Here is a 115,343-nt window from a genome sequence, read left to right on the forward strand (position 1 = left end):
CACTGGAACAATTACAAAACCTGCTGGACAATTATGGGTACACCATCATTGGCGCAGAAATGCAGGATTGCCTGCACCTAAAAACAGCCGTGACCCGTGTGGACGACAAGACCCTGCTCATCAACAAAAACTGGGTTGCACCGTCCTACTTCAAAGGCTATGAACTGATCGAAGTAGACCCCGCGGAACCCTTTGCTGCCAACTGCCTGCCGGTCGGCGACGGTATCATCTACCCAACAACCTTCCCGAAAACAAAGCAAAGACTGGAAGAAAAAGGCTTCAAGGTATCAACTGTCAACGTAGATGAATTGGCAAAAGCCGAAGGGGCGGTCACCTGTTGCAGTTTGATCATATAATGAATTGATTATCGCTTAAAATCTCCGTCTATATTCGGCGGAGATTTTTTTCATGTCCAAACACAAAGCAAGTCAGACAAACCAAATAAAGGCAAAACAAACATTGATCTGGTTTAATCGGTTAATAAAGGTACAGAAATGAAACCCAAAAATAAACACGGGTTTGCGTCAAGCAACCAAAAGGATGGGTGGCTTAAAAAATACAGGCAAAAAGAAAAAATAATCAAGCGCTCGGGCAGCGCGATGCCCTTCTAAATGCGATTGCCCAGTCAGCTCAAAAACTCCTCAGCGCACAAGATTGGCGGACGGAGATTAATGATCTGTTATGTCTGCTGGGAAAGGCCACCCAAGCCAGCCACGTATATATCTTTGAAAACCATCTGGACGAAAACAAAAAGTTGGTCACCAGCCAAAAATATGAATGGGTCGGCGAAGGTCAAAATATAGAGATTGCCAATCAGGAATTTCAGAATGTCCCACTGCAGGAAGACGGCGCATCCAATTGGTATGCAACAATTAGCGCAGGAAAACCCTTCTACAACACAACAAAGCTTTTCGCATCAGAGTGGAAAAATTCCAAAAGCCGCAGTGAGATAAAAACCCTGCTGGATGTACCGATCTTCGTAAATAATACATGGTGGGGTGTGATCGGATTTGATGATTGCAAACGTGAAATGGCCTGGTCACAGGCAGATATTGACGCCATGCAAGCTGCGGCTGGAATGCTGGGCGCGGCCATTAAACGCCAGCAATCTGACGCTGCCCTGCGAATTTCTGAAGAAAAATTCCACACCACGTTTCACCACACCTTTATCCCAATGGTGATCGGCCGTATCTCAGATAAAGTGATTCTGGATGTTAACGAAGCCTTCTCCAACGAGATGGGCTACACAAGAGAAGAAGTCATCAACCACAGCGCAGATGAATTGAGATTGTGGGTAAATGCCGAGGAACACATACAGCACAGCCGGTTGCGGCAAAAACAGGGCTACACCCGTGAGTTCAAAGCAAAATTCAGAAAGCAGTCCGGTGAGACCGGAGTGATGCTTGTCTCAACCGCTCCGTTAACTGTTAATGAAGAAGCCTGTGTGTTGTACACACTCTATAACATTACAAAGATCGAAGATCTATTAAGTGAATTACGCGATAAAAATAATGAACTGGAAAGATTTACCTACACGGTTTCCCACGACCTGAAAGCTCCCCTCATCACAATCGGCGGCTTTGTTGGCTATCTTGAAAAGGATATTCTGGCAGGCAACGCAGAAAAAGCCAGACAGGACGTTCAACGCGTCATGGACGCAGTGTACAAGATGCAGACGCTGCTTAACGAATTACTTGAATTATCCAGGCTCGGCAGAGTTGTAAATAAAAAAGAGAATGTCAACATCGGCGAGATCGCGGAGGAAGCCGTTCGGTTGCTGCAAGGCCGATTAATATCAAGTAATGTGAAAGTAAAGATAGAAAAGGACTTGCCATTTATTCAGGGAGACCACGCCCGCCTGCTGCAAGTCGTTCAAAACCTTATTGATAACTCAGCAAAATTCATGGGAGATCAACCAAACCCGCTGATCGAAATTGGAATAAAAACTCGTGATCCTCATCCTGTATTTTATATCCGCGATAATGGAATGGGCATAAACGAAGAATATCATGACCGTATATTTGGGTTGTTTGACAAACTAAACGCCAAAACTGACGGCACAGGGATCGGCCTGGCACTGGTAAAGCGGATCATCGAACTGCATAACGGAAAAATTTGGGTTGAATCTGACGGGAAGAACAAAGGCAGTACGTTTCTCTTCACCCTGTCAGATGCAGCCCGGCATTAAAAAACAAACTCCCTTTCGGGAGTTTGAGTGCGCTGGAGAGGACTTGAACCTCCACGCCTTACGGCACACGCACCTCAAGCGTGCCTGTCTGCCAATTCCAGCACCAGCGCTAGAGCAGGTCGTATTATAATCGGCTTGCTTTTCTTGTCAAGCACAAATTCATAGGAGAACTGTTATGGTCCGAATCGTTGTAGACGCAATGGGAAGTGATGATTTCCCAAAGCCGGATGTGGAAGGCGCAGTAATGGCGGCGCGCGAATATGGTGTGGAGATTATTCTGGTTGGTGACGAATCAATTATCAAACCGGTATTGAATGCACAAAATACAAGCGGGCTTTCGATCCGCATCGTCAACGCACCTGAAACCTTGACGATGGAAGACAAAGGCGAGAACCTTGTTCTGAAGGCGCGCAACAAGGACGCAAAGAATTCCATGGCCGTCGGCATTGACTTAGTCAAGAGCGGCGAAGCAGATGCATTTGTCAGCGCAGGCAACACAGGCGCGGGCATGGTTACTGCATTATTCCGCCTGGGCCGCATCCGTGGCGTGGATCGCCCTGCGCTCGCCCCGATCTTCCCCACAGCCACAGGCACATGCGTGGTGCTGGATATTGGCGCCAACCCTGATTGCAAACCGGAAAATCTTTTGCAATTCGGAATTTTAGGGAGTATCTACGCCGAGAAAGTACGCGGTGTAAAGAATCCAAAAGTAGGATTGGTATCAAACGGTGAAGAAGAAGGCAAAGGCAATGAGTTGGTAAAAGGTGCCACGCCATTATTCAAAGCATCCAACTTGAACTACTTTGGCAATGTGGAAGGCAAGGAAGTGATCGGCGGTAAAGTGGATGTCGCTGTAACAGATGGCTTCACAGGCAATGTCATGTTAAAAACATCCGAAGCCGTTGCCAAGTTGATCACCGATAAGATACGTGAGATCATTAAAAACGGAAATATCTTGACCAAGATCGGCGGACTGTTGGTGAAGCCCGCGCTTGGGGCGATCAAGAAACTACTCGACCCCGGTGAACAGGGCGCAGCCCCCATGCTCGGCGTCAATGGACTGGTATTTATCGGTCATGGCCGCTCGGATGCTTTTGCCATGAAAAATGCCGTCCGTGTGGCAAAACATGCTGTGGACGTAAAAGTGTTGGACGCAATGAAATCTGCAATCGAAGAGAGTCTCAAAAAATAAAATGAAAATCATCAAAAACGAAAAATTGATCGAACGGAATGGAAAGATCGGCCAATGGACAAGCCTTGCCGCATTAGTGGTTCTTGGTCTCGGCATGTACATCTCATTTTCAAAGCCTGAATGGTTTACATATTCCGTGATATGTCTGGTGGTCGGCTTTATCATGACCCAGATCGGCATGTACATGGGCAACCGCTGGGGACGTTCTCCCCGCCCCGATGAAAAATTTGACGCCGGGCTCAAAGGTCTGCACAGTGACTTCAATCTGTATCACTATTCTTCTCCTGTTTCGCATCTGTTAATTGGCCCCTCAGGCATATGGGTATTGCTGCCTATCATCAGCGCGGAAAAGTAGCCTTCGAGAAAAATCGCTGGAAACTAAGCGGCGGCGGGGTTATGCCAGCCTACATGCGTATCTTCGGGCAGGAAAGCATTGGCCGCCCGGAAATTGACGCGGAAAACGATGTCCGAACGTTGACAAAATTTTTTGCAAAAACAATGGATGAGAATAGCATCCCAGAAATCAAACCCATTTTGGTTTTCACCAGCGATGAAGTTGAATTGGAAGCAGGCGATTCCCCGATTGCCGCAATGAAATTAAAGCAGCTCAAGGAGTTTCTGCGCCAGGGAGCCAAAAGCCGCGTTCTCACCATGCAACAGATCGCGAAAATTTCAGAACTTTTTGAAACATCCTGATTAGCCGCCCCACAAAGAGAAGATCATAAAAATGGTCTTCTCTTTTTCTGTATATTTTCACTCATCAACACAAACCAATAAAGTTTGCGCGCAAATCAGCCGCATAAATCTTATGGTACACTTGTTCTAATATGACATCCATTGTTTCCATTGACATAGAAACCACAGGCCTCGATGAAAATCGTGAGGCCATTATTGAAGTTGCCGCCGTTAAATTTAATGGCCGCCGCAAAGAAGATGAATTCACCACACTAATCAATCCCGGAAAAGCCATTCCCGATTTCATTACCGGTTTAACCGGCATTGATAATTCAATGGTTCGCAATGCGCCGCGCCTGCGCGACATTGCACACGAGCTAACCGCCTTCGTTGGCGATTTTCCCATCCTTGGTCACAATGTCAAATTCGATATTGGCTTTCTGCGTAAAGCCGGGCTCTTTCAATATAACCAAACGATCGACACCTACGAACTCGCTTCGGTCTTAATGCCAGCCGCCAGCCGTTACAATCTCGGCTCGCTCGGCCAACAGTTAAAGATCCCCCTCCCCGCCACACACCGCGCTTTAGACGACGCCCGCGTCACGCAAGCCTGTTACGTACGCCTGCTCGACATGGCGCGCGAACTTCCGCTTGAGACCTTGCAACAAATTGTTGACCTCGGCAATTTTGTAGATTGGGATGCAGGCTGGGTCTTTGAACAGGCATTTCAACTGCGCACCAAAGATGGGATTCAACCCAAACAGACTCGCAGCGCATCTTCATCCAAACTGACACTTGGTGCGGCGAAAAAAGATTCGCTTCCCCTTGAGAGAAACGAAGACCCAACCGCGCTCGATCCTGAAGAAGCCGCCTCTGTACTTGAATATGGCGGCCCCTTCTCGCAATATTTCGAAGCGTATGAACAGCGTCCGCAGCAAGTGGATATGCTCAAAGCGGTAACGAATGCCCTTTCAAACGGGAACCATTTACTGGTCGAGGCGGGAACCGGTGTTGGTAAATCGTTCGCGTATCTGGTTCCGGCGGCCATGTTTGCAGTGCAGAATAATACTCGCGTCGTCATCTCCACCAACACGATCAACCTGCAAGATCAACTCATCAAAAAAGATATTCCCGATCTGCAAGCCGCGCTTAACCTTGATGTGCGTGCTTCAGTATTAAAAGGCCGCTCAAATTATCTTTGCCCGCGCAAAGTGGATTACATGCGCTCACACGGCCCAACGAATGCAAATGAAATGCGCGTACTGGCAAAAATTATTGTATGGAGCATAGATAATCACAGCGGCGACCGCAATGAACTAAATCTCACCGGCCCAAGTGAACGCGAAGTATGGGGCCGCCTTTCTGCTGAAGACGACAACTGCGACACCGAAACCTGCCTCGGGCGTATGGGCGGCTCATGCCCATTTTTTCGCGCAAAACAAGCCGCGCAAACTTCTCACTTGCTGATCGTAAATCACGCATTGCTGCTCTCAGATGTTTCCACCGGCAGTAAAGTTTTACCTGAATATGATTACCTGATCGTTGACGAAGCCCATCACATGGAATCAGCAGTTACCAGCGCACTATCATTTCGCATGACGCAAAACGATCTGGAACGGATGCTGAAAGAATTAGGCGGATCATCCGCAGGATTGATCGGCAGACTGTTGACCGAAACCAACGAGGCGCTTCGCCCCTCAGACTTTGGCCTGCTCCAGCAAAAAGCGAAGCGAGCCACCGACCAGGCTTTTCGCCTTGAGCAATTATCCAAACAATTTTTTGATGCCGTAAGTGATTTCATTGCCATTCAGCGCGAAGGCCAGCCTTCCAGCAACTACTCATGGCAAATGCGCATCACACCATCTGCACGCACATTGCAAGGCTGGGACGATGTGGAACTGATGTGGAGTCAGGTGGGCGAGACGATGGGTCTGCTCCTGAAAACACTCGATGAAATTTACAAAGCGCTCGGCGAAATTTATTCCAATGGACATGAAAACGTGCAGGATGTGATGGGCAACCTGAGCAATCTAATGCGCCGCATGACCGAATCAGAAGCTGCAGCCTCCGGCATGATGCACAAGCCTTCCAACGAACTGATCTATTGGGTTGAAGTAAACCCACGCGGTGAAAGACTTTCTCTTAACGCAGCCCCCTTGCGCGCCGGGCCGCTCGTCCAAAAACATTTATGGCACGAAAAAGCCTGTGTCATTATGGCGTCAGCTACACTGACCACACATGGCGAATTCCGCTATGTGCGTAACACGCTGGCCGCTGAAGAAGTGGACACCTTATCGCTTGGCTCGCCATTCGACTATGAATCAAGCACCTTGCTTTATGTGGCAAATGATATTCCAGAACCTAATGCAAACGGCTATCAACAGGTCCTTGAACGTACGATTATCTCCACGGCCAAAGCCACTGGCGGACGTATGCTTGTGCTTTTCACATCCTATGCGGCGCTCAAGAAAACTGCGCAAACCATTACAGGTCCGCTGGCGCGCGAGGATATTTATGTCTTCGAGCAGGGCGAAGGCGCATCACCAAACGCACTGCTTGAATCTTTCAAATCCACAGAACGCGCTGTGCTGCTTGGAACCCGCTCTTTCTGGGAAGGCGTGGATGTGCCCGGCGACTCACTTTCTGTCGTTGTCATCACCAAACTCCCCTTTGACGTTCCCTCTGACCCGATCATCTCGGCTCGCTCTGAACTGTATGAGGATTCCTTCAATGAGTATTATCTCCCCGAATCCATTTTGAAATTCCGCCAGGGATTTGGCCGCCTGATCCGCACTGCCTCAGACCGGGGTGTTGTTGCAATTTTAGATAAACGCGTGCTGACAAAACAATACGGGAAATTATTTCTTGAATCCCTGCCGCAATGCACAGCGCGTCAGGGTGCATCCACCGGATTGGCAAAGATGGCAAGTGACTGGCTGGGGACATAAACCTCAAGTTGCCTTTAAACAGGCATGTTGTATATATACTTCTGCTGTTTAAAGTTTAAGAAGTTAATCCATAAAGAGATACGAATTTCAAAAAGAAATTCGTACCTCTTTATAAAAAAAGTTAATTCAGATTTTAATAAATCCGTCTGGGAGATTTTCGTCAAACACAGAAATTAATCGGATTTCAATTTTCGAAGGATGGTGGATAGATCATCCAAAGAAAGAAACGCATCAACAATTTTGGGGTCAAAATGCGAACCGGACAATTCGTATATACTCTTCTTCACTTCCGCAGGTAAAATTCCTTTACGGTAGGGGCGGTCAGATACCAGCGCATCCCACACATCAACCACTGAAAAAATTCTGGCAGCGAAGGGAATTTCCTCGCCTTTCAGTCCGCGCGGATAGCCTGAGCCGTCCCATTTTTCATGATGACAATAAGGAATATCAAGCGCAGGATGCAGAAATTTGATCGGCTTCAACATTTCAAACGCATAAATCGGATGTTGCTGGACAAGTTCTCGCTCCTCTTCTGTCAGCCCGCTCGGCTTTAACAAAATACCATCAGGAATCGCCATCTTTCCAATATCATGTAATAAAGCGCCCCTTGTAATATGCACCATCGCCTCATCATCCACGCCCATGGATCTTGCCAACCGCTCCGTCAACACGGTGACCCTTTTGGTGTGTCCCTCAGTTTCCTTGTCACGCAGATCAAGTGCGCGCACCCAGCCTTCAAGTGTGGCGCTATAAGCGATCTCCAACTCGGCATTGCTGGCTTGAAGATCATCGAATAATCGCGCATTATCAATTGCAACTGCAGCCTGATTTGCAAAAGCAGAGATCAGGCTTAAATCATCATCCTGAAAAATTCCGGTATGTACGCGGTTGTCCACATAGATCACACCGATCAACTCATCTTTAAGTTTAAGGGGAACACATAAAATAGAAAGCAAGCGATAGGCCGCCACGCTCAATTGCTCAATAAAGCGTGGATCATCCTGTGCATTTGTAGTTAAAACAGCCTCGCCAGTCTTCACCACCCGCCCTACAATCGTTTTGCTGATCGCAAATGCATCTTCGTTCAAATCCACATGATCGATCCCGCGCGCGATGCGTACCTTCATTTCGCCGTCAAATTCCCGCAGCATCAAAAATCCGCGTTCCGCGCCCATCAAAGCAATCAATGTATCCATAACTTCTTCAAGCACCTGTTTCAATTTCAGCGAAGAGTTAATGGCACTCCCCACACCCACCAACACCCTAACCTGCCTTTGGTGGGTATCAAAATAGTTCGTCGTTCCCTGCTTAATGGAGTTAAGGGAGCTTGATATTTGCGTAAGATCACGCAAAACCAGAGAGGTCTGTCCGTCGTTTGTGCGGGCAAGGTGCGCCATCACACGCATCAACATCTTATTCATCTCCCCAAATTGTTTTTGTATGGACTGCGCGTCTAAAGATTGAGGCATTAAAATACTCCTGAAACAATCACCCTTTACCAGGGAAACCCTATGTTTTTAAAAAACTCGTTTTAAATTGTCGTCTATTTTAATCGGTTACGGGAAAACAGTTAATGCAAATACTCATCCATCTCTAAGTTTTCCCGAAGCCAAAAAAATTAACCTGGTCTATTCTGCTGCATAAAGGCATTTACCCAATTTTTAATTCACAGTATTGAAAAAATCGCATCGTTCAAATAAAAGGAGTGCCGTTTCTCACGAAACAGCACTCCTCATTTTTAATACTAAAGCTTTGGCAGGACAATGGACTGTTGTTTTTGATATTTGCCCTTCTTATCTGCATAGGAAATATCACACTCTTCATCCGCCTCAAAAAACAAGACCTGTGCCAACCCTTCATTTGCATAGATCTTGGCTGGCAAAGGTGTGGTGTTTGATATTTCAAGTGTCACAAATCCCTCCCACTCAGGCTCAAACGGCGTGACATTGACAATGATCCCACAGCGCGCATACGTGGATTTGCCCAAGCAGACCGTCAATACTTTGCGTGGAATGCGAAAGTATTCCACTGTGCGTGCCAGAGCAAAAGAATTCGGCGGGACAACACACACATCCCCTACAAAATCCACCATCGATTTAATATCAAAATTCTTCGGATCAACCGTAGCAGAAAAAACATTGGTGAAAATCTTGAACTCATTTGCTACACGCACATCGTATCCGTATGACGAAACACCGTACGAAATCACCCCTTCCCGTACCTGATTCTCAACAAAAGGTTCGATCATTTTATGCTCATGTGCCATCTTACGAATCCAGTGGTCGGGTTTTAATCCCATCTTATTCTCCTTATTTTTGTCGGAAGACCGACAAACCATGAAAGTAGGTATTCTTCAACATTACCATGATTTTATAACAAAACTGCAAATACGCAATCACAGCTTATTGATATAATCATTCTGCTTAATATAATGGTTAAGCACTAATTCACGAAGAGGAGACAATAAATGAAGAAGTTTTTTGGGTTTTTAGGTAACGAGGTCATACTTGGCACCATGATCGCGTTGTTGAGCGTATTTACCGCTCTCGCCAGCTACCAGGGCGCCATGGCAGATTCTGAACAAAACAAATATGAAATAATGGGCATGAAAGACCTGAACGATGGCAACGTCTTCTATCTTGAAGCAAATCAGAACTGGCTGCAAGACGACAACAACTACGACAACTGGTATACCAATCAGGATACCAACCCGAAGTTGCCGCATATTACGAAGGCAACTTCAGCGATGCTTGATCACCGCTCTTGAACAAGATACATATCCTGATCAGTATGAAGAAGAACTATACGCAGACGCCAACGCATACTTCGATCATCTGAAAATGCCTTCAATCTGGCGGGGCAGTATGACGAACGCGGCGATCAACTCCAACTCGTCATGCTTATCATGGCACTCGGACTGGCCTTATCCGCGTGGGCATCTTTACTCAGTGCCGATAGCAACATGCGCCTCGCGTTTTCCCTCTTCGGAATCATCGCATTTGCTGCAGCGCTTTTCATCTACATTTTCCAGGTTCCTGCTGTCATCGTGTAATACAAGATAACCAAATAAAACAGACTCGTCTTTCATCGACGAGTCTGTTTTATTTTTAAAAACTTCCAAACTCCAAACAGTGCAGGTATAATGCCTGCATGGCAAACAAAACGTACCGACAAAACCTCAATGAATGGCGCGCCGAACGCGACCTGGGCATTCGTAAAGAAAATGGATGGCTTGCACTGGTCGGCTTGTTCTGGTTAAAACTTGGAAAAAATTATTTTGGCTCAGACCCAAAATGTGAAATCCAATTGCCTGAACGACTGCCCGCCAACATTGGCTATTTGGAGTACAACGGAAAATCGGTTTCATTGCGCACAAATACCGGGCAAAAAGTCAACGTAAACGATAAGAGCGTTGATTTTGCCATTCTCCAACCCGATATTTCTGACAACCCCAGCTTCATTAGCATGGACGATGTGCGGCTGGTTATCATTCAACGCGGCAACCGGATTGGCGTCCGCATGTGGGATAACCAACGCGAAGAGAGACGGACCTTCCCCACCCGCACCTGGTTCGACATCGATGAAAATTTTCGTGTCCCGGCCACCTACACCGCCTATGACCGCCCTAAAATGGCTTATTTCCCCGACCTGACAGGTGAGAAATCCGAATTCCCAGTTGAAGGCTATCTCTCCTTTGAGTTCAACGGAAACCATTATCAATTTGATGTAAATAAGGAAGATGACGGCGAACTCTTCATCCGCTTTTGGGACCAGACCAGCAAGATCGAAACCTATCCTACAGGCCGCTATCTGATCGCAGACGAAGAAGATGGCAAGTATTTCATTGATTTCAACAAAGCCTATTCACCACCCTGCTCCTTCACCAATTTCGCCACCTGCGTTTTCGCCCCGGAACAAAATCACCTCGATTTTAGGGTGACGGCCGGAGAAACGTACACAAAGCATTAAACAAAAAGAGCCGCTCTTGATCAGACGGCTCTTTTTTGTTGCTTCTCTTGCAGCTAAAACATTTTGAATAAAATTTCAGGAACCCAAAACCTGCCAAATCCCATAAACCCAAGCACAACCGAAACAGACAGGATCAATACCCCAACCGCAATCAGAACCCGATCCCGATTTTGATAGGTCAACACATCCAACCATGTGCGCGGACCAACGCCAAAGGCGCGCAAATCCATCGCGTCAATAATATCTTCACTGCTGATAATCGCATGAATGGTCACCGGCACAAAAATGGGACCCAGCTTCCGCACCTGCTGAATGAGGCCGCCGCTGATCTTTTCGAGTTCATAGCCGCGTGCGCGCTGCGCATCCATCGTTAATTGAAAATCACGGCCAAAGGTTGGCACAAAGCGCATGGTCAAATCCATGGCGTAGGCGAATTTATCAGAAAGCCCCAATCCTTTAAATGTAATGCCGTATAACGCGGGATTTAATGAATACGGGATCACAATGGTCATCACCGCGATACTGGAAGCACGCACCGCCTGACTCACTGCATAAAACACACGCTCGGCTGTGACTTTCAAAACTGGAGTCCATCCCAGAATGGAAAATGACGCCCTGAACTCACGGATCAGATGCTCTTGTGTATACACTTCAGCCCCGCCCCGGCCTGTAAGGAATGTAACAAAGGCAAAAAATAAAACAAAGCCAACAATAAATAAAAATGCGCGGCGCATCTCATGCCACTTCACACCAGATGTGAACAAGACGAACATCGCGATCACAAAGAACGGAAGCAAAAAGCGCACATCCCAAAACGTGAGTGTGGCAAAAAGATTGCAGATATAGAAAATGACCCAAGCTCGCGGGTCAAACGATTGGATAAATGAATTTTCACGTTTTCGATAACGCCAGGCAACTAACATAAGAGGACACCAGTGGAATGCATGAAGAAAAAAATCAGAAGTCAGTAAGCAGTGACTAAAATTAGTCACTGCTTACTGTTTGATGAGAAACTAACGACCAGATTGTGCGCGTGTGGACGTATACGCAACAACAAGCATCGGAACGAGAATTGCCGCAAAGATCAAGTTCGGGCCAGCCGCAGGAAGGAACTGACCAACGATCGTAACCGGCAGAGTGAAGCCATTAATGACCATGTCAGAAAGTGAGGCGAAGAGCAGGCCGACGATATTACCCAGCATACCCCATGTTACAGCAGTGGCAATATCTTCATTGTCTCTAAAGAAGTAACGCACACCGAAGACCAGCGCAAAACCAATGAGAATTGCAAGGCCGGCGAAGATCGAGATCTGCGCATCACCATACACGCCTTCATTGTCATTGTAGTAGAGCATATTCGCCTGACCACGGTTCATGAAGAACAATAAAGCGGTAACGACAGCCAATCCGCCGCTGACATAAAGCACGGTGTCCATGCTCTTCTTCTTATCGGAGAATAACATCCACATGCCAGAGACGAAGCCGATCAAGCCGTTGCCAATGCTCCATTGCGGAGAAAGACCAAAGCCGGTCAGCGCATCACCGAACATGTTGCCAACTGCGCCGGTGAAGAAACCAACGACAGGGCCGAAAGCGAAGCCGAAGAACATCGGGATCGCGATCGCAGGGCGAAGTGAAACCTGGCTCAAAGAAGGCACAACGAAAACGGTACCGTTGAACAACCAGGAAAATACAGCGTACAACGCCGCACCGATCGCCATCCACACCACTTCACGTGTTCCAACTTCCCAGGCCTTGTTGGCTTTGGTCGCAAAATATACGCCAAAAGCAAGGGCAATGCCGATCACAACAAAGGCAAAGCGGGCAACAACACTGCCCTGATCCACTGAGAAATTCAATGCGGCGCCTTCAGCAGGCTCCTGTGCACCAAGCACAAACATGACTACTGCAAACAGGGCGAGTACTGCAACTAATGAAATTAATACATTGGTAAATTTCTTATCCATCTTACATTCTCCTTCTTTTATTTTTAATGTGGAGTGCAGGAGCTTACGCCTGCAAGTGCAACGGCAAGCCGTTCTACTCCATAAACTTAAATATGTGCCAACGCCTCGGCTCGCATGAAGCGGCCCGTCGTGCTGAGTCGCTTGAGGTTGAGAGCCAGTAATGAGGTGGGAATGATGCGATTGGCTTTTAGTCGATCAAAGTCGCGCAGCACATCCTGCGGTTTTCCATCTGCAATGAGTCTTCCATCTGAGATCATCAAAACACGATTGGCGTAAATTGCCGCGAGGTCAACATCGTGTGTGATGAACATGATGGCTTCAAAAGCGGGCATTTGCAAAATCGAATCCATGAATTTCATGTAATTCTGATAATCCTGCCCGGCAGTTGGCTCATCCATCACAAGGATTCGGGAACGCATCGCAAGAATGGCCGCAATGCTCACGCGCTTTTGCTGGCCAAATGAAAGCGCCAGCGGAGGGTCTTTCTCTTTTTCAGAAAGGTTCACGATCTTTAGCGCCTCTTTCACCTCCAGTTCAATTTGTTCCTTGCTGTGTTTCATGTTTGTCGGGCCAAATGCGAGTTCTTCACGAACGGTCGGCGCAAACAACATATGGCTCGGACTCTGAAACACATAACCCAACATGGTGGCGATCTCCGCGACACTCGCTTCAGTCGTATCGCGTTCGCCAACAAAAACCCTGCCAGATTTCGGTTTCAACAAACCGATGGCATGTTTTACAAAAGTAGTTTTTCCTGCGCCATTCGGGCCAAGCACCGCGATCACATCACCACGATTAATTTGAAGATTGATGCCATGCAGAATCTCAACTCCGGATTCATACCCGAAAGCGACATTTTCAAACCTGACAAGCGCATCCTGCCCAACCTGTGAGCTGGTCACTCCGGGAAGAATTTTGATCTCCGCTGGAGCAGGATCCAGTTTTGCACGCTCAACAATATCTTCAGCGGGCAGCTTCACTTCGCGATAGTTCACCACTTTTGACAACCCCGCCACATCGCCAAGGTATCGTATTTCGCCATCGCTCATGAACATCACCCGCTCAGGATGGATTCGCAACACATCTTCGACCCGATGCTCCACCATCAAAATGGACAGTCCCTGATCGGCCAGCAAGCGCACCGCATCCAACGTATCCTGCGCAGATGCCGGGTCAAGGCTGGCGAGCGGTTCATCCAACAACACGATCGAAGGACGCATGGCAAGCACACCTGCCAATGCAACTTTTTGTTTTTCACCGCCTGAGAGATTAAAGGTCTCACGGTTTCGCAAATGAGAAATTTTTAGAAAGTTTAAAGCTTCATCCACCCGGGGAAATATCTCTTCGCGCGGCATACCGAGATTCTCAAGCCCAAACGCAACTTCGTTAACGACCTTTGTGCCAAGGATCTGGCGTTCCGGGTCTTGAAGCACAGTGCCGATCTTTTGCGAGATCTGAGAGAGCTTCCAGTCTTTTACTTCTTCACCAAAGACTGTGATCGTTCCGCTCATCTCCCCTTTATACGAACGCGGAATTAACCCATTAATACAACGAACGAGCGTGGTTTTGCCACACCCGCTTGCGCCTGCAATCAATAGAACTTCGCCGGGATTTGCAGTAAATGAAATGTTATGGATCGCCGCCCCCTGACGGTCACGATAACGAAAGGATAAGTTGTCAACTACAAGAGGGAATTGAGTGGATGTCATAGCGCTGATATTATCTATTCGTAAATGAAGCCTGTCAAGTAGGATATTCAAGCAATCTGGAATCAAAAAGTCACCCCGCAAGCGGGGTGACTTTTTGAAATCCTGAAACTAGGTCAAAACTACATACAAGGCGTGAAGTTCGCCCGGAAGACCACCCAACAAGCTCAACACAACATTAAGCCAGAAAGTACCATCGATCTTGCCTTTTTTCATATAAATAGCCAACGGCGGAATAAAAATTGCTGCGATCACTTGCAAAACTTTGTTATCCATTTGACACTCTCCTATTAATGGGTGGGGTTAATTACAACGTCATTATACATGAAGTAATGATAAATAAAGGACTTTACTCCGGTACCACCCTTGGAAAACTTACAAAAAACTCAGTACCCTGTCCCACTTCTGAAAGCACTTTAACCTCTCCCTTAAGGGCATTCACCGCCAGATTATGCACAATGGCAAGTCCCAGCCCGGTGCCGCCAATGGCCCGGCCTGTTGTAAAAAATGGTTCAAACAAACGCGCTTGATCTTCCAACGGAATTCCCTGTCCATAATCTTTCACGATCAGACAATAGTGCCTATCACCTTCAAGACGTATCGTTACATCTACAATTCCACCCGAGCCTTTGGGGTATGCATATCTTTCCGCATTTGTCAGTAAATTGATTATCACCTGTGAAAGGAATCCCCGATAACCCACCCATTTTTTTTGTTCAGCAGTCAGCTTATTGTGAAATTTGACCCGTACCTGACTGCGCTTCAAACTAACGAGAACCAGACCAACAGTCTCTTCAATTGCCTCCACAATATCGAACTGCTCTCTTTCGTCTTTCAACTGACTCACAGAGACCTTCTTGAAATCCTGCACCAAACGATGGGAACGCTCCACATTGCGGCGCACCAACTCAAGCGATTCAGCTATATCTGCCGCGCGCTGTGTAGTCATTTCTTCGGGCACAGCAAGCTCACGCGCCATAATACTCACTGCGGTATTGATAATTCCAAGCGGGGTATTGATCTCATGCGCCACACCGGCAACCATTTGTGTAAGCGCGCGCTGTTTTTCTGCTTCCATCTGAGAAGCGAGAGTCCGCCTGAATAGTGTTTCCTTAAACTCACGGTCATTCGCCGCCCGCATCTGATCACTCAAAACCGAGAAAACCTGCAAAATTTCCTCAGGGTCAGATTTTCGAATAATATCCAACATCATCGAACGATCAATCGCAAGCAGTTCAGTGTCTTCAAGCGTGGTAAAAAAGAAAAATTTCTTAATGTTTCAGAGGCAGATGTGAGTTTTTTTTGTATCATAGGTTCCTTACTTTACAAAACTCACGGAGAACACGTTATTTCTAAAAGTCGTGTCTCCGTGGTTTCATGGCTCCAAGAGAGTGCAGATTCTCCCAATATTTATAGTAAGGATTTTATTACCATCTTTTCTTTACAGCCTTCTTTGCAATAGTGTTGACAGGTTTCACGATAGCCTTTTTTCCGGTCTTTTTTTGCGGTTTCTTCGCAATAGGCTTCACAAGAGCCGCCTTCTTTTCTGCATCCGTGATCTTCTTCCACAAGGTTGAAAAAGCCAGACCGCTCTTAAATGTCAGCTCAAGCAATAAACGCGGCATAATCATATTCGACTCGCCCACATAAACATAATCTGCTGTAGTTTTGGCCTTGACCGTCTTCACCAGTAAATTGCCCATTTCATCCATTGCGAGCTTATGTCCTTCAGGCGTTTGAATCACAGGTTTTAGCGCATCAAGGCGGTCATATAACGGTCTAATGTGCTGCGGATAATCGCTGACAATGGTCTTTTTATCAAAAATAAAACCGGTCACAACCTCGCCCTCCTGCGGACCCGGCTCACCAAACCACCCAATACCTTTCTCCAGAAACGCCTTGCGCGAACTGGAATTGGCAATAATATGATTGGTAGATGATTCAGTCATCAATGCATACCAACTCGTAAACCATTGGCGCACACCGCTTTTCACCAATGTATATAGTTTTTGCTCAGTCAATTCCACTTTTGTGAAATAACCTGAAATATCATAATCATCGATCACCGAGCGCTCAGGCGCAATGCCGGGCTGTCCCGTGCGAATATAGAGCTGCATTGAATGCCCACCCGCTTCTTCACGGATATATTTACACAACTCAAGCCCCGCCTGATCGCTCTCCATCACCACATCAACAAGAGCCACCGCCACGATCGGCTCATCAGAGCCCTGAAGCACTAGTGGACCTTTCAATAATTCAACAGCCTGCGCCTTGCTGCTCGCGGTATATATCTTTAACGGCAAACCATACACAGTCACATCACGCAAAGCAAGTTTCGTTACCGCCAGAACATCCGGCTCATCATCAACAACCAAAATATTCCACGCATTAAAAAACATAGGAGACTCCTGCAGTTTAAAATTATTTTCTACATATACAAATATGCGCTTGCGCTTCCAAAGACACGTGGGTACTACACCCCAACCACCTGGATCAAAGATTCATAATTCGCAGAAATGACCTTCGGGGATTGGAACGACTCGCTGATAATGGACGGATCCTTCATCCCATGTCCGGTGCAGACAACGACAACTTTTTTCCCCTTCGCATCAAACTTCCCGACAGCTGATTCTGCAATTAGGCCAGCCAGCCCTGCGGCAGATGCCGGCTCAACCCACACCCCTTCCGAAGCCAGGATACGCTGCGCCGATAGTATTTGCCCGTCTGAAACCGCAATGATGCTTCCATTAGATTCCTGTGCCGCCTCAAGCGCCTGTTCACCGCGTGCAGGCCTGCCAATTCGAATGGCTGTTGCAATTGTCTCAGGTTTATCCACGGGATGTCCCAGCACCAGCGGAGCGGCTCCAGCGGCCTGCACGCCTAATACACGCGGTAATCCTTTTTGATATTGTTTGAAACCCGCCCAATAGGAGGTGATGTTCCCAGCGTTGCCAACAGGTAGGCATAGCCAATCCGGCGCGGAGCCTAACACGTCACAGATCTCAAAAGCAGAAGTCTTCTGTCCCTCGATACGGAATGGATTAATTGAATTAACCAACGCAATCGGGGTCTTTTGTGTGATCTCCACCACCAGCGAAAGCGCGTCATCAAACGAGCCTTGCACTTGAATCACTTCCGCGCCATAGGCAATGGCACCGGCCAATTTCCCGGCCGCAACTTTTCCTTCGGGAATCAACACAATCGAACGCAATCCTGCACGAGCCGCATACGCTGCCGCAGAGGCCGCTGTATTGCCTGTGGAAGCACAAATCACAGTCTGTGCGCCACGGCCCACTGCTTCACTAATAGCCGCAGTCATACCGCGATCCTTGAAAGAACCCGTTGGATTCAATCCTTCAAATTTAATAAAGAGTTCACAGCCGAATTCTTTGCTCAAACGCGGCATGGGAATCAGAGGCGTATTGCCTTCGAGCAGGGAAATATTTTTCGTGTGGGCGGGTAGATCAAGATACTGCCCGTAGCGATGGATCAAGCCTTGATAGGTCATGTCAACTCCAAAGTTAAGAATGCGATGCGTTGAGTTTAATCGAAACGAGGCGATTATACCTATCGCGGTCACAAATTGCATTAAAGGCAATTGTACCGCAGATGATAAAAATCCGAGTCCCCGCCACCTCTGCCAATTTAGGCCCAGGCTTCGATTGTCTGGGTCTTGCATTGAATATTTGGAATGAAGTTTCATTTGAGTCTGCTGAGAAATTGTCGTATCTTGTCAGCGGCGAGGGCGCAGAGAAATTAAATAAAGGCACGCGAAATTTATTAACAAAGGCATACACGCTTTTACATGAAACCTGTGGACAAAAGATGAGCGGCGTACAAATTTGCGCTCACAATGAAATCCTGATGAGCAGCGGACTCGGCTCAAGCGCAGCAGCGATCGTAGCAGGTTTATTTGGCGCAAATGAAATGCTGGGGAAACCTCTCAGCAAAAATCATTTGCTTAAGTTGGCAACTGAAATTGAAGGCCACCCTGATAACGTAGCCCCTGCCCTGCTTGGCGGATTGGTGGTCTCTGTGATGGCTCGCGAAGAGATCATTACAAGGCGATACGAAGTTCCTGAAATGACCGTGGTGATTGTAAAACCAATTGTGGATTGGCTCACCCGCACAGCCCGCGCTGTGTTACCAAAGTCTATTTCACGCGCCGATGCAGTTTACAACATTGGGCGCGCCGCGCTGGTTGTGGATGCACTTCGCAACGGCGATCTTGAACTTTTGCAAAAAATTATGGATGACCGCATTCATCAGCCCTATCGGCTAAAGCATATCTCAGGCGGAATTGCTGCATATAAAACTGCAAAACAATTTGGGGCTGCGGCTCTTTCGGGTGCCGGACCTTCGATTATTGTTTTTGTAGACCCGCGAAATGCAGAACGGGCAAAGACTGAAATTCAAACTGTCTTTGCTGAACGTGGAATTGAATCAAGGGGAATTATCACCAAACCAAGCAGTGCCGGGTGTATCGCAATTGATTGACCAACAAAAAATCGGGCTTTGAATTCTTTTCAAGAATTCAAAGCCCGATTTTGATTAACTAACCTATTTCTTCTTACCTGCTGGTTTTGCTTTCTTCACCGCCGCTTTTGCAGGGGCTGTTTTTCTTTTAGAAGAACTTTGGCTTGAAGCCACTTCCACTGCCACAGGCTGCAATTCCACTTTATAGGCTTCGCGCAAATTAACAGGTTCTACGTGACTGCCGCGTACGCGCAAATTGAGCATTTCCACAAAGACCGAGAAACCCATTGCGAAATACACATAGCCCTTTGGAATATGCTGGTGCAGACCTTCCACAATAAGCGTGAAGCCAATTAAGAGCAGGAAGCTGAGGGCAAGAATCTTAATGGTCGGGTGCTTCTCTACAAACTCACCAAGCGGACCAGCAGTAAAGATCATCACGCCTGCCGCCACGATAACAGCAATGATCATAATCGCAAGTTCATCAACCATACCAACAGCGGTGATTACTGAGTCGAGCGAAAAGACGACATCCAACAGCATGATCTGAATGATGACACTGGCAAAGTTTGCCGCCACCTTTGCAGAAGCCTGGCCTTCCTTGCCTTCCAGCTTGTCATGAATTTCATGGGTGCTTTTCCAAAGCAGGAACATGCCACCCATCAGCAAGATCAGGTCACGGCCTGAAATGCCAATATTAAAAAAGGGCAGAGTGAAAAGCGCTTCTTCAAGGCTGATAACCCAGGAAAGGGAAAGCAGCAACAAAATACGCGTAATAACAGCCATCGTAATACCCGTGGTACGGGCACGCTGTTGGTCTTCATGCGGCAACTTGCCCGCAAGAATGGAAATAAAAATCACATTATCCACGCCCAACACCAGTTCCAGCGCAACAAGCGTTAGAAGGGCAATCCACCCGGCAGGTTCTGTGATCCAATCAAAATGTGACATCATTGTAGTAATTACTCCTGAAAAAAAAGATTGCCTGATTTTAATGGCAATCTTGATATTTGAGTATACAAAAACTCGAAGGCTTTTGACCTTCGAGTTTTTGTATTTTACTTGATCTTGAACATCTGAGTAAGTTTCATCGCCAAGTTCAAGTCGCCTGCGAGTTTCAACTTACCTTGCATGAAAGCCTGCATCCCGTCAATCTCACCAGTGAAGATTTTTACATAATCTGCGGAGTCAGCAGTGAGTGTCATTTTGGGAGAATCATGGGTTCCCTGCGCAACTTCCACTTTGCCGTCTTTGACTGTTGCGTACCATTCACCAGGTTCTGCACCTGTGAACTTGAATTGAATTGTGGCGTCCAAGCCTACAGCTTTTTCGGGGATGAATGCGCCAGGCATTTTGGACATGAGGTCTGCGATTGTTAGTGCCATTGTTTAGTCTCCTAATAGTGTTTTTAGTTGTTTTGTCGAAGGTCGAAAGTCAAAGGTCAATGTAGACTTTCGACCTTTGACTTTTGACTCTTTTTATTATTGTAAATTCTCAAAGATCGCGGCCGCGCCCATGCCGCCGCCGATACACATGGTGACCATGCCATACTTGGACTTGCGGCGACCCATTTCGTAGATCAACTGCGTGGTGAGTTTGGAGCCTGTGCAGCCGAGCGGATGTCCGAGGGCGATGGCACCACCATTGACGTTAACTTTCTCGGGGTCAATTTCGAGGGTCTTCATCACAGCGAGTCCCTGTGCGGCGAAGGCTTCGTTCAATTCTATCAGGTCAATGTCATTCAGGGAAAGACCAGCGACTTTGAGCGCCTTCGGGATGGCGGCGATGGGGCCGATTCCCATCAATTCTGGCGGGACGCCTCCCACTGCGAAGGAGACGAAGCGGGCCAATGGTTTGAGTCCCAGCTCGTTTGCTTTCTCGGCGGACATCACCATCACAGCCGAAGCGCCGTCAGACATTTGGGAAGAGTTTCCAGCGGTGACCACGCCTCCTTCTTTGAAGGCAGGCCGCAGCTTGGAAAGACCGTCGAGCGTCGAATCGCCGCGCGGACCTTCATCCCGTTTCACAGTGAAGGCACGCTTCACAGCTTTGCCATCCACGTATTCAACGACTTCCACATCGATGGGAATGAGCTCGGGGTCGAAGCGGCCAGAGTCAACGGCATTGGCGGCCTTTTGGTTGCTCTTGAGCGCGAACTCATCCTGCTGTTCACGGGTAATGCCATACTTGACCGAAACATTTTCGGCGGTGAGGCCCATGTTGGTGTAATACTGGGGCAAGTCCTGCGCGAAGTGCGGATTGGGAGAAAACTTGTATCCCATCATCGGCACCATAGACATGGACTCGACGCCCGCGCCAATACCGATCTCGATCTGTCCCGCTTGAATTGCATTCGCCACGTGTGCAATAGACTGCACGCCCGACGAGCAATAGCGGTTGATGGTTTCAGCGGGCACGGTGTCAGGCAAACCAGCGCGGATGGAAATTGTGCGCGCCACGTTCATGCCCTGCTCACCTTCGGGGAAGGCACAGCCAAAGACCACATCCTCAATTTGAGCGGGGTCAAGATTCGGCGTGCGCTTCAATAACTCCTGAAGAACCGCCGAACCCATTTCATCGGGACGGACTGTTGCAAGTCCGCCGCGTTTTGCTTTTCCAACCGGTGTTCGTACTGCGGAAACGATAACAGCTTCTTTTATCATGGTATCTCCATTGGTAATTGGTAAATCGTAATTGGTAATTGGAGATTAGTGATTTACTAATTACTAATTACCAATCTCCAGTCTCTAATTCCTCAACGGCTTTCCCGTCTGCAAAATCGACCACATTCTCGCCTGAGTCTTTTCCTCGCCGCACAACGACAAGAATGCTTCGCGCTCCAAATCCAAAATGTATTGCTCACTCACCCATGTCGGCTTGGACAGGTCACCGCCAGCCATGACGTATGCGAGTTTGGAGGCAATGTGCGAGTCGTACTCGGTGATGTAATTGCCTTCCTTGAAAGCCCACGCGCCGATCTTCATCGCGCCGTACATGTCGCGGCCAGGCGCGTAGATCAACTCTGGCGCGGGCGGACGATATCCAGACGCGGCCATGTGCAATGCTTCTTTCTTGGCTTCGGTCAGCAAATGGTCACGATTGATAATAACCCGATCCTGCGGGCCTAAAATTCCCATGCCGCGCGCTTCTTCAGCGGATACGGCAACTTTGGCCTGCCCAATTTGCAGGAACGCCTTTTGAATGAACGGGAAAGTTTCAGCGCTTTCAACTCTCGCAGCGGGATTAATAATGCGGCGCATATATTCTTTTGTACCTGCACCTGCGGGAATAACACCTGCGCCAAGTTCCACCAAACCAATATATGTTTCAGCCGCAGCAACAACTCTCGAACCATGCATGGTAATTTCACAACCGCCGCCGAGCGCCAGACCCGCAGGAGCAACGACCACAGGTTTGGGCGAATAGCGCATACGCATGTTCAAGCCTTGCAATCTGCGGATCGCGCCATCGAGCTGATCCCACATGCCTTGCTGAGCAGCAACCACGACCATGAACAAATTCGCGCCTGCACTGAAGTTATCCGCTTCACTGCCGATGACCAGACCATCAAAATCATTTTCAAGTCTGTCCAATGCTTCGGAAGCAATAGCAAAATATCGTCATCGAGCGCATTCATCTTGGTGTGGAATTCAACCAGCGCCGCGCCATCGCCAATATCATACAGCGACGCGCCTGCATTCTTGCTGATCTCCTTTTTCGTGCCGCGCATATCCTTCAAGAACACAAAGCCTTCACTGGCCTTGAACTTCACATACTTCTTTTTAGACACATCGTATGCGCCAACTTTATTGTCGCCCTTGTATTGATAGAAGGTCTCAACGCCGTTCTTCAACATTTCGTCCACCCACTTCGCGGCGGGGTATCCTTCAGCCTTCATGCGCTTCACGGTCTCTTTCACGCCGAGCATATCCCAAATCTCGAACGGGCCAGCGTCGTGCATGAAGCCCCAGCGGACTGCATCATCGATCGGCTTGGCAGTATCTGCGACTTCGGGGATGAGGGTGGAGACATACTGGAAACTTTGATAAGTCAACGCCTTGACCAGTTTCGCCGCTTTATCATCCGCTTCAAGCATGACCTTGAGCCTGTCCCCCAAACCCTCAACATCTTTCGCCGCCTTGACAGAGTCAAAGCGCGGCTTGCCCGCAGGCACGTGTTCCATCGTGTTCAGATCGAGTGAATAGAATTGTTTCTTGCCTTCAGCGTCGCGCACTTCTTTATAGAAGCCGACTTTGGTTTTATTGCCAAGCCATTTGCGCTCCAGCAATGTGTCCATCAATTTGCGCGGCTTTTCGGCGGCGAGATATTTCTGTCCGAGTTTGTCGTGCGCGATCAAGGGCGCAAGATTCTTGCCCACGTGATCCCACACGTCCACACCGACCAGATCTATCAGCCTGAACGTTGCCGTTTTGGGCCGACCCATTAACGGCCCGGTAAGAGCGTCCACTTCGTCAACGGCGTATTCGTTGTTGAGGATGAAGTCCATTGCGAATGCGCCCGTTCCAAACGCGACGCGATTCCCAATGAAGTTCGGAGTGTCTTTGCAAAGCACAACGCCTTTGCCCAAATCAAATTCACCGAAGTGCATAAAGAATTCAGCGACATCTTTGGATGTGTCCACAGTTGGGATGATCTCCAACAGTTTGAGATAGCGCGGTGGATTAAAGAAATGTGTGCCGAGGAAATGCTGTTTGAAGCTCTTCGAGCGGCCTTCTGCAATGGCTTTGACGGGAATACCCGAAGTGTTCGTGGAGATGATCGCGTTCGGCTTGCGGATTTCATCAATGCGGGTCATCAAGTCCTGCTTGATCTTGAGATTTTCCACGATGGCTTCGCAGACCCAATCTGCTTCAGCAACCGCACCGAAATCATCTTCAAGATTTCCAAGCGTGACGAGAGTTTTCAAGTCAGCGCCCATCAAATTAGCAGGCTTGGCTTTGATACAACGATCCCAGCCTTCTTTGACGATCTTGTTTTTATCAGGTGAGTCTTTCGCAACAATATCGAGCAAGGTCACGGGCACGCCAATGTTCGCAAGGTGCGCCGCAATGGCTGCGCCCATTGTTCCCGAACCGATGACGACGGCTTTCGTTATGTTGTATTTCATGGTTGCTCCTTTTAGTAAGTGGTAAGTAGTAATTGGTAATTAACTATTGAGAAAGGCTAAGTCTTCTTCGGAGAAGAAAAGTGTAAAAGATTCTTCTGACAAGTCGGTGGTGTATTCTGGCGCAGATTCCCGAACTGAAGTTTTCTTTTGCTCAGCCCGAACCGTTTTCAATCCGCTGGCGAAAGCATTCAACTGACGAGCCAACGCTGTCAAGCCATCAACATATTCACGAATTTCATCGGGCTTCATCAACTTGCGTTCCTGAATTCGATTTAGCCAGTATTTTGTTTCAAACAAACTTCCACGCGAGTAGTACAGAAATTGAAGTTTCTCTCCAAAATTATATCTTCCAACTGATTCTGCAATATTCGCGCCGATGGAATCTGCCGAGCGTGTGATCTGCTTTCCGAGAACATCTTTTGCGAATTCATCCCATTCAACAACCTTCTTCCAAATGGAATCCGCAATTACCTCAGCCGATTTCAACACTTGCAAATCCTCAAACGTCGCCATCACAATCTCCAATTACCATTAACCAATTACTATTTACCGTAACTCCGCGCCGGTATAGCCCAAAATCTGCCGTGCCACAACGAGACGATTGATCTGGCCGGTGCCTTCGTAGATATCCGTGATCTTTGCATCGCGGAACCATTTCTCAAGCAGGAACTCGCGGCTGTAGCCAAGCGGGCCTAAAATTTCCACGGCCTTCTGCGTGATCTTCGTGCCCACATCACCCGCACGCACTTTGCTCATCGAAGACTCAAGCGCGTTCGGTTTTTTATTATCCGCCATCCAGACCGCTTTCAACACCATCAGCCATGCAGACTTGAGCATGATGTCCATATCGATCACTTCGCGTTCGATGTTGGATAATTTTTGACGCGGCAACCCATAGCGGATCTCGACGCCGTTCTCTTTCAATTTCTCTTTGAGGAATTCGAGCGCGGCTCTTGCCACGCCGATACCTGATGCTGCTACGAGCGGCCGGGTCGCATCGAAAGTAGCCATCGCACCCTTGAAGCCAGTCGTGGTCTTTTCTACTGTCGGGCTGCCTAGGACATTCTCGTAAGGAACACGAGCATCCACGAGAGAAATGGCGGCCGTATCACTCGCGCGAATACCGAGCTTGTGTTCAAGCTTGGTGATCTTTACACCAGGCGTTCCGCTTTCAACAACAAAAGCACGCATACCAGAACGGCCAGCGGACGGGTCAATGCTTGCCCAGACAACGATAAAGCCTTTGCCAAGTTTTTCGTACTCGATAAATGATTTATCTCCACCGGTGACGAAGATCTTCTCGCCGTTGATGATCCACTCTTTTGTGGCTTCGTCCAACACAGCGCGGGTACGGATCGCGGAGGTGTCTGAACCTGCGCCGGGTTCGGTCATACACATGGCGGCGTAGGTCGGCTTATCGTCATTGAAGCGGGCGAGGAATTTTGCTTTCTGTTCGGGTGAGCCAGCGGCCTGCACGGCGGCTGCGCCAAGTCCGCCGCCGGGGGTGATGAGGTAATAGCCTACATCGCCCCATGAAAGCATTTCGATCTGCGCCGCAAGTTTCTGGTAACCAATGGGGGGACGTTTCTCTGCACCTTCTTTTGGTTTATCTTCTGTGACGGTCAATCCACCGCCGCCGCCCATGGAGCGCATGGCAGTGTGCATAAATTCCACATAATCCCACGGGATGGAATGTTCGTTCTCGTCAAATTCGCGCGAGGTGCTGCGCATCATATTTTCAGCAACAGATTTAAGCATGGTTTGCATCTGTGCAATTGGTTTGGGGGTTTCGAAATCGATGGTCATGGGTTCTCCAGTTAATCTCCAATTACTAATTACTATTTACCGTAATTGGTAATTAGACAATTGCCAGTCCTAAAAGCATCGCAAAGCCGCGGCCGTTGCGGAGGAGCAACTCGACGGGGTTCTCACGGATGTAGCCGTGTCCGCCGTAGATTTGGACGCCGCGGTCGGTGACCATGAGCGCCATGTCGGCTGCGCCGGTGTGAGCAAGGTACGCAGAAGCGCTGGCGTCTTCCTTGTTATTGTCCAGATTCCAGGCGGCTTCCCAGGTGAGCAGGCGCATGGCTTCGATCTCCGTTGCGATTTCTGCGAGCATGAAGGCAATGGCTTGTTTCTGGGCGATCTTCACGCCAAAGGCATCACGTTCTTTTGCATAAGTCTTTGCGTATTCAAAAGCGGACTTGGCGACGCCGACAGCGGCCGCAGCGGAGGCAATGCGCATCGAAGACAGAATCAGCTCAAAGTTATGTCCAGAGGCGCCACCAAGACGGCTGGCGGTGACATTCTCCAATTTGACCCGGTACATGGGCAAGGCGTTCAATCCCATTAATTTTTCACGTTCTTCTGAAATTTGCATACCAGCAGAATTTTTGGAAACAATAAAGCCTTGTGTTTCGCCATCAAGATTGGCGTAGACGATCAAGGCTTCGGCATCTTTTGCGAATGGGACGAAAACTTTTTCGCCGTTTAACACGTAGTCGCTGCCGTTCGCTTTGGCAATGGTTTTGAGGGCGTTGGGGTCGAAGTCAAAACTGAATTCGATCAGCGCGGCGGTGTAGGGAGCCCAATCGCCACCGATGATCTTCGGGAGGTATTCCTGCTTTTGTTCTTCGCTGCCGCCCAGCAAAACGGGCGTGGCAAAAAGAGACGGGGTCATAACGGCCAGTGCGCCCGCGAGGTCACCAAAGGCCATCTCTTCGACAGCAAGCGCGCCTGTGACCGCGGAACGATCACCAAAGCCGCCGTATGATTCGGGAACCGAGGCTTGCAACAATCCAAGTTCCCAACCTTTGCTGACGAGTTTCTTCGGCAGTTCGTGTCCCTCTTCGGCGTCGTGCGCCGCAGGGCGAAGGTCATTTGCTGCGTACTTCCCCACCGCATCCACCAACATTTGCTGTTCTTCATTTGGTTCGAACGAATACATTTTTCTGCTCTCCTTTTTGGACGATGGACGATAGACCACGGACAGTGGTCGGATCTACTTCAACATGCCTTTCAACACAAAATCTGAATACTCATCTGCGATTTGCTCAATAGTCTTGCCGCCCTCAGGGCTGTACCATGTGAGTGTCCAGTTCATCACACCCATCAATGCACGCACGGCAAGGCCGGGGTCTTTCAAATCAAAGACCTTTGTTTGAATTCCCTCATTAATAACATCCCGCCATAGTCCTTCAAACTTATCGCGTTGAGGGACATGACGGGCATGTGATTTTTTGTCGAGTGAACGATGTTCAAATAATAGAACTGCCGTGAGATCCCCATTTTCGGCAAGAGCAGATAAATAAGCACGGATCATTTGTCTAAGTTTTTGGTCGGCGGGAAGGGACTGGGAGGCAATTCCGGCAATATGGTCAGTGAGCATACCGAGAGCGCGGTCGAGAAGCGCAAGCAAGATCTCCTGTTTGGATGTGACGTGGTGATACAAGCTGGCTTTTTGCAGATTCACAGCCTCAGCAATTGCAGACATGGAAGCACCATGAAAGCCTTTCTGGCGGAAGACCTGTGCAGCGGCATCAAGAATATCGTCTCTGGTCATCACTTCTCCTTCCCTACCGAACGGTAGGTAGGGCAAAGTTTACTACTGCCTTTTATGTGCGTCAAGTCTCGTAAAAGAAACATCTTTTAACCTATTCCTGCCTGACGGCAGGGCAAGGATGTGCGCGTTAATATTTCCTGACTTTGCTACAGCCATGGGAACACAACCAATGCGAATTGAAAAAACCATCATCTAATGCTATAATTCAATTATGGCATTACCTCAACCTGAACAACAAACACCCCCGCCCGCTCCCCAACTCACTCCTGAACAAATTGCTGAGTTGCGCGAACAGGAACGCAAACAAAAGATGATCGTCACCAGCGTGATCGCTGGAGTCATGTTTATTCTTGTATTGCTTGGCGTAGCGATCTTCTTCCTCTTGCAGCCCACCGCACCTACAGACAAGATCCGCGATGTCTTTATCATCGTCGTCGCGCTTGAGTCACTCGTCATCGGCGTTGCCATGATCGTATTGATCGTGCAGCTGGCGAGTCTCATCAACCTGCTGCAAAACGAAGTCCGCCCGATCCTGAACGCCACCAATGAAACCGTCAATACCTTGCGCGGCACTGTGGAGTTTTTGGGCGAAGAAGTGATCGAACCCGTCATGAAATTGAGCGGCTATCTGGCTGGTCTCACACGTATGTTAGAATTGATGGGTATCAAAAAGAAATAATCTTGAAAGTAAACCCAGGGTTATAAAAACCATTGGGCGTAAATAAAAATCATTCAAAAATTAACCAAGGAGTTGTAACCATGTCTGAACGTGATGAATTTGGCGCATTTCTCGTCGGCTTTGTCGTTGGCGGCCTCACAGGCGCAGTCGTTGCCCTGTTGTTTGCCCCGCAATCTGGTGAAGAAACCCGCGCTCTGATCAAGGACAAGAGCATCGAATTACGCGACAAGGCACAAGTCAGCGCCGAAGAAGCCTATGCCCGCGCCGAACAACTTGCAACAGATGCCCGTCATCGTGCTGAAGAACTCGCGGGTGAAGCCCGTGTGCGTGCGACAGAACTCGCCAATGAAGTTCGCGAACGCGGCAAGAGTGCAGTTGAAGCTGTCCGCAAGCCCAAGAAGGGCGACACCGAAGCAACAGCTGCTTAATAAAATTTCAAGACAGCAAGGGTTTGACTTCGCGGTCAAACCCTTGTTTTATTTATGAACCTTATGCAGCGTTTCATGCGGTTTTTCTATAACCTGCTGTATCATTCCTTTGCATTTACGTATGACCTCGTCGCCGCAACTGTTTCATTTGGAAAATGGAAAGACTGGGTCTTTAGCATGACCCCCTTCATTGAGGGGACTCGCATCCTTGAGCTGGGACACGGCCCCGGACATTTGCAGCGCCTCCTTCTTCGCCGAAACCTGTTCGCTGCTGCGATAGATGAATCAGCGCAGATGGGGACACTCGCCAAACGCCGCATCGGCAGCGCTCAAAAATTATCGCGCGCCCTCGCGCAAAACATACCCTTCGCCGCAGAGTCATTTGACACGCTCATTGCAACCTTTCCATCTGAATATATTTTCGACATGCAGACTTTGTCAGAGGCGCATAGAGTCCTTCGTAACAGTGGCAGGCTGATCGTTTTGCTTGGAGCGTGGCCGAAGAGTCCGATCCTCGCATGGCTGTTTAAAGTCACGGGCGAGAGTCCGCCTGAGGCGTATGAATCCATAAATTTAAAAATAAAAACAAAACTGGCTGAATCAAAATTTATAGCAGAAGTACAAATTGTTGAAGTAAAATCAGATAACCTGCTGGTTGTCGTTGCACAGAAAGAGGAGAAGAAATGTTAAAAAAATTACGTGAACCTGTTAATAGCCTGACCCATTGGGCGGGTGCAATTCTTGCGCTGATCGGATTGATCGCATTGCTGATCGTGGGCTGGGGAGCACCCGCCAAGGTTGCTTCGCTGGTCGTTTATGGACTCAGCCTGATCTTTTTATTTTCAGCCAGCGCCACTTATCACATGGTGCGCGTGAAAGACAAGGCGCTGGAAATCTTCCGCAAGATCGACCATTCGGCCATTTATTTTCTGATCGCAGGCACATACACGCCATTCTGCATCAATGCTTTCACAGGCTTTTGGAAGTGGGGCATGTTAATCACCATCTGGTCGCTGGCGATCATCGGGATCGGCATTAAGGTGTTTATCATCCGTGTGCCGCGCTGGTTGAACGCGGGTATCTATCTCGCGATGGGCTGGCTTTGTGTCGGCGCCAGCGGACAATTACTCGCCGCCCTCCCCGCCTGGGTCTTCACCTGGCTTATCATCGGCGGCGTGATCTATACCCTCGGCGCGATCGTGTATATCACAAAGATATTTAATTTTGTACCGGGCGTGTTTGGCTTCCATGAAGTCTGGCATATTTTCGTATTGCTCGCCGCCGCATCTCACTTTGTAGCCGTGCTGGGCGTGGCGCTTTAATAACAGGACCTTTATGTTTTTTGGACTTGACCTCAACCAACTCTTTACCTTCCCCTTTCAAAGATGCCGACTCGCGCAAGCATTTTCTGATCGGCAGTCTTGTTTCGCTTTCAGCTTTTATCGTCCCTGTCCTTCCGTTCTTTGTTTTGTACGGATATGCAATTCGCATTGTGAGACAGATCATGAACAATGAAACTCCACGCATGGTCGCATGGGATGACTGGGGCGGCATGTTCAAAGATGGCGCCAAGATGTTCGGCATTCGCATCATCTTCTCCATTCCGATCATGATCCTTGCCGCGCCTCTGTTCATTTCCACATTCATTATGCCGATATTTATGAGCGAAGCAAGCAGCTCAGACCTAAACGTACTCTTCCCAATTCTCATGGTGGTCATTTCCGGCACATTATGTATATTGATTCCCGTCTCATTTGCATTGGCGTTGATTATTCCCGCCGCAGAAATGTACGTGGTGGAAAAAGATGATTTTGCAGCAGGTTTCCGCTTCCGTGAATGGTGGCCGATCTTCCGCGCCAACCTGAGCGGATTCATCGCCGCATTTGCGATCTTCTACGCAGCCACACTAGCTTTGAGTTTGGCCGTTCAGATCATCGGAGCAACCCTTATCTTTGCCTGTCTCATCCCGTTTCTTTTGCCGGCAATCACCATGTACTCTGCCTTGATCATGTACACAACCATTGCACAGGCGTATAAAGTTGGCAAGGAAAAACTTGCGCAAGCTGAGATGAAGATCACACCAGAAACAGCATAATAGAAAGCCTGACAGAACACAAAAAATGCTGAGTATGCGGATCTTTTTGACCTGCATACTCAGCATTTTTACAAATTGGTTTGTGATTACTTCAAAATTTGAAATAAATTACTGTAATCATCCGTCCACAGTTTGATGGAAGTAGTATAGCCTTCAAAAGAGGTTGAGTGAGATTTGATCGCGGGGATTTCCAACAGGGTGGCGTTGCGCGTCATCAGTACCCAGTTAGATGGAAAACCGTTGCCATCTGAAGATACAAGTCTGTCAACTTGAACAATTTCCAAGCCGAACTCCTGTGCCAATTGCCAGAACACGGGGCGCAGGTCCAAATGACGGTTGGAGATATGCGCGGCAATCACACCATCGGGGGCAAGATGATCCAGATATAAAGCAAAGGCCTCTTTTGTTACCAGATGCACAGGGATTGAGTCACTGCTGAAGGTATCCAGCACCAGCACATCAAAATTTTGGTTTTCTCCAGCGGCCAGTTCCTGCTCCAGAGAGATGCGTGCATCGCCTGCCACAACTGATATCTCTGCTTTGCTGTCATTCAGAAAAGTAAAATACCCGCCTTCGCCCTCTGCCAGCCGTATCACTACGGGATTGATCTCATAATAGCGATGAACATCACCTTCCTCTGCATAAGTTGCGAGAGTCCCCACGCCAAGCCCCAGCACACCTACCCGCAGGTTTTGTCCGCGCTGGGGATGATTAAGCAGAAGCAATCCCACGCCGCTATCTTCCACATAATATGTGGTGGGACGTGCCCGATCAGCGAGATATTGAATACCATGCACCGTCATCCCATGAATCATGGTATCGGCATTCTCGTCCAGTTCGCGCACGCGGATCACTCCGTAAAAATTTCGCTCGACGAAGAGCGCATTTTCATATCGATTCAAGCCAAAAGAAAGAAGCAAAACTCCGGCCAAAAACGAGAGATTGATCGCACGCGCCTGCAAGCGGACTTGTGACATGAAGCGCGGCCAGAGCATCACCACCAACAGGATCATGGTCATCAGCCAGCCGAGATAGAATTCCCAATATCCAGTGAAAATGAAAGGCGCAATTAAATTCACAAAAATACCACCCGCCGCGCCGCCCAGCGAAACCATTAAATAAAAACTGGTCAAATGATCGGCGTGCGGACGTAAACGATATAACTCGCCATGACAGATCATCGAAGCAAGAAACAACAGCAAATTGTAGATGGCGATCTGAACGATCACATTCAAAGAACTTGCATTCACCAGAGTCCAAAGCATGGCAAGCGATGTAATACTGAACAACAACGCGTACACACGCCTGTCATACCAGCGCGAATCAGAAAACGCAAAGATAAAAGAAAGCAAATACACCGCGAGCGGAACAATCCACAAAAATGGAATGACCGCCACTTCCTGCGAAACCTGATTGGTGACAGACAGTAAAAACAGCGAAGCTGTGCCGCTCAAAATAATCCACAAAACACGCAGCGCCCCCGAAGGCTTTTCAGCTGTTGAAGCCTGTGTCGCAGCTCCATTTTCGTTGCGGGCGCGATAACTCAAGATACCAGCGACCAATACAAATAAAATCAATCCGCCTGACCAGGCCCAGCCCTGCTGAAACAAAGTCAACGATGGCTCAACCAAAATCGGATAGGCCAACAGGCCAAACAGGGAACCAACATTCGATAATGCATATAATCGCGCGTAAGACTGTTCAGGGAAAATACGACTGAACCATGCCTGCATCAAAGGTCCATTGGAGGCGAGGACAAAATATGGCAGGCCGACAGAAATCGTCAGAAGCAGGAATATGTCTAACACGGGAAAATTCGCAGCCACGGGACGCATGTCAGCGGCGGGAGTGATCGGAGACGGCCACGCAAGCCCGAGCGCGGTCAGAAGCGCGAGCGTCATCCCCAATAATGCAATATGGATCCATCCCTGTTTTGGGCGTTTGACCAGCCAGTAGGCGTAGGCATATCCGCCGGTGAGCAGCACTTGAAAAAACAACATGGCTGTAGACCAAACGGCGGGCGTGCCGCCAAACCACGGCAAAATAAATTTACCGATCATCGGCTGAATTTGAAACAATAAAAATGCAGAAAGAAAAATACTCAGGGCAAAAAATAACATTACGCCTCCAACTCAATTTTTATAAAATCACTTACAATATTTTCACAACACCACTCACAAGGACAACTTATGCGCCCACTTGAAATTATCATCCCACTACTGCTTTTGGTTTATTTACTTTGGCAGGCCCCGCGCCCGCAGACCATTCGATTCATACCCGCGCTGACTCTGGTTCTCACACTCGCTCATTTTACACTGGAGGGCTACCGCTGGCAGATGATTCCCATATATGTGTTGACCATCATCCTGGCAATCCTTCCCATTTTTAAATTTGACATTAAACCGGTCGCATCATTCTTAACCTTGGGCCTGCTCGCTGTTTCGACAGTATTGCCTATGCTGCTGCCTGTTCCAAAAGTCGCAACCCCCAGCGGACCTTTCGCAGTAGGCACCACAACCTACGAATTTACAGACACCGAGCGCAAGGAATTATATTCAGGCAAAGATGAAACGCGCAGATTCATGGTGCAGGTTTGGTATCCCGCTGAAGTAACATCTACGGCCAAGCACGCAAAGTGGATGAGCGAACCGGAAATCTACGCGCCCGCGATTGCAGGTTTTCTTGATCTGCCTTCTTTCTTTCTTGACCATCTCGCATTATCCATCAGCCCCGCGTATTTGGATGTGCCTTTGGCAAAAACAAGTGAAGCGTTTCCTGTGATTTTATTTTCACATGGCTGGAACGGATTCAACGCGCAGAACACAGGTCAGGCCGTGGAGTTGGCGAGTCGCGGATTTGTGGTGATCTCCACCCAACACACCTACGGCGCAGTCACTACCGTCTTCCCAGATGGGACTGTCGCAATGAACAATCCCAAGGCTTTGCCTGAAGACGCCGAAGATCCAAACTATGAGATCGTGGCTCGGAAGTTGGTCGATCAATGGGCTGGAGACATGTCTTTTGTTCTGGATCAGTTTCAAGATTTCGATGAAGAATCGAATAATCTCTTTTACCAAAAATTAGATATGAGCCGCATCGGCGTCTACGGACATTCCACAGGCGGCGGAGCAGCGATCGAATTCTGCGGCACTGATTCGCGCTGTAAAGCCGTGCTCGGCATGGACCCGTTCATGCGGCCTGTCTCTGCCGAAGTGATCGAAAGCGGACTTTCACAGCCATCCTTCTTCATGTTCAGTCAGGGCTGGGCTGATCTAACAGACAGCAAAAATAATAAACTGTTTAATCAGTTTTATCCGAACATCACAAACAATTCAGGGGTGATCGTTATTGAAGGCACTAAACATTTTGACTTCAGCGATTTGCCCCTACTCTCTCCCATTGCACCGCAACTCGGCTTGAAAGGTCCGCTCAACGGCAAACGCGTGACCGTGATCGTCAATTCATACCTGCTTGATTTCTTCGAGATGACTTTATACAACAAACCATCCGCATTGTTTGATGGCGTATTTAAAACCTATAAAGAAGTACGAGTGAGGTAATCATGAAATTAGACCGCCGCAGTATATCCACTATTTTTCTTATCCTGGGCCTTGCCTTTCTCGCCATTGGCATCATCACAGACATCAAAATATATTCAGGAATTGCCATCGCCTTCATTCTGATTTCACTCATCGCCGGCGGAAGATGGATGAGGCGCAGAAAGAAGTGAATGGCGAGAGTGAGAAGTAAAAAGTGAAACGTGAAAAGTAAAACGTGAAGAGCGCCCAATTATCAAGCCTCTTCACGTTTTACTTCTTCTTACTTCTTTCTTCCACTTTCATCCTTCATAATTCACCCTTCATCCTTTTCCTTTCCTCCTTTATACTTCCCCCATCCCACTTCAGGAGTCACTGCATGGAACAAAAATCAGGCGCACAGATCAGTCAGAAAGCGTTTATTCAATCTCTGCTTATTTTATTGGCACTCATGATCGTCGCGGGCATACTCACGCTCGTCATCCCTGCTGGACAATATCAACGCATCGAAGTGGACGGGCGCGAGACTCTGCTGCCTGATTCATTCACGCTCACCGAAAAACCTGATTATCCCATCTGGCGCTGGTTCACCGCTCCACTGGAAGTAGTCACCGGCCCCGACGGCCTGACCGTGATCGTCATCACCGTTTTCATCCTGATGGTCGGCATCGCCTTCGCCATCATGGACAAAAGCGGAATCCTCAAAGCCGCGCTGGCACGCATTGTCCGCCGTTATGCGGGGCAAAAATACACCCTGCTGTTGATCATTTCATTTTTCTTCATGGCACTCGGCGCATTCTTCGGCATCTTTGAAGAGATCGTTCCACTTGTACCCTTGATGATCGCCCTCTCCTACTCCCTCGGCTGGGACACACTAACCGGCCTCGGCATGTCGATCCTCGCCACCAACATGGGATTCTCCGCCGCCATCACCAATCCATTTACCATCGGCGTCGCGCAAGGCATCGCAGACCTGCCCGCCTTTTCCGGCTCTGCCTATCGCATCGTCATTTTTATTTTTATGTATATTTTGCTCGCGGTCTTTCTCACCCGTCATGCGCGCAAAGTGGAAGCGAATCCCAAATCCTCGCCCGTTTACGTGGAAGAACAAACCACACGCGAGAAATACAGTCACTTCACCACAGACTCCATCGCGCATGAAAACAAAGGCACCACGCCCGCGATCATCTTTTTACTGGTCTGCGTTGTATTGATTTTCGCCACACTGTTTGCTGGTCCGTTCGTCCCCGTACTCAGTGACCTTGCGCTCCCGCTCGTCGGCTTGCTCTTTCTCGTGGCAGGCATTGGCTCAGGTCTCATCGCCGGCATCGGCAAAGACGCATGGAAAGCCGCGGGCGAAGGTTTGGCAGGCATCGCGCCCGCCATTCCATTAATTCTCATGGCAGCCAGTGTCAAATTCATCATCGCCTCAGGCGGCATCCTCGACACGATCCTGCACAGTGCCGCCAACGCGTTCACCGGCGCGAATCCCATTACCGCCGCGCTTCTTATTTTCGGCTTAACCCTTGGCATCGAATTCTTCGTCTCAAGCGGATCGGCCAAAGCCTTCCTGCTCATGCCCATCCTCATCCCGCTCGCAGACCTGGTCGGCGTCACCCGCCAAACCGCCGTGCTCGCCTACGTCTTCGGCGACGGCTTCTCAAACCTCGCCTATCCCACCAGCGCCGTGCTGCTCATCTGCCTCAGCCTCACCGCAGTTACCTACCCTAAATGGCTGCGCTGGGTTCTCGGCCTATGGGCCTGGGTCATTCTTTCCTCTTTGATATTCCTCGCCATCGGCGTGCTCATCCACTACGGACCTTTCTAACCAATCAAAATTTTCAGCGACTAAAAAACGCATCTTTCTTAACGGTTAACTGGCACCTGTTTCTTCAAGCATTCTCCAGCTGACAGATACCAAATGCTCAAGGAGCAATTATGTTTAACAATGATCTCGCATCCGCAGTTGAAAATTTCGCCACACTTCTTCTGCCGCTCTCCGAAAAAGATCTGGAACGTGAATGGATCTGGAAAGACCACGATGAAGAAGGGATCCGTTTTGCCGTCTTCGTCACCATTCAGGAATTACGTCAACTGGCGGTGATACTGGCCTCCAAACGCAAACCTGTCACACAAGCACAACATATACTCGGTCAATATCACAAACAATACATGGATTTACAATCCGCGCTCTTCGGGCTTTCTGAATCACAAGCAAACCAGATTCCCGCTGAAAACGAATGGTCTGTCCGGCAGGTTTATGCGCACATTCTTGGCGCAGAAATTAATTTCAGCGCAGTAATTCGCTACGCGCTGGAAAAACACCGCGCAGGAAACTGGTCACCCGAACGCATGTCTGATGAAGATGACTTACGAATTACTGGAATGAACGAAAGTGAGTACGACTCTTTGATGAACGATTCTTTCAAAGATATGCTTACATTTCATCGTCAATTCCATCCCGCTATTATTCAAGAATTCAGCACCATCGCAGATAACGAATTGGAACTTCCCTCCACTTTTTGGGAAGAGACACGTTTCTCCATCCGTCACCGTTTACATCGCTACGAAGCGCACTTCATCAACACACCGTCCAAATAGACAAAACCCTGCACGCCACGAACCAATCACCCGCCGAAACAAAACGCCTGATCCGCTATTTATTCGCCGCCCTTGCCGAAGTGGAAGCAAATCTGATCGGCGAAGACAATCCTCAAGAAGGTTGTCTCCAGCTTGCAAAAACCATAAACTCCAGAGTGGAAGAAATTAAATCCACATTATCTTGAGAAATATCCTTCGGCTCCGCTCAGGATGCAAAAAATTGGAGAAGTAACATGGCTGAACAATCCGTCAACCACGAGTTTAATTTTTGGCTTGGTGAATGGGACTTAACCTGGGGCGAGACCGACCACGGCACAAATCGCATTGAGCGCATCATGGACGGCATGGTCGTTCAAGAGAATTTTGCAAGTGAAGGATATCTGGGAATAAGCGTCTCAGTCTTCAGCAAGGAAGATAACCGCTGGCATCAAACCTGGGTTGACAGTTCAGGTGCATACCTCGATTTCACCGGCGAATTTGCAGACGGAAAAATGATCCTCTCCCGCAACGGAATCGTCGAAGGTAAGCCCGTCAAACAGCGCATGATTTGGTATGACATTACCCCAAACAAATTCCTCTGGAATTGGGAACGCTCCAACGATGAAGGCATCACATGGCATGTGGTCTGGAAGATCAACTATCAACGCAAAATGTAATAAGCCGCACTCCCTAAACATTCCCATACAAGATAAAAAAGAGAAACGTTGATTTTCCCTGATCAGGAAAAATCAACGTTTCTGCGTTTCCATGCTTTCAAATTAATGAGAGCCTCTGCCAGATTACTTCACAGATCGCATCTTCTGCCTGACATGCGCCGCGCGGAAAATGCGGGTAAAGAATCCTTTGTAACCCTCAGCATCATACAGGATCATATAATCTGCTGGGCCGTACTCCTCAGGCTTGAACATAATGCCGCCGTTGGGATTAATTTCCAGAATAAACAACTCTCCTTTGTCATTCATGCGGATATCACAGCGGCCGTAGCCAGAAAGTCCCATCGCGAGGTACATACGTTTGGCGATATCATGCAAACGCCCAATTAATTGCGGGTCTTTCACCTGATTGAAATCAAACGGCGCGTCGTAATTCCACTTGACATCCACATGCCAGAATTCTTCATTGGGAGGAAAGACCAACTCGGCCGGCGGATATGCAACCGGCTGACTCAGATCATCGGCGTTATCCACCACCAGCACATTGAATTCCTTGCCGACAATAAACTCTTCCATGCGGGCCGCGCCAAACTCTTTACAAATCCGCTCCACCTGCGTGCGGACCTGCTCCAGCGTATCGGCACGCGAGTCTTTTGTCATACCTGTACTGCCATAGCTTTTCGGGTGTTTGATCATGATCGGGTAGCGTAAATTCACCACCAGCTTTTCAGCCTCTTCCACACTTTTGACCTGATAACCTTTTACAAAGCTGATATTATTTGCATCTGCAATGGCTTGCATCTCTTCACGGGTCGGATCAAAGCAAATTGAGTCAGCACCGGTAAAGGTAGCTCCAAAGCCTCCAAGGCTTGAACGATCTCTATTGCATGATAGCCGATCTGTTGATCTTCTTCATCTTCAAATTCATAGCCTTCGCAGACATTCAGAAAGACATCGAACTCCCTGCTCTCTGCCAGCGCGCGAATTTTATCCATGACAGGCGCAGTCATGGTGATCATTTTCCAGTCAAAATCTTTTATATATGGACCCGGGTTGAAGCTTGAAATATCTTCATCTGAAAGAATACACACGCGCATGTTGTCACCTTCCTGTTTAGTGTATGAATAGCAGGCTGCATTATGACATAAATCCATGCAAACACAAGATAATGCAGGCTTAAAAGTTCTGCAGGTTATAAAACAAAAAGCGCGGACATCAGTCCGCACTCCTGAAAGCTATTTTGTCTCCGTCACCTTGCGGATACTGCGCGGATGTTCCGTGTTGTATCCCTTCGCCACTGTCAAATGATAGGCAAATAACTGTGCCAGCAAAATACTGACCAACGGCGAAAGCCATTCTGGAACGTCCGCTGGAATGCTCAAAGGCATTTGCGCCAAGGCCAGAGCCTTTTTATCATTCGAGATCACGACCAGTTCCGCAGAAAGATCATTACGAAGTCTCTTCAACATTTGGAACATCGAATCAAACACTTTGCCTTTGGGAGCAATTGCCAAAATCGGAAAGCCATCATCAATCATTGCAATCGGCCCATGCTGAAAATCAGCGGACGAATACGGCTCGGCTTTGACGTAGGTTAGCTCTTTCATTTTCAACGCCCACTCAAAAGCGGTCGCGTAATTAAATCCACGACCCAGCACAATGGTCTGATCCATATAACGATAGCGCTGCGCATTTTGAGCAATAAACTCATTTTGCTTTAGAACTTCGTCCATCCAACCTGCAATCTTATGCAGATCTTCCCAGTGTTTTTTATTGCCGCTGAGCGCCGCCGAAAGCATGGCAATCGACATTAACTCGGTCGTATATGTTTTCGTCGCAGCGACGGCCTTCTCTCTGCCCGCGTGAATATCCAGCACAAAGTCCGCGCTTTGTGAGAGCGGAGATTTTGACTCGTTCGTGATCGCAAGTGTCAGGCAGTTTTGCTTTTTGCCTTCTTCGAGCACGCTGACAATATCGGGTGATTGTCCCGATTGCGAAATTCCAATCACCAGTGCGTTCTTCAACTTCGGCGGCTGTTTGTAATACGTGAACAAAGACGGCGTCGCCAGCGCAAGCGGAAGTCCGTTCATCGCGCCGAGCAGATAATTTGCATAACGTCCGGCATTGTCTGACGTGCCGCGTGCCGCGAGAAACACATATTGAACATCGCGCTTCTGAATTTCAGCGGCGATCTTCTCGACTGTTTTTTTCTGCGAACCAAGCAGGGACGAAATCCGCCCGGGCTGTTCAACGATCTCTGAATATAGTGACATACAAACCTCTATTCGGGATTAAGAACCCGCTTCATACAAGCCGGGAATTGATACCGGCAAATGACCAGTCATCGCCCCGTGACCAAAAACCGCCCGCCCCAGCGCGCGCATGGATGGTTCCAGAATACCATAGGTGCAAAGATATGTTTGCACTTCGGGGAAAGCCGCCAGATCATAAGGCAGCCGCAAAGCAACAACCAGCATTGGGATATTCATTTTTTGAATTTCACGCACGATCATTGCCTGTCCGTTTTGATGAAATGCATTAATCGTGCCGATCACAATGAGATCATAACCGTTCACCTGCTTCAAAACAGACGCTATTTCTTTTTCATTAGGCGTGGAGGAAATGACAAATTCATCCACATGGGCGTGATAGGTTCTTAGAGATTCAGCCAGTTGCGGTGTGACATAGGAAGATGTATCTGCAGGAGTTAAATCTTCAGGAGTTGGGACAATGACCGCGATACGTTGCTCAGGTTTCAAACGAATCGGCAAAAGATTGGCATGGTCACGCACCAAAGTAATGGATTTCTCCGCGATCTCATTTGCCACTTGCATGTGTTCGGCGCATTGGATCACGCTTAATTCTGGTGCAGGATGATTGAGCATTAATCCACTCTTTGAGGGAGTGAATGCGAGCCAAAGATTCATCCAGTTCGGTCATGTTCAATTGCGAAGTCTGCGCGGCTTGTAATAGTGATTCGTAGACTCGCTTCTGATCTTCAGGTTTAGACATCACGAGCAGCAGATCAGCACCCGCATTCACCGCACGGACAGAGTCCACGCCGAGCAGGTCACCCTGACGAATGGCGTGCATATCCAATGCGTCGGTGATGATCACGCCTTTGAATCCCAATTCATGCCGCAGCAGGCCTGTCAAAATATTTTGAGACAAGGTCGCGGGAGGAGCGTCTGCGCCATCAATGGAGGGAATGCCGAGGTGGGCGGTCATGATCAGCTTGGTATCTGCCTGGATGGCGGATTTGAAAGGAGGGAATTCAACAGCGTGGAGTCTGTTTATTTGATGAGGAACAGTTGGAAGTCCATGATGTGAATCGCTGGCCGTATCTCCGTGACCGGGAAAATGCTTGGTCGTGGCAGCCACTCCTTGAGATTGCAATCCTTCAATTAAGGCAGCGGCCAGTTCCCCAACCAGTTTTGGATCTTCGCCAAAGGAGCGCACACCCACTACAGGATTTTGCGGATTGATGTTGACATCGGCACACGGCGCGTAATTGACGTTAATGCCAAGTGCAGAAAGTTCGCGGCCCAACACTTCGCCGGCACGCCGCGCAATTTCGGCGGAACGGGTTGCGCCAAGCGCCATATTGCCGGGCAAAGGTGTACCATCGCCAACCGACATTAATTGTCCGCCCTCTTGATCGGTGGCGATCAACAACGGAGGTAGATGAAGTTCACGCGCAAGGTTCTGAAGCGCATCGGTCAACGCACGCAGTTGAGATGGATTATCAATATTGAACGGGCGAAAAAGAGTGACACCGCCAGGGAGATATTTTCGAAAAGCGGTAATGACCTCAGGCGTTAATTCCTTACATTCAAAAGCAAGTAAAAGTTTTTGACCGACACGTTGTTCGAGATTCACATTAACCTTTGAGACCGGAAACCACAACGCTTTCAAGAATGAATCTTTGGGCGAAGAAGAATAAAATAATCAGCGGAATGGTAGTCAGTACGGCGGCCGTCATAATGGTCGGCCATTGCTGCACGGTGTTGTTGATATTGTATAAAGTGGAAACATAAACAGGCAACGTATAAAGCTCAACCGTTTGCAAATACATCAACGGAGTTAACAGACTATTCCATGCGCCGACAAACAAGAAGGTCGCAACCGTTGCCATCGGAGCCTTGACTAGAGGCAGGACGATCTCCCACCAGATCTGAAGATGATTCGCCCCATCTACAAAAGCAGACTCATCCAACTCTTTTGGGATTTGCGACATAGCCTGACGCAGTAAAAAGATCATGGCCGCACCGCCTGCAAAATATCCGGGGATGATGATCGGATTAAATGTGCCAACCCAATTTAATTTATTGAAGAAAACATATTGCGGAACAATCAAGGCCTGCGGCGGAATCATCATCGTGGCAAGCATGAGGAAGAACACCACGTTGCGCCCCGGCCATTCTATGCGACTGAAGGCATAAGCCACGGCCGCAATGGAGATCAATGTTCCAGCCAATGCGAGGGTGACATAAAACACGGAGTTGAAATAAGCGCGCAGAAAATCCTGATTTTGGAAAATATCAATATAGGCTTGAAAAGTCGGGTTGGCGGAATCCAGACAATGCCCGGAGAGTTGGTCTCTTCCAATGTTTTGAGCGAGGAGGAGATCATCCAGAACAATGGGAAACTCATAAAAACCGTGGAACCGGTCAGGATGGCGTAGAGGAAAACACTTTTAAGAATGGGCCAGTATTTTTTCATATTCACCCCTCCTAATAAATATCGTAAGTTACCCAGCGATCCTGTAACTTAAACTGGACCACGGTAACGATGAGAATAATGACAAGGATCACCCATGAGATGGCGGAGCCGTACCCGATCTCAAAGTGACTAAAACTCTTTTGCCACAAATAATAGACCATTGAAATGGCCGAGGAAACAATTGGCTGATTATCACGATACAAAACAAAGATCGGTTCAAAAATTTGCAGGGAACTGATCAAGCCGACGACGAGGTTGTAAAAAATATAAGGCGTCAACAGCGGGAAGGAAATACGCCAGAAACGCTGCCAGACTGTTGCACCGTCCACTTCGGCAGCTTCGTGCAATTCCTTGGGGATGTTATTCAAGCCGGCGAGGAAGATCAACATCATCGCGCCGCAGCCCCAGACCATCAACAGAATGACGGACATCTTCGTCCACAGCGGACTTTGCACCCAGAGCGGAACACGATTGGCGGCGGGGAATCCCGCTTCTATTACCTTGGTCATCAAACTGAATTTCCCTGAATTAATACCAAGGAAGAAGGCAGTAGTGATTTCTTGAATAAATATTAGGCCGCGAGTGAGATATCCAAACGGCGGAAATGAAAGTGATACAGAACGGATCAATTGATTAATAATGCCAGTGCCTGTGTTCAACATCAAACGCCAGCACAAAAGTACGGCGGTGTTGAAACCAAGAATCACAGGAAGATAAAACCCCATACGGAAGACACGCTCGCCGCGCATTTTTTGATTCAACATCACAGCGAGGAATAACGCGGCCGCCATTTGTAACGGCAGGCCGATCACGGTCAGATAAAGCGTATTGACAATGGAGGCGCGAAAACTGTCGTCTTTGAAAAGCAGATTGGTGTAATTCTCAAGTCCGATCCAATTTGCAGGATCACGGGATGTGACACGATAATCAGTGAAACTCCAGTAAAGCGAAAAAGCCAGCGGGACAATAACAAAGATCAGGAAGCCCACGATCCACGGGGCAGCGAAAAAATATCCTGCGAAAGTATTTTCCTGCACCTTCAGAGAAGCACCGCGCGCCTTCATTACCCACCGCGCCAATGCGCCCAGCAGATAACTGGTAACAATAATAAACACAACGGTTAATGCTGCGGTGACCAAAACATTGAGGTATGGATTTTCAGGCATGGGCATATCCTCTGCTAGCGAATAAGAAAAAGGATGGGCGGGAAATTTCCCCGCCCATCCCATGTTATAGACGAAGATTACTGGCCGAGAGCGGCAATGTATTCTTCCTGGATCTTGGCAACCACTTCTTCAGCAGTGAGTTCTTCGGTGATGAGCTTGCCGAGAGCATCCTGCATGATAGTGGAGAGTTTGGCGGCTTCAGTAATGCCGGCGAAACCAACACCGTACTTGGAGGCCAATTCGGCTTCACGTTGAAGTTGTGGGGAATCGGTCACATAACCATATTGTGAGTCGTTACGGGCAGGGATCAAGCCCATGGTCTCGTTCCACTTGTTGTTGGCTTCCTTGCTGAAAGCGGACTTGAGCCATTCAGCAGCGAGCTCCTTGTTGGGGCTGTAATCAGCGACGGCGAGCCAGTCATTGAAAGCGAGCACAACAGGCTTGCTGTTGGGGAAGTTTTCGGGATCACCATAGAAAGGTTCGATGGTCACATTGTCCCAGATCGGGCGATCAAAGGCAGGAGCAGCCCAACCGGAATGAGCGAGACATACAGCGCCGTTATCCTTGCTGGTGGCATCATCCACATCGATGACAGAACCCTGACCGGTGGGGAGTGAACCGACTGCATTCACGGCATCGCCGTAGGTGGCTTTGCGCATGTCGAGCATGAACTGTGTGGTCGCGAGAGCTTCGGGGGAATCGAAGTTGGGAGTGCCATCGGCTTTGTAGAGTTCGCCGCCGAGAGAGTAATACACCAACAACCACCATTGCCAGTCAGCCATGGAGCCGGCGTCAACGGGAACAAGCGCCTGCTGAGTCAATGAATTCGTAGCAGAATCAATTGTCGTAGCGGCGGTTGCGAATTCTTTCCACTGGGCAAAGTTTTGAGGATTGCCAGTTGTCCAGCCAGAGGCTTCCATCAAGTCGGTGCGGCAGAAAACATAGCGGGGAGCTGTGAAGATGGGCAAGCCGCGGAGTTTGCCTTCGAACTTGGCATTCTCAAGCGCAGGGCCAAAATTACCGATCTCGTCCCAGGCGCCTTCGCCGAGATAAGCATCCATATCAGCCAGGTTCTGGCCGTAGAGGGTGTTCATTTCAGAGCCGAGGTTGATGATGTCGGGGCCTTCGCCAGCGGCAAAGAAACCACTAAAGGTTGTGTCCCAACCAGACCATGAACCTTCGGTGATCTCAACGGTCACGCCGGGGTGAGCAGCTTCGAAAGCGGGGTTGATCTCGCTCTTGAGCCATTCAATGGTGGCGGGTGTGTAATCGAGCAAATAGATCTTCAATGTCACAGCTTCACCGGCAGGAGCTTCGGTCGCAGCGGGTGCTTCAGTGGCTTCGGCGGGAGCTTCGGTTGCAACAGCGGCGGGGGTCGCAGCACCACCGCATGCGGTCAACACAAGGCTGACCAGCATCAGAACGGACAACAATCCAAACAGTTTCTTTTTCATTACTTTCTTCTCCTTTTGGTTTTGAACAACGACATTTCAAACTCGTATTGCAATGAATGAATCGGTCAGCCTATATCAACTTGCCGACACGTTCATTAACATCCCTGGCAAAGCGCTGAATGAATTCCTCCACAAACACGGCCGGACTTTTTTCCGTGTCGTTCATCAGAGAGGTCATATCCATCGCGTAAGACAAACCCGTCGTCGCATCCACGCCGTGTGATTCAAAATATGTGGCGTTCGCGCGGCGGCGTCCCATTGAAGCGAGATCGTAGCGTTTTCCGCCGGCGATCTGCGAGTCAAACACACCCAATAAAGCCAGTTGCAGATTTTCATGATCGGAGACGTTCATCAACACCTTGTCAGAATCGACCATCCAATCCAACGCACGCCAGACTTCACACCCCACGAGTCTTTCGGGACGTTCTGACTGGTCGAGCCTCCGAAGGGCTTCTATCACCCTGAGAGTGATTCCTACATGCGTATCGTGTTTATCCGCGAGATTGTGGGTGTAAACAACTTGCGGTTTGGTTGCGCGTAAAACCTTGAGCATATCTTCCACGGTTTCTTCTCTGGCAGAATCTTTTACGATCTTGCTCGGAATATCCAACATGACCTGCGCCGCGAACTCACCCACAAAAGCTGCCTTGCGCTGCTCCTTAAAGCGGACGAGTCGCATGTCATCATCGCTATAATTTTTATAAAGATCATCACGCGGTGAACCACGTCCATCAGTGACGACTATACCCGTGAACCATTTGTCCTTTTGCTGAAAACACTCAAGGATCGGCTGTGCGGACATGATCTCAATATCATCCTGATGCGCGGCAAAACACAAATGCGTTGTGCGTGCAAGCGCCGCATCCACAGGCTGGTTATCGGGGATATAAACTTCGGCTGTATCCAAATAAAACTTCATAAAAATCCTTTTCAATCTCTGTGAACTCAATCATCTTAGGGCAAGAGACTGCCTGAAAAATAAACACAAAGTCACGAAGACACTAAACCACAAAGTTTTTCCTTTGAGACTTCGAGGCTTTGTGTCTTTGTGGCAAGCCTCAATAATCTTCAACCAGGTTCTAAATACTTTTAATTGATCACCGGCAAACTCGCAGCAGCCACAGACTGACCGACACGGCGTATTTTTTCATCGGGCAAATGCAATTCGATCTTCTTCAATAATTCAGGGAATTCTGTTTCAAAGACTTTCTGCGCACCTTCGAGCAGCAAGTCACCGCCGCGGCCGGATGTACAACGGCCAAGAATCAGCACATGTTTGATATCGTAAAAGTCTGCATAATGCGCAATACCATAACCAAGATAAATGCCCATACTCTGCCAGATCTTCAAAGCTCCTTCATGACCAGCTTCCAGTTTTTCCTGCACGACTTTAACTTCTCTGCATCAGTCACATCGGTTGGGATTTCAATGCCGGCTTTCGGCGCGAGCCTGAACACACATTGCTGCGAAAAATACGAAGCGCCGCAGCCTTTGTCACCAGACCACTCTTCATCCGGTGCATTGGGACTGTAATCAATGGGCGCAAAAGCCAGTTCATTCAGCCAGCCCATGATGTGACCTTCAGTGTTGACATACCCCGCGGCTTCACTTGAACCGAGCGCAATGCCCAAAATCCCGTTATCTTCAATCGACATCGAACCTGCCAGCGCGGTCACATCGCCATCGTTGATGACTTCCAGGGGTACATTCATTTCCTCGCGAATCCGAAGGAACATATTTTTAATTTCGCTAAATTGATCCTGTGGAATTCCACGGAAAAGCGAAGCCACCATCGGGCGATTATCAATATAGATCCCAGCAGAACTTCCGCCAATGGCATCCACTCGCGGCATTTTGCTCGCGGCGGTTTTGAGCGCGGTCATTACTTCACGGTAGTGGTATTCAGGGTCGTTATGCTTACGCGGTTCCCAAACTACTTCTTCGCTGTAGATAGCGGTCCCATCTACAACGGCGCTGACTTTTCTGTCGGAGGCGCCGAGATCAAACCCAATGCGGTGACCCTGCAAATTTCGGCCGAGCAATTTTCCGGTTTCGCGCGAAGCGGGTACTTCATCCACTTTACAGGCAACGACAGAAAACTCCTTTTCGTAGACTTGTTCGCCCATGAATTTATAATCGAAGTTTTTCGCACCGTTCGCAGAATAAACTTTTTGCAAATATTCAGCGATCTTGTTTGAACCGCCGACATACAATGTGTGACCACCGCGCTGCCAAAGCAAAAATTTAACAATGCGTTCGACATATTGAAAATTGGATTCAAAATCCGCGTGGCCTTCGGGATAGACCACAGTTTCAAAGCGCGAAAATTCGCCGCCGCTTCTTTCGAGGCCGAGAACGAGTCGCACGCCAATTGATTTAACTTCACGCTGGAAGTTTTGATTCGCCAAAATCGCCGGGCGGAAATTTTCATCCAGCGGAGGTTGGACGCGAGGGGAAGGCAATTGCAAAGACATTAATTTTCCTCGTTGAACAAAAGGGAATAATCATCAAGCAGCAAAAATGCGGATGCACCGAGAATACAGGCGCGATAATCGAGCTTGCCGATCTCAAGTTTTGTACCTTCGGCCATGCGCGATAACGCGCCCGTCTGCATGGAGGCGCTGACGGCTTTCAGCCATTTTTCACCGAAGCGGGTCATATCACCGGTGAGTACGATCTTTTGAATATTGAGCGTGCCAATTAAATTGGCGAGAGATGTTCCAAGGTAATGCCCCGCCTTGGTTACCACTGTATTGGCTTTTGTATTTCCAGCCAGAAAAGATGAGACAACATCGTCAAGGGAATCCGTTTTCATTTGCTGTAAAACCGCCCGTGCGCTGGCAATGGTTTCCAAACAACCGCGTTTGCCGCAGCGGCAAAGCTCGCCATTTTCCTGCACCACCACGTGACCAATTTCGCCCGCGCCGCCGCCGTCACCTTGAAACAAACGTCCATTGATTAAAATGCCCGCGCCAATACCATGCCTGGCATTGACTACGATCAGATTTTCATCCGGCTCATGGTCGCCGCCATAAACATATTCGCCAATGGCGGTTGCCTGACTGTCATTCAAAATTGAAACGGGGAGTTTATATTTCTTTTCAAGCAACTGGCCGAGCGGCAGGTCCTGCCATGCCAAATTCACCGCGTTGACCACAATGCCATCGCGCGTGTTGACCAAACCCGGCGCGCCTACACCGATGCCAACAATTGGCTTTAATTTTTTTCGAGTCAGTTGATTAAGGATCTGATAAACAAGTTCAAGCGCTTTTTCACCATTATCATCATGCACAGGTGCTTCGACGATCTCTTTAATTTCCCCGCGTAAATTAACCACTGCGCCAATAAATTTATCCTGCCCAAGATTTAATCCGATCAAATAACGTGAGTCGGCTACGATGCTTAATAGGATCGGAGATTTCCCGCCAATGGATTCTCCACGCCCCACCTCTTCCGCCAGACCTTCAGCGAGCAAGCCATTCACAACATCTGAAACCGTGGTGCGCGTGAGATGAGTCACACGGGCAACCTCTGCGCGGCTGATCGAATCGTGGGCAAAGATCGTGCGCAATACCAGATCACGATTGTGCTGCTTGGTCTGTTGATGAGTCGCTTTTTTCATGGTTCTGCAATTCCTTGAGAATCTGATTTTTTCAGCAAGTGTCTATACGCAAACGATTAAGTGAACACTTCAATACTTTGTAAATTCACTGGACTAACAAACGCATTTTACAGACTCCCCCACAAAAAGTCAAGCCCTAATTTCTTGACAAAAACTACAATATCGATTAAACTAATATTTAGGTAAGACTAAATTTATTTTTATAGACGGAAAAGATACCAATGCCTGAAATCATCACCCAATCCATTCAGGATTATCTGAAACATATCTACGAACTCAACGAACATGGCGGCTCTGCCAGCACGAACGAGCTGGCTGCGCGGCTTAACATCGCCCCCGCTTCAGTGACCGGTATGCTGCAAAAACTTTCGAGCGCCAAGCCGCCATTGGTGAACTATAAAAAACATCAAGGCGTTACGCTCACAAAGAACGGCGAAAAGGCTGCGCTTGAAGTGATCCGTCATCATCGGCTGCTGGAAACTTTTCTGGTCAACACACTCGGTTATTCATGGGATGAAGTCCATCACGAGGCCGATAGACTTGAGCATGTTATCTCGGAAGATTTCGAGGCACGCATGGCCGCCGCTCTGGGACATCCCACCCGAGACCCGCACGGCGATTAATTCCACAGCAGACTTAACCATGCCCACTGATAAATCATGTCCGCTCGCATCATTGCGGACCGATGAAACTGCCACCGTCCGAAGAGTATCAGACGACGACCCGGCATTACTGCGCCACCTGCGCGAGATCGGCGTGGTGCCCGAAGCGATCGTCACGGTTAAAAAATATTCCGAATTCGATGGCAACCTTACTTTGAGAGTTGAGGGCCAAAAGTCAAATGTGGTACTGGGGACGGCAGTGACAACACAAGTATTTGTAGATAAATAATAAAGAAGAAAGGAAGAAATATGAACGAAAATATTTTTCGCATTTTAGCCGCCCTAATCCTTCTTACTGGAATGGGCATCTCAAGCTACTTCCGCATTAAGGCGGATAAAGAAACAGGCGAGAAAATCTCCCGCAAAGTGGACGGCTCCGTAATGATGAACATCATCAGGTTCTTTGGGATAATCCTATGGCTGAGTCCATTTGTATATTTGATCAACCCGGCATGGATGGCCTGGTCAAAAATTGGTCTGCCAGAATGGGTGCGCTGGTTTGGAATTGGCATGGCAATTGTCAGCGATGTGTTACTGTACTGGTTGTTCAGCAGCATTGGCAGCGGCATCTCACCCACCAGCGCCACACGCAGGGAACACAAACTGTCCACCAGCGGACCGTACCGCTGGGTGCGGCATCCGCTATATACCGTTGGGTCAATGCTCTTCATTTCCTTCGGAATGATGGCTGATAACTGGTTCGTCGCCGCGTTAGGTATTTTGGCCTTTATTGCAATGGCAAAACGAACACCGCAAGAGGAAGCCAATCTCATCGAAAAATTTGGTGATGAATATCGTGAATATATGAAACACACAGGAAGGTTCCTGCCCAAACCAGGAAACAGATAACTATGAATACAACTGTCTGGCTCATCACAGCAATCATATTAATCGCCGCAATTTTCATTCCGCGTGTGGGATTGATCGCAATCTATAAAACATACCGAATCGCCAGAGAACGCGAACTGGTGGAAGATGCGCTCAAGCATTTACTCGACCGTGAACAACACGCAAGACAAGCCTCGCCCGAATCACTGGCGGGCACATTAAATCTGCAACGCACAACAGTGATGAAACTTATTGAAGATATGGAGACTCAAGGCCTGCTCGAATCACGCGGCTCGGATCTGCACCTTACCACACAAGGCGAACGCTGGGCGCTGCATGTTGTCCGTGCTCATCGGTTGTGGGAGCGCTATCTCACAGATGAAGCGCGGATGCCGTTGGGAAAGATCCACGGCGAATCTGAGCGACGCGAACACTCACTGACCGAAGCACAACTCGATGATCTGGATGCGGCTCTGGGCCACCCGACACGTGATCCACATGGCGATCCAATCCCTACCCGTGAGGGGACTCTACTCAAGGCTGAGGGAATGCCGTTGACAGCGTGGCAGGCTGAAGGTCCAATGAGAATCGTACACCTTGAGGATGAACCTGCTTTAGCGTTTGAACAAATTCTGGCGGCAGGACTCCGCCTGGGACAAACCATCCGCATTCTGGATCGAAATCCACAGCGCTATTTATTGACCGATGGTGAGACTGAATTTCGTCTTGCGCCTGCCGTTGCTGCAAATGTGAGCGTGGCCGCGCTGCCCGAAAGCGAAACTTCAAAAGCAAATGCGATCTCACTCGCAGAATTGACATACGATCAGAAAGCTGAGATCGTGCTGCTTGATGAAGCGGTGCAGGGTTTTACCCGCAGACGATTCTTGGATCTGGGATTAACGCCCGGAACGGTCATTTACCCTGAGTTGAAAAATTTCTTTGGTGACCCACGCGCATATCGTGTGCGTGGCACATTGATCGCACTGCGAAAAGATCAGGCGGCACAGATTTGGGTGAAACCAATGTAAGTCAAAAGTCGAAGGTCGAAGGTCATAAGACCTTTGACTTTCAACCTTCGACAATGGAGAAAAAATGACAAACACAAAAACAGTACTCCCCACCGAACATTGCGAAACCTGCCCGGCATTTACACAGTTGGAGCAAATGGGAATCAAGGTCGGAGATTTTGACCGTGTCGTTGCATTGGCCGGGAATCCCAATACGGGGAAATCCACTTTGTTCAATGCGTTGACGGGATTGAAACAGCACACCGGCAACTGGCCCGGAAAAACCGTGACACGTGCCGAAGGCGGATTTGAATTTAACAAGATGCGCTATAAACTGGTTGACCTGCCCGGAACATATTCATTGCTCTCGGCTTCACAGGATGAAGAAGTGGCGCGTGATTTTATTTTGTTCGGACAGCCAAGCTGCACGATCGTCGTATGTGACGCGACCTCGCTGGAAAGAAATTTAAATCTCGTGATGCAGGTCATGGAAATCACTGAGAACGTTGTGATCGCGGTCAACTTAATGGACGAAGCAAAACGAAAAGGACTCGAAGTGGATGCGCGTTCACTGAGCCGTGATCTGGGCGTGCCCGCAATTGCTATCACTGCGCGAACCGGTGATGGAATCCATACTTTATTGGGCGCGGTAGCAGATGTGATCGAAGGAAAAATAGAAACCAAACCGCTGCGCGTGAACGGCACGCCTGAATTTCAAAAGGCGGTGAATGAACTTGTACCGATGATCGAACAAATGGCGCCTGGCATTCCAAACGCACGCTGGCTCGCGATCCGCTTGTTGGATGGTGATGCGCGGGTGCAGAAGGCACTATCCACGGGCGAGTTGGGTGACATTGTTTCACGTCAACAGCGCGCGGATGTGAAGTTCAGCGGGAAGATGTCGGTTGAGGGAAGGCAATAAATCAGGAATTAGGTAATTACGTATTAGGAATTAAGAAGAGGTAAATATGGAAGCGAATGAAATTTTAGCAAAGGCAGAATCGTTGCGCAATAGTTTGTCCACCGGGTTTCGCGACGAGATCGTTAAATCACTTTATACAGAAGCGGAAAATATTGCGAAGCGTGCCGTGAAAAGTACGTCGAATAAAAAATATGATTTCGATCAAAAGATAGACCGCCTCGTCACTTCGCCATATGCGGGATTGCCGATCATGCTGCTCCTGCTCAGTCTCATTATCTGGCTGACAGTTTCGGGCGCAAATGTAGTTTCAGGCTGGATCGCGGTTGTGTTGTTCGGTATTGGCGATTATGGCCGCGCTCTCTTTAATCAAATCGGCATGCCGTGGTGGATCACAGGTTTTATTTGGGACGGCGTGTATTTGGGTCTGGCATGGGTCATCAGCGTGATGCTGCCGCCGATGATGATCTTCTTCCCTGCTTTCACGTTTTTGGAAGACCTCGGCTATCTGCCGCGTGTTGCTTTCAACATGGACTGGCTCTTTAAGAAAACCGGCGCACATGGAAAGCAATCCTTAACAATGGCCATGGGATTTGGATGTAACGCGGCGGGCGTGATCGCAACGCGCGTGATCGACTCTCCGCGTGAACGCTTGATCGCCATTCTAACGAATAACTTTGTCCCATGTAATGGGCGCTTCCCGACCTTGATTATGCTGGCTACTGTTTTCGTGGCGGCGTCCTTCCCTCCGGCGCTGACTTCCCTCGTCGCAGCTGGAACAGTTGTCGGTGTGGTGTTGATCGGTGTCATGTTCACCTTCATCGCTTCGTGGATATTATCCAGAACCGTCTTGAAAGGCGAAGCATCCGCATTCACATTGGAACTGCCGCCCTACCGCAGACCGAACATCAGCCGCATTTTATATACATCCATTATTGACCGCACGATCTTTGTCCTTTGGCGTGCCATGCAGACCGCAGCACCTGCCGGCGCGCTCATTTGGGTTTTGGCAAATATCAATGTCGGTGATTCAAATCTAGCGCGCGCCATCGCAGACTGGTTAAATCCACTTGGATTATTGCTTGGTCTGGATGGAGTAATTTTGCTGGCTTACATCATCGCAATTCCAGCCAATGAAATCGTCGTCCCAACCATGATGATGGTTTACATGGGTGCAGGCATGATGATCAACGGACCGACATCGAATAATGAAATTTTTGACCTGCTGGTCAACGGCAACGGCTGGACCATGCTCACAGCCATCAATTTGATGTTGTTCGCGCTGCTGCATAATCCATGCGCGACGACAATTATGACGATCTATAAAGAAACCAAATCGTTGAAGTGGGCAACCTTGAGCGTGGTGATGACTTTGGGCACAGCATTCATAGTTACATTCTTAACTGCAACCATCGCAAGATTACTCGGTTGGGCGTAAACACAAGTGACAGCCACCCTAAAAATGGCTGTCACTTTATAATGTCAGTATGTCGCACAGTCACGCCCACTCACACTTTGGCGATCTCGCCAACCAAACCACAAAAAGACTCGCAATCTCACTGGGGTTAACTGCCGCCTTCGTCGTGGTCGAGATCCTCGCCGGCATCTTCGGCAACAGCCTTGCCCTGCTGACCGACGCCGCGCATAATTTCACCGATGTCATCGCGCTTGGCTTAAGTTGGTACGCGGTAAAACTTGCCACACAGCCTGCCCACGCCGGAAAAACATTTGGATATCATCGTGCTGGAATTCTTGTCGCGTTGGTAAATTCCACCACCCTGACATTGATCGCGTTGGGAATTTTTTACGAAGCCTGGAAACGCCTCATCTCCCCGCCCGAAGTTGATTCAGCGATCCTGATAACGGTCGGCGCTCTGGCATTCTTAATCAACGCCGGCACCGCCTGGCTCGTCAAAAGCGGAAGCGAACACGACCTGAATCTACGCAGCACATTTTTACATTTGATGGGCGATGTCATGTCTACGCTGGGTGCGGTCATCGCGGGCGTCATTATTTATTTCACCCAATGGAACTGGCTCGATCCGCTCGTCAGCGTGTTGATCGGCGTATTTATTTTGTGGAACGCATGGGGTATTTTGCGCCAGTCGATTCACATTCTGCTGGAGAGCACCCCTGAAAGCATTGACTTGAACTCAATGGTCGACACCCTGCTCAAAGTGGAAGGCGTGCGCGGCGTGCATGATCTGCACGTCTGGAGCATCAATGAAAGTTTACGTGCCCTATCCGCGCATATCGTGACAGACGATGTGTCGATTAGTGCGGGAGCATCCATTCAGCAAAACTTGAACGAAATACTCACACATCAATTCAACATTCAACACACAACCCTGCAATTGGAATGCGCAGGCTGTGCGCACACCCTGCTTTTCTGTGACATTAACGAAACCAGTCACGAGCATGAGCACGCGACTGGTTAAATCCGTTGCTGGTTACTGGGGCGCAATAATGACCAGATTGCCGATAAAAGTTTTTATGATTTTAGTATAAACATCGCTATGATTTAAATATGGGAAATGTCCCACACCTGAAAGAGTCCATACTTCGGCGGTGGGATATGTTTCCTTAAGTTGCTCACGCAGAACAAACTCAACCAACGGGTCATTATCCGCTTCGATGATCATAACGGGGATATTCAGAGAAGTCAGATCCGCGCGGTAAATTTTTCTACCACGCCATGAAAACGTCCCACCACTTGTGCCTTTCGCATTCTTCCATAACTGATCTCATTCAGGAAAGCCAAAGTCAATTCATCATTGCCGGATGCAGGATACACACTCGCAGAAAAACTTCCACGCAGCACATCAATCACCAGCCACTCTGGCAGAAAAGGGAGCGCCGCGCCAATGGATTTATTCTTCTCGGCGATCAAATCATTCGGGGCGAACGTGTTCGAGAAAACAGCACTCAGCACCCGGTCAGAATGATTCGCGACAATGTATTGAGTCAGGTAGCCGCCCAGAGAAGTCCCCACGATGTGAGTCTGCTCCACGCCTTCGGCATCCAGAATTGCAAGAACGCCGCCACTCATCTCCCGCAACGAATCCACTGCGGGGTATGTGACCGAGATCACGCGATAGGCATCCTGCAGGGCTTCCATTTGATTCCACCAGATATCATACGCGCCGGTCATGCCGTGTAAAAATAAAATTGTTTCCTTTCCTTCACCAAATGAGACATACTCCCATTCCACGCCGTTGACTTCGAGTGTCTGCGCGGGATGCGTAATGCGGAAAGATTGCAGCGATTGCGATTGAGCAGAATCCACTTTTGCATATATTTCTTCAAACGGCATACGCGGCACAGGCCACAGATATGTTCCTGCAATCACGATCACAAGAATCAGCGGAATAATCCGTTTTATATTTTTTTCGCATGTCAACCTCCAGATTGAGCAGTACATTTTATGCCGATCGAATCTTCTTTTTAAATCAAAATTGTCGGGACTCATTTCGGAGTCCCGACACTTTTTGATCCCTTTTACGGATTGACCTGATTGTGTCTCTGGCCGTGCCCACCTTGTCCTTGCATGCCTGTGCCTGTACCAGTGCAATCACCAGTTCCCATACTGCCCTGACCAAATCCGCGGGATGTCATTAAATCAGCTTGTGCCTGTGTGATGACATTGGCCTTCACCGCCGCATCCAAAGCGTTCGTGCGGACTGCGGTCATGATCGCGGGAAATTCTTCAGCGGTAACGCCGGCAGATAGCGCGATATCGTACATCGTTTCACCAGCCGCAATCCGTGTGTTGACGTCATTCACATTCAAGTTAAGTTGCTTTGCAAATTCTATGGTCATAAAAGTGTGCATAACACCTGTTCCGCCATTTTGCATCATGGGGCCATGTCCGTTATATGGCGGTGTGCCATCCTGGGCAAAAACTACGCCAACACCCAGTACACCAAGGGCTAAAACCAATATCGCAATGATCAAAATTGTTTTTTTCATTTTATATCTCCTTTTATCCGTGGCGGGCAAATCAAGGATTTGTCCTGCCGATAATTAAAGGATACAACTGCACTGTAAAGATTTCATAAAGAAAACTCAAAGAGTACGATAAGGTTATCCGGCACAATTCCCCAGGATTTAGAAAGTGGTACACAAACTAAGAAGAAACATAAAACGCTAGTATCGCCATAACTAGCGACACCAGCGTTTTATATATTTTGCCCCGGTATTTTCATGAACACATCTTCAAATTCTATTTTTGCTGCTTGCGATGCGACTCGCTACTTTGCACCAGCGTGGTCACTCCGCTGGCGGGGTTGATCAAGGTGCTGATCACGATCTCTGCCGCGTCCGGCAAAACCTCCACGACATTCTGCATCAACCCTTCTACCTCTGTTTCATCGGCATCTTCACCTTTGCTTTCAAGCACTTTCAACGTCTCAATTAATTTTGTTTTCTCAGGAATCGGCAATTGCGCCACTTTATTGTACATATCTGCGAGAGCCTGGCGGAAACAGCCGCCGGTTCAGCAGCAGCTTCCGTTACCACCTGAGTTGTCACGGTGACTCAGTCACAGGAACCTCAGCAGGAGGCTGCGGAGTCTCCGCCGCTGGGGCTGCAACAGGTGCAGCAGCTTCTACTGGAGGTGCGGCCGGCGCTGCATTTTCAGGAGTTTTAGCTTTTTCTGTTTCATGTTCTTCAAGTACACTCTCGCGAGTTAATCCAGTCCCAAAAATTCGTTGCAAAAACGACATTTCTTCGCGCTGGCCTTGATGGTTTCACCACAAAATGGACAAGCAATCGTATCCGCAGTCATATTCACTCCTTAACTTAAGAACCTAGACAAGAATAATTTGGCGCATTATACATGAGGGATAAAAAAAATAGCAGTAGCATTTATAAACAGACCCTCGAACTCTTTAAATTTTCGGGGGCCTGTTTTTTTATCTGCTATGTAAAACCATTATTCATCACCAGTCAATAACTTAATGCGTTCCCACGGCTTCAAACTTTCATCTTCAGCCAGTAAATTTCTCAGATCATACAACTCATCACGGTACGCGGCGGCTTTTCAAACTCAAGATTTTTCGCGGCATTCTTCATGTGAACTTCAATTTCAGCAATGATCTTGCGCAGCTCGCCGCGCGTAAGTCCATCCGCTGCCGTTTTGTATTGTCCTTTGGCTTCGCCGATGGCTTTGGCGCTCATCATTTTAGTCAGCTCATGGATGTCCTTATGAATACTGATTGGCATAATTCCATTGTCTTCGTTGTACTTGACCTGCTTGGCGCGGCGGCGGTTGGTTTCATCCAGCGCGCGTTTCATTGAATCAGTTACACGGTCGGCATACATAATGACGCGCCCGTTTACATTACGTGCGGCGCGTCCAATTGTTTGGATCAACGCCGTATCTGAACGCAGGAAGCCTTCCTTATCTGCATCCAAAATTGCGACCAGGGAAACTTCGGGCAGATCCAAGCCTTCACGCAAAAGATTGATTCCAACCAAAACATCGAATGTACCCAAACGCAAGTCACGCAGAATCGCAATACGTTCCAGTGTTTCCACTTCCGAATGCAAATACTGGACTTTAACTCCCAACTCTTTAAGATACTTGGTCAGATCTTCTGACATCCGCTTCGTGAGCGTTGTGACCAAAACCCGCTCGTGTCTCTCCACCCGCTGACTGATCTCTCCGACCAGATCATCCACCTGGCCTTTGGTTGGGCGCACATCCACCTCGGGATCCACCAATCCCGTCGGGCGGATGATCTGCTCAACGACCTGATCGGCATGTTCCATTTCATAATGTGACGGTGTCGCGGAGGTATAGATCGTCGAACCCATCACCTGCTCGAACTCTTCAAACTTAAGCGGACGATTGTCCATGGCAGATGGCAAGCGGAAGCCGTACTCCACAAGGGTTTCCTTGCGGGCGCGGTCACCGTTATACATGCCGCGAATCTGCGGCACAGTCATGTGACTCTCATCCAGAATCAGCAAATAATCGCTCGGCAGAAAGTCGATCATCGTCCACGGGTGTGAACCGGGCGCGCGGCCATCCAGTTGACGTGAATAATTCTCAATGCCGGAGCAATAGCCAACTTCTTTCAACATTTCAAGGTCGTAACGCGTGCGCTGTTCAATACGCTGGGCTGCAAGAAATTTACCGTTATCTTTGTAGTATTTCAAACGGTCTTCAAGCTCGGTGTCAATGTTGACAATTGATGCTTTCAAACGGTCCGCATTGGTCAGGAATTGCTTCGCTGGAAAAATGGAAACTTCCTTTGGCTCTTCATAGATTTCACCGCTGACCCGATTGAATTCCATAATGCGTTCCACTTCATCACCGAAGAAGGTAATGCGGTAGCCGTGCTTGTCTTCGTAGGCCGGAATAATTTCCAACGTATCGCCGCGAATGCGGAATGTACCTGATTTTAATTCCATGTCGTTGCGTTGATATTGACTCTCGATCAACTGGCGAAGTAAAGCATTGCGGCGATATATCTCTCCGACCTTGAGCGTCACCGTCCCATTGCCGAATTCCTCCGGCGAGCCCAAACCGTAAATACACGAGACCGAAGCCACGATGATCACATCCCGCCGTGAGATCAGGGACGTGGTAGCCGCAAGGCGCATCCGCTCGATCTCTTCATTGATCTGGGTTTCCTTCTCAATGAAGAGATCGTGACGCGGCACATAAGCTTCCGGCTGATAGTAATCATAATAAGAAACAAAATAAGAGACCGCGTTCTCAGGGAAGAACTCTTTGAATTCGGCATACAACTGCGCCGCCAGAGTCTTGTTATGCGCCATAATAAGCGCGGGTTTCTGCAACTCCTGAATCACAGACGCGATCGTAAAGGTCTTGCCTGTGCCGGTGGCGCCCAGCAAAACCTGATTCTTCTTGCCATCGCGGACACCTTGCACAAGTCCGCGAATGGCTTCGGGTTGGTCACCCATTGGGATAAAAGGAGCGTTAAGTTTGAAGTCCATAATTTTTTTTATTAGGGGTCGGTTAAGGGGAACGTGTGTTCTATTTTACTCCAAAGGGGAGGGAAAGACCAGAGAAATTAAATCAGGCGGCATGACTGTAGCAAAGTCGAAAAAACTGAACGCGAATTTGGCGAAAAAGCGAACACTTGCGCCGCACGCCAGTGCAGGTGTGATGCGAATATTTTTTAAAATTCGCGTTCCAAGCATTCCGCAGAAATTAAGACGCGTCAAGCGACCTTGGAAAAGCTATGAATCAGGCGGTATGGCTTTGCAAAATCAGAAAAAAACCTTAAGAATAAAAATTCACCCCGACCAAAAATTGTCGGGGTGAATTTTTGTATTGAAACAGAATCAACTGATAGTTATTTAAGGAAGCGGATAAGCAGGGAATGTATCTGGCGGAGCGTACCAGTCGCCAGGGTTGACTCCGGTGGTTACCTGTCCGCCTGTCACAGCAACTGCGATCAAACTGTGATCGCCGCATTCGGCGGAAAGTCCGCAGGGAACGGCTTGTGAATATCCGCCGGAAAGTCCGCCGCCAATGACATAGGATACAACATAATAATTTCCAGCGGGCAGATTATCAATTTGATAAGTGGAATTTCCCTGCTGGGTCAGCACATAATAATAATCTGTAGAGTTGCCGCCAGAGTCGAATGCAATCACAGCCAGCGCCGGAATGCCTTCAGAAGGATATGAAAGCGTGCCCGAAATACTTCCAGTTTGTCCGGCAGCGGGTGTAAAGGTGGCAATAACATCCGTGCCGCTATTTTGATCGTATCCAAAATATTTATCCAGATAAGGATTGCGGTCAGGCAGTCCATAATTATCGAAAATATTAATATCGGTTGTAATCTGCCCCGCTGTCACATTTACTGGAACCAACGCATGATCTGTGCAATTTTCAGTCAACCCGCATACAACATACTGCGAATACGCGAGCGGAAACGGCGCAGCAGCCCCACCAGGGCTTGTAAATGCCAGTACATAATATGTGCCGGCAGGAATATTATCGATCTGATATTTTTCAACCCCATTGGTTAACTCAAGCTTATAAAAAGTATCCGTGCCTACTTGAAAAACACCCACATGTGAAATACCCGAAGTCACCTGTCCTGAAATGCTCCCCGTGGTCACAACTTCCACAGCAGGCGTTGGCGGCACGGCTTGCGCAGTCAATGCTTGAAAAGTAGCCTGAACAATTTTTTCAACATCCTGATTCATCTGGTCCGGTGAAGGCATACAAGCAGCCGCCAGCAAAACAACAACCAATAACATGAATAACAATCTCTTCTTCATAATTCTCCTTTTTTAAAATAGTATCGCATGTTATCGCAGTTTTATATTTACACCCTATCACCCAATCGGGCTAATACATCCAAAAGTTTTATTGTCCAGACTTCCTCTTTTGTGACAGTCACCCAATAAGCGGACTTGCCGCCTCTCACGCCGTTTCCCAGATCAGGCATACGCATCGCTTCGGACCCGTCAGCGGGTACAGCGTACTTGAGCAGAATCTGCCCTGATGATTCCATGTTCACCGAATTCAATCCGGCTTTTTCAGCACGCAGTTTCACCCGCATTTGATATAACAAATTTTGCAGCATCTCAGGCATCAACCCAAACCGGTCGCGGAATTCAGAGCCGAGCGCATCGAGTTCAGTCTCATCACGTAGATCTGCAATACGTCGATACAACCGCAGACGCAAATCCTGGTCGGAAATGTAATCACTGGGAATCCCCACTGCGAGCGGCAGATCCACATTGACCGGCAAAGAGAGCGGAAGACTAAAAGCCGAAAGTTGAAGTTCATCGAAACCATCGGCCTTCGACCATTGGCCATCACTCCGGCGTAATCTTCTTACCGCATCTGAAAGCATTCTTGTATATAGATGAAAACCAACCGATTGAATAAATCCATGCTGACGGGTGCCGAGCAGATCACCAGCGCCGCGAATTTCAAGGTCACGCATCGCAATCGAATAGCCCGCGCCAAGTTGTGTATTTTCGGCGATGACTTCGAGTCTTTGCTGACCATCCTGTGTGGGAGTCATTTTATTGTGGCGGAAGAAATACGCATACGCACGCATCGCGCCGCGCCCCACACGTCCACGCAATTGATAGAGTTGTGCGAGCCCGAACGTATCGGCACGGTCCACGATCAGCGTGTTGGCGTTGGGGATATCCAAACCGGATTCAATGATGGTCGTGCAAAGCAGAATATCGATCTCGCCCATATTGAAGCGGTGCATCACACTTGCCAGTTGACCTTCTGCCATCTGCCCGTGACCAATATCCACGCGTGCTTCGGGCACAAGTTTATTGAGATGCGCTTTCATTGCATCAATTGTGTTAACCCGATTATGGACGAAGAAAATCTGTCCGCCGCGTTCGAGTTCGCGCAAAATAGACTGACGCACAAGACGCGGCGAATACGGGCCAACGTGAGTCACAATTGGCAGGCGCTCTTCGGGCGGCGTATTCAAATTGGAAATGTCACGCACACCGGTCAGCGCCATGTATAACGTGCGCGGAATAGGAGTCGCGGTCAGAGTCAGCACATCCACTTCGGTGCGGAGTTTCTTGAGGTGTTCCTTATGAGTCACACCGAAACGCTGTTCTTCATCGATGACAACCAATCCCAAATCTTTAAATTGCACATCGGCTGAGATCAAACGATGTGTACCGATGATAATGTCCACTTCACCGAGTGCAAGTTGCAGCAGGATCTCTGTCTGCTCGCGTGGCGTGCGGAAGCGTGAAAGCATCTCCACTTTGACCGGGAAAGCGGCGAGTCTTTGCGAGAAGGTCTCAAAATGCTGCTGCGCCAAAACCGTTGTTGGCACAAGGATCGCTGCCTGCCTGCCACTCATCACAGCTTTAAATGCGGCGCGTAAGGCAACTTCTGTTTTCCCATAACCCACATCACCACACAGCAAACGGTCCATCGGGCGGGCGCGTTCCATGTCACGTTTGATGTCATTGATGGCGCGTTTCTGATCGTCAGTCTCTACATAAGGAAAACTATCTTCAAGTTCCTTTTGCCATTGTGTATCTGCCGCGAATGAATATCCTTCCACAACTTGACGGCGTGCATATAAATCGAGCAAGTCTTCAGCGACTCTTTGTACGGCTTCTTTTACACGCGCTTTTGTTTCACCCCAGGCTTGTCCGCCGAGATGATCGAGCGAAGGCTTGCCGCCATCCGCGCCAACGTAGCGCGTGAGTCTGTCCGCTTGATGCACGGGGACGAAGAGCGTGTCTGAGTTGTCGTATTCAACAGCAAGATACTCTCTTTCGTGGCCGTCCAACTGTCGTTGAGTCAGACCCGCGAAACGTCCGATGCCGTGATCCACGTGGACAACGTAGTCGCCAACCAACAAATCCGCGTACAGTGATTCAGGAGTCTCGGCTGTTTGCTTTTGGCGAATGCGCGATTGCGGACGTTCCCAGCCGAAGATTTCGGAATCGGTTATTAAGTGAGTAGGTAACTGGTAATTGGTAATTAGGGTGAAGCCTTCGGAGAGCGAGGCTTCGATGAATTCCAGATTTTGAAAATCAGAATCGGGATAATGCTCGCTCCACATTTCGTGCAGACGCGGCGATTGGCGCGAGACAATGAAAACCTGTTCGCCTCTTTCGATGATGGGCGCAAGATAATCAATAAAAGGCTTGAGCCTTCCGCCGAATCTTTCATCGTGCGTAAATTGATCACTTAGTAACTGCTCACTGTTTGCGATCTCACTCGAATGTCCAAATTCAAGTGAAGCAAATCCGCCGAGACTGTCGTGCACCTCAGACCACGGAAGATACGGAATCGGAAAATCTTTTGCGAGCGTGTCTTCGTCAATACTTTCACGCCGAAACTTTACAGCCTGTTCTTCCACTTCATTTGCCATCGCCTCAACGAGACTCAGATCATCTACGATGATTAATGATTTTTGCGGAAGATAATCCAGCAACGATGCGGGCATGGGGTGCAGCAATGGAATATGAAATTCAGAATATTGCAATTGCGCATCAACTGTGTCTGCTAAAAATTCACGCGCGGGCGTGATGAGAATCGTTTCAAGTTTTTCAACAGTTCTTTGTGTGGCCGGATCAAACTGGCGGATGGTTTCAATTTCATCGCCAAAGAAATCAAGACGAACAGGATTCGCTTCGATCGAAGGCCAGACATCCAGGAGACCTCCGCGATGTGAGAATTGACCCGGTTCCAAAACAGTATTGACACGCTGGTAGCCGATCCTCGCCCACTCACGGATCAATACATCGGGTTGAATGGTCTGGCCTGCTGATATTTTTTTGCACGCTTTGAGAAAATCACGGCGCGGCAAAGTGCGCGTCATCAACGAACGCGCCGAGGTGACAATGATCGGCGGCAACTCGGGTTTCTTCGCAAAAGGCAAATGATAAGCAGAGAGCGCCGTCAACACTTGCAGACGATCACGCCGGGTGGAAACTCCCCACGCAGCTTCCTCATAAAAAAGCGGATTTGGTTCGGCAAATAAATAACGCGGTGACTTGACCCAAAACCCGAGCTCATCAAATAAAGACAGCGCATGGTCGGCACGGTCTGTGATGAGCAAGATTGGCAATGATAAATCAGTATGTAACGATGCAAGAATCGGGAGTCGTGCAGCGCGTGGCACGCTTCGCGCCAGGCTGGGAATAATTTTTCCAGCCTGAAGTTGAGTCAGCAATTGCTGATACGGGGGAAGTGCGCGGATGTTTTCTAAAAGAGATTGCATATTTTGTAGGGGCGGGGCTTGTCCCCGCCCGTTATCATGTGAAAAACAAATAAGGTGTGCATCAAAGGGCGACCACAAGGGTCGCCCCTACGATTCAATACCGCCGTTGAATTTATTCATTGCGGCGTTTAAGCCTTTCATTACAAATTCAAGCGCGGCGTCTGTGGCGCGGTCTAATACCTCGGGCAGGAATTTTTGATCGTCTTTAGAGAAATCCTGCAGCACATAATCCTTCGGATCCATGCGGCCGGGGGGACGTCCGATGCCGAGGCGCAGGCGTGGGAATTCTTTTGTCCCGAGGCGTTCGATGGTATCGGCCATGCCACGCTGTCCGCCGGGACCGCCGCCGGGGCGGATGCGCAGCGTGCCGAAGGGCAGGTCAAGGTCATCGTGTGCAATCAGTAAATTTTCCACGGGGAGTTTGTAGAAATGCAAAAGTCCCTGCACAGATTGGCCTGAGAGATTCATAAATGTCTGTGGTTTGGCGAGGATGATCTTACGCTCTTCATGTAAAGTGGACATCACAATTGCTTTGGATTGCAGTCGCATGCCGCGCGCGTTAAGCCGCACGGCTACCCGGTCAATGAGCATGAAGCCGATGTTATGCCGGGTATCTTTGTATTCACGGCCCGGATTGCCAAAGCCGATGATGAGGAAGGTATTTTCTGTCATAGGTAGTTTTAGTTATATGTTTTTGCGAAGGCGAAGAATCAGCGCAAAGAAAATGAATAGAACAAATACGATCAATACGCCTTGCGCAAATTTTGAATAGATTGAAGGGACTGTCACCGATGCGGGGTTGGCGGGCATGGGTGTGGGCGAAGGATATGTGAGAAGAACGGGTTCGGGCTCGGGAGTGGGGCCTGCTTGTGACGAAACCGGGAGCGGATTGATGGTGATCGTATCGAAAGATTCTGTAGCGGTGGCCGTGGGAAGAATTGCAGTTGGCGGCAGCGTATCGTTGCGGATTTTCAGGTCGGGAACGACGATATCCTGAGAGGAGCCATCCTGAAAGAAGACGCGCAAATGCAAAACGTAGTCACCGTCTGTCAGGGTGGTTGTGTCCCAGATGGCGAAGGTGGGATCCACTACGGGCTGAGGAAATGTCTGGATGGTGAACCAGCTGTCGGCGGGGTTGGATGCGTATGAGAAAGCCAGTTCAGCGGATGCAAAGTTAGGAACGTTCAAATTCCCCACGATCTCCACCTGTCCGCGCAAAGTGTCTCCGGGTAAAGGGGAAATTATGGAAAGTTCCGCAGTTTGAGCGTGAAAAAAAAGGGCAAGGATTAATAGAGACTGGAACATGGCAATCGGTAAGTTTAACATGAAGGAGGGAGCGGGTCAAATCATATGGATTTCTTAATTGAAATGTGCTTACAATTCTCGAATAATTATTTTTCTGGTAAACTCAAGCCGTTCAATCACATTTACTGGCGGAACATCCCGCTTAATCTTAGGAGACTGCGTTATGGCAAAATCACGCTCTGACCAAATGGTGGAACGCTTGCGTAATATGCAAGCCGCCGCACCCGATATTGAAGCCTCGGCCGTTGTTTCTGTAGACGGCCTTATTATGGCATCTGCCTTGCAACAGGGCGTGGAAGAAGACCGCGTTTCGGCCATGTCTGCGGCCATGCTCAGCCTCGGCGAGCGAATTTCTGGCGAACTGGGACGTGGAAGTCTTGAACAGGTTTACATCAAAGGAGATAAGGGCGCAATTGTGCTTACCGCCATTGGTGAGGAAGCCGTACTGACCGCCATGTCGCGCCATGATGCCAAACTGGGCATGATCTTTCTTGAGATGCGCCGCGCCGCTGAAGATTTAGTGAAACTGGTCGGATGAACAGAAAAACTTTTACTCTTAAATAATTTGCAACCCCGAATGGGGAGGGCTTAAACGCCCTCCCCATTCTCTTTGTTTAAATCATCTAACTTGAAAGGGAATCAAATGACGACAAAATATTTATTCTTCACTGACGGTGTGGTTTCATCTGTTGGGAAAGGCGTCACCGCCGCCGCAATGGGACTGTTGTTAAAGGAACGCGGTTTCAAGGTCGCTGTTCAAAAGCTGGACCCGTATATCAATGTGGATCCCGGCACCATGTCACCTTATCAGCATGGCGAAGTATATGTGTTGGATGATGGCGCAGAGACCGACCTCGATCTTGGTCACTACGAAAGATTCATTGACAATCGTTTGACACGCGTCAGCAATTTCACGACGGGACAAGTCTACGCCGAGACCATCGCGAAGGAACGCCGCGGTGATTATTTGGGCGGGACGATTCAGGTTATTCCACATATTACGAATGAGATCAAACGCAGGATCGGTCTGGTTTCAAAGGAAACAGGCGCGGAGATCGTCATTCTCGAAGTAGGCGGAACAGTTGGTGATATTGAGTCTCAGCCGTTTCTTGAGGCATTACGTCAACTCCGCAACGAAGTTGGACGTGAAAACTGTCTGTTTGTACATGTCACCTGGCTGCCAACAATCGGCGCAACTGGTGAGATCAAGACCAAACCCACGCAGCACTCAGTAGCCGCGTTACGCTCAATCGGTATTTCCCCCAACATCATCATCGCGCGTGCCGATCAGGATGTGGATAAAGGTCTGTGCGAAAAGATCGCGCTCTTCTGCGATGTTGAAAAAGACTCCGTGATCCCGATGAAAACCGCGGAAGTACTTTATGAAGTCCCGTTACTTTTGGAGAAAATGGGCGTTGGCGAATTGGTGCTGACAAAGCTCGGCTTGAAAGCAAAACGTAAACCAAATATGCGCCCGTGGAAAAAACTGGTTGAAGATGTAAAGAAGCCAAAACCCTCTGTCAAGGTTGCGCTGGTCGGCAAGTATGTTGAATTGCAGGATGCCTACATGTCAGTGCGCGAAACGCTCAAACATGCCGCACTTGCAAACGATGTTGAAGTGGAGATCAGCTGGGTGCATTCGGCTGACCTGGAAAAAGATAAAGGCTGGGACGTTGTCAAGAAAGCGGATGCGGTTCTTGTACCGGGCGGTTTTGGATCACGCGGCATTGAAGGCAAAGTGTTAGCCGCGCGTTATGCACGCGAAAACAAAGTCCCATATCTTGGTTTGTGTTTGGGAATGCAAGTGATGTGCATTGATTTCGCGCGCAACATTCTTGATCTTGAAGATGCCAACTCTTCTGAATTTGATCGGGGCACGGAACACCCTGTGATCGATCTAATGATCGACCAGCGTTCCATTACCGATATGGGCGGGACGATGCGTCTCGGACTGTACCCGTGCCTGATCCAAAAAGGGACGAAGGCTTCTGCCGCCTATACAGTCCCCAAAGTGGACGAGAGGCATCGTCACCGCTTTGAGTTTAACAACTCCTACCGTGCCGAATTCGAAAAGCAGGGCATGATATTTTCAGGTCTCTCTCCTGATGGCAGATTGGTCGAGATCGTTGAACTGGCAGATCACCCCTACATGGTCGCGAGTCAATTCCACCCCGAATTTTTATCGCGTCCGATGAAACCACATCCTCTGTTTGTGGGGCTGCTCAAAGCCGCGAAAGAACGGTCGAAGAAGTAAACCCGGAAGGAAACAAAAAAAGTCCCGTCTTTCGACGGGACTTTTTTTGTTGATGGGTGCAGATTACACACCAGCGAGGCTGGAGTTGACTTTGCTGAACACGTTACCGATGATTGGTCCGAGGATCATGAGAGCAGCGATAACAACGATGGCTACCAAAACGAGGATGAGAGCGTATTCAACGAGACCTTGGCCTTTTTCTTTGGGTGCGAATAACATTTTGTATAATCTCCTTTTATAAAAATTCCTAGGAACGCTTCCTAAGTTCGATTGACTTTATTTTACATCGTCTACAAAATAACGCAAGAAAAAAAAAGCCTTTTTCCTAACAATTATGTCAGCCTTTCAAGAACGAAAGTTCTTTATTTTTAAATCATTCTTCATTTTACAAATTCTCTTGAGCAGTGTGTTTATTTATTTTAACTACAAAGGATAAACTCTAATCACCCGGCACTTCTTCTTTTTTTAGACTGAGAAATATACAATAGAGAATGTCACACAAAGGAAGCAACAAGGCGTTTACCTGCCAAATCCTTTCGACTTCTGCATATACACCGCGCATGGTTTCAGGCAAACCAGAAGCGAGTGTAAACATCAGACGATCGGTAAGAGAAAGGGGCGTATCGTTTGGATTTGGCAAAATGGGCGGGAGCAGCTTTACAGTCACGGCTGAACGGTGAGGAAATTGTTTGAAAAATTTATCGGTACCGATCACAGTCATTGGTATGATGGGACAGTTCATCTCAATCGCCATTCTGGCTGTGCCTGTTTTTGCAACACCAAGCCCTTTTCCATTAGAGCGTTTCCCTTCCGGGAACATGCCGAGGATTTGTCCATGAGCAAGAACCTTGCGCGCATGACGAAGCGCCCACTCATCTTTTTCACCGCGATATACAGGGAAAGCACATAGTACACGCAGCAATGGATCAAGCACGGTGTTGAACAATTCAGCTTTACCCATAAAACAGATCACACGCGGCACGGCAAATTGCATTGGGAAAACATCAAAATTGGTGACATGATTCGCTGCAATAATCACAGAACCATCCAACGGAAAATTCTCAACCCCTTCCACCTTCATCACCATAGCAGATTAAAAGATTGCGAACCAGCCAAAGCACAAGGCGTCGCGCGGAGGTATCTTCCAGATAATATTTTTTCCGGTCACGCGGGTCTGCATCCTGCTGTGTACTCAAAATGGCCTCTTCTTATAAAATGCGATTATACTTGATACATTATTCACAATCATTAACCCTAGGAGTTAAAAATGGATACAACAATTGAAAGCATCTCCGCGATTGAGATTCTGGACTCGCGCGGCAACCCCACAATTGAAGTGGAAGTGGTTTTGATGGATGGCGCATGGGGCCGCGCTGCGGTTCCTTCAGGCGCATCCACCGGCGTACATGAAGCACTCGAAATGCGCGATGGCAACAAGAAACGTTACCTCGGCAAAGGTGTAGCCAAAGCTGTGGCAAACGTCAACGGCATCATCTCAAACTCACTCTTTGGCTGGGATGCCTCAGACCAAATGGGCCTGGATGCTGAATTGATTGCAATGGACGGAACACCCAATAAATCCAAACTGGGTGCGAATGCAATTTTAGGTGTCAGTCTGGCAGCCGCAAAAGCAGCAGCCAATTCATTCGGAATGCCGCTCTATCGTTATCTGGGCGGCGTGTACGCGCACGTGCTTCCTGTGCCAATGATGAATATCATGAACGGCGGCGCGCATACAAACTGGCAAAGCACAGATATGCAGGAGTTCATGGTGATGCCTTTCGGCGCTCCCTCCTTCTCTGAAGGCGTGCGCTGGGGCGCTGAAATTTACCATGCGCTAAAATCAGTGTTGAAGGAAAAAGGATATGGCACACTCGTCGGTGACGAAGGCGGATTCGCTCCCGCGCTCAAAGCAAACGGCGAAGCCATTGAATTGATCCTCGCGGCCATTGCAAAAGCAGGATTCAAAGCAGGTCGCGGCAAAGATGTGGCGATTGCACTTGACCCCGCCGCATCTGAGCTTTATGACGAAAAGAAAAAGAAATACAACCTGCGCAAAGAAGGCAAGGAATTGACCGGTGAACAAATGGTTGAGTTTTGGGCAAAGTGGGTAAAAGACTATCCCATCGTTTCGATTGAAGATGGTCTGGCACAAAACGACTGGAGTTCATGGACTTTGATGACCGAGAAATTAGGCGATAAGATCCAAATCGTCGGAGATGACTTGCTTGTGACAAACCCTGAACGCGTCCGCAAAGCCATCAAAGAGAATGCGGCAAATGCATTGCTTGTCAAAGTGAATCAGATCGGCTCGCTGACAGAAACCATTGAGGCCGTGGAATTATGTCACCGTGCCGGCTGGCGCGCAGTCACATCTCACCGCTCTGGCGAGACAGAAGATGCCACCATCGCAGACCTCGCAGTGGCACTTAATACCGGTCAGATCAAAACCGGAGCGCCTGCCCGCTCAGACCGTGTAGCGAAGTACAACCAACTCCTGAGAATTGAAGCAGAGTTGGGTGAGACCGCAAAATACGCGGGCTGGGATGCACTAAGAAAATAATTAATAAAACACCTTGCTGGCGGGGACGCAATGTCTCCGCCAGTTTTTTATCCTGGGAGGATGCATGTCAAACAGTAAAGATATACAAAGATATTTAACCAACAGACAAAAAGAAATCGATGGCGCGGCTCTGTATCTGGCACTGGCCGATTCTGAAAAACAATCGCAAATGGCTGAGTTATACAGACGGCTTTCAGCAAGTGAAGAAAAACACGCTGCAGTATGGGATAAGAAACTGGAGGCCTTGCATGCGGCTATCCCCCCGCGCATGCCCAGTCACCGCACACGGATATTGATCTGGCTGGCAAAACGATTTGGACCACAGTTCATTCTGCCAACGATCACAGGAAATGAAAAAGCCGACAGCAATGCTTATGATGGCCAACCTGACGAAGAGGCGCAAACCTTTTCACGGGACGAGAAATCACATGCGCGAATGCTGTCAATTGCAGCAAATTCCACGGGGGGCATCTCTGGCGGAAGTGTGGCGCAACTGGAAGGGCGTCACCGGGCTGGTGGAGGGAATGCATTACGCGCGGCAGTATTGGGCGCAAATGATGGATTGGTTTCCATACTCAGCCTGGTGATGGGGGTCGCTGGCGCCACCAATTCAAACTCAGCCGTATTGATCGCAGGGCTTGCAGGGCTGCTGGCAGGTGCAGGCTCAATGGCGCTGGGAGAATGGCTGTCTGTGCAAAGTTCGCGTGAGTTGTATGAAAACCAGATCAAAATAGAAGCAGAGGAGATCGCAGAAACTCCCGAGGAAGAACAGGAGGAGCTGGCACTCATTTATCAGTCCAAGGGATTACCTGAAGACCGCGCGCGCGAACTCGCATCACATATGATGGCAGACAAGGGAAGCATTTTAGATACACTCGCACGCGAAGAATTAGGAATCGACCCTGAAGAGTTGGGCGGATCGGCTTATGAAGCCGCGTTCACTTCATTTTTCCTGTTCGCAGTCGGCGCGGTGTTCCCAATTTTCCCATTTTTCTTTTGGAGCGGTATAACTGCAATTTACCTAAGTCTTGCGATCAGCGGCATCGGTTTATTTATCATCGGGGCCGGCATTACTCTGATGACCGGACGCAGTATCTGGTTTTCTGGAACAAGACAGGTATTGGTTGGCCTTGCGGCTTCGATACTCACATTTGGCATTGGGAAGCTGATTGGTGTCATTGAATTAACGTGGAGAAGCCAAAGCAAAGATATTGCCCATTAATTTGAATCAGGTTTGAGATCCCGCTTGATGCGGGGCTGGAGTCTGAGTTTCTTTGAATTTTTAAGTTGACAAAACTTCCACAACCGCTATAATTAGTTTGTTGTTCCAACATACTAAACCTTATGGTAAAAAATACAGCAGACCAAACGACTGTTCGAGAGAAAAATTTGTCATCCGTACTCCGGCTGGTTCATTCACAGTCGCCTATTTCTCGCGCGCAACTTGCCATTGCTACGGGATTAAACAAATCAACTATCTCAAGTCTTATAGACGAATTAATTGCCCAAAATTTTGTGTATGAAGCCGGAATCAATTCAGGAGCTGCAGGCCGACCCGCTACAAAGCTTGAAATCAATCCACATGCAGGATTGATCGTTGGTGTAGAGCTTGGTGTGGATTTTGTTACTGTAGCCGTAACTGATTTACTGGGAAATATCCTTTGGCGGTACAAAGAAGATGCCGACCCAGCCGAAGGTCAGGACAAAATGATCAACCAAACATTGTTGATTGTAAAAGAGGCAATGACAGTTAATAAAAAAAAGGGCGGGCGTTTTTTTGGAATCGGTCTTTCGACGCCTGGAACTGTAGACTTAAAAGAAGGGGTTTTAATCTTTGCGCCAAATCTGCACTGGCGAAATGTGCCATTTAGAAAAATTTTTTCAGACTACACTAAACTAAATGTATATATTGAAAATGACGCAAATGCCGCCACGATTGCCGAACATTTATTTGGCACCGCGCGCGAATGTCGGGATTTTCTTTTTGTGTTTGCCGGTGTTGGAATTGGCAGCGGATTATTCTTAAACGGAAATTTGTATCGCGGTAAAAATGGATACGCCGGTGAGATCGGTCACTCTCCCATCATGGCGGAGCCATCGCCAACTGTATGCCATTGTGGAAATCGCGGCTGCTGGGAAACATATGCAAATCAGTATTCAATCATCCAGCGAGTACAGGCCCGACTTGAAGTAAAACGAAGCAACATTATTCCAAACTTATGGCAGACCAAAACGCCGTGCTTTCCATTCCTCTTATCAAACAAGCGGCAGACCTGGGCGATGCAGAAGCCATTGAATCTTTTACTGAAGCAGGCCATGCCATGGGAAAAGGATTCGCGGGTTTGATCAACATCTTTAACCCTGAAAAGATCATACTTGGCGGTCCGTTGAGTTTAGCCGGAGAGTATCTATTACCCGCGATCAGAGAAACCATTGCACATCATTCATTTCTTCCTGAAATCAACCAGCAAGCTGAAGTACAACTATCGACTTTTGGATCGGATGCAAGCTTAATTGGAGCCATCGCCATCGTTATTGACGATGTTTTATCAAGGCCCATGAATAAAGGAGGTGATTACACAAACCGCTAATTTTTTTTACTCGAAGAGATGTCGTTTAATCGTCAAGAAATATAATCTGTAAGGAGAGAAGAATGAATAAAAAGTTATTTGCTCTTTTGAGCATTTTAGTGATCGCATCAATGGCACTTACCGCCTGCGGCGGCGCTGCCACAACCGCCCCGGAAACAAAACTCGCGGTCGGCATTGTACTTCCAACCAAAGATGAACCCCGCTGGGTTCAGGACGAAGCCCGCTTCAAGGAAGCTTTGACCGCTGAAGGCTATGATGTGGAAATCCTCTTTAGTCAGGGTGATTCTGCAAAAGAAAAGCCAATGTTGAGGCCCTGATTACCAAGGGCGTCAAGGTTATCATCCTCACCCCGCAAGATGGTGCTGCTGCTGGCGCTGCTGCTGAAGCTGCTCGTGCTGCTGGCGTGAAAGTGATCTCCTATGACCGCTTGATCCGCGATACTGACGCTGTTGACTTCTATGTCACATTTGACAGCATCTCCGTGGGCGCCGCTCAGGCTCAATATTTGGTTGACAACGCCACCGGTGAAGGCAATCCTCTTTACCTGTATGCTGGCGCTGCCTCCGATAACAACGCTTTCCTTTTCTTTGAAGGCGCCTGGAATGTCCTCCAGCCCAAGATCGCTGACGGCACTTTCGTCATCAAGAACTCTGACGAAGCTGTTGCTCTTCAAGACAAAGCCACTTTGACCCGCGACGAACAAGCCGCGATCATTGGCCAAGTCACAACCAACTGGGATTTCAACACCGCCAAGACTTTGGCTGAAGCCAACCTCACAGCCACTGCTGCTGCTGACAAGGGTAACGTCTTCATTCTCGCCCCGAATGACGGCACCGCTCGCGCGATTGCTGATGCTTTCGGCGCCGATGGTGATGTAACCAGCTATGCTGTCACCGGCCAGGATGCTGAGAAAGCCTCTGTCCAGTACATCATTGACGGCAAGCAGTCCATGACCGTCTTCAAGGATGTCCGCACATTGGTAGACGATGCAATCTCTGCTGCTGTCTCCTTCGTTGAAGGCAAAACTCCTGAAGCTTCAAATTCCTACAATAATGGCAAGATTGATGTTCCTGCCAACCCGACTGTGGTAGTCACCGTCACCAAGGACAACGTTCAGTCTGCTTTGATTGACTCTGGCTACTACCCTGCCGGTGACTTCACTGGTCTAGGCGAAGCCGCGGCTCCTGCCACTACCGGCTCAGTTGAAGTATTTTCCTGGTGGACAGGCGGCGGTGAAGCTGCCGGTCTCGAAGCTATGATCGGCGTATTTGGCGCTCAATATCCTGATATTGAATTTGTCAATGCTGCTGTTGCTGGTGGCGCTGGCACAAACGCTCGCGCAGTGCTTGCCACCCGTTTACAAGCTGGCGATCCCCCAGATAGTTGGCAGGGTCATGCTGGTCAGGAATTGATCGGTACCTATGTTGACGGCGGACAGATCGAAGCTTTGAACGATCTTTACGAATCCCAAGGCTGGCTTGAAGTCATGCCTGAAACACTGATCCCGCTTATCTCCAAAGACGGCAACATCTATTCTGTTCCTGTAAATATTCACCGCGCCAACGTCTTGTGGTACAACCCCGCCGTGCTCGAAGCTAACGGAGTGGAAGTCCCAACCAATATGGACGAATGGTTCGCTGCAATGGACACCTTACAGACCGCTGGCGTTCAGCCTCTGGCCCTTGGTGAACAATGGACCAAGATGCACCTGTTCGAAACCGTTTTGCTCGGCACCCTCGGCGCTGATGCTTATAACGGATTATGGGACGGCTCCACAGATTGGGGCAGCGCTGAAGTTAAGGGTGCTTTGGATAACTACGCCAAAGTGTTGACCTATGCCAACAGCGACTCCTCCTCCCTCTCATGGCAGGATGCTGCCCAACTCGTCATCAACGGCGATGCAGCATTCAACGTGATGGGCGATTGGGCTGAAGGCTATTTCCGTGAATTGGGCAAGGCTCCGATGACCGACTACGGTTGGGCTGCCACTCCTGGTAGCGACGGCGTCTTCCAATTCCTTTCCGACTCCTTCGTACTCGCTGTTGGCGCTCCAGATGCAGATGCAGCAACTGCCTGGTTGACAGTAGCAGGTTCAAAGGAAGGTCAAGAAGCATTCAATCCTGTCAAGGGTTCGATCTGCGCCCGCACCGACTGTGACAAATCCCTCTTCGGTGAATATCTCCAATCCGCCATGGATGATTGGTCCTCCAATACCGTAGTCGGTTCCTTGACTCACGGTGTGGTTGCTAATGACTCATGGAAGACTGAAATCGACACAGCCCTCGGCTTGTTCATCGCCGATAGCAATGTAGATGGCTTCCAAGCCGCTCTCGTTGCCGCATGTGCCAGCTCTGGTCCCTGCAAATAAATCTTAATGTTAGAATCGTTGAGGCTCCGTGTTATACGGAGCCTCAACCCTTTTTAATTATAAATTTGAACGAAACGAGGCCTGTCATGTTCAGAGATAAAGATCGTTATTTAAATATCCTTCTTATCTCGCCATCCATTCTGGCTATTCTGATCTTTGTATACGCATTCATCGGTTGGTCAGTGCGCGTATCTCTGAGCAAGTGGAAAGGCTTGAGCGCAGATTACACCTGGAACGGAATCAAGAATTATCTTGACCTTTTTGCTGATCCGCGTTTCCAAATCGATATTCGCAACACATTGATCTTCACTGCGGTATTTGTATTTGGCAGTATCCTGCTTGGGTTCGCTCTCGCTGTAATGCTCGACCAGGGGTTGAAAGGTGAAGGTTTCTTCCGCAGTCTTTTCTTATTTCCAATGGCAATTTCCTACATTGTTACAGGTGTTGTCTGGCGCTGGCTGATGAATCCAGCCATGGGTTCCCGCACCAGTGGTCTCAATTTATTATTTACAAACCTCGGTTTGGATTTCTTTGTCAACAAGTGGCATACCACCCCAACCTGGGGTATTGCCGCCATTGCGCTTGCCGCCATTTGGCAAATGTCTGGGTACACCATGGCGCTTTATCTTGCGGGCTTGCGCGCGATTCCGGAAGATCTCAAAGAAGCCGCACGAATAGACGGGGCGAGCGAGACACAAATTTATCGCTACATTATGCTTCCTTTACTTTCCCCAGTCACACTCTCTGCACTTATTATTCTTGGGCACACATCGCTCAAAGTCTTTGATTTGATCGTTGCTGTTGCTGGTAAACAACTTCCTCTTGATGTGCCCGCACTTTATATGTGGCAGATCACATTTGACGGTTTATTCTATGGACGCGGCGCAGCCGTGGGTATTCTTCTGCTCGTCAGTATCGCAATTCTCATCATCCCTTATATTCGCTACACACTAAAAACAGAGGCGGAACAATGAAAAACTTAGCGAAATTACGCCTTGATAAATACTGGCTCTATATTCCATTGGTCTTAATGACCATTTTCTATCTACTCCCGTTGTACATCATGATCATCACAGGTTTTAAGAGTTTTGCAGAAATTGATCTTAAGACCATGTGGAATCTTCCAAATGGGATTGCGTTTGATAATTACATTGAAGCATACTCCAAGCTTGCGCCTTCGCTGTGGAATAGCTTTAAGATGGTCATTCCGGCTGCTTTGATCTCATCCATGCTTGGCTCATTAAATGGTTTTGTGCTTGCCAAGTGGAAGTTCCGCGGCGCAGATGTGATCTTTCCTTTCATCCTCTTTGGGATGTTCATTCCCTACCAAAGTATTCTCATTCCACTCGTTCAGTTTATGAATGTAATCGGTCTTAAAGGTTTGCCAGGACTCGCTCTCGCACATATCATCTATGGTATTCCGATTACGACCTTAACTTTCCGCAATTATTACGCCAGCCTGCCGCAGGAATTGCTTGAAGCCGCAAAAATAGACGGAGCGGATATGCTTGGCATTTATCGGCATATTCTTCTGCCCATATCAATGCCAAGTTTTGTGGTTGTGCTTATCTGGCAATTCACATCCGCCTGGAATGACTTTCTTTTTGCAGTAATTTTGACAGGCAACAGTGAATGGCCGATTACCGTTGCCCTCAATAATATGGCGGGCAGTCAGATCATCGCATGGAATGTCCAAATGGCTGGCTGATTACTTGCCGCGCTCCCTACATTATTGGTTTACATTGTCCCTGGCGGCTATTTCCTGCGTGGCCTACTTGCAGGATCCCTGAAAGGGTAGAATATAATTGTCATTAAACGCAACATGTTTTGAACCAATAAAAACGCTGGATAATCTTTCTTGTCATCTGGAGTAACCATGTCCACCCCCATATTAGAGATGAAAAACATCACCAAGGAATTCCCTGGTGTAAAAGCTTTGAACAACGTCAGCTTTCAAGTAACTGAAGGCGAGATTCATTTTCTGGTGGGCGAAAACGGTGCTGGGAAATCCACTTTAATGAAGGTATTAAGTGGAGTGTATCCACACGGTGACTACACAGGTGACATTGTTTTTAACGGGAAAGTACAAACCTTCAGAGGAATCAGCGATAGTGAGAAAGCCGGCATCGCCATTATCTATCAGGAACTAGCGCTCATTCCTGAAATGACCGTATACGAAAATATTTTCCTCGGCCACGAGATCAAAAACGGATCGCTCATTGACTGGAATGAAACCATCAAACGTGCGGGCCAAATGTTGAAAAAAGTAAAACTTAATGTAAACCTTGCCGAAAAAGTAAGAGATCTGGGCGTGGGAAAAAGGCAGTTGGTTGAAATTGCCAAGGCGCTCAGCAAGGATGTTAAGTTATTAATCCTGGATGAACCCACTGCGGCGCTAAACGAAGATGACAGCGAAAATTTACTTAACCTTTTGCGTGAATTAAAAAGCCACGGCGTAACGTGCGTATTAATTTCACACAAATTACGGGAAGTAATCGAAATCGCGGATTCAGTCACCGTACTTCGCGATGGACAAACGATATGCACACTGAACGCTAAAAAGGGGTGAAGTATCTGAAAGCGCTTTGATAAAGCACATGGTAGGGCGCGAGATCGACAACATCTATCCCAAAAAAGAAAACCGACAAATTGGGGAAGTTGTCCTGCGTGTGGAAAATTGGAATGCGTACGATCCGGCCCTTGGCAGAAGTATTCTTAAGGATATTAATTTTCATGTAAAAAAAGGGGAGATCGTTGGGTTTGCAGGCCTGATGGGTTCCGGGCGTACTGAACTTGCCTTGAGCATATTTGGCAACCCCGGTGGATATAACATCAGCGGGGATATATCAATACTGGGGAGCAAGAAACGATTCAAGCACCCTCAAGATGCGATCAAAGCGGGCGTTGCCTATGTAACTGAAGATAGAAAAGGCAATGGATTGATCCTGATCCAGGATGTAAAACAAAACATTACCATCGCAAATCTAAAGGAAATATCCATTCGAAATGTCGTCAATGACAACTCGGAAGTTAAAGTTGCAAACGAATATCGAGTCTCCTTAAATATCAAGACGCCAAGCGTGGAGCAGAAGACTTCAAACCTAAGCGGCGGAAATCAGCAAAAAGTATCTCTCGGTAAATGGTTGTTTGTCGGCCCTAAATTGTTAATTTTAGATGAACCAACGCGAGGCATTGATGTTGGCGCAAAATATGAAATTTACACGATCATGACAAAACTGGTTGAGCAAGGCTTAAGCATTATTATGATCTCTTCCGAGTTGCCGGAAGTTCTGGGAATGAGCGATAGAGTCTATGTTGTTTCAGCCGGCAAAATTACAGGGGAATTGGCAGGCAGCGAAGCAACGCAGGAAAAAATCATGCAATTGGCGACCAATTACTAAGGAGTCTGCAAATGTTATTTTTACAAAACGCCGGGGAAATTATTACAAAAAATATCCGTGAATACGGAATGTATATCGCCCTGTTTGTTATCATGGTGATCTTTACCATCACCACCGACGGCATATTCATTTCATCCAGAAATATCAGCAACCTGATGAACCAGACCGGATATATCGCGGTATTGGCAGTCGGCATGACGCTTGTAATTATCATCCGTCATATTGATCTTTCCGTCGGGTTTCTCGCAGGTTTTCTGGGAGCCATCGCAGCGATCGCTCTCGCGTTTTGGGGAATGCCTGTTTATGCAGTGATCCCCCTGGTACTGGCACTTGGCGCATTTGCCGGCGTACTGACCGCTTTTTTGTCGCGCAAATGAAGATCCCGTCATTCGTTGCAACGCTTGCAGGCTGGTTAATCTATAGAGGTGCAATCCTGGTTGTCACAGAAAGCACCGGCACCATCATTATTTCCAATGACACCTTTAACGCACTCGGAAATGGTTACATCCCCGATATTCCCGGACTCAACTTCTTACCCGAAGTACACAAGCTAACCCTTATCCTTGGTTTCGCAGCCCTGCTTCTGTTCATCTTCAACGAAATCAATGACCGCAGAAAAAAGCTGGCTTATGACTTTGAAGTTCTGCCCATGGATATCTTCGTCCTGAAAATTGCATTTACCTCCATCATCGTTGCAGGAATCACCTGGGTACTCGCAGGATACAACGGACTCTCATGGACAGTCGTCATTGTACTCATCGTTGTCGGCATCTATGATTTCATCATGTCAAAAACTGTATTGGGCAGGCATATATACGCCATTGGCGGAAATCCGGAAGCAGCAGAATTAAGCGGCATCAGCGTCAAACGATTGATCTATGTTGTTTTTGGCTCGATGGGGATGCTTTCTGGATTATCAGGCATTCTATTTGCATCACGCTTGCAATCTGCCACAACAACCGCTGGCACACTTTTTGAATTGGACGCGATTGCCGCAGCCTACGTTGGCGGTGTGTCTGCGGCTGGCGGCGTTGGAAAAGTCATAGGCTCAATCGTTGGCGCGTTGGTAATGACCTCACTAACCAGCGGTATGAACCTGATGGGCATCGGCATCGCCTATCAATACATGGTCAGAGGTGCAGTTCTCGCCGCCGCAGTCATCTTCGATGTGGCAACCCGCAATCGAGCTCAGTAAATTCATTAAAAAAACAGCAGATTACACATACAACAAATTCACATCAATAACGGGTCTGGCTTAGCACTTAAGCCAGACCCGTTATAATTTACCCATCATGCAAATCAAATCATCCAAAACCACCATCTTCCTACTCACAGCCGGCTGCTTTCTTTCCTTCTTTGTCTTCGGATTCACAGACAATCTCAAAGGCCCCACCCTGCCCGCCATGCTCGCAGAATTAAATATCACCTACGGCACAGGCGGAAATATTTTCTTCGGCGAATATTTGGGGTTCCTCATCGCCACACTCATCACAGGCATTCTTGCAGACCGCTTCGGATTAAAAAGCGTGATCCTTTTGGCCGGTGTATTTTTAGGTATCGGCGTTGGTGGCTATAGTTTTTTCCAGTCTGCCATACTACTCTCAGGCTCGCTCTTTGTGCTTGGTATGGGGCTTGGCGCGCTTGAGCTTGGGCCAAACGCAATCATTGTCAGCCTGCATCATGAACGCAAAGGACTATATCTCAACCTGATGGCCGTTTTGCATGGATTGGGGTCGCTCATCGCACCGCTTTTCGCAGGCTGGCTATTATCCATCAACATGTCATGGCGCTTGATCTACCGCTGGGATATTCTACTGATCGCCCTATTCGTATTGATTTTTATTTTCCTGCGCTTCCCAAAAGCAGAAGAAAAAGCACAACTTGATTTTCGTCACATTCCGCAAATCGCATTCAAAGGACAACTCCCCTGGTTCTACGCCGCAATTACATTTTATGTCGCGGCAGAGATCGGGCTGGCATCCTGGCTTGTTACCTTTCTTCAGGAAACTCGCAATATCTCAGTAACCGCCAGCAATCAATCGCTTTCATTATTTTTCGCCATGCTGATGATCGGACGTTTACTAGGCGGCTTCTTCGTTCACCGCATCGGCTACCTGCGCTCGATTCTTTTCATGACCATTGGCGGCATCGTTTGCATCGCGACTGGTTTGTTCGGCCCTCATGAAATCTCCTTCCTTTTAGCCATGACCGGCTTCTTTCTCTCAATCATCTTTCCCACCATCACCGCCGCAGTTTCAGATACACACACAGAAAATGCAAATACCGTTCTCGGCGTCCTCTTCACATTCGCAGGACTTGGCGGCGTTATTGGTCCGTGGCTCATCGCGTGGAGCAGCGACCTGTTCGGTTTACAAACAGGTCTTTCACTGATTATTTTATTTATGCTGATCCTGCTCATCTCAGTCGCAACACTTATGAAAAGGATTTCAAATGGACAAAATACTTAACTGGGGACTCCTCTCGACTGCAAAAATAAATCGCGCCTTGATCAATCCACTCACCGCATCAAATCGGACCCGTTTACTGGCCGTTGCTTCGACAAGCATTTCCTCCGCTGAAACATAGGCACACGAGTGGAAAATCTCACGCGCGCACGGTAGTTACGAAGCCCTGCTCGCCGACCCTGAAGTAGACGTGATCTACAACTCACTTCCCAATCATCTGCACGCCGAATGGACGATCAAAGCTTTACACGCCGGCAAACATGTGCTGTGTGAAAAACCATTTGCATTAACACTAGCCGAAGCAGACGCAATGAGTCAAGCCGCACGCGAAACCGGCAAAGTAGTTGCAGAAGCATTCATGTATAGACATCACGCGCAAACCTTGAAAGTAAAAGAAATTGTAGAGAGCGGTGTGCTGGGAAAACTACAACTTATCAAAGGTTCGTTCACCTTTACACTGACGCGTGAAGGCAATTACCGCTGGATGGAAGAGGCTGGCGGCGGCAGTATCTGGGACGTGGGATGCTATCCCATTTCTTATGCACGGATGATCGTCGGCGCTGAGCCTGTTGAAGTATCTGGCTGGCAGGTTACAGGTCAGGGTGGAGCCGATGAGTCTTTCGTCGGACAGATGCGATTCGAGAGCGGAGTCCATGCTCAGTTTGATAGTGGATTCAATTCCCCATTCCGCTCAATGGTCGAGATCGTAGGCACGGATGCTTCGTTGAATATCCCCAACCCATTCAAGCCCGGGAAAATAAATGAAGTATTTATTTCACGCGGCAATATACAGGAAAAAATAAAGATAAAAGGCGATGAGTTATATCTTGGTGAAGTGGATGATCTATGCGATGCAATCATGAAAAATAAACAGCCGCGCATCTCGCTTGAAGACAGCCGTAAAAATATTGCGGTTATTCTTGCTTTTATCGAATCGGCGAAAACAGGAAAAACAACCCGGCTTTAGAGTTTTTTGTTTACCCAAACAACTAACTCGTTCTTGAAAACCATAGGGCAAATAAAGACCTTGTGATTATAATAATGCCACTATACTTTTCAACTGGAGGATTCCCATGGCAAGCGTTACGTATCAGAACGTGTTCAAGCAATTCGGTGATCTCATGATCATCAAAGATCTCAACATCAATGTTGAAGATAAAGAGTTCCTTGTATTGGTCGGCCCGTCAGGCTGCGGTAAAACAACCGCCCTGCGTCTGCTGGCTGGTCTGGAAGAAATCACGGATGGACAGATCATCATCGGTGACCGCGTGGTAAATGATGTTGCCCCGAAAGATCGCGATATTGCCATGGTCTTCCAGTCTTATGCGCTGTACCCGCATCTTTCGGTCTATGACAACATGGCCTTCGGGTTGAAGCTTCGCAAAACACCAAAAGATGAAATCAAGCGCCGCGTGAGTGATGCGGCTGAAATTCTGGGCATTACAGATTTGCTTCAGCGCAAACCGCGCCAACTCTCCGGTGGTCAACGCCAGCGTGTGGCTGTGGGACGCGCGATCGTGCGTGAACCAAAAGTATTCCTTTTCGATGAGCCGCTTTCAAACCTGGATGCAAAACTGCGTGTTCAAATGCGCGCCGAGATCAGCAAATTGCATCAGCGCTTGCAGACCACTTTCATCTATGTGACCCACGATCAAACCGAAGCCATGACCATGGCTTCTCGAATCGCGGTCATCAATAAAGGTAAATTGCAGCAGCTTGATACTCCGCAAAATTTGTACGACTATCCAAACAATCTGTTTGTGGCTGGCTTTATCGGCTCGCCTGCCATGAACTTCTTCCCCGCCAAACTTATCAAGGAAGGCGATAAAGTGATTGTGGACGCTGTTGATTTCAAAGTACAGATTCCGGAAAAACTTGCAGGTCCATATAAAAATATGGGCGGCAAGGATGTTGTATTTGGCATTCGCCCTGAGAATATTCATGACCCCGAATTCGCCCCGCAAAACATTTATGGCGAGAAGGTCTCCTCCAGAGTGGATGTAACCGAATTAATGGGTAATGAGACTCTGCTTTACCTTGTCAGTGGTAAGAATACATTTGTAGGCCGCGTTGACCCGCGTTCGAAACTGCGTGTCGGCGATACAACCCAGGTGATCTTCGATATGGACAAGTTCCATATCTTTGATGCAAGTACCGAAGATGCAATTCGGTAAATCTTTGTAAAAGGCAGGTGGTTCGCTCAGCAAATATAATTACAGTTATCGTGTTCGTGCAGAATTAAAAAAAGTTTCCCTAAATATTCAAGGAGTAATAAGAGAATGAAAAAGAATCTATTTGTTTTGCTGAGCGTACTTGTTGTCGCCTCGCTCGCCCTCGCCGCTTGCGGTGGTGGAACTCCCGCCACTGAAGCCCCTGTTGTTGAGGCTACCGAAGCTCCTGCCACAGAAGCAGCCGCTACCGAAGCCCGGATGGAAGTTGTTGAAGTAACCTTCTGGCATGCTTATGGCACCGGTTCCGCTGAAGAGACAGCCATGGCTGCTATTCTTACGCAGGCCGCGATCGATATGCCCCAGTACAAGATCAACGTTCTTCAAGTCCCTTTCAACGACATCTTCAATAAGTACGACACCGATGTTGCTGCTGGCGGCGGACCAGACATGTTCATTGCCCCGAACGATAACCTCGGTGGACAGGTTCGCACCGGTACAGTTGCTGACATCACCGACATTGCCGCTGGCAAACTTGGTGACTATAGCGAACTTTCCCAGGGCGGCATGATGTACGACGGCAAGTTGTACGGTATTCCTGAATCCTTGAAGGCTGTTGCTTTCTGGTACAACAACCGAAATGCTCCCCACTCCTCCTGCTACAACGGACGAACTCAAGGCCCTTATGGAAGGCGGCACACCTGTCTCCATTTCCTATGGCTGCTACCACCAATACGGCTTCTTCGGTTCCTTCGGCGGACAGATCTTTGATGCTGATTTCAACTTCGTTACTGACGAAGCCAATCAGGCCAATGTAACCGCTGCGGTTTCCTACCTCAACGAACTCTATCAAATCTCCAAGACCAACAGCTGGCCCAAGAATGATGCCGATGGTCTCGCTCCCTTCACCGAAGGCACAGTCGCTGCCATCACCAACGGTAACTGGGCCATGGGCGATTATCGCAAGGCTCTCGGTGACAAACTCGCCGTAGCCCCATTGCCAGCCGGCCCTGCAGGCGCTTCCAACCCGCTCCTCGGTGTTGATGGTTACTACTTCACCCCCAACAGCGCGAACCTCGAAGCCGCTGTTGATGTTGCTCTTTACCTGACCAACGCCGCCGCTCAAACCTCCATGATGAATGATGCCGGCCACGTTCCTTCCAACACCACCGTTGAAGTGACCGATCCCCTCATCCAGGGCTTGCTCGATGCGTTCGCCACATCCTACTTCCGCCCTCAGGTGGAAGCCATGGGCAACTATTGGGGCAACTTCTGCGGTACCGATCAGGTCTTTGAAGCTGGCACCCCCGCCGCTGACTGGGTCGCCGCAGGTTTTGAAGGCGCTACCAAACCCAAATAAGTTTAGTTTGTAACACCGCAATACAAAGGAGCGGACGGGTCACACCGTCCGCTCCTACACAATATGGTTATTCTTATCAGGAGAAACAAACATGGAATTAGCAAATAAGAAAACTGCCAAATCCAAGATCAAGCGGAATTTGCTGCCATATTATTATCTTGTCCCTGCCTTTCTAATCATGGGGGTGATTACATTCTATCCATTAATTTATCAGTTAATTATTTCTTTTACCAACTTTGAAACACAGCACCTGTTGCTCGGGTTAAATGACCCGGACCTTAAGTTCATCGGATTTAAAAACTATATTGACATTTTCACCGGTGCATTGCCGGTTGAGAACTTCAATTTTTTTCGAGTACTTGAATTCAACTTTTGGTGGGCGTTCAGTAATGTAATGCTTCATGTACCAGCCGGTGTTTTAATCGCTACAATTCTAAACACGGAAGGTTTATGGCTCAAAAAGATATACCGCGCCTTGTATATTCTCCCGGTAGTTGTTCCGCCCATCGTGGTTGCCACCGTCTGGCGCAATATCTTTGATGAACAATACGGCGCCATGAATCAATTCCTGACCGTGATCATGTCACTTTTAGGACAGACAGACCCCGTTCGCTTGCGATGGCTCACCGAATTTAGCCCCCCCATTCCAGGCTTTCTTCCCGGCGCACCCTTACACTCGCGTATTACTCGATGATGATCGCCAATTTCTGGCTGGGCTGGCCCTTCATGTCTGTTGTTGCCACAGGCGCACTGCAAAGCATCCCCAAGGATTTATACGAAGCCGCATCCATAGATGGCGCAACTGGAAATCAACAATTCTGGAACATCACGGTTCCGCTGCTTAGGCCAGCCATGATCCCGGCGGCGGTATATGGCTTTACCCTCTCTTTCAATCTATTCAACTTCGTATTCTTTATGACCGGAGGCGGACCTGCGCGGTCTACCGAGCTTCTGGTCACGTTTGCTTATAACCTTGTCCGCAACCTGCGCTGGTTCGGTGTAGCCGCTGCCTTTGCGGTTATCATTTTCTTTGTGGCATTGATCGTCCTTCTTGTCACCAATCGTATCACCCGCGCCACACAAAGCTATTCGGAGTAAATATGAGCACAAACTCGCCAGCCTCCAACAAAAATTTGTTGATCCGCTTTTTGACAATGAATACCTCCGGTCAAACCAGCGGACGCAGCCTGCCGCTCTGGAGACAATTGTTAATCCAGGTGCTGTGTATCTTTATCTTATTCAGCGTGATGTTCCCCATCATGTATATTCTTACCATGTCGCTTAGTTCAAAGACCACACGCCCGTCTTCTTTGGAATTATTCCCCAAGGAAATTTCCTTCGAGGCCTACAAGCAGGTATTGGATCACCCAACGGGAAATCCGGTCTCATTTATTGAACTGCTTCGCAACAGCGTACTCCTATCTGTTGGAGTCGGAGCCGTGGCGTTATTGGTGGCTGTCACCGCCGCGTACGCCTTCTCGCGTTTCAATTTCAAAATGCGCGAAGTGCTTATGGTATTGGTCTTCATTCCGCTGCTGATGCCTGGAGTGGGGCTGGCAACCCCGTTATATCTCCTATTAAATAATTTTAAAGTTATGGACTGCGGAAAAGATGTAATGGCCTTCATGCCCTTATTTGCCTGTGATGCGGGCATCAAAGGCAAGCTGATCTTTAATCTGCGTGACTCACTGCTTGGCGTAGGTATCGCCATCACAGCCGGAGCTCTCCCTTTCGCGATCTGGAATCTCAAGGGATATCTTGATACCATTCCAAAAGAACTGGAAGAAGCCGCCGCCATCGACGGTGCGGATGCAAACCAGACCTTCTGGAAGATCATTTTGCCCCTCGCCGCGCCCCAGCTTGCCGTCACCTTCTTCCTCGGCTTCATCGGCCACTGGCAGGAATTTGTCACCTCATGGCTTTTCCTCTCCCAGCCCAAAGACTACACCCTCGCCATGACCCTCTATAACATGACAGGTCAATACGCCAGCAGCATCCCGTGGAATCGCTTTGCGGCAATGGCGGTCATCGTGGCGTTACCCGTGGCGTTTGTTTATATCGCGCTCCAGAAACAAATCGTTGGCGGTCTTACGACAGGCGGCGTCAAAGGTTAAGCTGCAAAAGTTACACTTATTATTTCCTCTTCCTTCTTTTTACGAAAAGCGGGAAGAGGAAATTTTTTGCCCCAGAGTCATTCATGCTTAAAAGATTTTTTTTCACGCTGTTACTTTTTTCTTTTCTATCAGCATGCGCATCCCCCGTTCCTGAGCCTGCCACAACGACAGTAACAGCATCCACGCCCGAACAGCTCACACGTCAGGATTGGTGGCGCGAGGCAGTATTCTATGAAATATTTGTCCGCTCCTATTACGACACAAACGATGACGGCATTGGTGACTTCAACGGCATCACTCAAAAATTAGATTATCTTGAATCTCTGGGCGTCAACGCCATCTGGCTCATGCCTATTAATCCATCCCCCTCCTATCACGGGTACGATGTCACCAACTATTACAACGTCAACCACGAGTACGGCACAATGGATGATTTCAAAAATCTATTGGCAGAAGCTCACAAGCGCGACATCCGCATCATCATTGACCTGGTTCTTAATCACACATCCAGTCAACATCCGTGGTTCAAGAACGCCAACAGCGACCCGAATTCACAATACCGTGATTATTACGTCTGGTCTGAAACAGGCAAAAGCGGACAATGGCACGCGGGCAATCAAGGATATTATTTTGGGCTTTTTTGGGGAGGCATGCCCGATCTAAACTATAACAACCCCGCCGTCACAGCCGATATGTTAAAAGTGACAGATTTCTGGCTCAACGAGATCGGCATAGACGGCTTCCGTGTGGATGCCGCCAAGCATCTTATAGAAGACGGCGAAAAAATTGAGAACACCCCTGCCACGCACGCCTGGTTCAAGGAGTTCTACACCGCCTACAAGGCTCAAAATCCTGAAGCCTATACGATCGGCGAAGTATACGGAGCCGGTTCATCAGTTATCAAATCCTACACAGGCGATCAACTTGATCATATCTTCAACTTCGAAATGTCCAGCGGATTCATGAACAGTGCAAATGGCGGCGCAAATTCAGGGATCACCAGCGCATTTAAATTTGCCGCGCAGGATATGCCCAATTTCAACTTTGCCACCTTCCTCACCAACCACGACCAAACCCGCTCCATGTCGGTATTTTACGGCAACATTGACAAAGCCAAAGTGGCATCATTTTTAATGCTCACGTCACCCGGCACACCGTTCATTTATTACGGTGAAGAAATTGGCATGCAAGGACAAAAACCGGATGAAGATATCCGTCTGCCCATGCAATGGTCAAATTCAGCCAATGCAGGTTTCAGCACACACCTCCCATGGCGCGCGCCTAATAAAGACTATACAACAACTAATGTAGAAGAACAACTTCAAGATTCGAACTCACTTCTCAATCACTACCAGACTCTCATTCAACTGCGCAAAGAACATCCGGCACTACAAACGGGCAGCGCCACCCTGATCGAAACAAACAATCCTGCTGTATTTGCACTCTTACGCAGCAGTGAAAATGAAAATATTTTGGTAGTTGTAAATTTAAGTAACTCTCCCATTTCAGATTACCAATTGGAGTTGAAAGAAAGCACACTGCCGAACGGCACCATTACTTCCACGTCATTGTTCAAGACAGCACAAGCCCAAACACTTGAAATCACAAGCGGAACATTCAGCGGATACAAACCCATTGATGAACTCCCCTTACCAAACATATCTCTTTGAACTCAGATAATTTTACGCCTGATACTGCTATTTATTCTCCAAATAAAATCAGTATAATAAAATAAATGAGCGATATCAAAATTCCTAAAACAGAAATTGAGATGCCTGCAATGGCAAGTTTACTTCGCTCGGTTTTCAAACTTAATACACCAAGCACAATACCAAGAATACTCGCAACACTGCCGCACATGGGAATAATCCCCGCGCACAAACTGATCACACCCAACGCGGCAGACGCCACCGCATAGAATCTGGCGAACCGCAATTCAGGATCAAAACTATTCGGATCAACTTCCATATCAAACCTCCGCAAGATAAACTGCAAATTCAATTCTACACATAATCCCATATTTGTGGCTTGCAACTCAAGATCGTATCAGTCAAATGAAAAAAAACACTCGTTCACTCATCTATATACTTTTCAGTCTGCTCGTTATTTTGATCGCCTTTGGATTACGCTTTCACGCTATAAACACACTGCCGATCGATTTTGACGAAGACGATTATTTACGCGCCGGACAGGAATACGCGCATCTGATTCGGACCTCAAACTGGTCCGGCTTTCTGGAAGCAAACTATCGCTCTGAGCATCCCCCGCTGGCAAAGATCATCATGGGCATCAGCATCCTCGCTGAGCCGGAAGAACCCCTCACTCCCGAAGCAGCGACTTCCGCCAGTCCAAACAAATTCCTGCCGCGCGGACTGGTTCACTCGGCGCGCACGATCAACGCCATAATTGGCACGCTGACCGTCGCCATTTTGACGATCCTTAATCCACTGGCCGGGCTGGCACTTGCATTACACACACTAACCATCAAATACGTTTCCCAGATCATGCTGGAAGCCCTCCCCGCACTGACCAGCCTGATCGCAGCGATCAGCTATCTGAAATGGAAACAGGCCAAACGTTCAGGGATGAACCGCTGGTTAATTTTATCCGCCGTTTCTCTCGGGTTAACAGCTGCATCCAAATATCTTTACTGCGTTGTCGGCATTGCCATTCTCGTTGATTGGATATTGGACGCCAAAGAAAAAGACACACTCAAAACCTCCATGCGTACCATCGTGTTTTGGGGCATGTCGGCTGTGATTGTGTTCCTCGCATTCGATCCCTATCTATGGCCGAATCCATTGGCACGGCTCGCCGAATCCGTCTTTTATCATTCCGGTTATTCATCGGGAGCGGTTGAAGTAGAGAACGCGGGCTTCCCGGTCTGGCAGCCATTCTCGTGGCTATTCTTTTCTCCCTACTGGTGGCACGATGGTGTCTTCGCATTTCCATTCGATCCATTCATCACGGTGCTGGCGCTCTTCGGTTTGAAACGCTTATGGGCAAAAGAAAGACTTTACATTTTCTGGCTGGGAATCGCCATGGCCTTTCTGCTGGTCTGGCCCACCAAATGGCCGCAATACATTGTCATTATCACAGTGCCGCTTTCTCTCGCTGCAGCAGAAGGGATATATCTTCTTAAAGATAATCTTCTCGAATGGTGGCAGGCACGCAAGACGCAAGTCAAAATTCATTACAACAAAATGGAAACACGCCGTGCGCTGCCCTGGCTTATTCCGGGATTAATTGCCTTTGCCGCGCTGACTATTTTTCCTCTGCTTTTTCAATTGGCGGTTTCCTTCATTAGTTTAAATGGAGGCACGCTGCGAGATGGATTTCAAGGCGGCATCTGGCGCGAATTCTGGGGCGGTATTACCGGGCAGATCAGCCCGGATGCTTTCGCCGAGGATGGCAAGGTCCACTTTGTTGGCTTCCTTTGGTATGCCGATATTCTTAATTGGGTCGGATCAATGGGTCTGCCATTCTTCAACACCATGTGGACCATTCTCTCCGTGTCATTACAAACTGCGCTGGGAGTTGGCGCCGCGCTTTTACTCAGGCAGCGCGGAATTAAATTCCGCAAGGGATGGCAGGCATTATTCATCCTGCCCTGGGCCATTCCCGAAGCGATTGGTACCATGCTCTGGTTAAACATCTTTGCGCCGATATCTGGCTGGCTGGTTCTGGCAATTAACAAATTCAGTCCTGATACCACTTCCAATATTTTCAAGAACTGGGAAGGCAGCCAAAACATGTCATTGGTAGTGCTGCTGATCGTGGCGCTCTGGTATGGATTCCCCTTTATGATGCTGGCCGCCAGTGCAGGCCTGAAACTACTTCCCCTGGAAGTGTTTGACGCCGCTTCGATTGACGGTGCCAGTGCGTGGCAAACTTTCCGCTATGTGACCTGGCCGCTGCTTATGCCATTGGTCGTGCCGGCAATTATTATCCGTGCCATCTTTGCGTTCAATCAATTTTATCTATTCCAAATGTTTTATTTTATAGATGATAATTTCAACATGTTCACTTTTGCGCGCCTTTCCTATTTTATGGTTTATGACTGGCGGGATTTCACGGGATCGGCTGTTGTTAACATCATCACCATTCTCCTGCTCATGATCTTCATTTTCCTCTTTAATCGCTGGAGCAAAGCAGGCGAAGGAGTAACTTATGCGTAACAAAATAAAACCATTCCAGCAGATCCTCTCACAGTTTGCACTCGCACTGATCGGTTTGTACGTTTTTCTTCCGATCTGGGGCATTCTGCGCCTCGCCTTTGACGCATCGATCAAAAATCGTCCGACCGAATTCCGCTGGTTCCCTAAAGAGTTTAGCGTTCAACCGCTCCTGAGCGTATTGGACCGTCCCTATCAATCAGTTTCTTTCATTACCCTTTTTCAAAATAGTTTACTGGTTTCCATCAGCGCGGCAATTGCTGCGGTGATTCTGGGAATCAGTCTCGCTTATGCCTTTGCGCGATTTCGTTTCCCTGGCCGTCAAAGCGGACTATTTCTGATCCTGCTGACGGCTGTCCTCCCGCCGGTTGCGTTTACGACACCGCTTTATCTCCTGCTTAGTTTGCTAAAAATACGCACAACCCTGGCCGGATTGTCCATCGTGTATGCTGCATTCGCCATGCCATTCTGCGTCTGGAATTTACGCGCTGCATTTCAGGCCATTCCAAAAGAACTTGAAGAGGCTGCTTTTCTGGATGGCGCGGGATACTTCACCACGTTCTGGCGCATCACCCTGCCGCTCGCAACACCATCCATCGCAGTCGCCGCGCTGATCGCCTTCCTGATGGCCTACTCTGAATTTACCATTGGCTGGCTGTTCGTTGAAAAAGCGGAAACGGTCACACTCGCCATGTCCATTTATGCCATTCTCACCTCTGGCACAGCCCAACCGTGGAGTCAGATCGGGTCGCTTGCCATTTTAATGTCTGCGCCTGCGGTGGTTATATTCCTTATTTTCCAAAATACGCTGCTCGAACGAATGATGTTCGGCTCGACTGGTGATTAAATCCGCCTGCTTTACGAAAAATCCAAAATAGCCGGTAACGCATTACAATTAACCACGAACAACGGAGAGCATCCTGATTTCAAATGGATAAAACAAACTCTCTCGAAAATTTTATGATTGAGGAAAACAATGTCAACACCTGATTGGGTCAAAGATGCAATTTTTTATCAAATATTCCCGGACCGCTTTGCAAAAAGCGGAAGAAACCCCGCGAGCACGCTGCCGTTTGAAACATGGGACTCCGCACCCACTCCGCACGGATTTAAGGGGGGCGATCTATACGGTGTGATCGAAAAATTGGATTATTTACAGGAACTTGGGATTACTGCGATCTATTTCACACCTGTTTTTGCCTCAGCTTCCAATCACCGATATCACACCTTTGATTATTACAACGTGGACCAGTTACTCGGCGGCAATGAAGCATTAAGAAAATTGATCGATGAAGCACACAAGCGCGGAATGCGCGTGGTGTTGGATGGTGTCTTCAATCATGCCAGCCGCGGTTTCTGGCAATTTCATCACGTATTGGAAAACGGCGCAGGCTCTCCCTATGTAGATTGGTTCTATTTTGATCCTGAACGACTCAAAGGCAACAAACGCTGGGGCGCCTACCCGGCAACCGGTGAACTGCACGCCCTGCAAAATGGTGAAGGAAGTTTGAACGCGATCGGTTATCAAGCCTGGTGGAATTTACCCGCACTGCCAAAATTCAACACCAACACACCCGCTGTGCGCGATTTTCTATTTGATGTTGCTGAATATTGGGTCAAGTTTGGCATTGACGGCTGGCGGCTGGATGTCCCCGGCGAAATTGACGATGACGAGTTCTGGCGTGAATTCCGCAGACGAGTGCGCGCCATAAACCCTGAAACTTATATCGTTGGAGAGATCTGGCATGAGGCGCAGCGCTGGCTGCAAGGTGACCAGTTTGACGCGGTAATGAATTACCTTTTCACTGCCGCATCCTTGAGCTTCTTTGCAAATTCACATTTAAATATAAGTATCGTCACACAAGCCGGCGGACTTAAAGACCGCGTTCGCAATATGCATGCGTATGATTTCGCCAACGAAGTGGACCGCATCTTAAATATCTATCCGCGTGATATTACGGAGTCGCAGCTGAATCTGCTCGACAGCCACGACATGCCGCGCTTTCTTTCCTGCGTCAGCGGTGATAAGTCTTCGCTTAAACTCGCGTGGCTGTTCATGTTCACCATTTCCGGTGCGCCATGCCTATTCTACGGCGATGAGATCGGCGTGGATGGTGGACACGATCCCGAGTGCCGCAAGTCCTTCCCATGGGATGAAAGCAAATGGGATAAAGACCTGCTCGAATATGCAAAATCCTGCATCACCTTGCGCAAGGAATACCCATCATTGCGCAGAGGCGAGTACAAACGTGTCTACGCTGAAGGTGAAGTAATGGCGTATACGCGCTCATATCAAGATGAAAAAGTAACGGTGGCTTTCAATGTCTCCAACAGTGAACAAACCGTTGAGCTTTCATTCGAGAAAAAACCGGAAATCCTGTTTGGAAACCCTGTGATCTCGGGCAATAAAATCGCCATTCCACCACGCAGCGGAGTTGCGATCAAATAGGAAGATAAAGTTCAGGCTTAACCGCCTGAACTTTAATTAAATCATCAAAATAAAATACATATCATGAAGTCTTCCCACCAACCCATTCCACCTGTAAAGCTCATTCATCCTGAATGGAGCAAGGATGCGGTTATCTATCAGATCAATACCCGTCAATTCACCCATGAAGGAACGTTCACGGCCGCAGAAACACACTTACCACGACTCAAAGATCTGGGCGTGGATATTTTATGGTTAATGCCCATCCATGAGATCGGAGAGAAAAACCGCAAAGGAACTTTAGGCAGCCCATACGCGGTCAAGGATTATTACAGCGTTAATCATGAATTCGGAACCATGGAGGACCTGAAGCATTTTGTTCAGGCAGCACATGCCATGGGAATGCACGTCATTCTGGATTGGGTTCCCAATCACACTGCCTGGGATAGTGTCCTCGCCAGCGCACACCCTGATTGGTATGCCCGTAACTGGAAAGGCGACTTTCACCCAACGCCGTGGTGGGACTGGTCAGACATTATTGATCTGGATTATTCCAAGCCGCAGGTTCGCGAATATATGTCAGAGGCGATGAAATTCTGGGTACGAGAAGCAGATGTCGACGGATTCCGATGCGATGTGGCGGGCTTTGTCCCCATCGATTTTTGGAATGTTGTCCGCAAGGAATTGGATGCGATCAAACCAGTCTTCATGCTGGCAGAATGGGAATCACGTGATCTGCATGAAGAAGCCTTTGATATGACCTATGCCTGGAGTTGGTACGACACCATGCTTGCGATCGCAAAAGGCAAAGCCGATGTCAACGCGCTTTTTATTTATTACTCGTGGAACGAGAAAGCCTATCCATTCGACATTATGCGTATGCTCTTCCTCAGCAATCACGATAAAAACTCATGGGAAGGAACACAGCACGAGCAATTTGGCGATGCAGTGAATGCCGTCATTGCGTTGTCTGTGGTCAGTGAAGGCCTGCCGCTGCTCTACAATGGACAGGAAGCCGGTGAAAGCAAGCGACTTCCCTTCTTTGAAAAAGATACCATCGACTGGCAGGAACATCCGGTCGGCGCGTTGTATAAAAAGCTGTTCGCATTGAAAAAGAAAAACACCGCACTGTGGAATGCGAAATGGGGCGCAAGAATGATCCAGGTACCGAACACCGTTGCCGACAAAGTATTCAGCTTTGTACGTCAGAATGAAAAAAGACAAAGTCTTTGCCGTATTCAATTTTTCTACAGAATCACAGACCGTACAATTCCATGAAAGCCTATGCCACGGAAACTATACAGATTTCACAAACGAACAGCAGGTTGAAATATCCGACTCTACTCAATTGAAATTACAACCCTGGGCATATCACATATTTATCAAGTAATTTCCCATTTATATATAAAGACCATTTCAAAAAGCGAATTCAACTTCAAACTCAATTCGCTTTTTGATTCTCAAACTGGCGTCTTTTGGCAGTCAGACAAGCCAAACACAGGGTATGATGAGCGCGTCCCGAGAAACAGATTCGTTGTTTTAGGGTTGTAAAATCAGGAATTATTTTTATTTGCCGGGCAATCAAGACAATGGAGAATGGTATGACAGAAAATCAACCGCGGAAACCTGAAGACATCCTCAGAGAGATTCTCGACAAGTTAAAAAGCGGTGATGACGTTGAACGCATAAATGGCATTGAGCAACTACACTCGCTTACATACAGCAGCGAAGCCATCCGCAACGAACTTGAAAAACTTGCGCTGCATGACGAGAACGAAGATGTCCGCAAGGATGCGCTTGCCGCGCTTGATCTCTCCACGCAGCGCAATGTCCGCAGCCGTTTCAACAAGGTCGAACGCGGCAATCGTCATGTTCTTTTGGCGGAGATCGGCGAATGGCAAAAGCTTGGAATTTTAAAAGGCCACGCTGCTGAAGTACTTCGCCGCCGATATGATTTCGACCTCACGCCTGCCCCTCCCCCCAAACAAACGCATCAGACTCCGCCGAAACCTGCTCCTGCCCAACCGGCAGTTGCTTCACCCGTGGCATCTCCGTCAGCACAACAGGCACCCGCCCCCGTTGTCCAGCCTGAACCGGTTAACATTCCAGCAGTGGCAGTCAGCGTGCCTTTATCCACCCCACAGCCAAAACCACAACCCATCCCCAGCGGACCGCGCCCCACGCTCCTACAAACCCTTTTAAGCGAAACCAGCATCAAGATCGCGTTATATCTTGGCGCATTCTTTGTGGTTGCTTCTGCTGCCATTCTCGCGGCATTATCTCCCGCAGCACGTTTGCCGATTCTTATCATCGCCACGATCATCTTTGGCGGACTCTCCGTCGCCATTCGCAAGAGGTTGCCGCAACCAAGTTTTGCGCTCTTTATTGTTTTCTCCTTCCTGCTGCCCATTACCGCAAACGTGATGGAAGAATCCCTTGATCTATCTTTACAATTCAGCGCCGCCTATTGGGTATTCGTCTCCGCATTTATGGCGCTGGTTTGGGGATTCGGAACGTGGCTATACGAATCCCGCGTGTTCAGCGTTACAGCATTTGTGGCCTTTTCAGTTGCACTCTTTCGCATCGGCGGGATGTTTGATGCCGAAGCAGAATTTTATGTGCTGATGTTGAGCCTGACTGCGATCACCGGTCTGGCTGGCACATGGGCGCTCAAAACATGGAAAGACAATACATTCTCACTTCCGCTTTTCTTTACTGCGCAAGTTTTCCAAATCGCGGTGATCGGCGCATCGATCACACTTCTTTTCATGCAAGCCTTTGAGCCATCAACAACGCCGCTCTGGAATCTGGCTTCTGCCTTTACGTGGGGATTTGCGTTTATCTTTTATTCAGTTTCAAATTTGCTATTCCCCATATTTTTCTTCCCGTGGCTGGCTGCTGCAACGCTCATTCCAATACCGTGGTTTATCAGCCTCGCCCTGCGCCTTGAAGATACAGGGACTGTGATCCTGTTTGCAGGCTGGGGCTTGCTCACCGCGATCTCTGGTGACATCGTTCACAGGCTACAAACAACGCGGCAATACAGCCTGCCGGTATTGCTCGCATCCATTCCTACATTTGCAATTGCAGTAATCAGCGGATTTTACAGAACAGAGGTTGGGCTGGCGACGGCGTTCAGTGTGTTTATGGTCTACGGCACACTACATCTCCTCCGTCCGCGTGGATGGTTGTGGGCGCTGGCTTTGTTCAACTTTATCATCGCCTACTTTGCTATTTTCGCCTTACCCTTTATTACCAAGCTAAACATCCTTGAAGGGTATCCGCTCCTGGTCTTGAGTCTGATCTTCCTTTTGCCAGATCTATTCCTAAAAGCAGATTTTTCGATCGATCAGGCATGGCGTATTCCCCCGCGTGTTTATGGCGCATTATTCACTGCCTATAATTTTATTGTCTTTGCGCCGGCTGAAACATCACCGCTGATCAACACGGCTATTATCTTTGGTATTTATGCGGTCTTCTTTGCGACATATGCCATCCGCTACGATCAGGCGTGGATCGGCTACATTGCGACCACGGCGCTTGCCATCAGTATTTTATATACATTAAATCATTTCAATTTGAATTTCTGGCTCGAAGCCTTAAGTATTCTGAGTGTGATCTACTTCTTCAGCGGGTACAAACTCAGGAAGGTCGAAGTCCGCGCGGCGTGGCGCACCATGCTTGAAGCCAGTGGATTAATCCTTGGCAGTATTCTTTCTCTGGTGGCATTGACCGCACTAAAAGAACACAGCGGATGGTTCATTGCGTTAATCAGTTTGCTGTTTATCGTGCAAATGTACAGCCATAAGCAGGGACTATTTGAAATTGGCGCCCATGTCGTTTTATCGATTGCCGCATATTTGATCTTGTTGGATTTCAACATACAGGAAAGCAGATATACTTTAATGGCCTTAAGTCTGGTGATCCTCAGCCTGGACCTGATCTTGTCCCGCACCTATCACTCTCCGCGTTTATTGGAGTGGATCGCGAAAGGTTTGGGTGCAGTGCTGGCGCTTCTTGCCAGTCTGGCCTTGATCGGGGAAAGCGACCTGCTGCGCATCTCTGTCAGTTTTGCGATCTACACTGTTTTCTTTGCGATCTATACGCTTGTTCAGCGCAAAGCGGCGTATGGGTTTATTCCCGCCGCCTATCTTGCCCTGTCGATCTTCGTCGCGCTTGAATATGAAAATTTGGACGCATGGCTGCCTGTGCTGACAGGACTCGCGGTCTTGTATTATGTAATTGGATTCGCCATCAGAGGAATCAAAGCTCACACAGGCGAACCCGTTTCATGGTCAGAGATGATGCGTGTGAGTGGATTAATACTCAGCTCCATCGTGTCTGCATCCGCTTTGATCATGGAAAAAGACTTCGGCGGATATTTCATCGCTGTGACTGCATTCCTGTTCATTGTGGAAATGTTCGTACGCCAAAACGGCTGGTTGGAAGCGGGCGTGCATTTATTTGCAGGGATGTCTGCTTTTATGCTACTGCGGGAGTTCGAAGTGACAGAGCTTACGTATTATTTTCTTGCAATCGGCTCGGTCTGGTTAATATTGGATATGTTCTTCTTCAAAACATTTAAGAGTGCACGGCCTCTTATGCAAATTGTGTGGGGACTTGGCGGTATCGCCGCGGTTGCAAATGTTGTTTTGTTGTTCATTTTTGGAGTGGAGCACCCATCACAAACTGCAATTTGTTTTGGCGTTTACACTTTGCTGTTTCTCGTAAATACTTACCTGCGCAGAAATCCGCTGCTTGGTTATATCCCGGCTGCATATTTCCCGTTGACTATTTTTTACACGCTTGATTTTTTCAAACTCGATCTATGGCTCCCAGCATTGACTGTGCTTGCTGTTCTATACTTTGCGTTCGGGCTGCTCTTTGGCAGCAAAAAGATTGGGGTGAAATGCTGCGCAACGGCGCGCTGGCGTTGGGAAGTGTGATCTCATTGAGCGCGTTGTTCATTTTCAAAGAAAATAGCGGATGGTTCATGGCTATCATCGCGTTTCTATTTACGGCGGAAATGTTTGTGCGAAAGGAAAGTCTGTTCGAAGCAGGGGCGCAACTATTTTTCTCAACTGCAATCTTTATGATCCTGCATGATTTCAATGTGACAGAATTTGCATACATCGCGCTTGCGATCAGCTTACTTTGGCTTGGCTTGGATGCCATCTTGTACAAGACCTATCCTGCGCCGCGTCTGTTCGCCTGGCCAATGCGCGGTCTGGGCGGCGCGCTTGTGTTATGGAATGCCGGATATTTGATGATCAAAGGTGTTGATTTTCCAGAAGTGTCAGCGATCTGTTTTGGTGTTTATTCCATCGTTCTGCTTGCGTATTGTTTGTTATATCAACAGCCGGTTCTTGGATATAGTGTCACTCTGTTTTTTATCTTCACTGTGATTTACATCATGCGCGCACTGGGATTAAACGAATGGTTCGTACCGATCGCGGTCATCACCGCGTTTTACTATGGGCTGAGTCAAATGCTGCCGAAGGATACGCCAAAGAACTCTGTGTTGGATAATTTCACCTGGTCATTCGTCTTATGGACAAGCGGATTGGGTTTCGGATTGATCACATCTTTTCTTGCGCCGATCAAAGGCGGACTCTCAGCCGCGATCCCTGCTGCAGTGACCGCAACCATGATTTCAGTGGAAGCTTTCAAACGCCGCAATGTGTGGCTGGGATTCCCAGCCAATGCGCTATATCTCATGTCCTATTTTATTTTGCTGATGGAACTGAATGTGGATGAACCGCAATTCTATTCCATCGGCGCTGCGCTGCTGGGCATGATCCAGCATTACCTGCTGACACGCATCGGCAGCAAGGCGGGCACCTTCCTGATGGGTATGGTTTCACAGCTGGTCTTGCTGGGGACTACTTATATTCAAATGGTGAACACAGGCGAGTTGGCTTATTTCTACGTCATATTCTTTCAATCACTTGTAGTATTAACTTATGGAGTTGTCATTCGCTCACGTAGTCTCGTATTAGCGCCGATTGGATTTGTAGTACTTGGAGTAATCACAGTTCTTTACAGCGCCCTAAAAGGAATCTCAGCGGTTGTGCTGATCGGATGTTCAGGAATCCTTTTGCTCTTATTGGGTGTTCTGGCCGTACTTATGCGGGAACGAATTACAAAACTTGGAGAAGTCTTGAGCGACTGGCGGGCATAGGATAGCAAGCATTATCAGCAAACAGCACATCGTTCTTAAACAGAAAACACTCACTGACCGTTAAAGACAGTGAGTGTTTTCTGTTTCACCATTGTCACTGCGAAACATATATCACATACCACTCTTCCATACCGCTTTTACCAGCTCCGGCAATATCTCACCTGACTTTCCATGCAACGCAAAGTCAACTTTGGGTGTAAGCGGAGTTGGTTCTGCGTTGACTTCGATCACAACCGAGCCTTCGGCTTTTGCAGCACTTGCCAGCGCAGCAGCCGGATGCACAACACCCGATGTGCCGATGGAGAAGAAGACTTGACAAGTGCGTGTTGCCTGTACGGCTGCTTCTAACTGGTCTCGCGGCAGAGACTCTTCAAACCAGATCACATCAGGACGCAACAAACCGTTGCAATGTTCACAGCGCGGCACAAATTCAAGGTCATCTCCCCAGGTTTCAGCAAACATCCCGCATTCTGAACAGCGGACATTTAGGATATTGCCATGCAGCTCAAGAATATTTTTACTGCCTGCCATGCGATGCAAACCATCCACATTCTGTGTGATGAGGGTGAATTCGGGAATATTCTTTTCCATTTCCACCAGCGCGTAATGGCCTGCATTCGGACGCGCGCCTTTAATTGCCTCACGCCGGAATGCATACCAATCCCAAACGAGTTTGGGGTCTCGCGCAAATGCCCGGGGAGTAGCTAAATCTTCCGGCTTGTATTGTGCCCATAGACCGGACTGGGCGTCTCTAAAAGTGCGGAGTCCGCTTTCTTGTGAGACACCAGCTCCAGTTAAGACAGCGACACGCGATGCTTTCGTCAAGTATCGAATCAGTTCAGGAGGAAATTCAATCATGGCTTTAACAGTGTGGGAGTTGGAATTAAAGATGGAGTGGGAGTTGGCGGTTCGCAATCCAATAGAGTTAAGCTTTCGCTAAAGATGGCCGTCCGCCCGATCTCGCGTGTTTTGGCATTGGTGGCAACAAATTGATATTGAATCCAGGCGTTTTTGAAAGCATCGACGCCTTTCATTTCTTCTGAAATTAAATCATGTGTAAATGTGCCCGCGCCAAGGTTTTGCGTGGGGATACTTGTCCATTCGCTAGTTGCTCCAGACTGTTTACTTTTAAAGCGGACAAACAAAACAACAAAAGCCACATTCACCGGGTCGCCGGCCTGCGCCGTGAATTTTACAGAAATGGGTTCACACCCTGCGGTCTTATAAAATGCCGTGCCTGAAACAACGACCGAAACAAACCCTTCCATTTGTACGCTTGGGGTGGCTGTATTCGGTGTGATCAAAAATAATGGTGTTTCTGTTACCAGAGTTGGGGTAAAGTCGGGGGTGCGTGTGACTGTCTTCAAACCTACCAACGTAGGCGTGACCGTATATGTAGGCGTGGGAACAGTGGGCGTGGGACTTGGGATTTCAGTGGATGTATTATTAACAAACACAGGCACGGGCGAAAACGTTGCAGGTTGAGCCGAAAGAAATTGTCCCGGTGTGATGGAACAGGAGGAAAACAGAATCGTGCAGAGCAAAAAAACAATAATTTTTTTCATGGTAAAAATCAAATCCCTTTCACTTTTATTACATACACGGAGAAAGTGCAATCAGGTCTCTAAAAATCAGAGAGCGCCCCACTTCCTCACCATCTTTATTCGTCGCCACCATTTGTAAAAAAACCCATGACCTCAGATAATGATTACGACCATAGATATGATTGGCACGCAAATTATATGAAAATGTACCGTCACGATGATCATGCATGGCGTCACCGGTTGTCCACGGTGTGTAATCCTCTTCTTTTGCAGATTTTACCTGCACAAAAATAACCACGCTAAATACTTCCTCGGGGTCTTCCACTTGAACAACGATCTTCGTGCTATTCGGCTGACATGCTCCCCAAAAAATCTTGCTCTCAGAAATTGTCATCGAAAGAAATCCGGGGCCAGGCCTTACCGGAGTGGATGGAACGATCGGAGTGACGGTATCTTTACCAATAAAAATCGGGATCGGCGCAAAAGTGGATGTTGGTAAGTTTGGATCCTGAGTCGGAATACGCACGATCGTTGCTGAAGGCGTGATGGTGGGAGTTCGGGTTGGCGTTTGCGTAATAGTCGGCGTAAAAGTTATAGTCGCCGTGGAGGTTGGTTCAGGCGTATCCGCAGAGGGAAACAAGCCTCCCTCGGCAGTGCGGAACAAGCCTGAAGAAATATCACCAACGCCATCACAAGATATAGTTTGCGCATGTGGAACCTCTTTAAAGTTATAATACTATAAAACATATTCCCCAACCATTTTACAACATCATGGCATCAATCGAAGTAGTAAACCTGCAAAAAACTTTTCAGACCAAACGCAAAGCCGCCGGGCTGAGCGGCTCTCTTCGCGCTCTGATCAAGCCTGAGTATAGTACCGTTGAAGCGGTGCATAATCTATCCTTCCAAATGGAAGATGGAGAACTGCTCGGCTTCATCGGCCCGAACGGCGCGGGCAAATCCACCACCATCAAAATGTTGACCGGGATTCTGCATCCCAGCGGCGGCGCGGCCAAAGTGCTCGGCTTCACCCCGTGGACCGAACGCCAGAAACTCGCCTATCACATCGGCACGGTCTTCGGGCAAAGGCCGCAGCTTTGGTATCACCTGCCCGCGATGGATACCTTTCTTTTATTTGGAAAAATTTACGAACTGGATGACCGCGAAACCAACAAGCGCATCGCATATTTAACTGAAGCTTTTGAGATCGCGGATTTACTGGATGTGCCCGTGCGGAAACTTTCCCTCGGACAACGGATGCGCTGCGAAGTGGCCGCGTCTCTTTTACACCGCCCGAAACTGCTCCTGCTCGATGAGCCGTCCATTGGCCTCGACGTGGTTGCCAAGCAACACATCCGCGATGCGATAAAGCGCATGAATCAAGAAGAGGGTGTGGGCGTTTTGCTCACCTCACATGATGCGGGCGATCTCGAAGCCTTATGCAAACGCGTCATCATCGTCAATCATGGACAGATCGTCTACGAAGACAAGGTCTCAAATTTAAAGCGCAAATTCCTGACCACAAAACGCGTGGAAGTGCGTTACGCACAGGAAGTTTCAAAAGATTACGCCATTCAGGGCGTCGAAATTCTAAAGGTCGGTCATTACGGCGTAAAACTGAAATTCGACACCGCCAAAACATCAGTTGACTCTGTCATGTCGCATCTCTCCGGCGCAGGCGATATTGTGGATATCACGATCTCCGACCCGCCGCTGGAGGAAGTCATTGCGAAGATATATCAGGAAGTAAATGCGTAAGAGGGTAAAAAGGTAGACAGGTAGACAAGTAGACAGGAGAATTCTTATGGATAAGGAATTTTGGATCGAACTGGCAAAAAATAAATATGAAGTTCCCGCGGATCACACGCTTGCCGAATTAACGGGCGAAATATTTTCATATCTAGGCTCCACTGACCCCGAGCTGCGCGATGAGATCGGATACATCGTCTTTGCCAACTGGCTGAAACAGGAGCGCTACTCCACCGAAGAAATACGCGGATATATCAGGGAGCTGCTTGCAAATCTCCACATTGGAGTAGATCATCCTGAAAGCGACTCTGTATTTTTACGCACCTTCTCGGTTCTCTTTCTAGCTGAGATCGTTCATAACGATAACAAAAGATCATTCCTTGATAAAGCGGATATCGCCCTCATTCTCGAAGAAGGTCTGTGGTATATCATTGCAGAAAAAGATCCGCGCGGACATGTTCCCGTCCAGGGTTGGGCGCACGCCCTCGCCCACACCGCAGACCTGCTGCTTGTGCTGGGATGCAATCAGCACCTCGAAGAAATTGATCTATGGAATATCCTGAATTCAATTTCAGAGAAGATCATCCACTCGACAAATTATCTCTACATCCACGGCGAAGATGAACGGCTTGCCAGCGCGGTGATTGAGTCCCTGCGCCGCGGCCTTATTTCCATTGAAAAAATACAGTCATGGGCAAAGTCCTTTACCGACCAAAACTGGAAAGGCGCCTACACAGATGAAGAAAGAAACAACGCCTTTCAAAACACCCGCAACCTCTTAAGAAGCATATACCTTGAGCTAAAAAACGACGAAGAAAAAATGTCCAACCGGGATAAATTTGAGAGCATTTTCCTTAAATCAATTAAGGATTTGAGACCGTATTAGTTTTTTCATCCCTCATCCCTCATCCCTCATCCCTCATCCTTCATCCTTCATAATTCATCCTTCATAATTCATCCTTCATCCTTTTCCATGAAAAAATACTGGTCCATCTTCCAAATCACGCTGATTAACTCACTCGCATATCCCGGCGAATTAGTTGGGCGCAGCCTGATGATCATCCCCTTTATGTGGATTTTCTATCAACTGTGGAAGGTCACCTTCAGCGCGGCCGGTGCAGACGTAATCAGCGGACTCACATTGCGCGATACGCTCTGGTATCTCATGCTGGCCGAAACCATCGAGTTGGGACGTCCGCCCATTGCGCGCACCATGTCTGAGAATGTCAAAGATGGTTCCATCGCCTACATCCTCAACAAACCTTATGATTTTTTGCTGTATCAATTCAGCACCGCCATGGGCGAGACTATTTTCCGCGCCATGCTCAACGCCATCTTTGGCGGATTAACAGTCTGGTGGCTGGTTGGTATGCCCAATCATCCCGAAGGGTTTTGATCGCATTACCCGCCGTCTTCGGCGCGTGGATCTTGCACTTCTGCATCAACGCCATGATCGGCCTCTCGGCCTTTGTCGTTGAAGATGTATCCGCCTTCACATGGATCTATCAAAAGCTGGCTTTCATTTTTGGCGGCATGTTGATTCCGCTTGATTTTTATCCGCAGTGGTTACAGACACTTGCAAAGTTTCTGCCCTTCTCCAGCGCCATCTACGGCCCGTCGCGTTTGTTCGTTACGCCCACTGCGGAGTTTTTTGTCAACGTGATGTCATTACAACTCGCATGGATCTTTGTTCTCACCATTCTGCTGGCCGTCGTCTATCGCCGCGGATTAACCAGTTAACAGTCAACGGCGGATAAGATGAAAGAATTAAAATTTCTCACCGCCATCTGGAAAACAAATCTACAGTCCGCCATGGAATATCGCGCGGCGTTCCTAACGCAAGTCATCGGCATGATGGCCAATAACTTTATCTATTTCGCGATCTGGATCATCTTCTTCAACCGTTTCAAAGATGTGCGCGGCTGGGGTGTGAACGACATGTACGTCACCTTCGGCGTATTGTCCTCAGCCTTCGGCATCGTCAGCCTGCTCTTCGGCAACGCCTTCACCCTGAGCGACATCATCGCCAAAGGCCGCCTCGATTATTACCTCTCCCTGCCTCGCCCGGTCTTACTGCACACCATCGCCAGCCGAACCATCGCAAGCGGGATGGGAGATTTTATCTACGGCTTCATCAGTTACGGCCTCTCTGGATATTTTTCCTGGGACGGGCTGGCCCGCTACGTTCTTGCCACGCTGTTAGCTGCCACTGTTTTCGCGGCATTCCTTATTCTGACGCAGAGTCTCGCGTTCTGGTTTGGCATGATGACCAATTTCAGCAACCTCGTCCTCAACGCTATGCTGACCTTCGGCATCTACCCGATCACACTATTTGACAGCTACGCCAAACTGATCCTCTTCACCATCATCCCCGCCGCATTCATGGGCGCACTCCCCGCAGAATTTATCCACTCTTTCTCGTGGACCACACTCGGTCAACTTCTGCTCGGTGCAATCGGCTTCCTCGTACTCGCGATCTTCACCTTCCACGCCGGCCTGCGCCGCTACGAAAGCGGCAGCGCGATCCAGATCGAAGTTTAATAGATCAGAGTTTACAAATCATGTAAACAAATATCACACTCGCGGATGCTATCTTTTTACCTTGTCTAAAGGGTATATAGAAAATTCCTAAACTTGCTTGCCCCGCATACACCTTATCAAATAGGAAGAGTTAATATTATGATAAAGAAAAATTTAACACCCACACTTTTTTTAGTTTTAATTTTGTGTTTAACTCAACTTTACTGTAATACACAAGTAAATTTTAATGACTTTGTGCCGAAAAAGATGAATTTTCCAACACAAAATATTGATTACCGTTTATATGTAATACGGCTTAAGAATGGCGAAATCCTTGTTCTTTCAGAAAGGGGTGGGGAAGGAAATTGGGCTTACGCTAAAGAAGGGGATGAGAAATTTACAGAAGTATCATTTCCATTAGAACCGAAGGCTAGGTGTTGGCAAACGAAGTATGCAATTTACGAATCTATGCCAGATGGGCGAATAATGGTTTGGAAAGATTGTTCTAGTAGGAGTGGAGAAGGGACGCCCAGTACAACGATAACTTCCTTGTTAACCTATAATATTGAAGATAAACATTTAATCGAAATAATTTCTTCCCTGCCAAGTGGTGCTTCGAGTGCAAGTTGGAATCCTGAAATGACAAAGGCAATTGCTTATTACCAAAACTCTTTTTCAAGTGCTACTTTGTATTGGGTGCTGGAAGATGGGCACGAACCAGCAGACATAGAAATAGGAAATGTTGAGCATTCCTGGAATTTAAAAGACGATTTCCCTGATTTTGCAGGCGCTAAAACTGGAGCTACTGGTAATACTGGAAGAGCATCTTGGTCTCCAGACGGAAATTCAATAGCATTTTTCGCCTCGCCAGATGCAATCGGTGTTACAGGCTGGAGCAGATTTCACGTTGAGTATAGTTTGTATATTATGAGTCCAGAATCTTTAGACGCACATCCTGTACACGAAAATATCTACTCTCCTTTTCTTCTTCAGTGGTCTCCAAATTCTAAGTATATTGCTTTTATTAGGCAGTCTGGCTTGGGAAAACAGGACGGGGTATGGTTGTACTCCCTTGATACCGATACTCTTACCTTAATTTCCAAAGGCGACTTTAGTAGTTTGGCGTGGAAGGCAGATGGAAATAATTTGGTTGCTGTACGATGTGATGAGGTGGAAGTATTAACATGCGAAATAATAGAAGAATATGATATTTCAAAAGCTATTTCAAATCCATAAGAATGCTTCTTACACCGCATGTAAAGTTCACCTTATATCAACCACTCGCAGAATATCCAAACGAGCAAATTCAAGGTATATATAAAAGAGACTTAAGTTTTCCAGGAGAGAGCGTCATGACCTTAAAACAAGACCTTGCTCAAGAGTTACATGAAACACACGAGAGATTTCTGGCGTTGGTGAACTCGATCCCTGAGGCAGATTATGCGCTGCCCACCGATAACCCCGAGTGGACGGTGGGCGATGTGCTGTATCACATCACGCTCGGGCCGCAGGCGCTTTCGTTTGAGATCTGGATGATCATCCATGCGCGCGGGTTGTTTCAGCTTGGGATGAATACCTTTCCGTCGAGATTTTTCAACCAGATCAATGCACGCTTCGCCCGGCGCGGAAACCGGATCAACCGTCAGATGCTGATTGAGGCTTATGAGGCAGGGCACGCAGGTATCCGGTCACGGTTGAGGCGGACGCGAGAAGAGGAGATGAAGCTTTGGGTGGTGTATCCTGCTGATTTAGAGGCAATTCTGGCAGGCGAGTGCAGTGTCGAGCGTCTTTTCCATTATGTGAAGGATCATTTCGAGGCGCATCAGGGGCAATTGAAGCGCTGATTTTCTGGTATAATCTCCGCCCGTGACTGGTCCTGCCATATGGTAAGCTCTCTTTAGAGGGTAACGCTATGGGCACGGAGACCTGCAAAAAAATCTAATAGAAAGGAAGCACACGTCATGCCATTAGCAAAAGAAGTTAAGACCAAGGCAATTGATGATTTTCATCGCCACGACAAGGATACCGGTTCGCCCGAAGTGCAAATCGCAATCCTGACCACCCGCATTACTCAACTCACCGAGCATTTACGGGCCAACAAACAGGATCAATCCTGCCGCCGTGGTTTGCTCAAGATGGTCGGTCAACGCCGCCGATTGCTCACGTACTTGCGCTCAAGCAACTACCAGAACTATCTGACCGTTACCGAACGCTTGTCACTCCGCCGTAAATAGTAGTTTATGCAAGACCCTAAAGGTCTCAAAGACCTTTAGGGTCTTTATTAAAACCCCCGCAGTCAGGAATTGAATAGCGCGAACAACACGGGTTGTTCACACTCTTCAGTCCCTGACCCACTGGCGGGAAAACATTGTGATGGGCGGGACGCTTTGCGCTCGACCCAACAGGAGACAATATATGAAACCCGAATTAAAACGCTATTCAGCCGTGGTTGGAACGCGCACCTTCACCTTTGAGACCGGCACATTGGCCGCTCAAGCTGGCGGCGCGGTCACCTTCGGCGTGGAAGATTCCATCGTGTTTGCCGCGGCCACCATGGGCGGCGTGCGCGAAGGGATTGACTTCTTCCCCCTTTCCGTTGACTTTGAAGAACGCATGTACGCCGGCGGAAAGATCCCCGGTTCCTTCTTCCGTCGTGAAGGCCGCGCTTCCACAGATTCGATTCTTGTAGCGCGTCTGACAGACCGCCCGCTGCGCCCGCTCTTTGCGCACGGAATGCGCAATGAAGTGCAAGTGATCATGTACACATTCTCAGCCGATGGAATTAATCCGCTGGATATTCTCGCGATCAACGCTGCTTCTGCCGCGATCATGATCTCGGATATTCCCTGGGCTGGACCTGTCGCCGCTGTGAGAGTTGGTCGTGTGAACGGTGAGTTCGTGCTCAACCCGACATTTGAAGAAATGAACGCATCAGATCTGGACCTGAGAATTGCCGGCACCAAAGATGCGATTCTTATGGTGGAATGCGGCGCCAACGAAATCCCTGAAGATGTAATGGTTGCTTCTCTCGAATTGGGACATCAGTCCATGCAGCCGATCATTGAGCTGCAACTCAAGATGCAGGCTGAAATTGGCAAGCCCAAGCGCGAAGCCACCATCACCACCGCGAACGAAGAATTGCAGAAGAAAGTATTCGAATCAGTCAATGCCAAGATGAACGAATTGCTTGACAAGCCGTTGAGCAAAGGCGAATTCTACGGCGGCATGGACGAATTACAAGCCGCAGTCGTTGCTGAACTTTGTGTTGAAGGCGATACAACTGCGCCCGCTTCAAAAGATGTGAAATCTGCATTTAGCGAAGCCGAGCACAAGATCGTGCGCGAAAGAATTTTGAGCATGGGCAAGCGTCCTGATGGCCGCACCCCCACCGACATCCGCCCGATCTGGTGCGAAGTGGGACTTTCCCCCCGCGCACACGGCACCGGTTTGTTCACACGCGGCGAAACACAAGTTTTATCCTTTGCAACACTCGGCACTTTGGGTGAAGCTCAGGAACTCGATAATTTATCCCCAGAGAAAAATAAACGCTACATGCACCACTACAGCTTCCCGCCTTTCTCCACCGGCGAGGTGAAAATGCTGCGTGGACAGAGCAGGCGTGAGGTCGGGCATGGTGCGCTCGCAGAACGTGCACTCGAACCCGTCATCCCGGCTGAAGAATCCTTCCCATACGCGATCCGCGTTGTGTCTGAGGCTTTATCCTCCAACGGCTCGACCTCCATGGGTTCAGTCTGCGGTTCGACTTTGGCGTTGATGGATGCAGGCGTGCCGATCAAGGCGCCCGTATCCGGCGTAGCCATGGGACTCATCACCGATGAGACCGGCCGCTACAAAATTTTGACCGACATCCAAGGCACCGAAGATCACCTCGGCGACATGGATTTCAAAGTAGCCGGCACTGCCGCTGGCATTACCGCTTTGCAGATGGATATTAAGATCAGCGGCTTGAGCACGCAAATGATGCAAGAAGCATTGGCGCAGGCTCACACGGCACGCATGTGCATCATGGAAAAGATGCTCGAAGCCCTGCCCGAAGCACGCGCGGAATTGAAACCGCACGCTCCTCGTATCATCACCGTGAAGATTCCGATCGACAAGATCGGCGCACTCATCGGCCCGGGCGGCAAGAATATCCGCGCTTTGCAGGAAGAGACTCACACCAAGATCGACATTCAGGAAGACGGCACAGTCTACATTGCATCAACCGATGGCGTGGGTGCGAAGATCGCACAGGAACGCGTACAGGGCTTGACCGAGTCTGTAGTGATCGGCAATATCTATACCGGTAAAGTTGTCCGCATTGAGGCATTCGGCGCATTTGTGAACCTCCTCCCCGGCGTGGATGGACTCGTCCACATTTCACAGCTTGCCAGCGAACGTGTCAACTCAGTTGAAGATGTTTGCGCCATGGGCGATGAATTGACCGTCATGGTCACAGACATTGACCCGCAAGGCAAGATCCGCCTTTCACGTCAGGCCGTGCTTGAAGGCTGGTCTGCTGAAGAAGCCCGTGAGAAAGACGCCCGCAAGAGCGGACCCCGCCCCGGCGGCGGTGGACGTGGCGGCGACCGCAACGGCGGATCACGCGGTGGCGATCGTGGCGGTCCACGCAGCGGCGGCGGTGATCGCAACGGAAACAGAAGATAGTAGATAATATATACATCAAGACAACGGGCGAAGAAAACTTCGCCCGTTTTTTGTTACAATTTCACTTATTAGTTTCTGAAATGGAGCCTTCATAAATTATCAACATGTGCAATCCCCAACGGCTGGACTCATGATCCGCCCGCATCATTTCATGTCCAACCCTGAAACTGCGGCGGACAATGCCTTTCAATTTATCAAGACCGATATTGAACCTGAAATTTTAGCCGCACAAGCCAGAGATGAATTCGATCACGCCGTTGAACAATTAACCGCCGAGGGCATTCAGATTCATGTCTTTGATGATTTTGGTGAGCACGAGACGCCCGATTCGGTCTTCCCGAATAACTGGTTCTCCACCCATCACGGCGGACGGGTGGCGCTCTTCCCGATGTATTCTCCAAGTCGTAGGCGCGAGCGCCGGCATGATGTGATCGAAATGTGGAAAAGCATCTATCGTGTGCAGGAGGTTGTAGATTATTCAGGACTTGAATACGACAAACTTTTCTTGAAGTCACAGGCGCGATGGTTTTCGATCATCTGGAAAGACTGGCCTATGTGGGACGGTCCAATCGCGCCGACCCGGTCATTCTGGAAAGATTCTGCACAACCTTTGGTTATGAGCCGATGGTTTTTGATACATCTGACAACAACGGCGTGCCGATCTATCATACCAATGTCATCATGAGCATCGCCACAGAATATGCCTTGATCTGCCTTGACATGATCTCAGACCCGCATCGCAAAAAGGAAATTGAAGACCGCCTCACCAACAGTGGACGAACCGCAATCGCACTGACTCGTGAACAGGTCAACGAGTTTGCAGGGAACACACTGGAGATGACCGGCAAAAACGGCCGCATACTTGCGCTTTCCAAACGCGCCGCAGCCGCTCTTGAAAAAGACCAGATCAAGGTCATCGAGAAAAGCGCAAAACTTTTACCGCTCAACATCCCCACCATCGAACTGGCCGGCGGATCTGTCCGCTGTATGATCGCCGGGATTCATTTAACGGTAAGGTAAATCCAGATAAAAATTTCGAGGTAAACCATTAACTCGCTAGTTTCAACCACACCCACTAAACACAGCGCCCAACCCCCTCCAACCGAAATGCATTCACCTGCTTCCAAAACTCGCTGAGCTTTGCGCGAAGGTGATCCATTGGAACAGTTATATTTAAAACTGGGCTACACCCGGGCAGGAACAATTCCCGAATACGCCCGCAGCGCAGACGGCTCACTACACACCACTGTCTTTATGTATAAATTGTTGAAATAAAAAGGAAGATCATGTCAAAATATATTGCATTCCTGCGCGCGATCAACGTCGGCGGACATAATGTCAAGATGGATCATTTGCGCCAGTTGTTTGAGTCGCTTGATCTCAAAAATGTCGAAACCTTCATCGCCAGCGGAAATATCATCTTCGACGCGAAATCTGGAAATACAAAAAATCTTGAAAAGAAGATTGAAGCCTGTCTGCGCGAAGCTCTGGGATATGAAGTTGCGACCTTCATCAGAGCCAACGCAGAAGTGGTCGAAATTGCAAAGTACAAACCATTTCCGCCATCAAAATTGGAAACAGCCGCCGCCCTGAACATCGGCTTCCTCGCTGACCCGCTAAACGAAGCTACGAAGCAAAAACTCATGGCATTACGAACGGAGATCGACGATTTCCACGTCCACGGGCGTGAGCTTTACTGGTTGTGTCTCAAAAAGCAAAGCGACTCCAAAATTTCAAACGTGGCCATCGAAAAAGCGCTCGGCGTCAAATCCACTATGCGCGGCGTGAACACGGTCAACAAACTGGCTGCAAAATATGCTTAAGAGCATTAACCTTCATTTTCTTTTTATGCTAAACTATTCCTCCCATGGATAAAAAAACTTTTGAACACACCATCCGCCAAAACTGGACAAGTCATTTTGGGTATCCGGTGGAAACCGCACAAAAAACCGGAGTAACTCTTTTACCAGAAAGTAAATATGATGGGGATAAGATCATTGTTCTCTGGCATATCGAAAAACACACCTTTATACAATTTGACCCCGTCTATTTCTCGCAGCTTGATCAACTCGTAAAGAATCTACCTGCCAACACATCTTTAACAGGCGGAAAAATTCAAGAGATCTGGGGCAACGAATCAATTCTCTCAAGCGATGTTGGCCTCTTGTATTATCTATTCCCACCTGACCTGCCAGCGTACGCACCACTTCAACCATTCAGTATGCGCCAATTGACCGAAGCAGATGCAGAGGCCATGTCAATTTTGCAAAAAGCAAACACCCCGGAAGATGTGGATGAAGCCTACGTTGAAGTAACTCATCAAATAGCTTTTGGCTGTTTTCTAGACGAGCAGCTTGTGGCAGCCTCAAGCGGATATGAACGCACAGGCTTTTTGGATATCGGTGTGTTAACGCATCCTGAGTTCCGCAAAAAGGGATTGGGCAAAGCCGTTGTAGGCATGCTATGCGATTGGGCAATTCAACATAATATCATCGCACAATATAGACACAACATTATCAACACCAGTTCACAGCACATAGCAGAAAGTTTAAACTTCCGGCTATATTTCAAATCAGAAAGCATCTTCCTCGGATAACAAAGTGCTATATAAAATAAAATCCCTCTTTAATGAATATCCGCGCCAATTTTGGTTGATGATCGCAGGCATCATCATCAGCACCGCAGGCGGAAGTATGATCTGGCCCTTCCTGCTCATTTACGCCAGCGGAAAACTTCACCTGCCGCTCAGTACGGTAGCCGTGTTGATCTCCATCAACGCCGGTACGGGGCTGCTCTCTTCCTTCCTGGCCGGCACACTCGCAGATAAAATTGGGCGCAAAGTGGTGATGGTCTTCAGCCTTGCACTGAACGGCATCGCATATTTCTTCCTGATGCGCGCAGAGACCTACCCGCAATTCGTAATCCTGATGATCCTCATCGGCTTATCAAACCCACTCTACCAGGTGGGCGCAGATGCCATGCTGGCAGATATGATTCCCTCGGAAAAACGCACCGAAGCCTACGCAATTAACCGCATCGCAAATAATGCGGCTTTTGGCATTGGCCCTGCAGTTGGCGGATTTCTCGCATCCACATCCTACAATTTTGCATTTTATGGAGCGGCAGCAGGCTTCATTATTTATAGTTTGCTGCTTTTCTTTCTGGCACACGAAACACTCGATAAAACACTCAGCGTAACAAAAACCAATTCTTTAGCCGAACAGGCACAGGACAAAGAGGGATACGCGCGCGTCTTCCGCGATAAACGTTATACAGCATTCGTTTTCTTGATGGCAATCGGTCTGATCGCGCCCACCATGTTGTGGATCCTCATGCCTGTCTACGCAAAAATAAATTTCAACATCCCCGAAGCTCTATACGGATGGATTCCCACCACCAACGCCTTGATGTGTGTCTTCATTCAATTTTCAGTAACCCAAATTACCCGACGCTATAAAACGCTTCCCGTCGCAACCGCAGGAATGCTGATCTACGCCATCGGCGCAGGCAGCGTGGCGCTGATGACCGGCTTTTGGGGCTTCTGGCTCAGCATGGTCATACTCACATTTGGCGAACTCACGCTCGTGCCCACCGCCAGTAAATACGTGGCGGATATCGCGCCCACCGATCTGCGCGGCAGATACATGTCTGTTTATTGGCTCGGCTGGGGTCTCGCCCGCACACTCGCCCCGCTCATCGGCGGATTTTTGAACGACAATTTATTTCCACAAGCCATTTGGATCGGAGGTCTGCTGATCGGCCTGACCAGTGCCCTCGGCCTGACTGCCCTCAACAGCATAACCAAATCCCGCGCAGCGCTTCGCGCTTAACTGAAACCTGATTCAGCGTTCTGTAATATTCCCCACCCGAAAGAGAATCAAAATGAGCCTGTCATCCATTGAAAAGATTCAAGTTGAGTACAACGAATACTGCCGCCGCATCAACCCCGCAATTCTAAATGCACTGATCCAAACCACACGCGGCAACGACGGCACATCACACCTTGAGATCGAAGATGACACCTATCACTACATCGCCACCGAAAGAGGTTTGGACTTAAGCAAGAACTCCACCCGTGATAAGGATGAACTGCTTTACTGGCTGGTTAGCGAACTCGCGTGGGGACTGGCCTCCACCTATGAATTCAAAACAGAATCAAAGGACAGAGCTTTCGGCGCCTGTTATTTTCCAAAACCATTGAAAATCTCAACAAGGCAAACCCGGCGTGGGCGGAAAGAAAACAAAAAGAGTTCGATGCAATTTTAGCCATTCACCCCTTCAACGATCTGACAGAAGGTTAACCGCCTAACTTTGTTTCCAGATTTTTCTTCACATCCGGCCATTCGGTATCCAAAATGCTATAAAACACCGAATGCCTGAAATATCCATCAGGCAATATCATATGATTACGGAGCACGCCTTCCTTCTTTGCGCCAAGGCGTTCAATGGCTTTTTGCGAGCGTTCATTGCGTGAGTCTGTTTTCAACTGCACACGGATGGCGTGCAATGTCTCAAAAGCATGAGACATCAATAAATATTTACATTCTGTGTTAATAGCCGTGCGTTGAAAATCCAAACCATACCAGGTGCCGCCGATCTCAAGTCCGCGGTCATTGGGCATGACATTTAAATAACGGGTTGCGCCCGCCACGCGGCCTGACGCAAGATCGATCACCGCAAATGGCAGGTCCGTGCCGCGTTGACCACGGTTCATAATATCGACAACCCAATTGCGCATATCGGCTTCGGTGCTCATGTCACCATATAACATGAAATGCCAGAAATTCTGACCCACGCCGATCTCCGTCAGCCCGGGGATGTGTGCCTCGCTCAACGGTTCAAGGCGGGCATGTTTACCGGTCAATGTCACAGGGGCGATCCAGTTTGTCATTTGCTGCTCCCGAATAATTCGTTTATTTTTTGAAATCGAAAATTAAAGATTCCCTCCAGCTTTTGCCTGATCCACAATGCGTTGACCATGTCACCCAATATTCCATAAGGCGGAGCATACGTCACATGGTCGATCATTTTCACACCGGAGGCAGTCTGCGAAAAATGATGTTCGTGATACCAAAAGCGATACGGCCCCACGCGCTGCTCATCTACAAAATATTGATGATCACGCACATGCGCAATTTCAGTCAGCCATAGGGATTTCAATCCGCGTAAAAATTCAACACGGTATTCAATGATCTGGCCTTCATACATATTAACGTCACCACCCGCGATGATCTCAAAATTCATATCCGGCGGTGTAATGGGGTTTAGATTCTTCGGGTCTGAAAAATACTCCCACACTGTATTCATGGAAGCAGGAATGTTTTGTTCACGATGCAAATAATGGATCATATTTATCCCGACAGCCAGTCTTTTTCGTTTTTATCCTGCGAAGGAAGATACGGCATCTGCGGACCTTCAACGCCTAAAAATTCCGCGAGTGCAGAGCGCATGGCGGTGCGATCATCCCACAAGTATTCGGTCTTCCCAAAGCACATTGATTGTTCATGTCCCTTGCCGCACGAGAGGACAATATCCCCTTCACGAGCAAGCCTGAGTGCAAATTTAATGGCTTCGCCGCGATCCGCGATA

The 115,343-nt window shown here is 48.5% G+C and carries 112 protein-coding genes, 1 tRNA gene and 7 pseudogenes (2 of these 120 running past the window's edge); 69 read left to right on the forward strand and 51 right to left on the reverse strand.

Annotation, left to right across the window (positions count from 1 at the left end; all coding sequences use genetic code 11):
- Both IPL71_RS09080 and IPL71_RS09085 read left to right on the forward strand, forming a co-directional pair.
- Positions 1-356 carry the 3' end of a dimethylarginine dimethylaminohydrolase family protein gene (locus IPL71_RS09080; RefSeq protein WP_345320891.1) on the forward strand. It extends 403 nt beyond the left edge of the window, so 356 of the gene's 759 nt are visible here — the last part of the coding sequence; its start codon lies beyond the left edge, outside the window; it ends in the stop codon at positions 354-356.
- 329 nt (positions 357-685) lie between these two features.
- Entirely contained in the window at positions 686-2,188 is a 1,503-nt protein-coding gene (locus tag IPL71_RS09085) for an ATP-binding protein (RefSeq protein ID WP_345321113.1), read from the forward strand.
- Positions 2,189-2,216: 28 nt separating this feature from the next.
- Here IPL71_RS09085 and IPL71_RS09090 read toward each other — a convergent pair.
- Positions 2,217-2,298: transfer RNA gene (locus IPL71_RS09090), tRNA-Leu, on the reverse strand.
- Positions 2,299-2,363: 65 nt separating this feature from the next.
- Here IPL71_RS09090 and plsX point away from each other — a divergent pair.
- The 4 genes from plsX (at position 2,364) to IPL71_RS09110 (ending at position 7,003) form a co-directional block, all read left to right on the forward strand.
- Entirely contained in the window at positions 2,364-3,380 is a 1,017-nt protein-coding gene (gene plsX / locus IPL71_RS09095) for a phosphate acyltransferase PlsX (protein ID WP_345320893.1), read from the forward strand.
- A 1-nt stretch (position 3,381) separates the two neighbouring features.
- On the forward strand, positions 3,382-3,735 hold the full coding sequence (locus tag IPL71_RS09100) for a hypothetical protein (protein WP_345320896.1): 354 nt from the start codon (positions 3,382-3,384) through the stop codon (positions 3,733-3,735).
- Positions 3,699-4,076, forward strand: a complete 378-nt coding sequence (locus IPL71_RS09105) for a hypothetical protein (protein WP_345320898.1) — start codon at positions 3,699-3,701, stop codon at positions 4,074-4,076. The genes IPL71_RS09100 and IPL71_RS09105 overlap by 37 nt, the downstream gene beginning before the upstream one ends.
- Positions 4,077-4,207: 131 nt before the next feature.
- Positions 4,208-7,003, forward strand: a complete 2,796-nt coding sequence (locus tag IPL71_RS09110; RefSeq protein WP_345320900.1) for a helicase C-terminal domain-containing protein — start codon at positions 4,208-4,210, stop codon at positions 7,001-7,003.
- A gap of 173 nt (positions 7,004-7,176) precedes the next feature.
- Here IPL71_RS09110 and IPL71_RS09115 read toward each other — a convergent pair whose 3' ends face one another.
- Positions 7,177-8,472, reverse strand: coding sequence for an HD-GYP domain-containing protein (locus IPL71_RS09115; protein ID WP_345320901.1), 1,296 nt, complete (start codon positions 8,470-8,472; stop codon positions 7,177-7,179).
- 275 nt (positions 8,473-8,747) lie between these two features.
- Positions 8,748-9,302: a dCTP deaminase gene (gene dcd / locus IPL71_RS09120; protein ID WP_345320902.1), complete on the reverse strand. Its 555-nt coding sequence runs from the start codon at positions 9,300-9,302 to the stop codon at positions 8,748-8,750.
- Between the two features lie 168 nt (positions 9,303-9,470).
- On the opposite strand from dcd, the gene IPL71_RS09125 reads away from it, so the two are divergent.
- The 3 genes from IPL71_RS09125 to IPL71_RS09135 all read left to right on the forward strand — a co-directional run bounded on the left by IPL71_RS09125 (position 9,471) and on the right by IPL71_RS09135 (position 10,972).
- Positions 9,471-9,770 (forward strand): hypothetical protein, encoded by a 300-nt coding sequence (locus IPL71_RS09125; protein ID WP_345320903.1) that lies wholly within the window; start codon positions 9,471-9,473, stop codon positions 9,768-9,770.
- Between the two features lie 129 nt (positions 9,771-9,899).
- Complete coding sequence (locus IPL71_RS09130) at positions 9,900-10,055, forward strand: hypothetical protein (RefSeq protein WP_345320905.1); 156 nt, start codon at positions 9,900-9,902, stop codon at positions 10,053-10,055.
- 98 nt (positions 10,056-10,153) lie between these two features.
- Entirely contained in the window at positions 10,154-10,972 is an 819-nt protein-coding gene (locus IPL71_RS09135; RefSeq protein WP_345320907.1) for a DUF1684 domain-containing protein, read from the forward strand.
- Between the two features lie 53 nt (positions 10,973-11,025).
- On the opposite strand, the gene IPL71_RS09140 is transcribed toward IPL71_RS09135, so the two are convergent.
- From IPL71_RS09140 to thrC, 7 genes are all read right to left on the reverse strand, one after another.
- Positions 11,026-11,895, reverse strand: a complete 870-nt coding sequence (locus IPL71_RS09140) for an energy-coupling factor transporter transmembrane component T family protein (RefSeq protein ID WP_345320909.1) — start codon at positions 11,893-11,895, stop codon at positions 11,026-11,028.
- A gap of 90 nt (positions 11,896-11,985) precedes the next feature.
- A complete protein-coding gene (locus IPL71_RS09145; protein ID WP_345320911.1) occupies positions 11,986-12,939 on the reverse strand; it encodes an ECF transporter S component in 954 nt (317 codons plus the stop codon).
- Positions 12,940-13,025: 86 nt separating this feature from the next.
- A complete protein-coding gene (locus tag IPL71_RS09150) occupies positions 13,026-14,648 on the reverse strand; it encodes an ABC transporter ATP-binding protein (RefSeq protein ID WP_345320913.1) in 1,623 nt (540 codons plus the stop codon).
- A 108-nt stretch (positions 14,649-14,756) separates the two neighbouring features.
- On the reverse strand, positions 14,757-14,921 hold the full coding sequence (locus IPL71_RS09155; protein WP_345320915.1) for a YqaE/Pmp3 family membrane protein: 165 nt from the start codon (positions 14,919-14,921) through the stop codon (positions 14,757-14,759).
- 73 nt (positions 14,922-14,994) lie between these two features.
- Positions 14,995-15,858: a sensor histidine kinase gene (locus IPL71_RS09160; RefSeq protein ID WP_345320916.1), complete on the reverse strand. Its 864-nt coding sequence runs from the start codon at positions 15,856-15,858 to the stop codon at positions 14,995-14,997.
- Between the two features lie 214 nt (positions 15,859-16,072).
- Entirely contained in the window at positions 16,073-17,044 is a 972-nt protein-coding gene (locus tag IPL71_RS09165; RefSeq protein ID WP_345320918.1) for a response regulator, read from the reverse strand.
- Positions 17,045-17,118: 74 nt separating this feature from the next.
- Positions 17,119-18,153: a threonine synthase gene (gene thrC / locus IPL71_RS09170; RefSeq protein WP_345320920.1), complete on the reverse strand. Its 1,035-nt coding sequence runs from the start codon at positions 18,151-18,153 to the stop codon at positions 17,119-17,121.
- Between the two features lie 101 nt (positions 18,154-18,254).
- Here thrC and thrB point away from each other — a divergent pair, with 101 nt between their 5' ends.
- Positions 18,255-19,142 carry a homoserine kinase gene (gene thrB / locus IPL71_RS09175; protein WP_345320922.1) on the forward strand — a complete coding sequence of 296 codons (888 nt, stop codon included), beginning with the start codon at positions 18,255-18,257 and terminating at the stop codon, positions 19,140-19,142.
- 63 nt (positions 19,143-19,205) lie between these two features.
- Here the strand turns inward: thrB and IPL71_RS09180 are convergent, their stop codons facing one another.
- From IPL71_RS09180 to IPL71_RS09220, 9 genes are all read right to left on the reverse strand, one after another.
- The gene (locus IPL71_RS09180; RefSeq protein ID WP_345320924.1) at positions 19,206-20,075 is read right to left on the reverse strand and encodes a TerC family protein; all 870 of its coding nucleotides are present in this window, start codon (positions 20,073-20,075) and stop codon (positions 19,206-19,208) included.
- Between the two features lie 104 nt (positions 20,076-20,179).
- Positions 20,180-20,506, reverse strand: a complete 327-nt coding sequence (locus tag IPL71_RS09185) for an SCP2 sterol-binding domain-containing protein (protein ID WP_345320926.1) — start codon at positions 20,504-20,506, stop codon at positions 20,180-20,182.
- Between the two features lie 96 nt (positions 20,507-20,602).
- On the reverse strand, positions 20,603-21,781 hold the full coding sequence (locus IPL71_RS09190; RefSeq protein ID WP_345321115.1) for a thiolase family protein: 1,179 nt from the start codon (positions 21,779-21,781) through the stop codon (positions 20,603-20,605).
- Between the two features lie 87 nt (positions 21,782-21,868).
- The gene (locus tag IPL71_RS09195; protein ID WP_345321117.1) at positions 21,869-22,678 is read right to left on the reverse strand and encodes an enoyl-CoA hydratase/isomerase family protein; all 810 of its coding nucleotides are present in this window, start codon (positions 22,676-22,678) and stop codon (positions 21,869-21,871) included.
- On the reverse strand, positions 22,561-24,249 hold the full coding sequence (locus IPL71_RS09200; RefSeq protein WP_345320928.1) for a 3-hydroxyacyl-CoA dehydrogenase family protein: 1,689 nt from the start codon (positions 24,247-24,249) through the stop codon (positions 22,561-22,563). Before IPL71_RS09200 ends, IPL71_RS09195 begins: the two co-directional genes overlap by 118 nt.
- A gap of 39 nt (positions 24,250-24,288) precedes the next feature.
- Positions 24,289-24,762 (reverse strand): four helix bundle protein, encoded by a 474-nt coding sequence (locus IPL71_RS09205; protein WP_345320930.1) that lies wholly within the window; start codon positions 24,760-24,762, stop codon positions 24,289-24,291.
- Positions 24,763-24,795: 33 nt separating this feature from the next.
- On the reverse strand, positions 24,796-26,055 hold the full coding sequence (locus tag IPL71_RS09210) for an acyl-CoA dehydrogenase family protein (protein WP_345320932.1): 1,260 nt from the start codon (positions 26,053-26,055) through the stop codon (positions 24,796-24,798).
- 52 nt (positions 26,056-26,107) lie between these two features.
- Entirely contained in the window at positions 26,108-27,196 is a 1,089-nt protein-coding gene (locus IPL71_RS09215; RefSeq protein WP_345320933.1) for an acyl-CoA dehydrogenase family protein, read from the reverse strand.
- A 54-nt stretch (positions 27,197-27,250) separates the two neighbouring features.
- Positions 27,251-27,811 carry a TetR/AcrR family transcriptional regulator gene (locus IPL71_RS09220; RefSeq protein ID WP_345320935.1) on the reverse strand — a complete coding sequence of 187 codons (561 nt, stop codon included), beginning with the start codon at positions 27,809-27,811 and terminating at the stop codon, positions 27,251-27,253.
- 211 nt (positions 27,812-28,022) lie between these two features.
- Here IPL71_RS09220 and IPL71_RS09225 point away from each other — a divergent pair, with 211 nt between their 5' ends.
- From IPL71_RS09225 to IPL71_RS09245, 5 genes are all read left to right on the forward strand, one after another.
- Entirely contained in the window at positions 28,023-28,490 is a 468-nt protein-coding gene (locus IPL71_RS09225; protein WP_345320937.1) for a hypothetical protein, read from the forward strand.
- 80 nt (positions 28,491-28,570) lie between these two features.
- A complete protein-coding gene (locus tag IPL71_RS09230; protein ID WP_345320938.1) occupies positions 28,571-28,918 on the forward strand; it encodes a YtxH domain-containing protein in 348 nt (115 codons plus the stop codon).
- A 75-nt stretch (positions 28,919-28,993) separates the two neighbouring features.
- Positions 28,994-29,608: a class I SAM-dependent methyltransferase gene (locus tag IPL71_RS09235; RefSeq protein WP_345320940.1), complete on the forward strand. Its 615-nt coding sequence runs from the start codon at positions 28,994-28,996 to the stop codon at positions 29,606-29,608.
- Positions 29,602-30,240: a PAQR family membrane homeostasis protein TrhA gene (trhA, locus tag IPL71_RS09240; RefSeq protein WP_345320941.1), complete on the forward strand. Its 639-nt coding sequence runs from the start codon at positions 29,602-29,604 to the stop codon at positions 30,238-30,240. Before IPL71_RS09235 ends, trhA begins: the two co-directional genes overlap by 7 nt.
- Before the next feature lie 20 nt (positions 30,241-30,260).
- Positions 30,261-31,013 carry a DUF4013 domain-containing protein gene (locus IPL71_RS09245; protein ID WP_345320942.1) on the forward strand — a complete coding sequence of 251 codons (753 nt, stop codon included), beginning with the start codon at positions 30,261-30,263 and terminating at the stop codon, positions 31,011-31,013.
- Positions 31,014-31,099: 86 nt separating this feature from the next.
- On the opposite strand, the gene IPL71_RS09250 is transcribed toward IPL71_RS09245, so the two are convergent.
- Complete coding sequence (locus tag IPL71_RS09250; RefSeq protein ID WP_345320943.1) at positions 31,100-33,133, reverse strand: fused MFS/spermidine synthase; 2,034 nt, start codon at positions 33,131-33,133, stop codon at positions 31,100-31,102.
- 69 nt (positions 33,134-33,202) lie between these two features.
- Here IPL71_RS09250 and IPL71_RS09255 point away from each other — a divergent pair, with 69 nt between their 5' ends.
- The 5 genes from IPL71_RS09255 to IPL71_RS09275 all read left to right on the forward strand — a co-directional run bounded on the left by IPL71_RS09255 (position 33,203) and on the right by IPL71_RS09275 (position 37,806).
- Positions 33,203-34,573, forward strand: coding sequence for an alpha/beta hydrolase family protein (locus IPL71_RS09255; protein ID WP_345320944.1), 1,371 nt, complete (start codon positions 33,203-33,205; stop codon positions 34,571-34,573).
- 2 nt (positions 34,574-34,575) lie between these two features.
- Positions 34,576-34,743 (forward strand): hypothetical protein, encoded by a 168-nt coding sequence (locus IPL71_RS09260; RefSeq protein ID WP_345320945.1) that lies wholly within the window; start codon positions 34,576-34,578, stop codon positions 34,741-34,743.
- A gap of 185 nt (positions 34,744-34,928) precedes the next feature.
- On the forward strand, positions 34,929-36,377 hold the full coding sequence (locus tag IPL71_RS09265; protein WP_345320947.1) for a YfcC family protein: 1,449 nt from the start codon (positions 34,929-34,931) through the stop codon (positions 36,375-36,377).
- Between the two features lie 110 nt (positions 36,378-36,487).
- Positions 36,488-37,150: a DinB family protein gene (locus tag IPL71_RS09270; protein WP_345320948.1), complete on the forward strand. Its 663-nt coding sequence runs from the start codon at positions 36,488-36,490 to the stop codon at positions 37,148-37,150.
- A 233-nt stretch (positions 37,151-37,383) separates the two neighbouring features.
- Entirely contained in the window at positions 37,384-37,806 is a 423-nt protein-coding gene (locus tag IPL71_RS09275; protein WP_345320950.1) for a hypothetical protein, read from the forward strand.
- Positions 37,807-37,929: 123 nt separating this feature from the next.
- Here IPL71_RS09275 and IPL71_RS09280 read toward each other — a convergent pair whose 3' ends face one another.
- The 12 genes from IPL71_RS09280 to IPL71_RS09335 form a co-directional block, all read right to left on the reverse strand.
- Entirely contained in the window at positions 37,930-38,604 is a 675-nt protein-coding gene (locus IPL71_RS09280) for an ATP-binding protein (RefSeq protein WP_345320952.1), read from the reverse strand.
- Positions 38,565-38,900, reverse strand: coding sequence for a hypothetical protein (locus tag IPL71_RS09285; RefSeq protein ID WP_345320954.1), 336 nt, complete (start codon positions 38,898-38,900; stop codon positions 38,565-38,567). Before IPL71_RS09285 ends, IPL71_RS09280 begins: the two co-directional genes overlap by 40 nt.
- A 138-nt stretch (positions 38,901-39,038) precedes the next feature.
- Positions 39,039-40,076, reverse strand: a complete 1,038-nt coding sequence (locus IPL71_RS09290; protein WP_345320955.1) for an SIS domain-containing protein — start codon at positions 40,074-40,076, stop codon at positions 39,039-39,041.
- Positions 40,077-40,094: 18 nt separating this feature from the next.
- Positions 40,095-40,688 (reverse strand): glycoside hydrolase family 3 protein, encoded by a 594-nt coding sequence (locus tag IPL71_RS09295; RefSeq protein ID WP_345320957.1) that lies wholly within the window; start codon positions 40,686-40,688, stop codon positions 40,095-40,097.
- Entirely contained in the window at positions 40,621-41,682 is a 1,062-nt protein-coding gene (locus IPL71_RS09300; RefSeq protein WP_345320959.1) for a glycoside hydrolase family 3 protein, read from the reverse strand. Before IPL71_RS09300 ends, IPL71_RS09295 begins: the two co-directional genes overlap by 68 nt.
- 1 nt (position 41,683) lies before the next feature.
- A complete protein-coding gene (locus tag IPL71_RS09305; protein WP_345320961.1) occupies positions 41,684-42,301 on the reverse strand; it encodes a carbohydrate ABC transporter permease in 618 nt (205 codons plus the stop codon).
- 235 nt (positions 42,302-42,536) lie between these two features.
- Positions 42,537-43,691 carry a carbohydrate ABC transporter permease gene (locus IPL71_RS09310; RefSeq protein WP_345320963.1) on the reverse strand — a complete coding sequence of 385 codons (1,155 nt, stop codon included), beginning with the start codon at positions 43,689-43,691 and terminating at the stop codon, positions 42,537-42,539.
- Between the two features lie 77 nt (positions 43,692-43,768).
- A complete protein-coding gene (locus IPL71_RS09315) occupies positions 43,769-45,145 on the reverse strand; it encodes an ABC transporter substrate-binding protein (protein ID WP_345320964.1) in 1,377 nt (458 codons plus the stop codon).
- 70 nt (positions 45,146-45,215) lie between these two features.
- Positions 45,216-46,064, reverse strand: coding sequence for a PIG-L deacetylase family protein (locus tag IPL71_RS09320; protein WP_345320965.1), 849 nt, complete (start codon positions 46,062-46,064; stop codon positions 45,216-45,218).
- A gap of 170 nt (positions 46,065-46,234) precedes the next feature.
- Complete coding sequence (locus IPL71_RS09325; protein WP_345320967.1) at positions 46,235-46,531, reverse strand: hypothetical protein; 297 nt, start codon at positions 46,529-46,531, stop codon at positions 46,235-46,237.
- Complete coding sequence (locus IPL71_RS09330; RefSeq protein ID WP_345320968.1) at positions 46,492-47,619, reverse strand: ROK family protein; 1,128 nt, start codon at positions 47,617-47,619, stop codon at positions 46,492-46,494. The genes IPL71_RS09325 and IPL71_RS09330 overlap by 40 nt, the downstream gene beginning before the upstream one ends.
- Entirely contained in the window at positions 47,619-48,767 is a 1,149-nt protein-coding gene (locus IPL71_RS09335) for an ROK family transcriptional regulator (protein WP_345320970.1), read from the reverse strand. Before IPL71_RS09335 ends, IPL71_RS09330 begins: the two co-directional genes overlap by 1 nt.
- 221 nt (positions 48,768-48,988) lie before the next feature.
- On the opposite strand from IPL71_RS09335, the gene IPL71_RS09340 reads away from it, so the two are divergent.
- The 7 genes from IPL71_RS09340 (at position 48,989) to IPL71_RS09370 (ending at position 54,621) form a co-directional block, all read left to right on the forward strand.
- The gene (locus tag IPL71_RS09340; protein ID WP_345320971.1) at positions 48,989-49,390 is read left to right on the forward strand and encodes a metal-dependent transcriptional regulator; all 402 of its coding nucleotides are present in this window, start codon (positions 48,989-48,991) and stop codon (positions 49,388-49,390) included.
- Between the two features lie 19 nt (positions 49,391-49,409).
- Complete coding sequence (locus IPL71_RS09345; RefSeq protein ID WP_345320973.1) at positions 49,410-49,658, forward strand: FeoA family protein; 249 nt, start codon at positions 49,410-49,412, stop codon at positions 49,656-49,658.
- 20 nt (positions 49,659-49,678) lie between these two features.
- Positions 49,679-50,278: an isoprenylcysteine carboxylmethyltransferase family protein gene (locus tag IPL71_RS09350; protein ID WP_345320975.1), complete on the forward strand. Its 600-nt coding sequence runs from the start codon at positions 49,679-49,681 to the stop codon at positions 50,276-50,278.
- A 2-nt stretch (positions 50,279-50,280) separates the two neighbouring features.
- Positions 50,281-51,285: a metal-dependent transcriptional regulator gene (locus IPL71_RS09355; protein ID WP_345320977.1), complete on the forward strand. Its 1,005-nt coding sequence runs from the start codon at positions 50,281-50,283 to the stop codon at positions 51,283-51,285.
- A gap of 64 nt (positions 51,286-51,349) precedes the next feature.
- Positions 51,350-52,186 carry a FeoB small GTPase domain-containing protein gene (locus IPL71_RS09360; RefSeq protein ID WP_345320979.1) on the forward strand — a complete coding sequence of 279 codons (837 nt, stop codon included), beginning with the start codon at positions 51,350-51,352 and terminating at the stop codon, positions 52,184-52,186.
- Between the two features lie 46 nt (positions 52,187-52,232).
- Positions 52,233-53,621, forward strand: a complete 1,389-nt coding sequence (locus tag IPL71_RS09365; RefSeq protein ID WP_345320980.1) for a nucleoside recognition domain-containing protein — start codon at positions 52,233-52,235, stop codon at positions 53,619-53,621.
- Between the two features lie 49 nt (positions 53,622-53,670).
- Positions 53,671-54,621, forward strand: a complete 951-nt coding sequence (locus IPL71_RS09370; RefSeq protein WP_345320983.1) for a cation diffusion facilitator family transporter — start codon at positions 53,671-53,673, stop codon at positions 54,619-54,621.
- 12 nt (positions 54,622-54,633) lie between these two features.
- Here IPL71_RS09370 and IPL71_RS09375 read toward each other — a convergent pair whose 3' ends face one another.
- The 6 genes from IPL71_RS09375 to uvrB all read right to left on the reverse strand — a co-directional run bounded on the left by IPL71_RS09375 (position 54,634) and on the right by uvrB (position 59,149).
- On the reverse strand, positions 54,634-54,825 hold the full coding sequence (locus IPL71_RS09375; protein WP_345320985.1) for an alpha/beta fold hydrolase: 192 nt from the start codon (positions 54,823-54,825) through the stop codon (positions 54,634-54,636).
- 20 nt (positions 54,826-54,845) lie between these two features.
- Complete coding sequence (locus IPL71_RS09380; RefSeq protein ID WP_345320987.1) at positions 54,846-55,583, reverse strand: alpha/beta fold hydrolase; 738 nt, start codon at positions 55,581-55,583, stop codon at positions 54,846-54,848.
- 98 nt (positions 55,584-55,681) lie between these two features.
- Positions 55,682-56,152 carry a hypothetical protein gene (locus IPL71_RS09385; RefSeq protein ID WP_345320989.1) on the reverse strand — a complete coding sequence of 157 codons (471 nt, stop codon included), beginning with the start codon at positions 56,150-56,152 and terminating at the stop codon, positions 55,682-55,684.
- A gap of 253 nt (positions 56,153-56,405) precedes the next feature.
- Positions 56,406-56,645 (reverse strand): hypothetical protein, encoded by a 240-nt coding sequence (locus tag IPL71_RS09390; RefSeq protein WP_345320991.1) that lies wholly within the window; start codon positions 56,643-56,645, stop codon positions 56,406-56,408.
- A 64-nt stretch (positions 56,646-56,709) separates the two neighbouring features.
- On the reverse strand, positions 56,710-56,898 hold the full coding sequence (locus tag IPL71_RS09395) for a hypothetical protein (protein ID WP_345320993.1): 189 nt from the start codon (positions 56,896-56,898) through the stop codon (positions 56,710-56,712).
- A gap of 289 nt (positions 56,899-57,187) precedes the next feature.
- Positions 57,188-59,149 (reverse strand): excinuclease ABC subunit UvrB, encoded by a 1,962-nt coding sequence (uvrB, locus tag IPL71_RS09400; protein ID WP_345320995.1) that lies wholly within the window; start codon positions 59,147-59,149, stop codon positions 57,188-57,190.
- A gap of 91 nt (positions 59,150-59,240) precedes the next feature.
- On the opposite strand from uvrB, the gene IPL71_RS09405 reads away from it, so the two are divergent.
- Positions 59,241-59,480 (forward strand): hypothetical protein, encoded by a 240-nt coding sequence (locus IPL71_RS09405; protein WP_345320997.1) that lies wholly within the window; start codon positions 59,241-59,243, stop codon positions 59,478-59,480.
- Positions 59,481-59,515: 35 nt separating this feature from the next.
- Here the strand turns inward: IPL71_RS09405 and IPL71_RS09410 are convergent, their stop codons facing one another.
- The 4 genes from IPL71_RS09410 to IPL71_RS09425 all read right to left on the reverse strand — a co-directional run bounded on the left by IPL71_RS09410 (position 59,516) and on the right by IPL71_RS09425 (position 65,118).
- Positions 59,516-60,448 (reverse strand): hypothetical protein, encoded by a 933-nt coding sequence (locus tag IPL71_RS09410; protein ID WP_345320999.1) that lies wholly within the window; start codon positions 60,446-60,448, stop codon positions 59,516-59,518.
- A gap of 47 nt (positions 60,449-60,495) precedes the next feature.
- On the reverse strand, positions 60,496-63,900 hold the full coding sequence (gene mfd, locus IPL71_RS09415; RefSeq protein ID WP_345321001.1) for a transcription-repair coupling factor: 3,405 nt from the start codon (positions 63,898-63,900) through the stop codon (positions 60,496-60,498).
- A gap of 87 nt (positions 63,901-63,987) precedes the next feature.
- Positions 63,988-64,572 (reverse strand): aminoacyl-tRNA hydrolase, encoded by a 585-nt coding sequence (gene pth, locus IPL71_RS09420; protein ID WP_345321003.1) that lies wholly within the window; start codon positions 64,570-64,572, stop codon positions 63,988-63,990.
- A gap of 12 nt (positions 64,573-64,584) precedes the next feature.
- Entirely contained in the window at positions 64,585-65,118 is a 534-nt protein-coding gene (locus IPL71_RS09425) for a hypothetical protein (protein WP_345321004.1), read from the reverse strand.
- Between the two features lie 250 nt (positions 65,119-65,368).
- Between IPL71_RS09425 and IPL71_RS09430 the strand changes: the two genes are divergently transcribed.
- Positions 65,369-65,743 (forward strand): roadblock/LC7 domain-containing protein, encoded by a 375-nt coding sequence (locus IPL71_RS09430; RefSeq protein ID WP_345321006.1) that lies wholly within the window; start codon positions 65,369-65,371, stop codon positions 65,741-65,743.
- 105 nt (positions 65,744-65,848) lie between these two features.
- Complete coding sequence (gene pyrG, locus IPL71_RS09435) at positions 65,849-67,459, forward strand: CTP synthase (protein WP_345321008.1); 1,611 nt, start codon at positions 65,849-65,851, stop codon at positions 67,457-67,459.
- Positions 67,460-67,522: 63 nt separating this feature from the next.
- Here the strand turns inward: pyrG and IPL71_RS09440 are convergent, their stop codons facing one another.
- Together IPL71_RS09440 and IPL71_RS09445 are read right to left on the reverse strand one after the other, a co-directional pair.
- Entirely contained in the window at positions 67,523-67,678 is a 156-nt protein-coding gene (locus IPL71_RS09440; RefSeq protein ID WP_345317972.1) for a Flp family type IVb pilin, read from the reverse strand.
- A gap of 220 nt (positions 67,679-67,898) precedes the next feature.
- Positions 67,899-68,534, reverse strand: coding sequence for a lysophospholipid acyltransferase family protein (locus tag IPL71_RS09445; RefSeq protein ID WP_345321009.1), 636 nt, complete (start codon positions 68,532-68,534; stop codon positions 67,899-67,901).
- A gap of 192 nt (positions 68,535-68,726) precedes the next feature.
- Here IPL71_RS09445 and eno point away from each other — a divergent pair, with 192 nt between their 5' ends.
- The 19 genes and pseudogenes from eno (at position 68,727) to IPL71_RS09540 (ending at position 88,159) form a co-directional block, all read left to right on the forward strand.
- The gene (eno, locus tag IPL71_RS09450) at positions 68,727-70,022 is read left to right on the forward strand and encodes a phosphopyruvate hydratase (protein WP_345321010.1); all 1,296 of its coding nucleotides are present in this window, start codon (positions 68,727-68,729) and stop codon (positions 70,020-70,022) included.
- A 64-nt stretch (positions 70,023-70,086) separates the two neighbouring features.
- Positions 70,087-71,244, forward strand: a complete 1,158-nt coding sequence (locus IPL71_RS09455) for a VIT1/CCC1 transporter family protein (protein WP_345321012.1) — start codon at positions 70,087-70,089, stop codon at positions 71,242-71,244.
- Positions 71,245-71,366: 122 nt separating this feature from the next.
- Entirely contained in the window at positions 71,367-72,368 is a 1,002-nt protein-coding gene (locus IPL71_RS09460) for an ROK family transcriptional regulator (protein ID WP_345321014.1), read from the forward strand.
- Entirely contained in the window at positions 72,260-72,613 is a 354-nt protein-coding gene (locus tag IPL71_RS09465) for an ROK family protein (RefSeq protein WP_345321016.1), read from the forward strand. The genes IPL71_RS09460 and IPL71_RS09465 overlap by 109 nt, the downstream gene beginning before the upstream one ends.
- A gap of 110 nt (positions 72,614-72,723) precedes the next feature.
- A pseudogene (locus IPL71_RS09470) lies at positions 72,724-73,781 on the forward strand (sugar ABC transporter substrate-binding protein); the annotation flags it as partial.
- A gap of 1,286 nt (positions 73,782-75,067) precedes the next feature.
- Positions 75,068-75,955 (forward strand): carbohydrate ABC transporter permease, encoded by an 888-nt coding sequence (locus tag IPL71_RS09475; RefSeq protein ID WP_345321018.1) that lies wholly within the window; start codon positions 75,068-75,070, stop codon positions 75,953-75,955.
- Positions 75,952-76,779 (forward strand): annotated as a pseudogene (locus IPL71_RS09480) (carbohydrate ABC transporter permease). Before IPL71_RS09475 ends, IPL71_RS09480 begins: the two are co-directional and overlap by 4 nt.
- A gap of 78 nt (positions 76,780-76,857) precedes the next feature.
- Positions 76,858-78,382: pseudogene (locus IPL71_RS09485) on the forward strand (ATP-binding cassette domain-containing protein).
- An 11-nt stretch (positions 78,383-78,393) separates the two neighbouring features.
- A pseudogene (locus IPL71_RS09490) lies at positions 78,394-79,577 on the forward strand (sugar ABC transporter permease).
- 97 nt (positions 79,578-79,674) lie between these two features.
- On the forward strand, positions 79,675-80,850 hold the full coding sequence (locus tag IPL71_RS09495) for an MFS transporter (RefSeq protein WP_345321020.1): 1,176 nt from the start codon (positions 79,675-79,677) through the stop codon (positions 80,848-80,850).
- Positions 80,834-80,968: a hypothetical protein gene (locus IPL71_RS09500; protein ID WP_345321022.1), complete on the forward strand. Its 135-nt coding sequence runs from the start codon at positions 80,834-80,836 to the stop codon at positions 80,966-80,968. Before IPL71_RS09495 ends, IPL71_RS09500 begins: the two co-directional genes overlap by 17 nt.
- A 15-nt stretch (positions 80,969-80,983) precedes the next feature.
- Complete coding sequence (locus tag IPL71_RS09505; RefSeq protein ID WP_345321119.1) at positions 80,984-81,814, forward strand: Gfo/Idh/MocA family protein; 831 nt, start codon at positions 80,984-80,986, stop codon at positions 81,812-81,814.
- A 106-nt stretch (positions 81,815-81,920) separates the two neighbouring features.
- On the forward strand, positions 81,921-83,021 hold the full coding sequence (locus IPL71_RS09510; protein ID WP_345321024.1) for an ABC transporter ATP-binding protein: 1,101 nt from the start codon (positions 81,921-81,923) through the stop codon (positions 83,019-83,021).
- A gap of 105 nt (positions 83,022-83,126) precedes the next feature.
- Positions 83,127-83,786, forward strand: a complete 660-nt coding sequence (locus IPL71_RS09515; RefSeq protein WP_345321025.1) for an extracellular solute-binding protein — start codon at positions 83,127-83,129, stop codon at positions 83,784-83,786.
- Positions 83,701-84,375 (forward strand): sugar ABC transporter substrate-binding protein, encoded by a 675-nt coding sequence (locus IPL71_RS09520; RefSeq protein ID WP_345321121.1) that lies wholly within the window; start codon positions 83,701-83,703, stop codon positions 84,373-84,375. The genes IPL71_RS09515 and IPL71_RS09520 overlap by 86 nt, the downstream gene beginning before the upstream one ends.
- Positions 84,376-84,466: 91 nt before the next feature.
- Positions 84,467-85,069 carry a carbohydrate ABC transporter permease gene (locus IPL71_RS09525; RefSeq protein WP_345321027.1) on the forward strand — a complete coding sequence of 201 codons (603 nt, stop codon included), beginning with the start codon at positions 84,467-84,469 and terminating at the stop codon, positions 85,067-85,069.
- Positions 85,066-85,473 (forward strand): carbohydrate ABC transporter permease, encoded by a 408-nt coding sequence (locus tag IPL71_RS09530; RefSeq protein WP_345321029.1) that lies wholly within the window; start codon positions 85,066-85,068, stop codon positions 85,471-85,473. Before IPL71_RS09525 ends, IPL71_RS09530 begins: the two co-directional genes overlap by 4 nt.
- Before the next feature lie 2 nt (positions 85,474-85,475).
- Positions 85,476-86,489 carry a sugar ABC transporter permease gene (locus IPL71_RS09535; protein ID WP_345321031.1) on the forward strand — a complete coding sequence of 338 codons (1,014 nt, stop codon included), beginning with the start codon at positions 85,476-85,478 and terminating at the stop codon, positions 86,487-86,489.
- 83 nt (positions 86,490-86,572) lie between these two features.
- Entirely contained in the window at positions 86,573-88,159 is a 1,587-nt protein-coding gene (locus tag IPL71_RS09540; RefSeq protein ID WP_345321033.1) for an alpha-amylase family glycosyl hydrolase, read from the forward strand.
- A gap of 31 nt (positions 88,160-88,190) precedes the next feature.
- On the opposite strand, the gene IPL71_RS09545 is transcribed toward IPL71_RS09540, so the two are convergent.
- On the reverse strand, positions 88,191-88,457 hold the full coding sequence (locus tag IPL71_RS09545; RefSeq protein WP_345321035.1) for a hypothetical protein: 267 nt from the start codon (positions 88,455-88,457) through the stop codon (positions 88,191-88,193).
- Positions 88,458-88,543: 86 nt separating this feature from the next.
- On the opposite strand from IPL71_RS09545, the gene IPL71_RS09550 reads away from it, so the two are divergent.
- The 6 genes and pseudogenes from IPL71_RS09550 to IPL71_RS09575 all read left to right on the forward strand — a co-directional run bounded on the left by IPL71_RS09550 (position 88,544) and on the right by IPL71_RS09575 (position 99,273).
- Positions 88,544-90,667 (forward strand): ABC transporter permease subunit, encoded by a 2,124-nt coding sequence (locus tag IPL71_RS09550; RefSeq protein WP_345321037.1) that lies wholly within the window; start codon positions 88,544-88,546, stop codon positions 90,665-90,667.
- Complete coding sequence (locus IPL71_RS09555; protein ID WP_345321039.1) at positions 90,660-91,511, forward strand: carbohydrate ABC transporter permease; 852 nt, start codon at positions 90,660-90,662, stop codon at positions 91,509-91,511. The genes IPL71_RS09550 and IPL71_RS09555 overlap by 8 nt, the downstream gene beginning before the upstream one ends.
- Before the next feature lie 129 nt (positions 91,512-91,640).
- Positions 91,641-93,113 carry a glycoside hydrolase family 13 protein gene (locus IPL71_RS09560; protein ID WP_345321041.1) on the forward strand — a complete coding sequence of 491 codons (1,473 nt, stop codon included), beginning with the start codon at positions 91,641-91,643 and terminating at the stop codon, positions 93,111-93,113.
- 63 nt (positions 93,114-93,176) lie between these two features.
- Positions 93,177-94,482, forward strand: a pseudogene (locus IPL71_RS09565) (alpha-amylase family glycosyl hydrolase).
- Positions 94,483-94,693: 211 nt separating this feature from the next.
- Positions 94,694-98,038 (forward strand): hypothetical protein, encoded by a 3,345-nt coding sequence (locus tag IPL71_RS09570; RefSeq protein WP_345321043.1) that lies wholly within the window; start codon positions 94,694-94,696, stop codon positions 98,036-98,038.
- The gene (locus tag IPL71_RS09575) at positions 98,002-99,273 is read left to right on the forward strand and encodes a hypothetical protein (RefSeq protein ID WP_345321045.1); all 1,272 of its coding nucleotides are present in this window, start codon (positions 98,002-98,004) and stop codon (positions 99,271-99,273) included. The genes IPL71_RS09570 and IPL71_RS09575 overlap by 37 nt, the downstream gene beginning before the upstream one ends.
- 111 nt (positions 99,274-99,384) lie before the next feature.
- Here IPL71_RS09575 and IPL71_RS09580 read toward each other — a convergent pair whose 3' ends face one another.
- The 3 genes from IPL71_RS09580 to IPL71_RS09590 are packed head-to-tail and all read right to left on the reverse strand — an operon-like array spanning position 99,385 to position 101,481.
- Positions 99,385-100,131: an SIR2 family NAD-dependent protein deacylase gene (locus IPL71_RS09580; protein ID WP_345321047.1), complete on the reverse strand. Its 747-nt coding sequence runs from the start codon at positions 100,129-100,131 to the stop codon at positions 99,385-99,387.
- The gene (locus IPL71_RS09585) at positions 100,128-100,838 is read right to left on the reverse strand and encodes a hypothetical protein (RefSeq protein ID WP_345321048.1); all 711 of its coding nucleotides are present in this window, start codon (positions 100,836-100,838) and stop codon (positions 100,128-100,130) included. The genes IPL71_RS09580 and IPL71_RS09585 overlap by 4 nt, the downstream gene beginning before the upstream one ends.
- A gap of 28 nt (positions 100,839-100,866) precedes the next feature.
- Positions 100,867-101,481, reverse strand: coding sequence for a hypothetical protein (locus tag IPL71_RS09590; protein WP_345321049.1), 615 nt, complete (start codon positions 101,479-101,481; stop codon positions 100,867-100,869).
- A gap of 107 nt (positions 101,482-101,588) precedes the next feature.
- Between IPL71_RS09590 and IPL71_RS09595 the strand changes: the two genes are divergently transcribed.
- The 14 genes and pseudogenes from IPL71_RS09595 to IPL71_RS09660 all read left to right on the forward strand — a co-directional run bounded on the left by IPL71_RS09595 (position 101,589) and on the right by IPL71_RS09660 (position 114,055).
- Positions 101,589-102,575 carry an ABC transporter ATP-binding protein gene (locus tag IPL71_RS09595; RefSeq protein ID WP_345321050.1) on the forward strand — a complete coding sequence of 329 codons (987 nt, stop codon included), beginning with the start codon at positions 101,589-101,591 and terminating at the stop codon, positions 102,573-102,575.
- 46 nt (positions 102,576-102,621) lie between these two features.
- Positions 102,622-103,452: a DUF2785 domain-containing protein gene (locus tag IPL71_RS09600; protein ID WP_345321051.1), complete on the forward strand. Its 831-nt coding sequence runs from the start codon at positions 102,622-102,624 to the stop codon at positions 103,450-103,452.
- A gap of 87 nt (positions 103,453-103,539) precedes the next feature.
- Positions 103,540-103,962 carry a hypothetical protein gene (locus IPL71_RS09605; protein ID WP_345321053.1) on the forward strand — a complete coding sequence of 141 codons (423 nt, stop codon included), beginning with the start codon at positions 103,540-103,542 and terminating at the stop codon, positions 103,960-103,962.
- Positions 103,959-104,306 (forward strand): hypothetical protein, encoded by a 348-nt coding sequence (locus IPL71_RS09610; RefSeq protein ID WP_345321055.1) that lies wholly within the window; start codon positions 103,959-103,961, stop codon positions 104,304-104,306. Before IPL71_RS09605 ends, IPL71_RS09610 begins: the two co-directional genes overlap by 4 nt.
- Positions 104,307-104,324: 18 nt before the next feature.
- On the forward strand, positions 104,325-105,107 hold the full coding sequence (locus IPL71_RS09615; protein ID WP_345321057.1) for an ABC transporter permease: 783 nt from the start codon (positions 104,325-104,327) through the stop codon (positions 105,105-105,107).
- 138 nt (positions 105,108-105,245) lie between these two features.
- A complete protein-coding gene (locus tag IPL71_RS09620; protein WP_345321059.1) occupies positions 105,246-106,322 on the forward strand; it encodes a TolB family protein in 1,077 nt (358 codons plus the stop codon).
- Between the two features lie 116 nt (positions 106,323-106,438).
- Positions 106,439-106,930 carry a maleylpyruvate isomerase N-terminal domain-containing protein gene (locus IPL71_RS09625; protein WP_345321060.1) on the forward strand — a complete coding sequence of 164 codons (492 nt, stop codon included), beginning with the start codon at positions 106,439-106,441 and terminating at the stop codon, positions 106,928-106,930.
- A 117-nt stretch (positions 106,931-107,047) separates the two neighbouring features.
- Positions 107,048-107,320 (forward strand): 30S ribosomal protein S15, encoded by a 273-nt coding sequence (gene rpsO, locus IPL71_RS09630; protein ID WP_345321061.1) that lies wholly within the window; start codon positions 107,048-107,050, stop codon positions 107,318-107,320.
- A 181-nt stretch (positions 107,321-107,501) separates the two neighbouring features.
- Positions 107,502-109,754, forward strand: coding sequence for a polyribonucleotide nucleotidyltransferase (locus tag IPL71_RS09635; RefSeq protein ID WP_345321062.1), 2,253 nt, complete (start codon positions 107,502-107,504; stop codon positions 109,752-109,754).
- Positions 109,755-109,884: 130 nt separating this feature from the next.
- Positions 109,885-110,774, forward strand: a pseudogene (ctlX, locus tag IPL71_RS09640) (citrulline utilization hydrolase CtlX).
- A gap of 266 nt (positions 110,775-111,040) precedes the next feature.
- The gene (locus IPL71_RS09645; RefSeq protein WP_345321064.1) at positions 111,041-111,577 is read left to right on the forward strand and encodes a DUF1697 domain-containing protein; all 537 of its coding nucleotides are present in this window, start codon (positions 111,041-111,043) and stop codon (positions 111,575-111,577) included.
- A 44-nt stretch (positions 111,578-111,621) separates the two neighbouring features.
- Positions 111,622-112,350: a GNAT family N-acetyltransferase gene (locus IPL71_RS09650; protein WP_345321066.1), complete on the forward strand. Its 729-nt coding sequence runs from the start codon at positions 111,622-111,624 to the stop codon at positions 112,348-112,350.
- Between the two features lie 4 nt (positions 112,351-112,354).
- Positions 112,355-113,584, forward strand: coding sequence for an MDR family MFS transporter (locus tag IPL71_RS09655; RefSeq protein WP_345321067.1), 1,230 nt, complete (start codon positions 112,355-112,357; stop codon positions 113,582-113,584).
- A gap of 52 nt (positions 113,585-113,636) precedes the next feature.
- A pseudogene (locus IPL71_RS09660) lies at positions 113,637-114,055 on the forward strand (Imm63 family immunity protein).
- Here the strand turns inward: IPL71_RS09660 and IPL71_RS09665 are convergent.
- The 3 genes in view from IPL71_RS09665 to IPL71_RS09675 are tightly spaced (at most 2 nt apart) and all read right to left on the reverse strand, a layout consistent with a single transcriptional unit that may run on beyond the window.
- Complete coding sequence (locus tag IPL71_RS09665) at positions 114,052-114,645, reverse strand: GNAT family N-acetyltransferase (protein WP_345321070.1); 594 nt, start codon at positions 114,643-114,645, stop codon at positions 114,052-114,054. The pseudogene IPL71_RS09660 and the gene IPL71_RS09665 sit on opposite strands and share 4 nt — an antisense overlap.
- On the reverse strand, positions 114,642-115,103 hold the full coding sequence (locus IPL71_RS09670; RefSeq protein WP_345321071.1) for an SRPBCC family protein: 462 nt from the start codon (positions 115,101-115,103) through the stop codon (positions 114,642-114,644). Before IPL71_RS09670 ends, IPL71_RS09665 begins: the two co-directional genes overlap by 4 nt.
- A 2-nt stretch (positions 115,104-115,105) precedes the next feature.
- Positions 115,106-115,343, reverse strand: partial view of a UDP-N-acetylmuramoyl-L-alanyl-D-glutamate--2,6-diaminopimelate ligase gene (locus IPL71_RS09675; RefSeq protein ID WP_345321074.1) — the 3' portion only. It continues 1,331 nt past the right edge of the window; the window shows 238 of its 1,569 coding nt (coding positions 1,332-1,569); its start codon lies beyond the right edge, outside the window; it ends in the stop codon at positions 115,106-115,108.

It is taken from the genome of Candidatus Villigracilis proximus (assembly GCF_016717045.1).
GTDB classification, from domain to species: domain Bacteria; phylum Chloroflexota; class Anaerolineae; order Anaerolineales; family Villigracilaceae; genus Villigracilis; species Villigracilis proximus.

What these genes read in the sequence shown, in the direction of transcription:
- plsX (WP_345320893.1), top strand. Translation starts at nt 2,364, where the DNA reads ATGGTCCGAATCGTTGTAGACGCAATGGGAAGTGATGATTTCCCAAAG.
- IPL71_RS09100 (WP_345320896.1), top strand. Translation starts at nt 3,382, where the DNA reads ATGAAAATCATCAAAAACGAAAAATTGATCGAACGGAATGGAAAGATC.
- IPL71_RS09105 (WP_345320898.1), top strand. Translation starts at nt 3,699, where the DNA reads ATGGGTATTGCTGCCTATCATCAGCGCGGAAAAGTAGCCTTCGAGAAA.
- IPL71_RS09110 (WP_345320900.1), top strand. Translation starts at nt 4,208, where the DNA reads ATGACATCCATTGTTTCCATTGACATAGAAACCACAGGCCTCGATGAA.
- IPL71_RS09115 (WP_345320901.1), bottom strand. Translation starts at nt 8,472, where the DNA reads ATGCCTCAATCTTTAGACGCGCAGTCCATACAAAAACAATTTGGGGAG.
- dcd (WP_345320902.1), bottom strand. Translation starts at nt 9,302, where the DNA reads ATGGGATTAAAACCCGACCACTGGATTCGTAAGATGGCACATGAGCAT.
- IPL71_RS09125 (WP_345320903.1), top strand. Translation starts at nt 9,471, where the DNA reads ATGAAGAAGTTTTTTGGGTTTTTAGGTAACGAGGTCATACTTGGCACC.
- IPL71_RS09130 (WP_345320905.1), top strand. Translation starts at nt 9,900, where the DNA reads ATGCTTATCATGGCACTCGGACTGGCCTTATCCGCGTGGGCATCTTTA.
- IPL71_RS09135 (WP_345320907.1), top strand. Translation starts at nt 10,154, where the DNA reads ATGGCAAACAAAACGTACCGACAAAACCTCAATGAATGGCGCGCCGAA.
- IPL71_RS09140 (WP_345320909.1), bottom strand. Translation starts at nt 11,895, where the DNA reads ATGTTAGTTGCCTGGCGTTATCGAAAACGTGAAAATTCATTTATCCAA.
- IPL71_RS09145 (WP_345320911.1), bottom strand. Translation starts at nt 12,939, where the DNA reads ATGGATAAGAAATTTACCAATGTATTAATTTCATTAGTTGCAGTACTC.
- IPL71_RS09150 (WP_345320913.1), bottom strand. Translation starts at nt 14,648, where the DNA reads ATGACATCCACTCAATTCCCTCTTGTAGTTGACAACTTATCCTTTCGT.
- IPL71_RS09155 (WP_345320915.1), bottom strand. Translation starts at nt 14,921, where the DNA reads ATGGATAACAAAGTTTTGCAAGTGATCGCAGCAATTTTTATTCCGCCG.
- IPL71_RS09160 (WP_345320916.1), bottom strand. Translation starts at nt 15,858, where the DNA reads ATGATGTTGGATATTATTCGAAAATCTGACCCTGAGGAAATTTTGCAG.
- IPL71_RS09165 (WP_345320918.1), bottom strand. Translation starts at nt 17,044, where the DNA reads ATGTTTTTTAATGCGTGGAATATTTTGGTTGTTGATGATGAGCCGGAT.
- thrC (WP_345320920.1), bottom strand. Translation starts at nt 18,153, where the DNA reads ATGACCTATCAAGGCTTGATCCATCGCTACGGGCAGTATCTTGATCTA.
- thrB (WP_345320922.1), top strand. Translation starts at nt 18,255, where the DNA reads ATGATAAAAATCCGAGTCCCCGCCACCTCTGCCAATTTAGGCCCAGGC.
- IPL71_RS09180 (WP_345320924.1), bottom strand. Translation starts at nt 20,075, where the DNA reads ATGATGTCACATTTTGATTGGATCACAGAACCTGCCGGGTGGATTGCC.
- IPL71_RS09185 (WP_345320926.1), bottom strand. Translation starts at nt 20,506, where the DNA reads ATGGCACTAACAATCGCAGACCTCATGTCCAAAATGCCTGGCGCATTC.
- IPL71_RS09200 (WP_345320928.1), bottom strand. Translation starts at nt 24,249, where the DNA reads ATGAAATACAACATAACGAAAGCCGTCGTCATCGGTTCGGGAACAATG.
- IPL71_RS09205 (WP_345320930.1), bottom strand. Translation starts at nt 24,762, where the DNA reads ATGGCGACGTTTGAGGATTTGCAAGTGTTGAAATCGGCTGAGGTAATT.
- IPL71_RS09210 (WP_345320932.1), bottom strand. Translation starts at nt 26,055, where the DNA reads ATGACCATCGATTTCGAAACCCCCAAACCAATTGCACAGATGCAAACC.
- IPL71_RS09215 (WP_345320933.1), bottom strand. Translation starts at nt 27,196, where the DNA reads ATGTATTCGTTCGAACCAAATGAAGAACAGCAAATGTTGGTGGATGCG.
- IPL71_RS09220 (WP_345320935.1), bottom strand. Translation starts at nt 27,811, where the DNA reads ATGACCAGAGACGATATTCTTGATGCCGCTGCACAGGTCTTCCGCCAG.
- IPL71_RS09225 (WP_345320937.1), top strand. Translation starts at nt 28,023, where the DNA reads ATGGCATTACCTCAACCTGAACAACAAACACCCCCGCCCGCTCCCCAA.
- IPL71_RS09230 (WP_345320938.1), top strand. Translation starts at nt 28,571, where the DNA reads ATGTCTGAACGTGATGAATTTGGCGCATTTCTCGTCGGCTTTGTCGTT.
- IPL71_RS09235 (WP_345320940.1), top strand. Translation starts at nt 28,994, where the DNA reads ATGCGGTTTTTCTATAACCTGCTGTATCATTCCTTTGCATTTACGTAT.
- trhA (WP_345320941.1), top strand. Translation starts at nt 29,602, where the DNA reads ATGTTAAAAAAATTACGTGAACCTGTTAATAGCCTGACCCATTGGGCG.
- IPL71_RS09250 (WP_345320943.1), bottom strand. Translation starts at nt 33,133, where the DNA reads ATGTTATTTTTTGCCCTGAGTATTTTTCTTTCTGCATTTTTATTGTTT.
- IPL71_RS09255 (WP_345320944.1), top strand. Translation starts at nt 33,203, where the DNA reads ATGCGCCCACTTGAAATTATCATCCCACTACTGCTTTTGGTTTATTTA.
- IPL71_RS09260 (WP_345320945.1), top strand. Translation starts at nt 34,576, where the DNA reads ATGAAATTAGACCGCCGCAGTATATCCACTATTTTTCTTATCCTGGGC.
- IPL71_RS09265 (WP_345320947.1), top strand. Translation starts at nt 34,929, where the DNA reads ATGGAACAAAAATCAGGCGCACAGATCAGTCAGAAAGCGTTTATTCAA.
- IPL71_RS09270 (WP_345320948.1), top strand. Translation starts at nt 36,488, where the DNA reads ATGTTTAACAATGATCTCGCATCCGCAGTTGAAAATTTCGCCACACTT.
- IPL71_RS09275 (WP_345320950.1), top strand. Translation starts at nt 37,384, where the DNA reads ATGGCTGAACAATCCGTCAACCACGAGTTTAATTTTTGGCTTGGTGAA.
- IPL71_RS09280 (WP_345320952.1), bottom strand. Translation starts at nt 38,604, where the DNA reads ATGCAAGCCATTGCAGATGCAAATAATATCAGCTTTGTAAAAGGTTAT.
- IPL71_RS09285 (WP_345320954.1), bottom strand. Translation starts at nt 38,900, where the DNA reads ATGCGCGTGTGTATTCTTTCAGATGAAGATATTTCAAGCTTCAACCCG.
- IPL71_RS09290 (WP_345320955.1), bottom strand. Translation starts at nt 40,076, where the DNA reads ATGTCACTATATTCAGAGATCGTTGAACAGCCCGGGCGGATTTCGTCC.
- IPL71_RS09295 (WP_345320957.1), bottom strand. Translation starts at nt 40,688, where the DNA reads ATGCTCAATCATCCTGCACCAGAATTAAGCGTGATCCAATGCGCCGAA.
- IPL71_RS09310 (WP_345320963.1), bottom strand. Translation starts at nt 43,691, where the DNA reads ATGCCTGAAAATCCATACCTCAATGTTTTGGTCACCGCAGCATTAACC.
- IPL71_RS09315 (WP_345320964.1), bottom strand. Translation starts at nt 45,145, where the DNA reads ATGAAAAAGAAACTGTTTGGATTGTTGTCCGTTCTGATGCTGGTCAGC.
- IPL71_RS09320 (WP_345320965.1), bottom strand. Translation starts at nt 46,064, where the DNA reads ATGAAGTTTTATTTGGATACAGCCGAAGTTTATATCCCCGATAACCAG.
- IPL71_RS09330 (WP_345320968.1), bottom strand. Translation starts at nt 47,619, where the DNA reads ATGTCTTTGCAATTGCCTTCCCCTCGCGTCCAACCTCCGCTGGATGAA.
- IPL71_RS09335 (WP_345320970.1), bottom strand. Translation starts at nt 48,767, where the DNA reads ATGAAAAAAGCGACTCATCAACAGACCAAGCAGCACAATCGTGATCTG.
- IPL71_RS09340 (WP_345320971.1), top strand. Translation starts at nt 48,989, where the DNA reads ATGCCTGAAATCATCACCCAATCCATTCAGGATTATCTGAAACATATC.
- IPL71_RS09345 (WP_345320973.1), top strand. Translation starts at nt 49,410, where the DNA reads ATGCCCACTGATAAATCATGTCCGCTCGCATCATTGCGGACCGATGAA.
- IPL71_RS09350 (WP_345320975.1), top strand. Translation starts at nt 49,679, where the DNA reads ATGAACGAAAATATTTTTCGCATTTTAGCCGCCCTAATCCTTCTTACT.
- IPL71_RS09355 (WP_345320977.1), top strand. Translation starts at nt 50,281, where the DNA reads ATGAATACAACTGTCTGGCTCATCACAGCAATCATATTAATCGCCGCA.
- IPL71_RS09360 (WP_345320979.1), top strand. Translation starts at nt 51,350, where the DNA reads ATGACAAACACAAAAACAGTACTCCCCACCGAACATTGCGAAACCTGC.
- IPL71_RS09365 (WP_345320980.1), top strand. Translation starts at nt 52,233, where the DNA reads ATGGAAGCGAATGAAATTTTAGCAAAGGCAGAATCGTTGCGCAATAGT.
- IPL71_RS09370 (WP_345320983.1), top strand. Translation starts at nt 53,671, where the DNA reads ATGTCGCACAGTCACGCCCACTCACACTTTGGCGATCTCGCCAACCAA.
- IPL71_RS09375 (WP_345320985.1), bottom strand. Translation starts at nt 54,825, where the DNA reads ATGATCATCGAAGCGGATAATGACCCGTTGGTTGAGTTTGTTCTGCGT.
- IPL71_RS09385 (WP_345320989.1), bottom strand. Translation starts at nt 56,152, where the DNA reads ATGAAAAAAACAATTTTGATCATTGCGATATTGGTTTTAGCCCTTGGT.
- IPL71_RS09390 (WP_345320991.1), bottom strand. Translation starts at nt 56,645, where the DNA reads ATGTACAATAAAGTGGCGCAATTGCCGATTCCTGAGAAAACAAAATTA.
- uvrB (WP_345320995.1), bottom strand. Translation starts at nt 59,149, where the DNA reads ATGGACTTCAAACTTAACGCTCCTTTTATCCCAATGGGTGACCAACCC.
- IPL71_RS09405 (WP_345320997.1), top strand. Translation starts at nt 59,241, where the DNA reads ATGACTGTAGCAAAGTCGAAAAAACTGAACGCGAATTTGGCGAAAAAG.
- IPL71_RS09410 (WP_345320999.1), bottom strand. Translation starts at nt 60,448, where the DNA reads ATGAAGAAGAGATTGTTATTCATGTTATTGGTTGTTGTTTTGCTGGCG.
- mfd (WP_345321001.1), bottom strand. Translation starts at nt 63,900, where the DNA reads ATGCAATCTCTTTTAGAAAACATCCGCGCACTTCCCCCGTATCAGCAA.
- pth (WP_345321003.1), bottom strand. Translation starts at nt 64,572, where the DNA reads ATGACAGAAAATACCTTCCTCATCATCGGCTTTGGCAATCCGGGCCGT.
- IPL71_RS09430 (WP_345321006.1), top strand. Translation starts at nt 65,369, where the DNA reads ATGGCAAAATCACGCTCTGACCAAATGGTGGAACGCTTGCGTAATATG.
- pyrG (WP_345321008.1), top strand. Translation starts at nt 65,849, where the DNA reads ATGACGACAAAATATTTATTCTTCACTGACGGTGTGGTTTCATCTGTT.
- IPL71_RS09440 (WP_345317972.1), bottom strand. Translation starts at nt 67,678, where the DNA reads ATGTTATTCGCACCCAAAGAAAAAGGCCAAGGTCTCGTTGAATACGCT.
- eno (WP_345321010.1), top strand. Translation starts at nt 68,727, where the DNA reads ATGGATACAACAATTGAAAGCATCTCCGCGATTGAGATTCTGGACTCG.
- IPL71_RS09455 (WP_345321012.1), top strand. Translation starts at nt 70,087, where the DNA reads ATGTCAAACAGTAAAGATATACAAAGATATTTAACCAACAGACAAAAA.
- IPL71_RS09460 (WP_345321014.1), top strand. Translation starts at nt 71,367, where the DNA reads ATGGTAAAAAATACAGCAGACCAAACGACTGTTCGAGAGAAAAATTTG.
- IPL71_RS09475 (WP_345321018.1), top strand. Translation starts at nt 75,068, where the DNA reads ATGTTCAGAGATAAAGATCGTTATTTAAATATCCTTCTTATCTCGCCA.
- IPL71_RS09495 (WP_345321020.1), top strand. Translation starts at nt 79,675, where the DNA reads ATGCAAATCAAATCATCCAAAACCACCATCTTCCTACTCACAGCCGGC.
- IPL71_RS09500 (WP_345321022.1), top strand. Translation starts at nt 80,834, where the DNA reads ATGGACAAAATACTTAACTGGGGACTCCTCTCGACTGCAAAAATAAAT.
- IPL71_RS09510 (WP_345321024.1), top strand. Translation starts at nt 81,921, where the DNA reads ATGGCAAGCGTTACGTATCAGAACGTGTTCAAGCAATTCGGTGATCTC.
- IPL71_RS09515 (WP_345321025.1), top strand. Translation starts at nt 83,127, where the DNA reads ATGAAAAAGAATCTATTTGTTTTGCTGAGCGTACTTGTTGTCGCCTCG.
- IPL71_RS09520 (WP_345321121.1), top strand. Translation starts at nt 83,701, where the DNA reads ATGGAAGGCGGCACACCTGTCTCCATTTCCTATGGCTGCTACCACCAA.
- IPL71_RS09525 (WP_345321027.1), top strand. Translation starts at nt 84,467, where the DNA reads ATGGAATTAGCAAATAAGAAAACTGCCAAATCCAAGATCAAGCGGAAT.
- IPL71_RS09530 (WP_345321029.1), top strand. Translation starts at nt 85,066, where the DNA reads ATGATGATCGCCAATTTCTGGCTGGGCTGGCCCTTCATGTCTGTTGTT.
- IPL71_RS09535 (WP_345321031.1), top strand. Translation starts at nt 85,476, where the DNA reads ATGAGCACAAACTCGCCAGCCTCCAACAAAAATTTGTTGATCCGCTTT.
- IPL71_RS09540 (WP_345321033.1), top strand. Translation starts at nt 86,573, where the DNA reads ATGCTTAAAAGATTTTTTTTCACGCTGTTACTTTTTTCTTTTCTATCA.
- IPL71_RS09545 (WP_345321035.1), bottom strand. Translation starts at nt 88,457, where the DNA reads ATGGAAGTTGATCCGAATAGTTTTGATCCTGAATTGCGGTTCGCCAGA.
- IPL71_RS09550 (WP_345321037.1), top strand. Translation starts at nt 88,544, where the DNA reads ATGAAAAAAAACACTCGTTCACTCATCTATATACTTTTCAGTCTGCTC.
- IPL71_RS09555 (WP_345321039.1), top strand. Translation starts at nt 90,660, where the DNA reads ATGCGTAACAAAATAAAACCATTCCAGCAGATCCTCTCACAGTTTGCA.
- IPL71_RS09560 (WP_345321041.1), top strand. Translation starts at nt 91,641, where the DNA reads ATGTCAACACCTGATTGGGTCAAAGATGCAATTTTTTATCAAATATTC.
- IPL71_RS09570 (WP_345321043.1), top strand. Translation starts at nt 94,694, where the DNA reads ATGACAGAAAATCAACCGCGGAAACCTGAAGACATCCTCAGAGAGATT.
- IPL71_RS09575 (WP_345321045.1), top strand. Translation starts at nt 98,002, where the DNA reads ATGCTGCGCAACGGCGCGCTGGCGTTGGGAAGTGTGATCTCATTGAGC.
- IPL71_RS09580 (WP_345321047.1), bottom strand. Translation starts at nt 100,131, where the DNA reads ATGATTGAATTTCCTCCTGAACTGATTCGATACTTGACGAAAGCATCG.
- IPL71_RS09585 (WP_345321048.1), bottom strand. Translation starts at nt 100,838, where the DNA reads ATGAAAAAAATTATTGTTTTTTTGCTCTGCACGATTCTGTTTTCCTCC.
- IPL71_RS09595 (WP_345321050.1), top strand. Translation starts at nt 101,589, where the DNA reads ATGGCATCAATCGAAGTAGTAAACCTGCAAAAAACTTTTCAGACCAAA.
- IPL71_RS09600 (WP_345321051.1), top strand. Translation starts at nt 102,622, where the DNA reads ATGGATAAGGAATTTTGGATCGAACTGGCAAAAAATAAATATGAAGTT.
- IPL71_RS09605 (WP_345321053.1), top strand. Translation starts at nt 103,540, where the DNA reads ATGAAAAAATACTGGTCCATCTTCCAAATCACGCTGATTAACTCACTC.
- IPL71_RS09615 (WP_345321057.1), top strand. Translation starts at nt 104,325, where the DNA reads ATGAAAGAATTAAAATTTCTCACCGCCATCTGGAAAACAAATCTACAG.
- IPL71_RS09620 (WP_345321059.1), top strand. Translation starts at nt 105,246, where the DNA reads ATGATAAAGAAAAATTTAACACCCACACTTTTTTTAGTTTTAATTTTG.
- IPL71_RS09625 (WP_345321060.1), top strand. Translation starts at nt 106,439, where the DNA reads ATGACCTTAAAACAAGACCTTGCTCAAGAGTTACATGAAACACACGAG.
- rpsO (WP_345321061.1), top strand. Translation starts at nt 107,048, where the DNA reads ATGCCATTAGCAAAAGAAGTTAAGACCAAGGCAATTGATGATTTTCAT.
- IPL71_RS09635 (WP_345321062.1), top strand. Translation starts at nt 107,502, where the DNA reads ATGAAACCCGAATTAAAACGCTATTCAGCCGTGGTTGGAACGCGCACC.
- IPL71_RS09645 (WP_345321064.1), top strand. Translation starts at nt 111,041, where the DNA reads ATGTCAAAATATATTGCATTCCTGCGCGCGATCAACGTCGGCGGACAT.
- IPL71_RS09650 (WP_345321066.1), top strand. Translation starts at nt 111,622, where the DNA reads ATGGATAAAAAAACTTTTGAACACACCATCCGCCAAAACTGGACAAGT.
- IPL71_RS09665 (WP_345321070.1), bottom strand. Translation starts at nt 114,645, where the DNA reads ATGACAAACTGGATCGCCCCTGTGACATTGACCGGTAAACATGCCCGC.
- IPL71_RS09670 (WP_345321071.1), bottom strand. Translation starts at nt 115,103, where the DNA reads ATGATCCATTATTTGCATCGTGAACAAAACATTCCTGCTTCCATGAAT.